At 66.2% G+C, this 96,351-nt stretch carries 90 protein-coding genes, 1 tRNA gene, 1 other RNA gene, 1 pseudogene and 1 riboswitch; of the genes and pseudogenes, 53 read left to right on the top strand and 40 right to left on the bottom strand.

Annotated features, from left to right (window positions below; all coding sequences use genetic code 11):
* Positions 1–11: 11 nt before the first annotated feature.
* Positions 12–605, bottom strand: a complete 594-nt coding sequence (locus NQJ30_RS11270; RefSeq protein WP_255770012.1) for a YdeI/OmpD-associated family protein — start codon at positions 603–605, stop codon at positions 12–14.
* Between the two features lie 83 nt (positions 606–688).
* Here NQJ30_RS11270 and NQJ30_RS11265 point away from each other — a divergent pair, with 83 nt between their 5' ends.
* From NQJ30_RS11265 to NQJ30_RS11240, 6 genes are all read left to right on the top strand, one after another.
* A complete protein-coding gene (locus NQJ30_RS11265) occupies positions 689–1,465 on the top strand; it encodes a VOC family protein (protein WP_255770011.1) in 777 nt (258 codons plus the stop codon).
* 118 nt (positions 1,466–1,583) lie between these two features.
* Positions 1,584–2,123, top strand: a complete 540-nt coding sequence (locus tag NQJ30_RS11260) for an NUDIX hydrolase family protein (RefSeq protein ID WP_164202427.1) — start codon at positions 1,584–1,586, stop codon at positions 2,121–2,123.
* Between the two features lie 86 nt (positions 2,124–2,209).
* Positions 2,210–3,325, top strand: coding sequence for a DUF6707 family protein (locus NQJ30_RS11255; protein ID WP_255770010.1), 1,116 nt, complete (start codon positions 2,210–2,212; stop codon positions 3,323–3,325).
* A 48-nt stretch (positions 3,326–3,373) separates the two neighbouring features.
* Positions 3,374–4,099, top strand: coding sequence for an SRPBCC domain-containing protein (locus NQJ30_RS11250; protein WP_255770009.1), 726 nt, complete (start codon positions 3,374–3,376; stop codon positions 4,097–4,099).
* Positions 4,100–4,132: 33 nt separating this feature from the next.
* Positions 4,133–5,455, top strand: a complete 1,323-nt coding sequence (tgt, locus tag NQJ30_RS11245) for a tRNA guanosine(34) transglycosylase Tgt (protein ID WP_255770008.1) — start codon at positions 4,133–4,135, stop codon at positions 5,453–5,455.
* 35 nt (positions 5,456–5,490) lie between these two features.
* A complete protein-coding gene (locus tag NQJ30_RS11240) occupies positions 5,491–6,240 on the top strand; it encodes a dienelactone hydrolase family protein (RefSeq protein ID WP_255770007.1) in 750 nt (249 codons plus the stop codon).
* A 9-nt stretch (positions 6,241–6,249) separates the two neighbouring features.
* On the opposite strand, the gene NQJ30_RS11235 is transcribed toward NQJ30_RS11240, so the two are convergent.
* Positions 6,250–7,002 (bottom strand): queuosine precursor transporter, encoded by a 753-nt coding sequence (locus NQJ30_RS11235; RefSeq protein ID WP_255770006.1) that lies wholly within the window; start codon positions 7,000–7,002, stop codon positions 6,250–6,252.
* A 179-nt stretch (positions 7,003–7,181) separates the two neighbouring features.
* Between NQJ30_RS11235 and NQJ30_RS11230 the strand changes: the two genes are divergently transcribed.
* The 4 genes from NQJ30_RS11230 (at position 7,182) to NQJ30_RS11215 (ending at position 11,150) form a co-directional block, all read left to right on the top strand.
* The gene (locus NQJ30_RS11230) at positions 7,182–7,838 is read left to right on the top strand and encodes a TetR/AcrR family transcriptional regulator (protein WP_255770005.1); all 657 of its coding nucleotides are present in this window, start codon (positions 7,182–7,184) and stop codon (positions 7,836–7,838) included.
* A gap of 17 nt (positions 7,839–7,855) precedes the next feature.
* Positions 7,856–8,776 carry a TIGR01777 family oxidoreductase gene (locus NQJ30_RS11225; protein ID WP_255770004.1) on the top strand — a complete coding sequence of 307 codons (921 nt, stop codon included), beginning with the start codon at positions 7,856–7,858 and terminating at the stop codon, positions 8,774–8,776.
* A 284-nt stretch (positions 8,777–9,060) separates the two neighbouring features.
* Positions 9,061–10,212 (top strand): ribosome small subunit-dependent GTPase A, encoded by a 1,152-nt coding sequence (gene rsgA / locus NQJ30_RS11220; protein ID WP_255770003.1) that lies wholly within the window; start codon positions 9,061–9,063, stop codon positions 10,210–10,212.
* Positions 10,213–10,244: 32 nt separating this feature from the next.
* Positions 10,245–11,150, top strand: a complete 906-nt coding sequence (locus NQJ30_RS11215) for a hydroxymethylpyrimidine/phosphomethylpyrimidine kinase (RefSeq protein ID WP_255770002.1) — start codon at positions 10,245–10,247, stop codon at positions 11,148–11,150.
* Positions 11,151–11,320: 170 nt separating this feature from the next.
* On the opposite strand, the gene NQJ30_RS11210 is transcribed toward NQJ30_RS11215, so the two are convergent.
* A complete protein-coding gene (locus NQJ30_RS11210) occupies positions 11,321–13,069 on the bottom strand; it encodes a pyruvate dehydrogenase (protein ID WP_255770001.1) in 1,749 nt (582 codons plus the stop codon).
* A gap of 313 nt (positions 13,070–13,382) precedes the next feature.
* Positions 13,383–14,777: an MFS transporter gene (locus NQJ30_RS11205; RefSeq protein WP_255770000.1), complete on the bottom strand. Its 1,395-nt coding sequence runs from the start codon at positions 14,775–14,777 to the stop codon at positions 13,383–13,385.
* A 260-nt stretch (positions 14,778–15,037) separates the two neighbouring features.
* Here NQJ30_RS11205 and NQJ30_RS11200 point away from each other — a divergent pair, with 260 nt between their 5' ends.
* The 3 genes from NQJ30_RS11200 to NQJ30_RS11190 are packed head-to-tail and all read left to right on the top strand — an operon-like array spanning position 15,038 to position 18,160.
* Positions 15,038–15,706 (top strand): response regulator transcription factor, encoded by a 669-nt coding sequence (locus NQJ30_RS11200; RefSeq protein WP_255769999.1) that lies wholly within the window; start codon positions 15,038–15,040, stop codon positions 15,704–15,706.
* Entirely contained in the window at positions 15,703–17,154 is a 1,452-nt protein-coding gene (locus tag NQJ30_RS11195; protein WP_255769998.1) for a sensor histidine kinase, read from the top strand. Before NQJ30_RS11200 ends, NQJ30_RS11195 begins: the two co-directional genes overlap by 4 nt.
* On the top strand, positions 17,147–18,160 hold the full coding sequence (locus NQJ30_RS11190; protein ID WP_255769997.1) for a TAXI family TRAP transporter solute-binding subunit: 1,014 nt from the start codon (positions 17,147–17,149) through the stop codon (positions 18,158–18,160). Before NQJ30_RS11195 ends, NQJ30_RS11190 begins: the two co-directional genes overlap by 8 nt.
* A 140-nt stretch (positions 18,161–18,300) precedes the next feature.
* Here the strand turns inward: NQJ30_RS11190 and NQJ30_RS11185 are convergent, their stop codons facing one another.
* Positions 18,301–19,815: an XRE family transcriptional regulator gene (locus NQJ30_RS11185; protein WP_255769996.1), complete on the bottom strand. Its 1,515-nt coding sequence runs from the start codon at positions 19,813–19,815 to the stop codon at positions 18,301–18,303.
* A gap of 148 nt (positions 19,816–19,963) precedes the next feature.
* On the opposite strand from NQJ30_RS11185, the gene aceA reads away from it, so the two are divergent.
* Together aceA and aceB are read left to right on the top strand one after the other, a co-directional pair.
* Positions 19,964–21,304 (top strand): isocitrate lyase, encoded by a 1,341-nt coding sequence (gene aceA, locus NQJ30_RS11180; protein ID WP_255769995.1) that lies wholly within the window; start codon positions 19,964–19,966, stop codon positions 21,302–21,304.
* A gap of 101 nt (positions 21,305–21,405) precedes the next feature.
* Positions 21,406–23,058, top strand: a complete 1,653-nt coding sequence (gene aceB, locus NQJ30_RS11175) for a malate synthase A (protein ID WP_255769994.1) — start codon at positions 21,406–21,408, stop codon at positions 23,056–23,058.
* Between the two features lie 436 nt (positions 23,059–23,494).
* On the opposite strand, the gene NQJ30_RS11170 is transcribed toward aceB, so the two are convergent.
* Positions 23,495–24,631: a glycosyltransferase family 4 protein gene (locus NQJ30_RS11170; protein WP_255769993.1), complete on the bottom strand. Its 1,137-nt coding sequence runs from the start codon at positions 24,629–24,631 to the stop codon at positions 23,495–23,497.
* A gap of 150 nt (positions 24,632–24,781) precedes the next feature.
* Positions 24,782–26,020 (bottom strand): MFS transporter, encoded by a 1,239-nt coding sequence (locus NQJ30_RS11165; RefSeq protein ID WP_304664028.1) that lies wholly within the window; start codon positions 26,018–26,020, stop codon positions 24,782–24,784.
* A 119-nt stretch (positions 26,021–26,139) separates the two neighbouring features.
* Here NQJ30_RS11165 and NQJ30_RS11160 point away from each other — a divergent pair, with 119 nt between their 5' ends.
* Positions 26,140–27,102 carry a D-2-hydroxyacid dehydrogenase family protein gene (locus NQJ30_RS11160; RefSeq protein WP_255769991.1) on the top strand — a complete coding sequence of 321 codons (963 nt, stop codon included), beginning with the start codon at positions 26,140–26,142 and terminating at the stop codon, positions 27,100–27,102.
* Between the two features lie 17 nt (positions 27,103–27,119).
* Here the strand turns inward: NQJ30_RS11160 and NQJ30_RS11155 are convergent, their stop codons facing one another.
* Positions 27,120–28,349 carry an ROK family transcriptional regulator gene (locus NQJ30_RS11155; RefSeq protein WP_374113249.1) on the bottom strand — a complete coding sequence of 410 codons (1,230 nt, stop codon included), beginning with the start codon at positions 28,347–28,349 and terminating at the stop codon, positions 27,120–27,122.
* Positions 28,350–28,517: 168 nt separating this feature from the next.
* Here NQJ30_RS11155 and NQJ30_RS11150 point away from each other — a divergent pair, with 168 nt between their 5' ends.
* From NQJ30_RS11150 to NQJ30_RS11095, 12 genes are all read left to right on the top strand, one after another.
* Entirely contained in the window at positions 28,518–29,672 is a 1,155-nt protein-coding gene (locus NQJ30_RS11150) for a Gfo/Idh/MocA family protein (RefSeq protein WP_374113248.1), read from the top strand.
* The gene (locus tag NQJ30_RS11145; RefSeq protein WP_255769990.1) at positions 29,669–30,478 is read left to right on the top strand and encodes a hypothetical protein; all 810 of its coding nucleotides are present in this window, start codon (positions 29,669–29,671) and stop codon (positions 30,476–30,478) included. The genes NQJ30_RS11150 and NQJ30_RS11145 overlap by 4 nt, the downstream gene beginning before the upstream one ends.
* A gap of 94 nt (positions 30,479–30,572) precedes the next feature.
* On the top strand, positions 30,573–31,901 hold the full coding sequence (locus NQJ30_RS11140; protein ID WP_255769989.1) for an ABC transporter substrate-binding protein: 1,329 nt from the start codon (positions 30,573–30,575) through the stop codon (positions 31,899–31,901).
* 2 nt (positions 31,902–31,903) lie between these two features.
* Positions 31,904–32,866, top strand: a complete 963-nt coding sequence (locus tag NQJ30_RS11135) for a carbohydrate ABC transporter permease (RefSeq protein ID WP_255769988.1) — start codon at positions 31,904–31,906, stop codon at positions 32,864–32,866.
* Entirely contained in the window at positions 32,866–33,756 is an 891-nt protein-coding gene (locus NQJ30_RS11130; protein WP_255769987.1) for a carbohydrate ABC transporter permease, read from the top strand. The genes NQJ30_RS11135 and NQJ30_RS11130 overlap by 1 nt, the downstream gene beginning before the upstream one ends.
* Positions 33,757–33,814: 58 nt before the next feature.
* Positions 33,815–34,567, top strand: a complete 753-nt coding sequence (locus NQJ30_RS11125; protein ID WP_255769986.1) for a sugar phosphate isomerase/epimerase family protein — start codon at positions 33,815–33,817, stop codon at positions 34,565–34,567.
* Positions 34,564–35,718, top strand: a complete 1,155-nt coding sequence (locus NQJ30_RS11120) for a Gfo/Idh/MocA family protein (RefSeq protein ID WP_255769985.1) — start codon at positions 34,564–34,566, stop codon at positions 35,716–35,718. Before NQJ30_RS11125 ends, NQJ30_RS11120 begins: the two co-directional genes overlap by 4 nt.
* A 10-nt stretch (positions 35,719–35,728) precedes the next feature.
* Complete coding sequence (locus NQJ30_RS11115; RefSeq protein ID WP_255769984.1) at positions 35,729–36,940, top strand: Gfo/Idh/MocA family protein; 1,212 nt, start codon at positions 35,729–35,731, stop codon at positions 36,938–36,940.
* A 1-nt stretch (position 36,941) separates the two neighbouring features.
* Positions 36,942–37,937 carry a sugar phosphate isomerase/epimerase family protein gene (locus NQJ30_RS11110; protein ID WP_255769983.1) on the top strand — a complete coding sequence of 332 codons (996 nt, stop codon included), beginning with the start codon at positions 36,942–36,944 and terminating at the stop codon, positions 37,935–37,937.
* Between the two features lie 34 nt (positions 37,938–37,971).
* A complete protein-coding gene (locus NQJ30_RS11105) occupies positions 37,972–38,127 on the top strand; it encodes a hypothetical protein (protein ID WP_255769982.1) in 156 nt (51 codons plus the stop codon).
* Positions 38,128–38,232: 105 nt separating this feature from the next.
* Positions 38,233–38,709, top strand: coding sequence for a Gfo/Idh/MocA family protein (locus NQJ30_RS11100; RefSeq protein ID WP_255769981.1), 477 nt, complete (start codon positions 38,233–38,235; stop codon positions 38,707–38,709).
* On the top strand, positions 38,706–39,239 hold the full coding sequence (locus tag NQJ30_RS11095) for a GNAT family N-acetyltransferase (RefSeq protein WP_255769980.1): 534 nt from the start codon (positions 38,706–38,708) through the stop codon (positions 39,237–39,239). Before NQJ30_RS11100 ends, NQJ30_RS11095 begins: the two co-directional genes overlap by 4 nt.
* 43 nt (positions 39,240–39,282) lie before the next feature.
* On the opposite strand, the gene NQJ30_RS11090 is transcribed toward NQJ30_RS11095, so the two are convergent.
* Together NQJ30_RS11090 and NQJ30_RS11085 are read right to left on the bottom strand one after the other, a co-directional pair.
* Positions 39,283–41,421: an amylo-alpha-1,6-glucosidase gene (locus NQJ30_RS11090; RefSeq protein ID WP_255769979.1), complete on the bottom strand. Its 2,139-nt coding sequence runs from the start codon at positions 41,419–41,421 to the stop codon at positions 39,283–39,285.
* Positions 41,422–41,436: 15 nt separating this feature from the next.
* Positions 41,437–42,552: a glycosyltransferase family 4 protein gene (locus NQJ30_RS11085; protein WP_255769978.1), complete on the bottom strand. Its 1,116-nt coding sequence runs from the start codon at positions 42,550–42,552 to the stop codon at positions 41,437–41,439.
* A gap of 184 nt (positions 42,553–42,736) precedes the next feature.
* Between NQJ30_RS11085 and NQJ30_RS11080 the strand changes: the two genes are divergently transcribed.
* Positions 42,737–43,456 (top strand): DsbA family oxidoreductase, encoded by a 720-nt coding sequence (locus NQJ30_RS11080; protein WP_255769977.1) that lies wholly within the window; start codon positions 42,737–42,739, stop codon positions 43,454–43,456.
* A gap of 47 nt (positions 43,457–43,503) precedes the next feature.
* A complete protein-coding gene (locus NQJ30_RS11075; RefSeq protein ID WP_255769976.1) occupies positions 43,504–44,133 on the top strand; it encodes a TetR/AcrR family transcriptional regulator in 630 nt (209 codons plus the stop codon).
* A 30-nt stretch (positions 44,134–44,163) separates the two neighbouring features.
* Here NQJ30_RS11075 and NQJ30_RS11070 read toward each other — a convergent pair whose 3' ends face one another.
* On the bottom strand, positions 44,164–44,835 hold the full coding sequence (locus NQJ30_RS11070) for a LytR C-terminal domain-containing protein (RefSeq protein ID WP_255769975.1): 672 nt from the start codon (positions 44,833–44,835) through the stop codon (positions 44,164–44,166).
* Positions 44,828–45,127, bottom strand: a complete 300-nt coding sequence (locus NQJ30_RS11065) for a type II toxin-antitoxin system VapB family antitoxin (RefSeq protein ID WP_255769974.1) — start codon at positions 45,125–45,127, stop codon at positions 44,828–44,830. Before NQJ30_RS11065 ends, NQJ30_RS11070 begins: the two co-directional genes overlap by 8 nt.
* Positions 45,128–45,241: 114 nt before the next feature.
* On the opposite strand from NQJ30_RS11065, the gene NQJ30_RS11060 reads away from it, so the two are divergent.
* On the top strand, positions 45,242–46,171 hold the full coding sequence (locus tag NQJ30_RS11060; RefSeq protein WP_255769973.1) for a hypothetical protein: 930 nt from the start codon (positions 45,242–45,244) through the stop codon (positions 46,169–46,171).
* Positions 46,172–46,470: 299 nt separating this feature from the next.
* Positions 46,471–47,886: a stealth family protein gene (locus NQJ30_RS11055; protein ID WP_304664035.1), complete on the top strand. Its 1,416-nt coding sequence runs from the start codon at positions 46,471–46,473 to the stop codon at positions 47,884–47,886.
* Positions 47,887–47,938: 52 nt separating this feature from the next.
* Here the strand turns inward: NQJ30_RS11055 and NQJ30_RS11050 are convergent, their stop codons facing one another.
* The 3 genes from NQJ30_RS11050 to NQJ30_RS11040 all read right to left on the bottom strand — a co-directional run bounded on the left by NQJ30_RS11050 (position 47,939) and on the right by NQJ30_RS11040 (position 51,118).
* The gene (locus NQJ30_RS11050) at positions 47,939–48,868 is read right to left on the bottom strand and encodes a phosphodiesterase (RefSeq protein WP_255769971.1); all 930 of its coding nucleotides are present in this window, start codon (positions 48,866–48,868) and stop codon (positions 47,939–47,941) included.
* A gap of 128 nt (positions 48,869–48,996) precedes the next feature.
* Positions 48,997–49,545: a glutathione peroxidase gene (locus NQJ30_RS11045; RefSeq protein ID WP_255769970.1), complete on the bottom strand. Its 549-nt coding sequence runs from the start codon at positions 49,543–49,545 to the stop codon at positions 48,997–48,999.
* A gap of 55 nt (positions 49,546–49,600) precedes the next feature.
* Complete coding sequence (locus NQJ30_RS11040) at positions 49,601–51,118, bottom strand: M23 family metallopeptidase (protein ID WP_255769969.1); 1,518 nt, start codon at positions 51,116–51,118, stop codon at positions 49,601–49,603.
* 162 nt (positions 51,119–51,280) lie between these two features.
* On the opposite strand from NQJ30_RS11040, the gene NQJ30_RS11035 reads away from it, so the two are divergent.
* Entirely contained in the window at positions 51,281–52,198 is a 918-nt protein-coding gene (locus tag NQJ30_RS11035; RefSeq protein WP_255769968.1) for an oxygenase MpaB family protein, read from the top strand.
* A gap of 54 nt (positions 52,199–52,252) precedes the next feature.
* On the opposite strand, the gene NQJ30_RS11030 is transcribed toward NQJ30_RS11035, so the two are convergent.
* Positions 52,253–52,340 (bottom strand) — tRNA-Ser (locus tag NQJ30_RS11030).
* A gap of 287 nt (positions 52,341–52,627) precedes the next feature.
* Here NQJ30_RS11030 and NQJ30_RS11025 point away from each other — a divergent pair.
* From NQJ30_RS11025 to recR, 4 genes are all read left to right on the top strand, one after another.
* Positions 52,628–52,954: a hypothetical protein gene (locus NQJ30_RS11025; RefSeq protein WP_255769967.1), complete on the top strand. Its 327-nt coding sequence runs from the start codon at positions 52,628–52,630 to the stop codon at positions 52,952–52,954.
* A gap of 121 nt (positions 52,955–53,075) precedes the next feature.
* An RNA gene (gene ffs, locus NQJ30_RS11020) (signal recognition particle sRNA small type) lies at positions 53,076–53,172 on the top strand.
* A gap of 63 nt (positions 53,173–53,235) precedes the next feature.
* Complete coding sequence (locus NQJ30_RS11015) at positions 53,236–56,496, top strand: DNA polymerase III subunit gamma and tau (protein WP_255769966.1); 3,261 nt, start codon at positions 53,236–53,238, stop codon at positions 56,494–56,496.
* 63 nt (positions 56,497–56,559) lie between these two features.
* The gene (gene recR, locus NQJ30_RS11010) at positions 56,560–57,159 is read left to right on the top strand and encodes a recombination mediator RecR (protein WP_255769965.1); all 600 of its coding nucleotides are present in this window, start codon (positions 56,560–56,562) and stop codon (positions 57,157–57,159) included.
* A gap of 6 nt (positions 57,160–57,165) precedes the next feature.
* Here the strand turns inward: recR and NQJ30_RS11005 are convergent, their stop codons facing one another.
* On the bottom strand, positions 57,166–58,317 hold the full coding sequence (locus tag NQJ30_RS11005; protein WP_255769964.1) for an ABC transporter permease: 1,152 nt from the start codon (positions 58,315–58,317) through the stop codon (positions 57,166–57,168).
* Positions 58,314–59,285: an ABC transporter ATP-binding protein gene (locus tag NQJ30_RS11000; RefSeq protein ID WP_255769963.1), complete on the bottom strand. Its 972-nt coding sequence runs from the start codon at positions 59,283–59,285 to the stop codon at positions 58,314–58,316. The genes NQJ30_RS11005 and NQJ30_RS11000 overlap by 4 nt, the downstream gene beginning before the upstream one ends.
* Before the next feature lie 208 nt (positions 59,286–59,493).
* Between NQJ30_RS11000 and NQJ30_RS10995 the strand changes: the two genes are divergently transcribed.
* A complete protein-coding gene (locus NQJ30_RS10995; protein WP_255769962.1) occupies positions 59,494–60,852 on the top strand; it encodes an aspartate kinase in 1,359 nt (452 codons plus the stop codon).
* Between the two features lie 95 nt (positions 60,853–60,947).
* Here the strand turns inward: NQJ30_RS10995 and NQJ30_RS10990 are convergent, their stop codons facing one another.
* Positions 60,948–61,163: a hypothetical protein gene (locus NQJ30_RS10990; RefSeq protein WP_255769961.1), complete on the bottom strand. Its 216-nt coding sequence runs from the start codon at positions 61,161–61,163 to the stop codon at positions 60,948–60,950.
* A 105-nt stretch (positions 61,164–61,268) separates the two neighbouring features.
* On the bottom strand, positions 61,269–61,511 hold the full coding sequence (locus NQJ30_RS10985) for a hypothetical protein (protein ID WP_255769960.1): 243 nt from the start codon (positions 61,509–61,511) through the stop codon (positions 61,269–61,271).
* 80 nt (positions 61,512–61,591) lie between these two features.
* On the opposite strand from NQJ30_RS10985, the gene NQJ30_RS10980 reads away from it, so the two are divergent.
* Genes NQJ30_RS10980 through NQJ30_RS10965 form a run of 4 tightly spaced genes read left to right on the top strand, consistent with a single transcriptional unit; the run spans position 61,592 to position 63,970 of the window.
* On the top strand, positions 61,592–62,074 hold the full coding sequence (locus NQJ30_RS10980; RefSeq protein WP_255769959.1) for a MarR family winged helix-turn-helix transcriptional regulator: 483 nt from the start codon (positions 61,592–61,594) through the stop codon (positions 62,072–62,074).
* A 24-nt stretch (positions 62,075–62,098) separates the two neighbouring features.
* Complete coding sequence (locus tag NQJ30_RS10975) at positions 62,099–62,662, top strand: SSI family serine proteinase inhibitor (RefSeq protein WP_255769958.1); 564 nt, start codon at positions 62,099–62,101, stop codon at positions 62,660–62,662.
* Entirely contained in the window at positions 62,631–63,572 is a 942-nt protein-coding gene (locus tag NQJ30_RS10970) for a 3-methyladenine DNA glycosylase (protein WP_255769956.1), read from the top strand. The genes NQJ30_RS10975 and NQJ30_RS10970 overlap by 32 nt, the downstream gene beginning before the upstream one ends.
* Positions 63,569–63,970 carry a serine protease inhibitor gene (locus tag NQJ30_RS10965; protein ID WP_255769955.1) on the top strand — a complete coding sequence of 134 codons (402 nt, stop codon included), beginning with the start codon at positions 63,569–63,571 and terminating at the stop codon, positions 63,968–63,970. Before NQJ30_RS10970 ends, NQJ30_RS10965 begins: the two co-directional genes overlap by 4 nt.
* Before the next feature lie 124 nt (positions 63,971–64,094).
* On the opposite strand, the gene NQJ30_RS10960 is transcribed toward NQJ30_RS10965, so the two are convergent.
* Positions 64,095–67,067 carry a S8 family serine peptidase gene (locus NQJ30_RS10960; RefSeq protein WP_255769954.1) on the bottom strand — a complete coding sequence of 991 codons (2,973 nt, stop codon included), beginning with the start codon at positions 67,065–67,067 and terminating at the stop codon, positions 64,095–64,097.
* On the opposite strand from NQJ30_RS10960, the gene NQJ30_RS10955 reads away from it, so the two are divergent.
* The gene (locus tag NQJ30_RS10955; RefSeq protein WP_255769953.1) at positions 67,054–67,323 is read left to right on the top strand and encodes a hypothetical protein; all 270 of its coding nucleotides are present in this window, start codon (positions 67,054–67,056) and stop codon (positions 67,321–67,323) included. The genes NQJ30_RS10960 and NQJ30_RS10955 overlap by 14 nt on opposite strands.
* A 300-nt stretch (positions 67,324–67,623) precedes the next feature.
* On the opposite strand, the pseudogene NQJ30_RS10950 reads toward NQJ30_RS10955, so the two are convergent.
* Positions 67,624–70,532 (bottom strand): annotated as a pseudogene (locus NQJ30_RS10950) (exo-alpha-sialidase).
* A 317-nt stretch (positions 70,533–70,849) separates the two neighbouring features.
* A complete protein-coding gene (locus NQJ30_RS10945) occupies positions 70,850–71,035 on the bottom strand; it encodes a hypothetical protein (RefSeq protein ID WP_255769952.1) in 186 nt (61 codons plus the stop codon).
* Between the two features lie 287 nt (positions 71,036–71,322).
* Between NQJ30_RS10945 and purS the strand changes: the two genes are divergently transcribed.
* The 3 genes from purS to purL are packed head-to-tail and all read left to right on the top strand — an operon-like array spanning position 71,323 to position 74,688.
* Positions 71,323–71,574, top strand: a complete 252-nt coding sequence (gene purS / locus NQJ30_RS10940) for a phosphoribosylformylglycinamidine synthase subunit PurS (RefSeq protein WP_066287204.1) — start codon at positions 71,323–71,325, stop codon at positions 71,572–71,574.
* Position 71,575: 1 nt separating this feature from the next.
* Entirely contained in the window at positions 71,576–72,373 is a 798-nt protein-coding gene (purQ, locus tag NQJ30_RS10935) for a phosphoribosylformylglycinamidine synthase subunit PurQ (protein ID WP_255769951.1), read from the top strand.
* On the top strand, positions 72,370–74,688 hold the full coding sequence (gene purL, locus NQJ30_RS10930; RefSeq protein WP_255769950.1) for a phosphoribosylformylglycinamidine synthase subunit PurL: 2,319 nt from the start codon (positions 72,370–72,372) through the stop codon (positions 74,686–74,688). Before purQ ends, purL begins: the two co-directional genes overlap by 4 nt.
* 78 nt (positions 74,689–74,766) lie before the next feature.
* Here the strand turns inward: purL and NQJ30_RS10925 are convergent, their stop codons facing one another.
* The 10 genes from NQJ30_RS10925 to NQJ30_RS10880 form a co-directional block, all read right to left on the bottom strand.
* Positions 74,767–75,060 (bottom strand): DUF503 domain-containing protein, encoded by a 294-nt coding sequence (locus NQJ30_RS10925; RefSeq protein WP_255769949.1) that lies wholly within the window; start codon positions 75,058–75,060, stop codon positions 74,767–74,769.
* Entirely contained in the window at positions 75,060–75,377 is a 318-nt protein-coding gene (locus tag NQJ30_RS10920) for a putative quinol monooxygenase (protein WP_255769948.1), read from the bottom strand. The genes NQJ30_RS10925 and NQJ30_RS10920 overlap by 1 nt, the downstream gene beginning before the upstream one ends.
* Positions 75,378–75,408: 31 nt before the next feature.
* The gene (locus NQJ30_RS10915; RefSeq protein ID WP_255769947.1) at positions 75,409–76,038 is read right to left on the bottom strand and encodes a hypothetical protein; all 630 of its coding nucleotides are present in this window, start codon (positions 76,036–76,038) and stop codon (positions 75,409–75,411) included.
* Positions 76,039–76,052: 14 nt separating this feature from the next.
* Positions 76,053–76,601: a DUF1990 family protein gene (locus tag NQJ30_RS10910; RefSeq protein ID WP_255769946.1), complete on the bottom strand. Its 549-nt coding sequence runs from the start codon at positions 76,599–76,601 to the stop codon at positions 76,053–76,055.
* Positions 76,594–77,013, bottom strand: coding sequence for an MmcQ/YjbR family DNA-binding protein (locus NQJ30_RS10905; protein ID WP_255769944.1), 420 nt, complete (start codon positions 77,011–77,013; stop codon positions 76,594–76,596). Before NQJ30_RS10905 ends, NQJ30_RS10910 begins: the two co-directional genes overlap by 8 nt.
* A gap of 71 nt (positions 77,014–77,084) precedes the next feature.
* Positions 77,085–78,320 (bottom strand): acyl-CoA dehydrogenase family protein, encoded by a 1,236-nt coding sequence (locus tag NQJ30_RS10900; RefSeq protein WP_255769943.1) that lies wholly within the window; start codon positions 78,318–78,320, stop codon positions 77,085–77,087.
* Between the two features lie 36 nt (positions 78,321–78,356).
* Positions 78,357–79,229 (bottom strand): MetQ/NlpA family ABC transporter substrate-binding protein, encoded by an 873-nt coding sequence (locus NQJ30_RS10895; RefSeq protein ID WP_255769942.1) that lies wholly within the window; start codon positions 79,227–79,229, stop codon positions 78,357–78,359.
* A gap of 26 nt (positions 79,230–79,255) precedes the next feature.
* Positions 79,256–80,692, bottom strand: a complete 1,437-nt coding sequence (locus NQJ30_RS10890; protein WP_255769941.1) for an NtaA/DmoA family FMN-dependent monooxygenase — start codon at positions 80,690–80,692, stop codon at positions 79,256–79,258.
* Between the two features lie 37 nt (positions 80,693–80,729).
* Positions 80,730–81,395 carry a methionine ABC transporter permease gene (locus NQJ30_RS10885; protein ID WP_255769940.1) on the bottom strand — a complete coding sequence of 222 codons (666 nt, stop codon included), beginning with the start codon at positions 81,393–81,395 and terminating at the stop codon, positions 80,730–80,732.
* On the bottom strand, positions 81,388–82,188 hold the full coding sequence (locus NQJ30_RS10880; RefSeq protein ID WP_255769939.1) for a methionine ABC transporter ATP-binding protein: 801 nt from the start codon (positions 82,186–82,188) through the stop codon (positions 81,388–81,390). Before NQJ30_RS10880 ends, NQJ30_RS10885 begins: the two co-directional genes overlap by 8 nt.
* A 134-nt stretch (positions 82,189–82,322) precedes the next feature.
* A riboswitch (SAM riboswitch) is annotated at positions 82,323–82,411 on the bottom strand.
* 153 nt (positions 82,412–82,564) lie between these two features.
* On the opposite strand from NQJ30_RS10880, the gene NQJ30_RS10875 reads away from it, so the two are divergent.
* Positions 82,565–83,593 (top strand): isopenicillin N synthase family dioxygenase, encoded by a 1,029-nt coding sequence (locus NQJ30_RS10875; protein ID WP_255769938.1) that lies wholly within the window; start codon positions 82,565–82,567, stop codon positions 83,591–83,593.
* Positions 83,594–83,621: 28 nt separating this feature from the next.
* Here NQJ30_RS10875 and NQJ30_RS10870 read toward each other — a convergent pair whose 3' ends face one another.
* Positions 83,622–84,047, bottom strand: coding sequence for a CoA-binding protein (locus NQJ30_RS10870; protein ID WP_255769937.1), 426 nt, complete (start codon positions 84,045–84,047; stop codon positions 83,622–83,624).
* Between the two features lie 321 nt (positions 84,048–84,368).
* Between NQJ30_RS10870 and NQJ30_RS10865 the strand changes: the two genes are divergently transcribed.
* Genes NQJ30_RS10865 through NQJ30_RS10845 form a run of 5 tightly spaced genes read left to right on the top strand, consistent with a single transcriptional unit; the run spans position 84,369 to position 89,743 of the window.
* Positions 84,369–84,740: a hypothetical protein gene (locus NQJ30_RS10865; protein WP_255769936.1), complete on the top strand. Its 372-nt coding sequence runs from the start codon at positions 84,369–84,371 to the stop codon at positions 84,738–84,740.
* Positions 84,731–86,707 carry an acetate--CoA ligase gene (gene acs, locus NQJ30_RS10860; protein WP_441339094.1) on the top strand — a complete coding sequence of 659 codons (1,977 nt, stop codon included), beginning with the start codon at positions 84,731–84,733 and terminating at the stop codon, positions 86,705–86,707. The genes NQJ30_RS10865 and acs overlap by 10 nt, the downstream gene beginning before the upstream one ends.
* Positions 86,704–87,897, top strand: a complete 1,194-nt coding sequence (sfnG, locus tag NQJ30_RS10855; RefSeq protein WP_255769934.1) for a dimethylsulfone monooxygenase SfnG — start codon at positions 86,704–86,706, stop codon at positions 87,895–87,897. Before acs ends, sfnG begins: the two co-directional genes overlap by 4 nt.
* Entirely contained in the window at positions 87,897–89,252 is a 1,356-nt protein-coding gene (locus NQJ30_RS10850; protein WP_255769933.1) for an O-acetylhomoserine aminocarboxypropyltransferase/cysteine synthase family protein, read from the top strand. The genes sfnG and NQJ30_RS10850 overlap by 1 nt, the downstream gene beginning before the upstream one ends.
* On the top strand, positions 89,249–89,743 hold the full coding sequence (locus NQJ30_RS10845; protein WP_255769932.1) for a CoA-binding protein: 495 nt from the start codon (positions 89,249–89,251) through the stop codon (positions 89,741–89,743). The genes NQJ30_RS10850 and NQJ30_RS10845 overlap by 4 nt, the downstream gene beginning before the upstream one ends.
* 26 nt (positions 89,744–89,769) lie before the next feature.
* Here NQJ30_RS10845 and NQJ30_RS10840 read toward each other — a convergent pair whose 3' ends face one another.
* From NQJ30_RS10840 to NQJ30_RS10820, 5 genes are all read right to left on the bottom strand, one after another.
* The gene (locus NQJ30_RS10840) at positions 89,770–90,663 is read right to left on the bottom strand and encodes a hypothetical protein (RefSeq protein WP_255769931.1); all 894 of its coding nucleotides are present in this window, start codon (positions 90,661–90,663) and stop codon (positions 89,770–89,772) included.
* Positions 90,660–91,211 (bottom strand): RNA polymerase sigma factor, encoded by a 552-nt coding sequence (locus NQJ30_RS10835; RefSeq protein WP_255769930.1) that lies wholly within the window; start codon positions 91,209–91,211, stop codon positions 90,660–90,662. Before NQJ30_RS10835 ends, NQJ30_RS10840 begins: the two co-directional genes overlap by 4 nt.
* Before the next feature lie 244 nt (positions 91,212–91,455).
* On the bottom strand, positions 91,456–91,854 hold the full coding sequence (locus NQJ30_RS10830; RefSeq protein ID WP_255769929.1) for a YegP family protein: 399 nt from the start codon (positions 91,852–91,854) through the stop codon (positions 91,456–91,458).
* Between the two features lie 373 nt (positions 91,855–92,227).
* Positions 92,228–93,517 (bottom strand): adenylosuccinate synthase, encoded by a 1,290-nt coding sequence (locus tag NQJ30_RS10825; RefSeq protein WP_255769928.1) that lies wholly within the window; start codon positions 93,515–93,517, stop codon positions 92,228–92,230.
* A 233-nt stretch (positions 93,518–93,750) separates the two neighbouring features.
* Positions 93,751–94,815, bottom strand: a complete 1,065-nt coding sequence (locus NQJ30_RS10820; protein ID WP_255769927.1) for a M14 family zinc carboxypeptidase — start codon at positions 94,813–94,815, stop codon at positions 93,751–93,753.
* Between the two features lie 305 nt (positions 94,816–95,120).
* Here NQJ30_RS10820 and NQJ30_RS10815 point away from each other — a divergent pair, with 305 nt between their 5' ends.
* The gene (locus NQJ30_RS10815; RefSeq protein ID WP_255769926.1) at positions 95,121–95,756 is read left to right on the top strand and encodes a uracil-DNA glycosylase; all 636 of its coding nucleotides are present in this window, start codon (positions 95,121–95,123) and stop codon (positions 95,754–95,756) included.
* A gap of 161 nt (positions 95,757–95,917) precedes the next feature.
* On the opposite strand, the gene NQJ30_RS10810 is transcribed toward NQJ30_RS10815, so the two are convergent.
* Complete coding sequence (locus tag NQJ30_RS10810) at positions 95,918–96,340, bottom strand: DUF3151 domain-containing protein (protein ID WP_255770013.1); 423 nt, start codon at positions 96,338–96,340, stop codon at positions 95,918–95,920.
* Positions 96,341–96,351: the final 11 nt, after the last annotated feature.

Below are 96,351 nucleotides of genomic sequence, written 5' to 3'. Positions count from 1 at the left end.
GGGCGGCGTCCTCAGGCGGGCTTTTTCTTCTGCGGGTACGGCGCCTCGCCGCGGGCCAGCATTTCCACAAACCCGGCGATCTTGCGTTCCCGCGTGGCTGCCTGTTTCACCGAATTGGTCCGGTAGATCAGGGCGTACCGGTTCACGGATGTGAGGACATCGAACATGGCCTGGGCCTCGGGGACGGCCGCGATGGCCGCGGCCAGGTCGGGCGGAACCTCTGCGGTTGCCTGCCCGCCGTAGGCGATCTCCCAACGGCCGTCAGCCTTGGCGCTTTCGACGGCGGCGCGCCCGGCGGCGGTCATCCTGCCGGCGGCCTCCAACCGGGCAACATGCCCCACGTTCCGGGCCGACCAGACGCTCTTGGGGCCCCGGCGGGTCATCCGCTGGCAGTAGCTCTCGGCGTCGCGCTTGACGATCTGGCCATCAATCCACCCGAAGCACAGCGCCTCATCCAGCGCCGCGTCGTAGTTCAGTTCCGTGACGTTCCCGCCCTTTTTGTGCAGGACCAGCCAGACGCCCGGGCTGTCGCGGTGATTGGCTTCCAGCCACGACCGCCACGCGGCCGCATCCGGGACCAGCAATTCCTCAAGTTCAATGGCCATGGCCCTATTCTGCACGGTGCCAGCGGTTTCAAGAGGTGGCATGATGGCCGTAGTTCCGCTGTCCCGGATCCGAGGAGAAACCCATGCTGCGTGTCAGGCCCGTCCACTTCACTTCCCGCCCGGAAAAGTGGGAGGAGCTCCTGGTTGCCTTAGGGCTGGTCAAGACTGTTGATCAGGGCCCGTGGCGGGAGTTCGACGCCGGCGCCGGCCGGCTCGCCCTGCACACCACCGCGGAGGGGCAGGACGGCGACGGCACCACGGCCCTGGGCGTGGAGGTGGGCGACCTGGCCGAGTTCGCCCGGCGCACCGGCCTGGCCGCGGAGGCATCCGGAAAGACCACCGCTGAACTCATCACAGCGGACCACGGCGAGTCGTGCCGCGTCACCGGCGCCGACGGCTTCAGCTTCCTGGCGGACAAAGCCGCCCACGACGCAACCCGCGCTGACGCTGACACTACCCTGACCGTCGTCGGCGTCTGGTTCACCGCAGATCCCGGGGCCGCCGCCATGACGCTGCAGGACATCGGGGCCCGGTTCCGGCCCGTCCCCGACGCCGACGAAACCGCTGACTTTACCGCCAAAAACGGCGGCGTGCTGATGGTGCGCCCGGCGTCGGGCGGCCCGCGCTCCGGCCTGGGATTTGAGTACGACGGCGATCTGGGCGCCCTGCGCGCGCGGCTCGCGGCAGCCGGCCTGGAGGTCACGGAAACGGAGGAAGCCTTCGGCCGGACCCTGCACGTGGCCAACCCGGACGCAGCCACCCCGCAAGCGGCCGGCCCAGCAACCACCGCCCCGGGCCCGGACTCTGCCCAGCATGTCCCGCCCAGCATCTGGATCTCCCACCGGCCGGCCGAGCGGTGACATCCCGCTGGGCCGTGACATCCCGATGAGTGGTGACATCCCGGCGCTAAAAGGGCCGCTTTACGCTGAGAGCTCACCCTTCGACGCCTGTCTCTGCCGGATGGGGTAGAACTTAACCATGAATGTTCGCACTCCTGACCCCAATCCCGGCTGGCTCTCCGAGGAAGACCTCTTCGAGGCCCGTGGGAGGCTTCCCATGATCTATGTGGAGGCTGTTCCGGTCAGGCTGGATCCGCTGGGGTTCGTGAACGAGGTTGGCACGCTGCTGCAGGCCGATGAGGACGGCAACATGATCCGGTCGCTGGTGTCCGGCCGGGTCATCTACCGGGAGACCATCCGCGGCGCGCTGCTGCGCCACATGGAGAAGGATCTGGGCCCGCTGGCGTTTCCCCAGCTCCCCATCAGCCCGGTGCCGTTCACGGTGGCCGAATACTTTCCGGCCCCGTCGCACACCGGCTTCACCGACGACCGCCAACACGCCGTGTCGCTGGCCTACGTCATCCCGGTCACCGGCGAATGCGAGCCCCGCCAGGACGCCCTGGAACTGACGTGGATGACCCCCGAAGAAGTGCTTAGCCCCGGCGTCCAGCTCGAATTCAGCGGCGGCCGCGGCGCGCTGGTCCGCCAGGCGCTGGCCTTCGCCGGAGTGGGTTTCTGACGCCCGCGGATTCCCCGGCGTCCCGGATTTGCCGTGCCCTGCTTTGTAGACTGTAGGGCGGACCGCAAGAGAATTTAAGGATCCCCATGACCGAAACCCCAGCCGCCCGGCACTACAGCGAACAGCAGGCTGGATCTCTGACTTCCGGCGATCACCTCCTTCTGCCCGATGGCTGGCGGACCGCCGAAATCCAGCGCGTCGAGCTTGAGTCCGACGATTTCGGGACCCCGGCGGTAGTCCTGGCCAACCTCACCGGCGGCGGCACCATCCGCATCGCGGCCGGCTCCACGGTCCGAATTCTGGATTCCTCTGCCGGCAGCACTGTCACAGAAGAAGCGTCCGACGGCGTCACGCGGCTTCCGGCTGCACCCCACAGTTCCGAGGCTGCGGCGGAGGGGGACGAGCCGCAGGTGGGAGCGCCCGGATGGGCGGCGGCCGGTGCTGATGCACCTGACGCAACAACGCGCGGCGACCACGGCTCCGGAAACCAGTCACCGGCGCCCGGGGAGCAGGCACCGGCGGCTCCCGCCGTCGTCGTTCCTCCCCTGCCTGCCATCCCGCCCGCGGTGAGTGGCCCGTCCGAAGACGAGCTTGCCCGGATTCCTGCCCCGCAGGGCACACCCGAAGCTGTGGTGGAAGCCGCCGCCGAAGCCCACCCGGATGCCGTGGGGGTGCTGCTGCTGGCAGACAAGCTGGCGAAAGGCATCAACTTCAAATCCGGCAGCTGCCTGAAAGACCTCAGCGACCTCGCCCACGAACTGTTCGTCACGCTGAAGGACGCCGACGGCGCGCTGACGGTGGCGGACCTGCTCAACGTCCTGCCGTTCGACGGCAACCCGGGCCGCTGGGCCTCGGTGGAAGCGTCGCTGGCGCTGTCCAGCTACATTTGCCGCCAGGACGGGCAGGAAGAACGCGCCGAGGTTTACGAAAAGCTGCTGCGCACCCCGGAGAACCAGGAAACGGACCCCTTCAAGGCACGCATGAACGCCAAGGTCCGCCAGCGGTCCCTGAACGAGCCCAACCTGTACGACAAAGAGATCTTCCGGTCGATCGACAACTCCAACCATGAGGCCGAGCGGGAGTGGCGGCTGCTGCGGCTGGAGTCGTTGCTATTCCTGCGGGCCCACGGCGGGTCTGAGACGATTGGCCTCGGTGAGCTGCAGCGCCGCATCAGCAACGAACTCGAGGCCGTCCGCGCCTGACCCGAATGCCCCCTACCCGGCGCTGCGCAGGGCCTGTAGATTCGCCCTATGACGAACAATCTGAGCGTGGTCATTAATGCTGATGCGCCGCAGGTCTGGATCATGCTGCGCGAACCCGCCAAGGTGGCCCAGTGGCACGGCTGGGAAACCGACGAACTCACGGACGAAATCAACCGGATCTACTTTGGCAAGGACGTCGTCGAGGCCCCGGACCATACCAGCCTGACAGCCAACGGCGGGGACGTCTTCGACCTGAAGCCTGTGTCCGGCGGAACCCAGGTCAGCATCACCCGTGCGGCCCTGGACCATAATTCCGAATGGGCGGCGTGGGACGAGGACATCACCCAGGGATGGCTGACGTTCCTCCAGCAGCTCCGGTTCGCGCTGGAGCACCACCCGCACGGCACCCGGCGCACGCTGTTCTTCGAATTGCCAGGCGGATCCGGGTCAGCCATCGAGCGGCTGGGGCTGTCCGACGTGCCCAAGCCCGGCGAACCGTACCAGCTCACGCTGGCCACCGGTGAAGAGATTTCCGGCAAGGTCTGGTACCGCAGCAACCACCAGGTGGGCCTCACCGTCCACGGCTATGCCGAACACGGGGACGGGCTGTTGATCGTCGCGGACCAGCCGGTTATCAAGGACGTCAGGCCCGACGGCGGCGCCATAGTGATCGCCTCGACGTATGACTTGGGTGCCCACACACTGGACGCGATCCGCTCCTCCTGGGACGGCTGGCGGACTGAGAACTACCCCACAGAGAAGGCGGCCCGCTGAGGGTTGGGCGCTGTTTGCTGGCAGACTGGAACGGTGCCAGCAAACCCCGCCTCCGCCCTGCCCGCAGAGTCCCCTTCCACGGCGCCTGTGTCTTCCCATGCGGCGCAGTCCCAGTTCTCCTTCACCGTGGGCACCCGCCTGGCAAACAGCTGTTCGCCGTCGGCCAGCCAGCTCGCTGAGAACGGCGGCAGGTTCCTGGGCCGCACCGGCACCATCACCACCCCGCACGGTGAGATCCAGACGCCGGCCTTCATCGCCGTCGGAACCAAAGCCACCGTCAAGGCGGTGCTGCCCGAAGCCGTCGCCGACCTGGGTGCGCAGGCGGTGCTGGCCAACGCCTACCATCTGTACCTCCAGCCGGGCGCCGACGTCCTGGACGAAGCCGGTGGCCTGGGCGCATTTATGAACTGGTCCGGGCCCACGTTCACGGACTCCGGCGGATTCCAGGTGATGAGCCTCGGATCCGGGTTCAAGAAGGTCATCGACATGAAGTCCGTGGATACGTCTGGTCCCGACGACGCCGTGGCCCCCGGCAAGGAACGCCTCGCCCACATCGACGACGACGGCGTGTGGTTCAAGAGCCACCTGAACGGGGACCGGCACCGCTTCTCGCCCGAAATTTCCATGCAGGTCCAGCACCAGATCGGCGCGGACATCATGTTCGCGTTCGATGAGCTGACAACCCTGCAGAACTCCCGCGGCTACCAGGAAGAGTCGCTGGAGCGCACCCGGCTGTGGGCCCTGCGTTGCCTCGACGAGCACTTCCGGCTGACCGCGTCCCGGGAGGGAAAGCCGTACCAGGCGCTGTTCGGCGTGATCCAGGGCGCCCAGTACGAGGACCTGCGCCGCAAGGCCTGCCGGGATCTCGGCGCCATGAACTTCGACGGCTTCGGCATCGGCGGGGCGCTGGAGAAGGAGAACCTGGGCACGATCGTGCGCTGGTGCAATGAGGAGCTGCCGGAGAACAAGCCCCGGCACCTGTTGGGCATCTCCGAACCGGACGACATCTTCACCGCGATCGAGAACGGCGCGGACACCTTTGACTGCGTCTCCCCCACCCGGGTGGCCCGCAACTCGGCGTTCTACCATCCCACCGGCCGCTACAACCTGTCCGGGGCCAAGTACAAGCGCGACTTCGGGCCCCTGCAGGAGGGCTGCGACTGCTACGCGTGCCTGAACTATTCACGTGCCTACATCCACCACCTGTTCAAGTCCAAGGAGATGCTCTCCGCCACGCTGATCTCCATCCACAACGAACGCTTTGTGGTGAAGATGGTGGATGACGCCCGGCTGGCCATCGAGTCCGGCACCTTCTTCGAGTTCAAGGCAGAAACGCTGGCACACTACTACTCCTGAGCGTCACTCCCGGTTGGCTCCGCTATCCTGACCAAATGCTCATTGAGATCCAGGCCGCAGCAGGCCCTGCAGAAGCCCTCGTTGTCCGCCCGGGAACGGGCGAAGGCCCGTTCCCGGGCGTCATCCTGTACATGGACGCCTTCGGTCTGCGTCCGCGCATCGAGGAAATGGCACAGCGGATCGCCGACTGGGGCTACGTGGTCCTGGCGCCGAACGTCTTCTACCGGGACGGGTCCGCCGCGGAGCTGGCCCCGACAGTGGACATGACCACCCCGGAGGGCCGCGCCGCCGCGGGCAACGCTGCGTTCCCGCGGGTCGGGCACCTCACCGCCGATAAGGCGCTGCCGGACATCGACGCGTGGGTTGCGGCTTTGGAAACGCTCGACGGCGTCGCGCCCGGTCCCATCGGCACGTTCGGTTACTGCATGGGCGCCCGCCTGGCCGTCCGCACCGCAACAGCCCACCCCGAGGTGGTGGCTGCCTGCGGCGGCTTCCACGGCGGCGGGCTCGCGACCGACGGCGCGGACAGCCCGCATCTGGGACTCGGCAACGCCCGGGCCCGGTTTGTCTTCGGCCACGCGGACCACGATCAGAGCATGGATGCCGACGCCGTTGCACGGCTGGGTTCAGCGTTGGATGCGGCCGGGCTCAAGGCCTCTAATGAGGTTTACACCGGCGCCCCGCACGGCTACACAATGGCCGACACCTCGATGTTCCACGCCGATGCCACCGAGCGGCACTTCACCGAACTCCGCGCCCTCCTGGACGCGACGCTGAAGGGCTAAGGCAGGGCGTTAGGCGCGGTCCGCCGTCGTCACCGCTGCCGCCGTCGGGGCGCCGTAGCTGGGTTCGCGCTTCTTGATCCAGGCGATCACCAAGGACGTCACGGGCACAAACAGGAACTCCACCAGGGTTTTGTAGACAAAGCCCACCACCACGTAGTTCACGAACATGCCGAAGTCCGCGATGCCGATGACAGAGGCCGCAATGCTGCAGAAGATCAGGGTGTCCACGAATTCGCCCGCGCCTGAGGAGCCCATCAGGCGTGCCCACAGGGACTTCTCGCCCGAGCGGGCCTTCATCTTAACCAGGATCCACGAGTTGATGGTCTGCCCGGCCAGGAAGGCCAGCAGGGACGCGAGGACGATCTGCGGAACCGGGCCCAGTGCACCCTCGAGGGCTGACTGCTTGGCGACTCCGAACTCATCATCGAAGCCGGGCAGCGCAATAATCACCCAGTAGCAGACGGACGCGAACACGGACAGGGCGAACGTGGTGAAGATGGCTTTGCGCGCCACCTTGAAGCCGTACACCTCGCTGATGACGTCGCCCAGGATGTAGGCCAGCGGGAAGAGGAAGAAGCCCCCGTCGGTGATGATCGGGCCGATCGCCACGCCCTTGGACGCGCCGATGTTGGAAAGGATGAGCACCACGGCCATAAACGCCAGCATGATGCCGAAGTAGGGCGAGCCGATGGAGGCGAATTTCGCGGCCGTGGGTGCCGGGGCGGCGACGGGCGACGCATCAGGAGCAGAGGGGGAAGGCATAGGGGTGTCCGTTCAAAGTGGTTCGCTCGGGCCACTGGCAGTCAGAGGGACTGCACCGGGGCGCCGGCTGTATTAGCACTGTCACGCCATTGTCCCATCCGGCAAGGACATTCTCTTTTTGAACACGTTCAATTCCGTGCCATACTTGCTTCTGAACACGTTCAAAAAAGGGGGAGGCCGTGGCTGTCAAGAGTGAGCAGACCCGCCAGCGCCTGGCGGACATCGCCTTGCGGATGTTCCGTGAGATCGGATTCGAGCAGACCACCATGCGCGCCATCGCCGCCGAGGCAGGCGTCTCCGTGGGCAACGCCTACTACTATTTCGCGTCCAAGGACGATCTGGTCCAGGAACTTTACAGCCAGGTCCAGGCCGAGCACGCCGCCAAAGCGGAGCAGGCGCTGGCCGGACTCACGGACCTGGCGGGCCGTCTCAAGGCCGCCCTGCACGCAGGGCTGGACGTGATGGCCCCCTACCACCGCTTCGGTGCCGATTTCGTGGCCACCGCCATCCGGCCGACGTCGCCCGTGAATCCCTTTGCCGGGCAGTCAACGGCCGCACGGGAAGCTTCACTCGGCATCTTCCGCGCAGCGGTGGAAGGTGCCCGTCCGGCCGCACCGAAGAAACTCCGTGCGGATCTGCCCGAACTGCTGTGGCTTGGCTACATGGGGATTGCCCTGTTCTGGGTGTATGACACGTCCGAGGGGCAGCGCCGCACCCGGAAACTGGTGGACGGGGCCGTCCCGCTGATCGCCCGGGGACTTTCCCTCGCAAGGATTCCCGGCGTCAGCAAAGTCCTGGACGACGTCCTCAGCCTCAGCCGCAGCATCCGGGATTAGGAAACACGGGGAAAGAAATGAATAAACCAAAAACCGTAGTGCTGGCCGGAGCGTCCGGCTTCATCGGCTCCTACTTCAGGGCACGTTTCGAGCACGATGACTGGACCGTCCGCACTATCGGGCGCCGGGCAGCTGGCGGCGCTCCGGGGCAGTCTGCGAGCTGGGACGACGACGGCGCGCTCACACGGGTGCTGGACGGCGCCGACCTCCTCGTGAACCTCGCCGGACGGTCGGTCCACTGCCGCTACAACGCGCGGAACAAGGCGGCCATCCTCGCCTCCCGCGTGCGCACCACCGAGGCACTGGGCCGGGCGATCGCACGCTGCCAGGAACCGCCGTCGGTATGGCTCAATTCCAGCACCGGAACCATCTACCGGGACGCCCGCGACCGGCCGCAGTCCGAAGAGGACGGCGAGCTCGGCGCCGGGTTCTCCGTGGACGTGGCACGTGCCTGGGAGTCCGCCCTCGAGGCCACTGACACCCCGCGGACCAGGAAAGTCGCGCTGCGAATTGCCATCGTCCTCGGCCCGGGAGGCGGTGCGCTGCGCCCCTTTGCCACGCTGGCGCGGTTGGGGCTGGGCGGCCACATGGGCGTGGGCACCCAGCAGTTCAGCTGGATCCATGTGGAGGACCTGTACCGGGCCGTGCGCTTCCTGCACGCACGCACCGACATCTCCGGTCCGGTCAACATTGCGTCCCCGGACGTGGTGGATAACCGGGAGCTGATGCAACTCGTCAGGCGGGCCTACGGTGCCCGGCTGGGCATCCCTACTCCGGCCTGGCTGCTGCGGCTCGGGGCCGTACTGATCCGAACCGAGACGGAGCTGGTGCTGAAGAGCCGCTGGGTCCAGCCGGCAAAGCTGATCGACGCAGGCTTCATCTACCGGCAGCCGGAACTGGGCCGCGCGCTGCTCGCGATTGCCAAGGGAAAGCCGTGAAACGGGCGCCGCGGGTGGCCTTGCCGGCAGCCCACCCCAACCCGTAGCGAAACCCTCGGGCGGAAGCTACAGTGGAAGCCGGTCCGGTGTTCACTTGGACGGACCAGAGCGGGAGGAGGTGTTTTTGATGATTGCTTTTGCCGTGCGCCCTCGGCGCCCCCAAACCATCAAAATAGCCACCCCCGTCTCCAGCTTCCGTACCGCATAAAGCACGCGGAATTCCGCGCACTTGGGCTTTGCCCGGCGGCTGCAAGCGCCAGGGGACTTTTCCCGAGGTAATCAGAGTGAACAATTCTTTCAATACCGGTCATGACAGCCTTGCTGCGTCCCTGGCCGGCCCACCCCTCTATGGATACAACGCCGCCGTCGCACGGCATTTCGATGAAAATCCACTACCCGGCAACACTCCCTGTGAGCCCGGCCGCGTGGTCCGGGTTGACCGCAGCCTGGTCCTGGTGGCTGTGGGTGCGGAGCTCCTGCACCTTCCCTACCCGCTTGATGGCGGCGTGCCAGTCACGGGTGACTGGGTTTGGATAGGCCCGAACCGCGCGGGTGACCGGCAGATTGTCGGCGTACTCCCCCGGCGGTCGGAACTCAGCAGGAAACGTGCGTTCGAGGACTCCTCAGCTGCCCAGGTCCTGGCTGCCAACATGGACCTGATCGGCATAGTGGTTCCCGTTGACCGGCCGCTCACGCACAACCGTCTCGAACGGACGCTGGTCGCAGCCTGGGATTCAGGCGCGGTGCCCCTGGTGATTATCACCAAAGCGGACCTGGCCTCCGTGGCGGACGACGTCGTCGGGGAGGTCATCCTGCAGGCGGCAGGTGTTGACGTGGTCACCACCTCCGCGGAGAACGGGGACGGGATCGATGGCCTGCTGGCTCATCTGCCCGAGCGCAGCACGCTCGTCCTGCTGGGCCCATCCGGCGCCGGTAAATCCACCCTGATCAACGCCATGGTTGGCCATAACGTACAGCACACAGGCCAAGTCCGTACCGGCGATTTCAAGGGCAAACACACCACAACCTCCCGGGAACTTGTCCCGCTGGCGGACGGCACCGTCCTCATGGACACCCCGGGCGTCCGCGGGTTCGGGCTTTTCGACGCCGATGACGGGATGGAACAGATGTTCGGCGATGTGGAGGAGCTCGCCGGCCGCTGCCGGTTTTCCGATTGCGCGCATCAGCAGGAACCCGGCTGCGCCGTGCAGGCCGCCATCGCTGAGGGCACGCTCGAGGACCGCCGCTGGAACAACTACCGGAAACTCCAGCGCGAAATTGCCGCGCTGGCCCGGCGCAACGATGCGGCGGCGAGCCGGGCCTACTACCGCGAGTGGCACCAAAAGGTGATAGGCGGAGGAATTTCCCAACGGTCTGCAGAGCGTACAAGGTCAGAGCGGGAGGAGGACCGGCGATCAAAACGGAAGCGGCGCTGAGCCGGCTGGGGCCGGGATGGCAGGATAGAACCATGACTTTTGCTTCAACTGCCGCCCCGTCCCCAGCCGATCTCGGCGTTATCGCCGCTGCCGCGCCAGCTGTCGTCCTGACGATTGCAGGATCCGAAGCTACTGGCGGCGCGGGCGCCCAGGCCGACCTGAAGACGTTCCAGGAGCTGGGCGTCTTCGGCATCGCCAACCTCACCTGCATCGTGTCCTTCGATCCGAACGACAGCTGGAACCACCGTTTCGTGCCGGTGGACCAGCAGGTCATCGCGGATCAGCTGGAGGCCACGACGGCGGCGTACGGCACGGCGTCGAAGGCGCGTTCCGGCACGGAAAGTGAGCGGGGCAGGCCCGTCCTGGACACCGTGAAGATCGGCATGCTGGGCAGCCCGGCTACCATCGCCACCGTTGCCGCTGCTCTGGAATCTGGCGCGTTCCGCAACGTGGTGCTGGACCCGGTGCTGATCTGCAAAGGCCAGGAGCCCGGCCACGCGCTGGACACGGACCAGGCACTGAAGGCGCAGATCCTGCCGCTGGCCACGTTCGTCACCCCCAACCACTTCGAAGCCGAATCGCTGTCCGGCCTGGAGATCACCGACGTCGAATCCCTCAAGGCCGCGGCGATCCGCATCCACGAGCTCAGCGGCGCCGCCGTCCTCGCCAAAGGCGGGGTGCGGCTGGACGGTCCGGACGCCGTCGACGTCTACTACGACGGCGGGACTCTCGAGGTCCTTAGCGCTCCCAAGGTGGGCGACGTGGCCGTATCCGGCGCCGGCTGCTCGCTGGCCGCAGCAGTAACGGCGGAACTCGCGAAGGGCGCCACTCCGCTGCAGGCTGCCCGCACGGCCAAGAAATTTGTGACCGCCGGGATCCGCAACCGGGTGGCCTCAGGCGCCCCGTTCGACGCCCTCTGGCAAGGCGGCCCGCGCTAACGCACCCCGCATCCTGAGTGCGGCAACGCCCACCCCCAAAGCAGGACGCTCTCTCACTTAACGCAGGTTTTTCCCAAACGCTCGCTCACTTTCTTCAGGGAAGTGAGCGAGCGTTTGGGCTTTTTCTGCAGCAAGTGAGAGAGCGTCCGGCCAGCCCGGGCGGCTGGGGCTTAGCGGCGCGGGATGTTCCGGAGGTTGCTGCGGGCCATGCTGACGGCCTCGCCTGCGCCCCGGTTCAGGACCACCTTGGACATGGCCGTGGCGAAACCCAGCACCTGCGACCCTGAAATCTTCGGCGGGATGGACAGCGCCTTGGGGTCGGTGATGAGTTCCACCAGCGCCGGCCCGGGGTGCGCGAAGGCGGCACGGTATGCCCCCTCGATCTGTGCCGGGTCCGTGACCCGCACGGCGTGGAAGCCCAGGGCCTTGGCCACGGCGGCGTAGTTGGCGTCGGGCACGTCCACGCCGAAGTCGGGCAGTCCGTCCACCAGCATCTCGAGCTTGACCATGCCCAGTGTCGAGTTGTTGAACACCACCACCTTGACGGGGAGCCGGTGGGCGGCCACGGTGATGAGCTCGCCCAGGAGCATGGACAGCCCGCCGTCGCCGGACACGGAGATGACCTGCCGGCCGGGCGCCGCGACCTGCGCCCCGATGGCGTGCGGCAGGGCGTTCGCCATGGAGCCGTGCAGGAAGGAGCCCAGCAGCCGGCGGGTACCCAGCGGGTTGATGTACCGTGCCGTCCAGACGTTGCACATGCCGGTGTCCGCCGTGAACACCGCGTCCTCGGCGGCCACCTGGTCCAGCAGCGAGGCGGCGTATTCCGGGTGGATGGGGACCTTGGTCTCCACTTTGCGGGTGTAGGCGCCCACGGCTTTGTTCATGAGCCTGTCGTGCTTCTTCAGCATCTGGTTCAGGAATTTCCGGTTCTTTTTCGCCTTGACCTGGGGCAGCAGCGCGGTGAGGGTGGGCAGCACGTCACCGTGGACGGCTATGTCGACGTCGGTCCGGCGCCCCAGCCGGTGCGCGGCCCGGTCCACCTGGGCGGTGCGGGTGCCGGGCAGGAACTGGTCGTACGGGAAGTCCGTGCCCAGGAGGATGAGCAGGTCCGCATCCTCGATGCCTTCGGCGGCGGCACCGTAGCCCAGCAGCCCGGTCATGCCGATGTCGAACGGGTTGTTGTACTGCAGGAAGTCCTTGCCGCGGAGGGAATGTCCGATGGGTGCACCGATCAGTTCGGCGAGCGCAATCACCTCATCGTGCGCCCCTTCGACGCCGATGCCCCCGAAGATTGCCACCTTGTCCGCCGCGTTGATGGCTTCGGCCAGTTCCCGGACGCTGCCGGGGTCCGGCACCAAAGCGGCCGGACGGAACGTGGCGGGCGCCGGCGTCGGCCCTGTGGCTTCCAGCCCGGCGATGTCGCCCGGCAGGGTGAGCACGGCGACGCCGCGGAGCCCGATGGCGTGCTGGATGGCGCTGTGCATCACGCGCGGCGCCTGTTCAGCGGTGCTCACGAGCTCGGAATAGACGGAACATTCGTTGAACAGCCGGTCCGGGTGGGTTTCCTGGAAGTAGCTGCTGCCGATCTGCTTGCTGGGGATGTGCGAGGCGATGGCGAGGACGGGGGCGCCGGAACGGTTGGCGTCGTACAGGCCGTTGATCAGGTGCAGGTTGCCGGGCCCGCAGGATCCGGCGCAGACGGCCAGCTTGCCGGTGAGCTGGGCTTCGGCCGAGGCTGCGAACGCCGCGGCCTCCTCGTGCCGGACGTGGACCCAGTCGATCCCGCCTTTGGCCGAGCCGCACGTCTGGCGGACGGCGTCCACGATCGGATTGAGGCTGTCCCCCACGATCCCGTAGATCCGCTGCACTCCGGCAGCCTGGAGTTGTTCAATGAGCTGGGTGGCGAGTTCCTTGGCCATGCGTGCACACTCCCGCGATCAGGTTGGCTGACTGTTGATGAGCTGTCCTCGCCAATATAGTCCCGCCGCCTGAACACTGGCAGGTGGGCACCCGCCGGACACCGGGGCTCCCGGCCACGCACAGCCCGCAATGCGCTCTCAGTATCTGCACGAAAACCCGGGCCCTTTGTCACATTCCTGAAGAGAGTGACCGAGCGTCCGGGTTTTTTTCTGCATGATCTAAGAGAGCGTTGCAGGTGGGGTGACGTACGACGGCGGGTGGGCAGCCGCCGTCGTACGTCACTTGAAACTTTCGCCCACCTGAGTCAGCGCCCTACGCGTCGAGGAGGTCCTTGTCCTTGCCGTCACCCTTGGCAGGACCGGACCAGGCGTGGCCCTGTTCGTGGTCCAGGTGCGTAGCCTTTTTGTTCTTCAGCGCGAAGATGTAGACCACCAGCGAGATGGCGATGGCGATGGTGACGTAGGTGAAGAACAGGTCCACGCGCTCGGCCTTCTGGAACGCCGCGCCAATCAGCGGAACGGTGCCGCCGAAGAGTGAGTTGGCGATGGCGTAGCCCAGCCCGACACCGAGGGCACGGATGGATGCGGGGAACAGTTCAGCCTTTACGAGGGCGTTGATGGAGGTGTAGCCGCCCACGATGAGCAGTCCGCCGAGCATCAGCAGGAACGCGGTGAACGGGTCCTTGGTGCCGGACAGGGTGGAGAGCAGCGGCCAGGTGAACAGCACACCGGTGATGCCGAACCAGAGCAGGAGCGGCTTGCGGCCCACCTTGTCCGAGATGATGCCGTAGACGGGCTGGAGCAGCATAAAGATGAACAGTGCCCAGAAGTTGATCACGGAGGTGTCGGTCTTGGCGATGCCGGACGTATCGTTCATGAACTTCAGGATGAAGTTGGTGTAGGTATAGAACGCCACGGTGCCGCCGAGGGTGACGCCGATGCAGATCAGCAGCGGCTTCCAGTAGCTCGTAAGCAGAAGGCGCATGGTGCCGGGCTGCGCTTCGCCGGCCGCAACCGGGGCCTTGGCGGCGAGGACCTGCTCTTCGGAAACGGTCTCCTCCATCGAGCGGCGCAGCCACAGGACAATCAGGGCCGCCACGCCGCCGATGGCGAACGGGATACGCCAGCCCCACTCGGTGAGGTCGCCCTTGGGCATGACGTTCTGCAGGATCACCAGCACTAACAGAGCCAGCATCTGGCCGCCAATGAGGGTGACGTACTGGAAGCTGGAGAAAAAGCCGCGGCGCTTGGACGTGGCGGCCTCGGACATGTAGGTGGCGCTGGTGCCGTATTCGCCGCCCACGGAGAAGCCCTGGACCAGGCGGATCAGGATCAGCAGCACCAGGGCCCAGACACCCACCTGCTGGGTGGTGGGCAGGATGGCGATGGCGAAGGAGCCGGCCGACATGAGCGTCACGCTGAGGGTCAGCGCCGCCTTGCGGCCCTTCCGGTCGGCATAGCGGCCGAAGAACCAGGCACCAATGGGACGCATCAGGAACGATGTGGAGAAGACAGCCATGGCTTCCAGGCCGGCCTGCAGATCGTCCTTGGAGTTGAAGAAGTGGGACTGGAAGTAGGCAGCGAAGACGGTGTAGACGTAGAGGTCGTACCACTCCACGAGGTTGCCGGCCGAGCCCTTCAGGATGTTGCTCACTGCCCGGCGGGTCTGGGCTGCCTCGCTCGGGACTTCGGTTTGCTGGGTGCTCATCGCTGAACCTTCCTTGGCTGCGGCGCCACGGCTTCGCGGCGTGCGTTCCTGCTGTCCACGGCAACTTTGCGCATGGTTCCTCCTCGACATTGACGGTCCCCCGCACACGCCGAGGGCCCCATCCACGCTATGCGTGAGCCACGGCACAACCAACGCGGGCAGCCATTTCCTAACACTTCCTTAGGTTTCACCCGGGGCTTGGGGGTAATCTCCAAAGCGGGCCGATTTCGGGTGCCCACCAGTCGAAAAGGAACCGTGCCATGGAACTGCTGATCGTCGAGGACGACGACGCCATGGCTTCCGCGCTGGCCGCTTCCGTGGTCACGGCCGGCCACAATCCCACCCGGGTGGCGCGGGGTGCTGATGCGCTGCTGGTGCACCGGAAATTCGGTGTGATCCTGCTGGACCTGGGGCTGCCGGACATGGACGGACTGGAGGTGCTGCGGAAGCTGCGGCAGGTCACCCCGGTGCCCATCCTGATCCTGACAGCGCGCGACGACGAACGCAGCGTGGTGCTCGGGCTGCGGTCCGGAGCGGATGATTACCTTGTGAAGCCGGTGAAACTCGTTGAGCTGCTGGCGCGCATCGAAGCGGTCACCCGGCGGGCAGGCCGTTTCTCCGCCGCGCCGCAGAGGAACATCGTGCTGGGCGATCTGGAGATCGACCTCGAACGGCGGGTTGCCACCCGCGGCGCCGGCGAACTCCCCCTGACCGCCACCGAGTTCGATCTTCTGGCCCTTCTGGCCGGCCACGCCGGATCCGTGGTGACCCGGGAACAGATCCTTGACGCGTTGTGGGGAGATGCCTTCGTCACGTCTTCGCGGGCTTTGGACGTGCACCTTACCGGGCTGCGGGCCAAACTCCAGCGGCCGGGCTTCATCATCAACGTCCGCGGCGTGGGCTACCGGATCGAGGCGGACCCGGCGTGAAGCTGCGCGTCCTGGGCATCCTCAGCGTTCTCTCCGTCCTGCTGGTGATCTTCGGATCCACCGCCATCCTGGCCTCCGTAAGCCGCGAACTGACCCAGGAACTGCAGATCAAGCGGGTGGCAGCGCTCAACCGGTTCGCCCAGGTGGCCCTCGACGCCGAGACCGCCGGCGAGTCGGCACGGCTGCAGACCGAAATGGACAGGTACTCCGAAACCTATGGCGAGGGTGTACTGATCCGACTCCAGGAGGGCACCCTGCATTCGGGCAGCCTCGACGCTGACAGGCCGGACGTCCAGGCAGCACTTGCGCGGGCAAACCTCAGCCTCAGCGACACCGCTCTGGAACCGTTGCAGCCCTTCGGGGCAGGCTCCGAGGTCATGTCCCGGTCATTTGGCAGTGCCAGCCAAGTCCTCGGCGAGGTGGTCCTGGAGGTGAACCTTGAGCCGGCGCGGCAGAAGCTGCGCGAACGGTGGCTGCTCGTGGGGCTGGCGGCGGTTGCCCTCGCCGCGGTGCTCCTGCTTGCTGCAGCCCGGGTGACAGGCTGGGTGCTGCGGCCGGTCCATCGGCTGAACTCTGCGGTTACCGAACTCGAGGCCACCGGCCGCACGGGCCAACTCCCCGAGGAGGGGCCGCCCGAACTGCGCGAGCTGAGCCGGTCATTCACTGCGATGGCACGGACGGTCAGCAGCAGCCTGGAATCCCAGCGGCAGCTGATCGCTGACACATCGCACGAGCTCCGCAATCCAGTGGGCGCCCTGCGGCTCCGGATCGACCTGCTCCAACTGCAACTGCAGACCGCCGCGCAGCAAGAGGCCGCGGCCGGGGTCCTGACGGAACTCGAGCATGTGGAAGACATCCTGGAAGGCGTCCTGAGGCTGGCCGCGGCCGAACACCGGGCCAGTGAAGACTCTGCCGGCAGCACCACGGACGGCCGCCCGGGTGGCGCGCCGGCCCCCGCCGACCCGTACCCCGTCCTGCAGGAGGAAGCCGAACGTGTAGAACCGGCTGCCCGCCGGGCCGGCGCATCCATCCACCTGGGCCCTGCACCCGAGCCGGCCCTGCAGGTTGCCTGCAATCCCGCCGAGCTGGCCCAGATGGTGGCCGAACTGGTGAACAACGCGGTCAAATACGCGCCGGGAGCCCGCATCTCCGTCGGCGCGTACCGTCGCGGGGGCACTGTCACCGTCGAAGTCTCCGACGACGGCCCCGGGCTTTCCGCCGAAGAGCGGGCTGCGGCGACCCGGAGGTTCTGGCGCGCACCGAATCCCCTCGGCATCCGCGGCAACGGCCTGGGCATGACCATCGTGGACAAGCTCGCGGGTGCCAACGGCGGCCGGCTGCGTCTGTCAGCGGCTTCCCCGCACGGCCTGGTGGCCCGCCTCGAATTTCCCGTCGCCGGACCCGGGCAAGGCGCGGGTTCCACGGGTCCGGAGGCCGCGGATGACTGACCCAGCCGGAACCTTTCCGCGCCGCACAGCGCTCAAGGCTGGATTCGCCGTCGGGCTCGCCGGGCTGCTGGTGCCGGCCCTCAACGGGTGTACGACGGATGGCGTGCAGGATTCCGTCACAGTGGCCGGAGGTGAGCCGGGCGGCTTCTACCTGGAGTTTGCGGGCCTTCTGGCGGAGGCCCTCCAGCGTCACGGCGTGGCACGCCGGGCCACCGCACTGACCACCGGCGGAAGCCTCGACAACCTGGAGGATCTGCTCTCGGGCAAGGCCACGTTAGCGGTGGCACTGTCCGATTCGGCTGCCCTGCGCGCCGCGGAAGGTGGCGACACCGCCGTCGGAATCACTGCCGTCGGGAAGGTCTACGAAAATTACGTCCACTGCGTGGTGCGGCAGGACAGCGGCATCCGGGACATTGCCGGGCTTGCGGGCCGTACCGTTGCCGTTGGGGAGCCCGGGTCCGGGACCTCCCTGACCACGCCCCGCCTGCTGGAGGCGGCGGGGCTGCTCTCCAGCGCCGCGGCTGGCCACACCGCGGAGGCAGCCAGCGGAACCGTCACTGTCCTGAATCTTGGGCTCAACGAGGGCATCGCGGCCCTGCAGGCCGGGTCGGTGGACGCGCTGTTCTGGTCCGGCGGCGTTCCCACCGCTGCCATCGCCGCCGCCCACACGAACGCCGGCCTGGCACTCCTGGACCTCTCGCCGCTGCTGCCGGCGCTGCGGGCCAAATACGGCCTCTTCTACGACCGTGTGCTGATTCCGGAGGGCGCCTACCCGGGCATCCCGCCGGTCTGGACGGTGGGTGTGGCGAATCTTCTGCTCTGCCGGGCGGATGCGGACGCGCGGATGGTCCGGAAGACCGTGGAGATCCTGGTGGACCACGCGGAAGAGCTGGTTCCGCGCTCCAGCCTGGGGGTGCAGTTCCTCAGCCCGGAGTCGCTCATCAACACCCCGGGACTGCCGTTGCACCCCGCCGCGAGCGCGGCGTACCGCGACCTGCACGGGTAATCCGCCCCCACCCCCGTCCAACCGCGGACGCTCTCTCACTTAACGCAGAAAAACCGGCCACGCTCTATCGCTTTCTTCAAGAAAGTGAGAGAGCGTCCAAGGAAAACCGGCGTTAACTGAGAGAGCGTCGGGGGGTGGGGTCAGGCGCCTGAGTGGGCCTGCAGGAAGCTGTATACCTCGGTCTCGTCCACGCCGGGGAAGGCGCCCGGCGGCATGGCGGCCAAAAGGTGCGAATGCGCGCGGGCCGACGGCCACGCGTTGCCGGCCCATTCGGACGCCAACGCCGCCGGCGGCCGCTTGCAGCAGTTCGGGTCCGGGCAAGTCGACTTTTCGCGGGCAGTGGTTTCGCGGCCGCGGAACCACTTCACATGCTGATAAGGCACCCCAATCGACAGCGAGAATTCGCCGTTGGCCGAGCGCTCCGTACGGGCCGTGCACCAGAACGTACCGGACGGGGTGTCCGTGTACTGGCTGTACGCGCTGAACTTGTCCGGCACATCGAACACCGCCCGCGACGTCCACGACTTGCACGACGGCTGACCCTCGATGGCGCCGGTATGGTCCATCGGGAACGTCACGCCGTCGTTCTCGTAGGCCTTATAGATGATGCCGCTCTGGTGGGTCTTCTGGAAATGGGTGGTGATGCCCAGATGCCGGGTGGCCAGGTTGGTGAAGCGGTGTGCAGCGGTTTCGTAGGACACCGCGAAGGCATCCCGGATATCCTCAACGGCGATCTCCTTGGCCGCCTTCGCCTTCTGCAGGAAGTCCACCGTGGCCTGCTCGGGCAACAACAGCGCGGCCGCAAAGTAGTTGGTGGCCACGCGCTGGGCCAAAAAGTCACCGTAATTGCGCGGCGTCTCATGCCCCAGGACGTAGTGGCCCAAGGCTTGCAGCAGGACCGACCGGGGGTCGTGGTCCTGGCGCTGGCTCTGTGTCAGGTAAATTCTGCGGTTCTTCAAATCGGTCACTGACCGGGTGGAGTGCGGCAGGTCACCCACGTGATGGAGGGTGAAGCCGAGCTTCTCGGCGATGTCCGCGATCACGTGTTGGCTGAGCGGCCCGGAGGTGTATCCGACCAGACCGAGCACCTTCTGCGCCTCCGCCTCGTACTCCGGAAAATAGTTCCCGCGCTCACGCATCATGGCACGCAGTTCACCGTTCGCGCGGCGGGCTTCCTCCGGCGTCGCCACCTGCTCGTTAAGCTTCCGCTCCAGCTCATGCAGCAGCCCGACCTGCGCTTCGAGGACATCCAGCGGAAGCCGCGAGCTGATGCGGATTTTGGGCAGGTGCAGCGAGTCGTAGAGGGGACCGCGCTGGTAACGTTCCAGCTCAATCTCGAGGGCTGCGCGACGGCTGGGCGGTTCGGCACCGAGGAGCTGGTCGATGCTGACGTTGAGGGCCGCCGCCAGCCCCTGCAGCAGGCTCAGCTTGGGCTCCCGCTTGCCGTTTTCGATCAGGCTCAGCTGGCTCGGCGCAGTCCCGACGGCGGCACTCAGGTCATCGAGGGTAAGGCTGGCTTGCTTGCGCAGGTGGCGTACGCGGCGGCCGAGGCTGATGACGTCCAATTCCGGGGACGCGGTGGACGACGGCGGGGGCGCGGCTTCGCGGTTCCAGCTTCCAGGAGGCATTTCTTGAGAATACGCGAAGAAGTGCATTTCTTTCCATAGTTTTCATCTAGAAACCCTCTTGGAAGTGCTGAAAAGTAGTGATCACGGAAAGAAACACCGCACCGGAAAGCCGGTGGGAACCTCAACGACGCGGTTCCCACCTACTCCATCCGGAGCTCAACCAAGGAGATCAACGATGACTGCAGCATTTGAGCCCACCCAGCCGTCCGGCCAGGACGCAACATCGCAGGCCGCCGCCCTGGAGCTCGAGTGGGCCGCCAACCCCCGCTGGGAAGGTGTGACCCGTGATTACTCAGCTTCCGACGTCGTCAAGCTCCGCGGCCGGGTCTCCGAAGAACACACCCTGGCCCGCCGCGGTTCGGAGAAGCTCTGGAAGCAGCTCACCGAAGAGCACAAGACCGGCGGTTACACCAACGCACTGGGCGCCCTGACCGGCAACCAGGCTGTCCAGCAGGTCAAGGCCGGGCTCCGCGCCATCTACCTCTCGGGCTGGCAGGTGGCCGCCGACGCCAACAACTCCGGCCACACCTACCCGGACCAGTCGCTGTACCCGGCCAACTCGGTTCCCACCGTGGTCCGCCGCATCAACAACGCCCTGCTCCGTGCCGACCAGATCGAATTCTCCGAAGGCGTCCAGACCGTTGAGGACTGGATGGTCCCGATCGTCGCCGACGCCGAGGCCGGCTTCGGTGGCCCGCTGAACGCCTACGAACTCATGAAGTCCATGATCCAGGCCGGCGCCTCGGGCGTGCACTGGGAGGACCAGCTCGCCTCGGAAAAGAAGTGCGGCCACCTCGGCGGCAAGGTCCTGATCCCCACCCAGCAGCACGTCCGCACCCTGAACGCTGCCCGCCTGGCGGCCGACGTCGCCGGCACCCCCACGGTCGTCATCGCCCGCACCGACGCCGAGGCAGCCACCCTGATCACCTCCGACGTCGACGAACGCGACCAGGAATTCATCCTCCGCGAAGGGGGCCAGCCGGTCCGTACGGCCGAAGGCTTCTACAAGGTCCGCAACGGCATCGAACCCTGCATCGCCCGCGCCAAGGCCTACGCCCCGTACTCCGACCTGATCTGGATGGAAACGGGCACCCCGGACCTCGAACTGGCCAAGAAGTTCGCCGAAGCCGTCAAGGCCGAGTTCCCGGACCAGATGCTCTCCTACAACTGCTCGCCGTCGTTCAACTGGCGCAAGCACCTGGACGACGCCACCATCGCCAAGTTCCAGCGCGAGCTCGGCGCCATGGGCTTCACGTTCCAGTTCATCACCTTGGCCGGCTTCCACGCCCTTAACTACTCGATGTTCGACCTCGCCCACGGCTACGCCCGGGAAGGCATGAGCGCCTACGTCGAACTCCAGGAAAAGGAATTCGCCTCCGAATCCCGCGGCTACACCGCAACCAAGCACCAGCGCGAAGTCGGCACCGGCTACTTCGACGACATCGCCACTGCGCTCAACCCGAACGCATCCACCCTCGCCCTGGTCGGATCGACCGAAGAGGGCCAGTTCCACTAACTTCAGCCATTCCCCCCCGTTGCTCTATCAGTCCTGGTCCCCATTGGGTCCTTTTGACGACCACAACTGATAGAGCAACAGGGTATTCAAGGAGAATTCTCATGAACACCTTTACCGACAGCTTCACGATCAACGGAATTACACTCACCGCGCAGCCCATTTGCCGGCAGGACGAGGTTCTTACTCCGGATGCTTTGGAGTTTGTCGCAAAGCTGCACCGGGCCACGGCTGAACGCCGGCAGGAACTGCTGCAGGCACGCCGGACCCGCCGGGCCGAGATCGCCGCCGGCCAGGACCCCCGGTTCCTCCGGGAGACCGAGGACATCCGCAACGACCCGTCCTGGCGGGTTGCTCCCCCGGCGCCGGGTCTGGAGGACCGGCGGGTGGAGATCACCGGCCCGGTGGACCAGAAAATGACCATCAACGCCCTGAACTCCGGCGCGAAGGTCTGGCTCGCGGACATGGAAGACTCCTCCACGCCCACCTGGCGCAACGTCATCAAGGGCCAGCTGAACCTCACCGACGCCCTTGAACGCCGGATCGACTTCACCAGCCCCGAGGGCAAGGAATACAAGCTCCGCCCCGCCGGCGAACTGCCCACCATCGTGGTCCGCCCCCGCGGCTGGCACCTGCCCGAGAAGCACATGATCATCGACGGCGCCCCCATCGCCGGCGGCATTGTTGACTTCGGCCTGTACTTCTTCCACAACGCCCGCCGCCTCCTGGCCCAGGGCAAAGGCCCGTACTTCTACCTGCCCAAGATCGAGAACCACCTCGAAGCACGGCTCTGGAACGACATCTTCATCCTCGCCCAGGACCTGCTCGGCATCCCCCAGGGCACCATCCGCGCCACCGTCCTGATCGAAACCATCACGGCCGCGTTCGAAATGGAGGAGATCCTCTACGAACTGCGCGACCACGCCGCCGGCCTGAACGCCGGCCGCTGGGACTACATCTTCTCCCTGATCAAGAACTTCCGCACCCGCGGCCCCCGCTTCGTCCTGCCGGACCGCGCCCAGGTGACCATGACGCAGCCGTTCATGCGTGCCTACACCGAACAGCTGGTCCGGGCCTGCCACAAGCGCGGCGCCATGGCCATCGGGGGCATGGCAGCAGCCGTCCCCAACCGCAAGGACGAAGCCGCCAACACCAACGCCTTCGAGAAGGTCCGCGCGGACAAGACTCGCGAGGCCAACGACGGCTTCGACGGTTCCTGGGTGGCCCACCCCGACCTGGTGCCGGTCTGCCGCGAGGTGTTCGACTCGATCCTCGGCGAAGGCCCCAACCAGCTGGACCGCACCCGCGAGGACGTCACCCCCGATGACCGCGCCCTCATCAACGTGGCCGCCACCGAAGGGACCATCACCGAGCAGGGCATCCGGAACAACATCGAGGTGGGTATCCGCTACATCGAATCCTGGCTGCGCGGGAACGGTGCCGTCGCCATCCACAACCTCATGGAGGACGCCGCCACCGCGGAAATCTCCCGCTCCCAGCTGTGGCAGTGGATGTTCGCCTCGGCCATCACCGACCACGGCGAAATCATCACCCACCACTGGATCGAGGAACTGCTCGACGAAGAGTTCGCCCGTCTGGAACGCTTCGACGGCGACCGCTTCGAAGACGCCCGTGACATCTTCGAAGAGGTCACGCTCAGCCAGGACTTCCCGTCCTTCCTGACGCTCCCCGCCTACGCCCGCTACCTCACCGAGGCACGCGAAAAGGCAACAGCCGAGGAGCTCGCCGCAGCGTAAACGCTCCACAGATTTCCGTCCGCCGGGCAGGCACGCCCTTCGCAACAGGCACCCCGAGATCCGGGGAGCCGGCCCGGCGACGGAACACCCCTCGAACAGGTCCGTCGTCGGCCCACCACACCCGGCGACGGAATGGAACGCTCTCTCAGTTAATGCAGAAAAACCGCCGACGGTCCCTCTACGTCAGGCTGTTTGTGAGCAAAAACACCCAAACCACCAATCCAGTGATTCCACAAGCTTGACAACCTGCGACTCCCACACTCTCTTTAGGAAAGTGAGAGAGCGTCAGTCGTTGAACCGCATCGAGTAATAGAGCGTTCTTAGATTGGGTGGCGATGGGCAGCGCGGCGGACTGACGACGGCTGCGGCCCGGGGGCGCACTTCGGCACCAGTCGCCGCCCATTCGTCCTCTCCTTACCTGATAAGCAACGACGGACTACTTTGTGTGGAGCGGCATTTCCCGGGGCAGTCGAAGCCAGCGCTTTGAGTACATCCCGGCCAGCTCGAACGAGTGAACCCGGATATGCTCCACGAAGTCCTCCAGCCGGTGATGAGCCTCTACGTAGGCCCGAGCACGTTTTCCCATGTCCTCTGCGACCTGCGGATTCTGCAGCAGCGAATCGATGCTGGCCCGGAGAGCCACGGCGTCGCCGGGTGGGACGAAGACGCCTGTCTTGCCGTCCTCAATGACATCGATCTGCCCCTTCGTACGGGTGGAAATAACCGGGCGCCCCATGGCCATGGCCTCCAGTATTACGTTTACTCCTGCATCAATGTCGGTTTGAAGCAGGGGGACCACCACCACCAAGGCCTGGGAGTAGGCATCCCTAAGCGCGGAGGAGTTTAGGGCATCCACCTGCACGTTTTCCTCCCGTTTCAATGACTCGCGCACATCAACGGTTGAGACTTTGACGCCCTTTAGTGCCACCACCAGGGAGGCAGCTATCCGAACAGGGATCGATAGACCCCTCGCGGCTTCCACTAAGATCCCAAAGTCCCGCTGGGTGGATCCTGCTGAGAACAAGATGCGCCGCTCGTTGTTTTCCGGTCGGAAGAACACCTGATCCACCGGGTGGCGGACAAGTACCACGGCCTCCCCTCGGAAGCCGATACGGTTCACGGCTACGTCTCGTTGAATGGTGCTCCAGGTAACGATACGGTCCACACCGGAGCGGAATACCCTCAGTGGCCAGCGGACGGAGGGTTTGGACATCCAAAACATGAGGGCGAGGTGGGGTGTCGGCACGCGCAAAACGGCAAACAGCGCGGCAACCGCAACAGTATGACGTTCAGACCAGGTCACAACAACGTCATACGAGGAGCTGAGCCGGGCTGCTTCTATCGCTTGGGATACAAAGAGAGGAAGGCGCCTGTAGAGCCGTCCACGCCAACCTTCCGTCGATTCGATCGCGCCCTCGTCCAGGACGTCACAGGCCAAAACCTCTTCGAGAAGCAGGCTCCGCGGTTCGTCGCCGCTCTGTTCCAGCCGGAGTCGTTCCCCCCGGTCCGTAGCGGTGCGTCCCCGTGTCTTGACCAGCAATATCCGGGGACGGACGACCGGTTCCGAACTCATGCGGAACCCCGCGGGACAAGGTTTGTGAGGCGCACGGTGATGCTCATGGCAATACCATAGCAATCCGCCACAGGCTGATGTGCTGCGGATCACCCGCGATTCGCAGGCAACTCCCACCAGCGGCAAGGGCCGACACGGCGGGGCGGCGCGTCAGCGCCCCTTCGGCACCAGGCGCACGGAAGCAGTGGTGCAAACGAAGAACATCAGCGTGGACGCCAGCACCAGCAGCAGTGCCGCCGTCCAGGATCCCGTGGAGTCGTGGACGAATCCCACCAGGGGCGGCGCCACTGCAGCAAAGCAGTAACCGAGGCCCTGAACCGTGGCCGACATGCGGCCGGCCGAAGCCTGGTCCTTCGCCAGTTTGATGATGGCGATGAAGATCAGGGTGATGCCGCCGCCCTGCGCAATGCCACCGGAAACGGACCACAGCCACCACAGGTCCGGGGCCAGCATCAGCCCGGCGGGCACCGCCGTCCACATGACGCCCAAGGTGACTGCCGCCGTCGTCGTACTGAAGTATTTGGCGGCGAAGGGAACGCCCAGGCCGCCAACGATGGCGAAAATCTGGAACAGTGACGATCCCGCGCCGGCGGCGGAGGGGGACATGCCCAGCTCGTCGTTGAGGTAGCTCGGCAGCCACGCTGTTATCGCGTAGTAGGAGAACGCCTGCCCGGTGAAGCCTGCTGTCAGGCCGGCGGTGATCCAGCCGGACCCTTTGACTGCCGGATGCACTTGACCGCCGTTTACGGTGGCGGCTGCGGGGACGAAGGCCGCGCGCGGACCCACCGCCAAGGCCCAGAAAACGATGGCCACCACGGCCAGGATGCCCACAGAGGCAAGGGCCACCCGCCACCCTGCCAGCTCGGCGAGCGGCGCCGTCACCATCGACGTCAGGAATGAACCGATGTTCAGCGCTGCCGTATAGACGCCCATGGCCGTGCCCTGCCGCATCGGCGAGAAGTCCCGGCGGACGATCAGGGGCACGGCGATGTTACCCACCGTGATGGCAAGGCCGATGATGACCGTTCCGGCGATCACCAGCGCCGCGCCGCCGGCTGAACGGACAATCACGCCAGCCAGCACGCCGAGGATGGTCAGGGATACGGCGAACTCCGCACCCAGTTTCCGGGCGGTCAGGGAGGCGAGTGAGGCGGCCACGGCGAAACACAGCACCGGGATACTGGTCAGCAATCCCAGGACGACGGGTGAGAAACCGAGTTCCGCCTGGATCACGTCCACCACCGGCGGGACGGCCACGAAGGGTCCGCGCAGGTTCAGCGCCAGGAGGCCGATGCAGGCGAGCAGGATCCATCCCCTGGGAATCTTGGCCAGGAACTGTCCGCTCACGAGGCGACCGCGGGGTATAAAAATGATTTCTTCACCTCCCATTGCTATCACGACTCGTCCGCGCGGAGTTCCTGGCCGGATAATGCGCCCTAGAATGACGGGACCTGGCATTATCTGGACCGAACACGCGCAGCCCGCTTCTCCGGACGAAGGAACTTCACATGCAGCAACGGCTTGCCATCATTGACGACTACCAGGACGTGGCGCACGGTTTCGCCGACTGGTCCTCCCTGCAAGATTCCGGCGTCGCCACCTCCGTGTTCCGGGAGCCGTTCCAGTCGGAGGACTCGCTTGCGTCGGCGCTGGCTGGCTTCCAGATCGTGGTGGCCATGCGGGAGCGGACGCCCTTCCCGCGCTCGGTGCTGGAACGGCTGCCCGGCCTGAAACTCCTGGTGACCACCGGCATGGCCAACGCTGCCATCGACGTTGCGGCGGCAGACGACCTTGGCATCACGGTCTGCGGGACGCCCGGCTCCCCCACCGCTGCCCCCGAACTGACCTGGGCGCTGCTGCTGGCGCTGGCCCGGAACCTGCCGGCCGAGGAGCACTCGCTACGAGCCGGCACGTGGCAAACGTCGGTGGGGATGGAACTGTCGGGCAAGACCCTGGGCGTGGTGGGACTGGGCAAGATCGGCCGCCGGATCGCCGCGTTCGGGCAGGCCTTCGGCATGGAGGTGCTCGCCTGGAGCCAGAACCTGACCGAGGAGACCGCCGCCGACGCCGGGGCCCGGAAGGTCAGCAAAGAGGACCTTTTCAGGAATTCCGACGTCGCCACCCTCCATCTGCGGCTCTCTCCCCGTTCCGAGGGGATAGTGGGCGAGCGGGAACTGCGGCTCCTGGGCCCTGAAGGGCTGTTGGTGAACACGTCCCGCGGTCCCCTGGTTGAGCAGGACGCCCTGGTGCGGGCATTGAAAGACGGCTGGATCCGGGGCGCAGCCTTGGATGTGTTCGACATTGAGCCGATCCAGCCGGCCCATCCGCTCCTCAGCACGCCCAACACGGTACTGTCTCCGCACCTCGGATACGTCACCCAGGAGAGCTACCGGCAGTTCTACGGGGGCGCCTTTGAGGACGTCAAAGCCTGGCTCGACGGTGCACCGGTGCGGGTGATCACCGCATCGTGAACTGCCCCTGAATCCGCCTAACCGGCTGCCTGAAGCGTTGCCTCGATTGCGGCCGGCGACAACACGTGCTGGGTTACCAGCTGGCTCGCCCCGAAGATGGCCGCCCGGTCTCCGGCCACGGAAAGCGCAATGCGGAGATGGGTTGTGGCCAGCGGCAGCGAGCGCCGGTAGACCACTTCCCGGACTCCGGCCATAAGGTGTTCACCGGCCTGGCCCAGGCTGCCGCCGATCACAATGACGGACGGGTTGAGCAGGTTTACCACCATGGCAACCACATCCCCTACGTCGCGGCCGGCCTGGCGGAGCGCCTGGATGGCTAGCAGGTTGCCGTCGCTGACCAGCCTCAGGACGTCGCTGCCCTTGCGGGCCGGCACACCCTGGCGTTCCAGTTCCGCGGCTACGGCCGGCCCGGAAGCGAGCGCCTCCAGGCACCCGTAGTTCCCGCACCGGCACAGCACGTCATCGCCGCGGGGCACGCGGACGTGTCCCAGGTCGCCTGCTGTTCCGTTGGCACCGCGCTGGAGTTCACCGCTGCTGATAATGCCGGCACCGATGCCCGTTGCCACTTTGATGAACAGGAAGTTCTCGTGCTCGGGCCAGAAGGCCGTTCTTTCGCCGAGCGCCATGATGTTGACGTCGTTATCCACCAGCACGGGCACAGGCAGCGAGCGCTGGACATACCGGACCACGTCGAACCCGTCCCACCCGGGCATGATGGGGGGCTTAACGGGCCGGCCGGTGGCGTGCTCCACCGGGCCCGGCAGTCCGATTCCCACTCCGGCCAGGTCCTTGAGCGTCCGGCCTGCCCGAGCCAGGGACGCCAGCGCTTCGGACACGACAGTGTCCAGCACCGTTTCCGGGCCGGCAGCCACGTCCTGCGCCAGCCTCCGCTCGGACAGGACGTTCCCGCCCAAGTCCGTGACAGCGACGATCACGTGCGTCGCGCCGACGTCGACCGCCAGAACCGCGCGGGCGGCAGGGTTGAAGGCAAAGCGCGACGGCGGTCTGCCGCCGCTGGAAGTCGCCTCGCCTGCCGGCCCCACCAGCCCGGAGGAGATCAGCGCGTCAATGCGTGAGGCCACGGTGGACCGTGCCAGGCCTGTGGTCAGGGCCAGTTCGGCGCGGGTGCGGGCCTTGCCGTCGCGGAGGAGCTGGAAGAGGTCACCGGCCCGGGAAAGGCTTCCCCCACCATCGGGGGCGGCGTCTGCGCCGGCTTCGGGGCCGGACATTGCGGGCGTGGGCTTCATGGATCAGTGATAGCACGAAGCGCTTATGCCTGTCACGCCGACCAAAGCATGCCGGATACTTTTCAACTTTTGCTTGACGTCCGGCAAAAGTAGTCCTAGCTTGATGTGAGCAGCGTCACTGAAACCCGGCGCTATCCACCGCCCAGCTACTACGAAGAGGTAAGCAACTTGCCCAGCCAAGCAGAGGCGTCACCGGCCGTACCGGGTGTAGACACTCCGGGCGCCGATCCGGGCGCCGGTCTCCTGGGCGCCGGTCTCCTGGGCGTCGGTTTCCTGGGGGCCGGGCCTGTCACCCAGGCCATCCACCTCCCGTCCCTCGCACGGCTGGGAAACATCCTCGAAGTCCGCCACATCATGGACCTCGACCCCGCCGTGGCCGAGTCGGTGGCGGGCAGGGTCGGAGCCCGCTTCAGCACCAGCATGGACGAACTCCTCGCGGACCCGGCCGTGGACATCGTGGCTGTCTGCAGCCCCCATCAGTTCCACGCAACCCAGGTCATCGCGGCCTGCCGGGCCGGAAAAAAGGCCGTCCTCTGCGAGAAGCCGTTCGCGATGAACGGCGCCGAGGCTGCAGCCATCGCCGCGGTTTCCGCCGAAACCGGCGTTCCGATCATCGTAGGCGCCATGCACACCTTCGATCCGGGCTGGCTCGCGGCGGAGCAGGCCTGGGGCGAGTTGCCCGGGCAGGTCCACACCGTCCGGTCCTCCACCGTCCTGCCGCCCAACCCCCGCTTCGAAGACTTCGCCACCGAAATTGTGGGCCGCGCAGCCGCGCCGGCCCGCGACTCCAACGATCCGGAGGTCATCAAGGCCATGCTCACCGGCGGTGTCATGGGCCTGGCCATCCACGACCTGCCCCTGGTGCGCCGCTTCACCCCCGATTTCGCCGACGTCGAGGTCCTGCACGCCGAAATCGTCCGCCCCTTCGGCTACGTCATCTCGCTGCGGGCCGGGAACGTCACCATCGAACTCCGCGCCGCGATGAACAGCACGTGGGAACCGTCCTGGGCGTTTGAAGCCATCGGCGACGACGCCGCCCTGGGAATTGATTTCACACCGTCCTATGTCCAGGCCGGCTCCGCAACAGCCCGGATCAGGACAGCCGGGAAGACCACCGTCCTGGGTCCGTTCGGCCATAACGGCTACGAGGGAGAGTGGCGCCACCTTGCCGGGCTGGCCGCCGGCACCGGCACACCGCCTGCCGCCGAGACACTGATTCACGACCTTGAGTTCGCACTGGCCATCGCCGAAGCGGCCGCAGGCCGCGTCGGGACAGACAACGATTCAGAACCGCTCAATGAGGAGCAGGAGGTCAGCGCATGACCATGCAACTGTCCGTATCAGCGGATCCGGAGGCTGACGCAGCCGGTGCCGTGTCCGCCGTCGTCGCCTCCCTTCCCGTGTCCTTCGGCCCCGCAGCCGGGGCGCCCGACGTCGTCGCCGTTGCCGGCCATGCCGGTTGGACCAGCCGGGCCGCCGACGCGATCCGCGACGGCGCCAAAGGCGTTGTGGTTTCCGGTCCCGTCGCTGAGGACCCGGCCGGGCTCAGCGCCGCGGCACACGCCGCCGGAACGGTAGTGGTGCTGGACCGGCCGTGGGCCGGAAACGTGGTACTGGACACTGCCAATGACGCGGTGCACAGCATCGTCGGCGCGGCCCTCGATGATGCGGTGCTCCTGGACTCGGTAGCCATGGCCGCGCCGGGTGCTGATCCCCTGCACCTCCTGGCGGAGCAGTTCGCCGTGCTGGTGCAGTGCGGGATAGAAGTCCGCGACGTGCGGATGGTCCAGCGGAACGGGAACGGCTACACAGTGGCCGGCGTCCTCGCTGATGGCATCCCCGTAGCGCTTCAGGGCATCCTGACCTCCGCGCTCCCCGCCACCGCAAGCCTCACCATCCTCACCTCCGCCGGCCGGGCCGACGTCGTACTGCCGGACCCGGCAGCGGCGTGGCCCGCCGAGGTCCGCGCCGTCACCGCGGAAGGGGCGACGACGCTTCCCACAGTGTACGAATCCTCCCACCGGACCAGCTGGTCCAGGGTTCACGCGCACCTGTCCGCCGGTACCCAGGCTGACGATCTGGCGCAATTCAGCACCGTCCTGTCCCTCCTGAGCCAACTCAACAGCTAGTCCGCCCCACCGCAGTTCCGCAATCCAGCTCATCCACTCATTGTCGAGAGGGGCCCGGGCATTCAGTCACTCCGGGCCCTGAAAGGAAACCATCGTGTCTACCAACTCCTCCTTCGCATCGTCCGCCGTCTCCCGGCGGGGATTCCTGGGCCTCGCCGCCGCCGCGGCTTCGGTCCCGCTCCTCGCCGCCTGCGGTGGCGGCTCCGCTTCGCAGGGCGGCGGTGGCGGGGCAGGCGGAACCGTCAAGTTCTGGGACATGCCATGGGCAACCCCCGCGTACAACGATGCCGCCAAGGGCCTCGCTGAGGGGTTCTCCGGGGCCAACGGCAGCAAGGCCTCCTACCAGATCATCCAGTGGGCCAACTTCTACCAGACCTTCTCGTCGGCCATCGCGTCCAAGACCGGCCCGGCCGTGTCCACGGGCGGCGGCTTCCAGGCCTTCCAGTTTGAGCAGCAGGGCCAGATCGCCTACGCGGACAAGGTCATCGACAAGATGAAGTCCAACGGCATGTACGACGACTTCCTTCCGGGCGTCCTGGATCCATTCAAATCGGCCAAGGGCTATGTGGCTGTGCCGTGGCAGCTGGACATGCGCGTCTTCTGGTACCGGAAGTCGCTGTTCGAGAAGGCAAACGTTGCGCTGCCCACCGACTGGCCCTCCCTGCTGGAGGCCGGCAAGGCACTGAAGAAGGTCGGGGCCTTCGGCTTCACCACCGGCGCCGGAACCGGCAACAACTACGCCAACCACTCCATGATCATGATGATGGTCAACAACGGCGGCGGCGTGTTCAACAAGGACGGCGAGCTGGACCTGCTCAACGACCGCAACGTCGAAGCCATGGAGTTCGTCCTGGAGCTGGTCTCCAACGGCATCGTGGATCCTGCCGCGGTCAGCTACACCACGGATAACATGTCCGCCCAGTGGAAGGACGGCAAGGCCGGCTACGGCCTGTTCCAGGTGAACGTCCCGCAGCGCGTTGGTGACACGTCCGGCGACCTGCTGGTGGCGGACCCCATCAAGGGCCCGCACGGGGACAAGGCCACCATCGTGTTCCCCAACAACATCATGATGTACACCAACACCCCGTCGCAGGACGCGTCCGAGGAGTTCCTGATGTACTACCTGGGCCAGATCAAGCAGCTGTGGCAGAAGAAGCTGATGTCCGCCCTGCCCGTCTTCAAGTCCATCACCGAAATTCCCGAGTTTGCCAGCGACCCCAACAACGTCAAGATCGTCAAGGACTGGCAGCCCATTGCCAAGACCTTCGCTTCGCAGGGCAACACCCTGAACGCGAACCTCGCAGCCCTGGACGGCGGCCAGGCGCTGAACCAGTTCAGCCAGACCATCATCACCGGAAAATCCGATGCCAAGACCGCGCTGCAGGCCTTCCAGTCCGGCCTCGAGTCCGTCCTGAAGAAGTAGAAATGTCCAGCACCACAGCACAGTCCGGCCTGGCCCGGGCCCGCCGGGGAGTCGCCCCCGGCGGGTCCGGGGCCACCCCCGGCAAGCGCAAGAGCAAACTCTCCGCCCAGGCCACCAGGACGTTCTTCTGGCTGCTGCTCCCCTCGGTGGTCCTGCTCGTCCTGATCCACGGCTACCCGCTGATCTACGCGGCAGTCCAGGCCACCCACGACGGGAACCTGCTCCAGACCGGTAACTTCGTGGGCGGCGAGAACTTCGCCACCGTCCTGTCCTCACCGGCGTTCTGGAAAGCCGCCCAGTTCACGCTCTGGTTCACCATTGTTGGCGTATTCGGCTCCTGGCTGGTGGGCCTGGGCCTGGCCCTGCTGCTGCGGACCAAGATTCCCGCAGGCAATACCTTCAAGGTCCTGCTGCTCTTGCCGTGGGTGGTGCCGATCGTGGTGTCCTCCACCGCCTGGAACTGGCTGGTGGCCACTCCGGACAGCCTGATCCCTGCGCTCTTCCGCAACCTTGGCCTGGGTACCCCGCTCTTCCTCGCAGACCCCACCCTGGCCTCCATCACGGTCATGGCCTTCAAGGTCTGGGTCAGCTTCCCGTTCATGATGATGATGATCTCCGCGGCGCTGGCCTCGGTGGACAGCACCGTGTACGAGGCCGCGAGCATGGACGGCGCCACCCGCTGGCAGCAATTCAGCCAGATCACCCTGCCGCTGATCGCCCGGTCCACCTACATCAGCTGGATCCTGATGACCATCTTCTGCGTCAACGACTTCCCGACGATCTACCTGCTCACCGGCGGCGGCCCGGTCAGCGCCACCACCTCCCTGGTGGTCCTGGCGTACCGCACCGTGTTCCAGGACTTCGCCACCGGCCCCGGCGTCGCCATCGCCTTCCTCATGACCATGACCCTCGTGGTCATCTCGGTTATCCTGTACCGCCAGATCCGAAAGTCGAGCGTCGAATAATGAGCACAGTACTCCACGCCCACCCGGAATCCGGCCCCGCACTCGGCGTCGACGCCGCCAAACCCCGCAAGGTCCTCTCCGAAGCAGGCATGCGCGGCCGCTGGTGGCGGTTCGTCCTGATCCTGGCCATCACCGCCGTCGTCCTGATTCCCATCCTGGTCACCGTGGTCCTGGCGTTCACCCCCGGCCCTAACAGCACCGCCACCGGCCTGACCTTCGAAAACCTCACCAACGTGTTCTCCAAGACACTGGCCGCCACCTGGCTGCAGAACAGCCTGATCACCACTCTCTCCACCGTGGTGGTGTCGGTGGCGGTGGCAGCACCAGCCGGTTATGTCCTGTCACGCGGCCGCAGCAAAGCCGTCTCCGGTTACTCGCTGCTGCTGTTCGTGATGCAGTCACTGCCCATCATCACCTCGGTGGTGCCGCTGTTCATTCTGTTCGCCGGCATGGGGCTCGTGGACAACCTGCTGGGCCTGACCATCATCTACGTCGGCTCCACCATGACCGTGGCCACCTGGATGATGGCCGCCTACTTCGACTCCATCCCCATCAGCCTGGAGGAAGCATCCTGGATTGACGGCTGCTCCGTCTTCGGTTCCTTCACCAAAGTGGTGCTGCGCAACTCCCTCCCGGGCATCCTGTCCACCGCGATCTTCGCGTTCCTCCTGGCCTGGAACGACTACCTGGTGGCCATCGTGTTCCTGCGCTCCAACGAAATCTTCACCCTTCCGATGGGCGTGCAGTCCTTCTTCCAGCAAAACGCCACCGACTGGACCTCCGTCATGGCCCTCGCCGTGGTGATGATGCTCCCGCCAGTCATTGTCTTCGCCACCCTGAACAGGTACTTCAGCGTTGGCGGCATCGGCGGATCCCTCGCCGGCCGCTAGCCGGCCACTGGCCCGCCCCGACCAATTTTTCCGAAACGAACTCCCGCAAAGGAACACCATGTCTTACTCCCTGCAGCTGTACACCCTCCGCAACGCCATCCAGGAAGACCTGCCCGGAACCATCAAGAAGGTGGCAGAGATCGGCTTCACCCAGGTTGAGCCGTACAATTTTGTGGCCACCGCGAAGGAACTCGGTGCAGCTCTGAAGGAGAACGGCCTCACCGCCCCGTCCGGGCACGCGCCGCTGCTGAGCCAGGACCAGGACGAGATCTTCACCGCCGCCAAGGACCTGGGCATCAGCACCGTGATCGATCCCTTCCTGCCGGCCGAGCACTGGCAGAACGCCGAGGACATCCAGGCCACTGCCGCCAAGCTCAATGCCGCAGCGAAGAAGGGTGCCGGGTACGGCATCCGGGTGGGCTACCACAACCACGCCTGGGAGCTGGAGTCCATCATCGACGGGCAGACCGCGCTGGAGTACTTCGAATCCCTCCTGGACCCCGAACTGGTGCTGGAAGTGGACACCTACTGGGTGGCCGTGGGCGGCCAGGACCCGGTGGACATCCTCACCAAGCTCGGCGACCGGGTGAAGTTCATCCACATCAAGGACGGCCCCCTGAACAGGGACAACAAGGCACAGCAACCGGCCGGCCAGGGCAAGGTCCCGGTCATGGACGTGATCGCCGCCGCAAAGTCCCTTGAGGTGGGCGTGGTGGAATTCGATGACTACTCCGGCGACATCTTCGATGGCATCGCGCAGAGCCTGGCCTTCCTGGACAGCAACACCGCAGCCGAAGGAGCCAACGCATGAGCGTCCCCGCAGCCCAGAACGCCCCGGAAACGGCCAGTGGCACGGCCCGCGGCAAGGGTCCGGTGGGCGTCGCCGTCATTGGCGCCGGCAACATCAGCAAGCAGTACCTGGACAACCTCACGGTCTTCCCGGACCTGAAGGTGCTGGTCATTGCCGATCTTTTTGAGGACGCGGCAGCCGCCCGGGCAAAGGAATACGGCATCCCCGAGTGGGGCGGGGTGGAGAAGGCCCTCAACCATCCCGACGTCGAAATCATCGTCAACCTGACCATCCCTGCAGCGCACGTCGAAGTGGCCACGGCCGCGGTCAACGCCGGCAAGCACGTCTGGACCGAAAAGCCGTTCTCCCTGGACCGCGACTCGGGGCTGGGCCTGCTGAAGACCGCAGACGCCGCCGGCATCCGCCTGGGCACCGCCCCGGACACCTTCCTCGGCGCCGGCCTGCAGACCGCGCGCCGGCTGATTGAACGCGGCGACATCGGCACTCCCTTGACCGCCATGACCACGTTCCAGACGCCCGGCCCGGAATCCTGGCACCCCAACCCGGCGTTCCTCTTCCAGTACGGCGCAGGGCCGCTGTTCGACATGGGCCCGTACTATCTGACCGCCCTGGTCCAGACCTTCGGCTCGGTGCGGAAGGTGGCCGCCATCGGCTCCAAGGCCAAGGAGGTCCGGGTGATCGGATCCGGCCCCAAGCTGGGCGAAGAATTCACCGTGGACGTGCCCACCCACGTCAGCGCCATGGCCCAGTTCGAGGGCGGCCAGTCCTCGCACAGCGTCTTCTCCTTCGAGTCGCCGCGCCAGCGGATGGGCTTTGTGGAGATCACCGGGACAGAAGCCACCATCTCCCTGCCGGACCCCAACTATTTCACCGGCGACATCAAGCTCTGGCGCGCCGGCGACGAGGACTGGACCGTTGTCCCGGCAACCGGCCCGGCCAACGGCCGCGGCATGGGCGTGCTGGACATGGCCCGCTCCCTCCGGGCCGGGGTGCCCCACCGGGCTACCGGCAACCTTGCCTACCACGTGCTGGACACCATGGTTTCCATTTCGGAATCAGTGGAATCCGGCACCTTTGTGAACGTTGAAAGCTCCGCTCCCGAGTCCCCCGCCCTCCCCGAGGACTGGGACCCCACCGCTTCCACCCTTTAGGAAACAGGCCATGAACTCCCCCGAAAGCACGGACGGCACCACCCCGCACCCCACGCCGCTCGGTGTTGCGATGATCGGCTACGCGTTTATGGGCAAGGCCCACTCGAACGCGTGGCGGAATGTGGCCAGCTACTTCGACGTCCCGGCCTTCGAGCAGCGCGTCCTGGTGGGACGTGACAGTGAGGGGGTTGCCGCCGCGGCGAAGAAGTACGGCTGGGCGGAGTCCGCCACGGACTGGCGCGCGGTGATCGCCCGCGATGACGTGGACATTGTGGATATCTGCGCGCCGGGCTGGATGCACGCCGAAATCGCCATCGCCGCCCTGGAAGCCGGCAAGCACGTCCTGGTGGAGAAACCGCTGGCGAACACTTTGGCTGAGGCCGAGGCCATGGCGGCAGCCGCCAGGACCGCACGGGAGAAGGGCGTGCGGTCCATGGTGGGCTTCAACTACCGCCGTGTCCCTGCCCTGGCGCTGGCCCGGGAACTGATCGCGGAGGGACGCCTCGGCACCGTCCGGCACGTCCGCGCCGCGTACCTGCAGGACTGGCTTGTGGACCCGGAATCGCCCATGACGTGGCGGCTGAACAAGGAGGCCGCGGGCTCCGGTGCGCTCGGAGACATCGCCTCCCACACGATCGACCAGGTGCTGTTCCTGCTGGACGGCCAGGTCACCGAGGTCTCCGGCCGCACGCACACCTTCACCACCCGGCGCCCCGGGCCGCGGGGCCTGGAGGATGTAACGGTCGACGACGCCGCCTGGGCAACGCTGACGCTCGCCTCCGGGGCAGTCGCCTCAGTCGAGGTCTCCCGGGTTGCCACGGGGCAGAAGAACTCGCTGAAACTGGAGATCTACGGCGACAAGGGCTCCATCCTGTTCGACCTGGAAAACCTGAACGAACTGGGATTCCTGGACGCCACGCTTCCCGTGCGGGAGCAGGGGTTCCGCCGGATCCTGGTCAACGAACCCGAGCACCCCTACATGGATGCCTGGTGGCCGCAGGGCCACGTCATCGGCTGGGAGCATACGTTCACGCACGAGATCCGTGATTTCCTCACGGCGATCAAGGACGGAACCGACCCCGCGCCGTCGTTCGGCGACGGCCTCGCCGTCCAGCGGATCCTGGCCGCCGTGGAGGAAAGCTCTGCGGCGAAAAGCACCCTTATCCAACTGACCACCCACGCTGCCGCCCTGGTTCCGGCCGCGGCACCTGAAGGAGCCTGACATGCCCCGCCCGTACACCCTGTTCACCGGCCAGTGGGCCGACCTCCCCTTCGAAGAAGTCGCAAAACTCGCTTCGGGCTGGGGCTACGACGGCCTGGAGATCGCCGTCTCCGGTGACCACCTGGACGCGTGGCGCTGGGACGAGCCCGGCTACGTCGAATCCAAGCTCGCCATCCTGGAGAAGTACAACCTGAAGGTCTGGGCCATCTCCAACCACCTCAAGGGCCAGGCCGTGTGCGATGACCCCATCGACTTCCGCCACGAAGCGATCGTGGGCGCCAAGGTCTGGGGCGACGGCGACCCCGAGGGCGTCCGCCAGCGCGCTGCCGAGGAAATGAAGCACACCGCACGGCTCGCCAAGGCACTCGGGGTGGACACCGTCGTCGGGTTCACCGGATCCTCGATCTGGCAGTACGTGGCCATGTTCCCGCCCGTCCCGGAGAAGGTGATCGAGGCCGGCTACCAGGACTTCGCCGACCGCTGGAACCCCATCCTGGACGTCTTCGACGAATGCGGCGTCCGCTTTGCCCACGAGGTCCACCCGTCCGAAATCGCCTACGACTACTGGACCACCGTCCGCACCCTCGAAGCGATCGGCCACCGCGAAGCGTTCGGCCTGAACTGGGACCCGTCGCACATGATGTGGCAGGGCATGGATCCGGTCTCCTTCATCTGGGACTTCAAGGACCGGATCTACCACGTGGACTGCAAGGACACCAAGCTCCGCCAGACCGGCCGGAACACCGTCCTGGGTTCCCACCTGGCCTGGGGCGACCCGCGCCGCGGCTGGGACTTCGTTTCCGCAGGACGCGGCGACGTCCCCTGGGAAGCGTCTTTCCGGGCTCTCACCGCGATCGGCTACAGCGGCCCCATTTCCGTGGAGTGGGAGGACGCCGGCATGGACCGCCTCCATGGCGCCCCCGAGGCCCTGGCCGCGCTCAAGAAGTTCGACTTCCCGGCGTCGAACACGTCCTTCGACGCCGCCTTCAAGCAGTAAGGCCAGCGCTCCCGCGGACCGGCCGGTCGACGTCGTGCTCGTTTCCACTGCTGACTGGTCCACCCCGCTCCACACCTGGCCGCTCTTCGGCGGGCAAGGGACGCTCAACGTCAACAGCTGGTCCCCCGATTCGGCAAGCTTTGCGTACGTCGCCTACCCACGCGCCACCACCGACCCAACGAAGGGCTAAGCACGGCATTCCCACCGCCCACGGCAGCTACGAGGCGCTGGCGGCGGACCCCGAGGTGGACGTCGTCTACATTGCCACGCCCCACCCGTTCCACCACGCGAAAACATGGTGCGCCTGCGCGAGGTGATCCGGGAGGGCGCAATCGGCGAGGTCCGGAAAGTCATTGCAAGCCACAACCAAAACCTGCCCAAGGATCCTGCCCACCGCCTGAACGACCCCGCCCTGGGCGGCGGTGCGCCGCTTGACCTCGGCGTCTACCCGGTCTCGTTCGCCCTTGACATCCTGGGCACGCCGGAAACCATCCGGGCCAGCGCCTCCATGACGGCGACGGGCGTGGACCGGCAGACGGCGGCGGTCTTCGAATATGCGGACGGGCAGCAGGCCATCATCGACTGCGAACTGGATGCGGCCGGGCCCAACCGCGCCGTCGTCATTGGCACGGAAGGGTGGATCGAGCTGGACGCCACCTGGTACAACCCCACGCGCGTCCGTCGGGGTCATGGCGGCCATGGACGGGATCCGCCGCCAGATCGGCCTCAGTTACGCCGCCGATGCCCCGCAGCACTAGGATTTTTGCCATGACGCACACCATCCGCAAAGCAACAACGGACGACGCCGGCGCGCTGGCAGAGCTGGCAGCCGTCACCTTCCCGCTGGCGTGCCCGCCGCAGTCGTCGCCGGAGGATATCGCGGCGCACCTGGCCAACACCCTCAGCGAAAGCCACTTCGAGGGTTACCTCGCAGACGCGGATGTCACCATTCTGGTGATCGAGGACGACGGCGGGCTCCGAGGCTACAGCCTCCTGGTGAACCGGCCGGCGGCGGACCCTGATGTGGCCGCAGTCCTCACCGTCCTGCCGTCCACCGAACTGAGCAAATGCTATGTCCACCCGGACCACCATGGGCTGGGCGCGGCAGCCGAACTGATGCACGCCAGCCTCGAAACCTCGGCGGCCGCAGGCGCGGCGGGCGTCTGGCTGGGCGTCAACAACCAGAACGCCCGGGCCATCCGGTTCTACGAGAAGGCCGGTTTCCGTAAGGTGGGCTCGAAGTCCTTCCGGCTGGGCGCCACCGTGGAACACGACTTCGTGATGGAGCGCGCCGTCCCCTGACCGGCGCCGTCCCCTGACCGTCCCGGGCGTCAGGTCCCCGGCGTCAGGCGTCGTTGGGCGGGTAGGCCAGCGGCGGGCGCGGCTCGGCCAGGAACTTCAGGCTGGGCGGCAGCCCGTCGATCCGGCCATCCGTGCCGTGGGCCTTAATAATGATCCGGGATGTGTCCAGCAGCACGTTCTCCGCCCGGAACTCGCCGATGTCCAACGGCAGGATCGGTGCCAGGTGCACCACGCCGCGGGTGTACACGGGGTCGAAGCGGAGCATGGCTCGGGTCAGTTGCACCGGCGCCGCAGCCGCCCAGGCCTGCGGCGAGCAGGCCGTGGGGTACGGCACCGGCCCGGGAAACTCGCCGCGGTCAAACCCGCAGAACAGTTCGGGCAGCCGGCCGTCAAAGTGCCGCGCCGCTTCGAAGATTCCGGTGGCAATCTGCCGCGCCTCGTCCACGAAGCCGTACCGCATCAGGCCGGTGGCCACCAGGGCGGTGTCATGGGGCCAGACCGAGCCGTTGTGGTAGCTCACCGGGTTGTAAGCGCCCATGTCCGAGGCCAGGGTCCGGATCCCCCAGCCCGTGAACATCTGCGGTGACATCAGGTGTTCCGCCACGGACACGGCCTTGTCCTCATCCACAATGCCCGTCCACAGGCAGTGGCCCATGTTGGACGTGCAGGCATCCACCGGGCGCTTGTCCTTGTCCAGGGCAACCGCAAAGTAGCCTTTATCCGGAAGCCAGAACCGCTCGTTGAACTTCTCTTTCAGGGCCGCAGCCCGGTCAGCCCACTGGTGTTCCAAGGCCACGTCGCCGTCCCAGCGCGCCAGCAGGGACCGGCCAATGTACGCGGAGTAGACGTACGCCTGCACCTCGCATAGGGCTATGGGTGCTTGGGCGATGGTGCCGTCGGCGAAGTTGATGCCGTCCCAGGAATCTTTCCAGCCTTGGTTGACCAGGCCGTGATCGTTGGGCCGGAGGTACTCCACAAAGCCGTCCCCGTCACGGTCCCCGTACTTCTCAATCCAGTCCAGGGCCCTGTCCGCATGCGGCAGCAGCGGGTGGATGATTTCCCGGGACAGGCCCCACCTGCTGAGCTCGCCCAGCACCGCCACAAACAGCGGTGTGGCATCGGCAGTGCCGTAGTAGGCCGTGCCGCCCAGCGAGAGCCCGGCGGTAACCCCCAGCCTGACCTCGTGCGGGATGCGCCCCGGTTCCTCCTCCGAGTCCGGGTCGACCTTCTCTCCCTGGAGCCCCGCCAGCGTCTGGAGCGTACCTGCGGCCAACTGCGGATCGATCATGAGGCTCATGTAGGACGAGAGCAGCGAGTCCCGGCCGAACAACGCCATGAACCATGGCGCGCCCGCTGCCACCGCCGCCCGGTCAGGGTGCTGGGCGTCGAAGATCCGCAACGAGCCAAGGTCGGACTGGCTGCGCCGCAGGGTGGCCTCGATGTTGCCATCCCCCACGGTGATGCGGGGAACGGTTTCCTCCCACGCCAGGTGCCGCTGAACGCCGGACCGGTGCCGGGGCAGGCCCGATTCGGTAAACGGATCACGCGGCGCCTCGCCGTTAATCAGGGGGACCACGATGACGCTGGTGGACCACTTGCCCCGTGCCGGGATGTGCGCCTTGAACCGAAGCGCGTCTGTGGTGACGTCGGCCCCTGCCGCGCGGATCGCGCTGCCGCGCCGCTGCCCGTTGCGGACGGCCTCAATCACCAGTTCCGCTCCCTTGACGGTCCTGCTCAGGCTGTCCTGATTGATGGCACGGCCGCCCTTGACGTCAAACAAATCAGCCTGGTCCGCGTCCACCAGCAGTTCGATCTCGCAGTCCACGGCTTCGGAAGAGTAGTTTTCCAGCGTGATGTCATCCTGCAAGCCCGGTCCGACGTGGCGTTCCTGGCGGACAACCAGGGGGCTGTCGAACCGGCCGTCGGGCCAGCGGGCGCGGCCCACGAAGGTGGCTTCGAACGCGTCGGGCCGTTGGGCCACCAGCGGCTCCCGGAGCTCGCCGTTGATTCGCAGGACGGACCGCGACACCACCCGGGTGTCGCGGTAGAACGCCCCGTTGGTTCCCCCTTCAGGGCTGATGTCGCCGCTGTGGGAAGAGATGCAGAAGGACGAGCCTTCCACCAGGGTTACGGCGTCCGCCCCGCCGCTGTCCGCTTCCGTGTCAGCGTTCCAAGCAGTCATGGGAACGCTCCTTCCTCAAGTCCGCCGGATGGATACCGGGCCCGTTTCCGCTCCCCGAACCACTGCTCCCCCCATCCGATTCTGGAGCAAGGAGGAACCAACGGGAACCCCTGCCCGGCTCTTTTCCACCAGGTTGGAATACAGGTCAAGGTGGTTGGCCACCATCCGCTCGGTGCTGAACAGTTTGAGGGCCCGGTCCCGGCAGTGCGCCCGGTCCAGGGCCGCGGCAAGTGGCAGGAAGTTGTGCAGTTCTTCGGTCGGCGCCAGGAAGCCGGTCCGGCCGTGGTCCACGATTTCCGGCGCCGACCCGATGGGTGTTCCCACCACGGGAGTTCCGGTGGCCAGGGACTCGATCATGACCAGGCCGAAAGGCTCCGACCACTGGATGGGGTTCAGGAACGCCATGGCGTCGCCCATCAGTGCGAACTTGTCCGCATCGCCGAGTTCGCCAAGGAACTCCTCATTGGTTCCCAGCAGGGGTTCGACGGCGGAGCGGAAGAATTCGATCTCCTCGGGTTCGCGCATCTTGGCTGCGATCCGCAGCGGGATTCCGGCGCGGCGCGCGATCTGGATCGCTTCCACAACGCCCTTGTCCGGGCACATGCGCCCAACGAAGCACGCATACCCGCCGTCCCCTGAGCCCTCCGGCACAGCCGCAACATCCATGCCATGGTGGATCACCCTGGTGATGGGCACGTCCGGCACCCGGGAGGCCTGGTCGCGGGAGATTCCAATGATGGCCGTATCACCGGCCATGGCGCGGTACAAATCGGCCGACGCCGGGATGAGGGGGCCGTGAATGGTGGTCACCACCGGGGCACGGGACGTCCGGCGGCCCACGAGCGGCCCGGCCAGTGTGTGGTCATGGATGACGTCAACGTTGTGCAGGCCCGCGTAGGCCCTGATCACATGGCTAAGCTCCGAGAGGGAGAAGCCGAGCTGTTCAGGTTCTGCCGGGCGCATCCCGGGCACCAGCGGTGCAGGGCATGTGCTGTCCGAGGCCGCGGCCAGCAGCACCTCGTGGCCGGCGGCAAGAAACCCCCGGGCCAGGGAATCAATAACGCGCTCTATGCCGCCGTATCCAACCGGTGGGATGGGAATCCAGGGCGCTGAAATAAGTCCTATCCGCATGCTTTCCTCCGTGAGGATCACATGCCACGCCCCCAGACCTGGCGAGTGATGTGTTCCACAAGGCCTTTGCTTAACCCGTTGTTCCGACTATTGCGCAGCCGGACCCCGGCTGGCAATCCCCCAGTGTGACAAATCCGACACCGCCGCGGGGAATGGCGGCAGTGCCGGGCAGGTTGTGGGAATTATGAAGATTGAGATCTGGTCAGACGTCGCGTGTCCCTGGTGCTACATCGGAAAGCGCCGGTTCGAGTCCGCCCTTGCCGACTTCCCGCACCGCGAATCGGTGGACGTCACGTGGCGCAGCTACCAGCTCGATCCCAGCCTTCCCGAGCACTACGACGGTAGTGAACTCGAATACCTCAGCCGGATCAAGGGGATGCCGCAGGCACAGGTCGCCCAGATGTTTGAGCACGTCTCCGCCCAGGCCAGCGGCGAAGGACTCAACTACCGCTTTGATGAGGTGGTGGTGGCCAACAGTTTCACGGCACACCGCCTGATCCACCTTGCCGCCCGGCACGGAAAGCAGGACGCGGCCAAGGAACGGCTGCTCAGTGACCACTTCGAAAACGGCAAGGACATCGGCAGCGCCGAATACCTCACCGAACTTGGGCTCTCCCTCGGGATCGATGCCGGCGAAGTGGCCGAACTGTTCACCACTGACAAGTACGCCGACGACGTCCGCTTGGACTTCGAGGAAGCCCGGGCGCTGGGCATCACCGGCGTCCCGTTCTTTGTGATCGACCGCAAGTATGGCCTGTCCGGCGCGCAGCCCGCCGAAACGTTCACGGCGGCGCTGAACCAGGCCTGGCAGGAGACCAACCCGCTGGTGCTCGTCAACGCCCCGGACGGCGAAGCCTGCGGCCCGGACGGCGAAGCCTGCGGCCCGGACGGCTGCACCCCCTGATCTGCGCCGCAGCCAAATTTACTGACACATCGCGATAAAGTGTCTGTATGCCCAGGATTTCGGCGGCCACCAATGCCGCGCAACGAGCCGACACGCAGCGCCGGATCCTGACGGCCTTTGGTGAACTCCTTTTCACCCATGGCCTGCCCGGACTTACCATGACGGACGTCGCGCGGCACGCCGGCGTGGGACGCACCGCGGTGTACAACTACTACGCCGATATCGAAGAGCTGCTCATCTCCTACGCCCTGGACGAGACCGAGCGGTTCCTTGCTGAGCTGCGTGACGCACTGGCCGCAGTGGACAACCCGGTCGAGCGGCTCGCGCTGTACGTCCGCACCCAGGTGGAGGACCTCAGCCGCCGCCATCTCCCGCCTGGACCCGCCATGGCGGCGGTGCTGTCGCCGTCGTCCTTTGCCAAACTCGCGGACCACGTGGGTGAGCTCAGCGTTATGCTGCAAGGCATCCTGCGCGACGGCATGTCGCAGGGCTACCTGCCGGAAGCGGATATCGGCCAGCAGGCGCAACTGATCCACGGAACCCTGTCCTCCAGCGCCGCGCGCGGCAGCAACGAACCCGCCGAGCTTGAGGCGCGCATCGCCCGGACGGTGCGTTTTATCCAGCTGGGTGCCGGTGCAAGATTCGACGACGGCGGCGCGCCCGTGCGGGTGGGCTAACCGGGCCTGCTCCAGGCGGGGGCGGCGCAGCTAGGGTGTGGGTGTCGCCGTCGGAATAACGGGCCACTTGGCGTCGTCGGCGATCCGGCGGCTGTCCCGCGGACAGCTGAGCGTTCCGGGTGTCTGGTCCACCCGGTCTGCCGCCACCAGCTCCTTATAGTCGCCGGCAAGGATCAGGTCCACGCTCGCGTCCGTCCTGCTGTCCTGGAAATAGTCCGACCCCGGTACGTTTCGCTGGACGGTGAAGGCCGCCGACTGCCCGGCCGCCCCCGAAACCACTGCCGCAACGCCGCGGTAGCCGGCTCCGGTGTTGGCCACGGCGCCCACCACGAATTTCCGGGCCACGAGTTCGTCCGCCACCGCGCGCGCCAGCCCGGGCCTGCTGGTGGAGTTGTAGACGTTGAGGTTGACCTGGCCGTTGGGGGTGTAGTCGAAGGTGGCGGCGGGACAGGTGACCCGGGGCTCTTCGCTGGCCGCCGGCGTCGGAAGCTTCAAATGGCCGTTGATGATCGCCAGCGCCGTGATGATGGCACCGGCGATGAGGCCCAGCAGGAGCACCAGCACCACTCCGTGCACCACCCTGCGGCGGAGACGGACCGGATCGTCGGAATCCCCGGCGGCTTCAAAGGTGGCCCGCAGTTCCGGGCCGGTGATGACACGGTGGCCGTGCAGCACCCGGGCGTCCTTGGGCGTCCTAGCCATCTATCACCAGCACGCGGGCGTGGATGGCGGTGCGCTGGTGCAGCGCTGTCCGGACGGCGCGGTGCAGACCGTCCTCGAGGTACAGGGTCCCCTGGTACTGCACCACATGGGGGAAAAGGTCGCCGAAAAACGTGGAGTCCTCCGCCAGGAGCGCCTCCAGGTCCAGGGTCCGTTTAGTGGTCACCAGTTCGTCCAGCCGGACGGGGCGCGGCGGCAGCGACGCCCACTGTTTGGGCGTGCTGTAACCATGGTCGGGGTACGGGCGTCCCTCGCCCACAGCTTTGAAGATCACCCTGCAACACTAGGCACCTTGGCGGTCCAAGAGAAGAGTCCGGCCCGCGCCGTTCCAAGGTTGTAGCCAAACAGTGACCATCCGTCACACGCCTCCGGCTGACACAATGGAGCCATGACTGCACCCGAAATTCCTGCCGCTTCCATGTCCGGTGTCCGCCAGCTGTCGTCACCGCCGCTGGCCCTCCTGCTCGACGTGGACGGCCCCGTGGCGAGCCCGGTCACCCGGGACGTTCAGCCCGGGATCATAACGGACATGGTGGCCCTGGCTGCTGCCGGAATTCCTGTCATTTTCAACACCGGCCGCTCCGATGCCTTCATTCGCGAACAGGTCATGGAACCCATGATCGCCGCCGGCATGCCGTCCGGAACCGTCATCCACGCCATCTGCGAAAAGGGCGCCGTCTGGTTCAGCTACACCGCCGCCGGCCCCGGCCCCATCCACGTTGACCACGAGCTGGCCGTGCCCAAGGCATACGGTGATGACGTCCGCAGGCTGGTAGCGGAGGACTACTCGGCCCATATGTTCTTTGACGAGACCAAGCGGGCCATGGTGTCCGTGGAGCAGCACATCAAGGTCCCGTCCGCGGACTACCTCGCCGAGCAGCAGCTCTTTGACACGGACGCCGTGGACCTGATGGCCCGCCATGGCCTGGGGGTGGTCCGTCTGGACCATCACGCTCCGAATTCCGACGACTCCGTGGACTACCGCGTTGACCCCACCATCATTTCCACCGATATTGAGTCGGTGCGGCTGGGCAAGGACCTGGGAGCCGGCAGGGCGGTGGAACTGTTGGCAGCCCAGGGCATCACGCCGCAGGCCTGGCGGACCATGGGCGATTCCCGCACGGACTACGCCATGGCCGATTGGTTGCACCACAACGACCATCCCGTGAAGCACGTTGATGTCCGGCCGGCGGACGGTGTTCCGGTTAAACCCTATGAGGTCCTCACCGCAGCGGACCTGGGGCTTGGCAACGAGGTAATCCACGACGACGCCGGTGCGGCTTTCCTTCGCAGCTGGCGGGAGGCCGTGGAAAACTGAGCCGCTGCCGGGCCGTGCGGCCGTCCGACCTATGCGCCCCTCAGTCGCGGCGGGCAATTTTGGGCGCCGCGCTATTATTCAGATAAGAACGCTTACCATTAGCCGCGACGGAGACAACCATTACAGAAGCACCTGTCCAGGAAGAGATCTACTACGGCGGCCAGGCATCCGTAGAACCGCGCGCACATGCGGAGGTGACGTCTCCGGCTGCCGAGGCCCGGCTCAAGCACCGCGAGGACGTGGTCCGACACAAGGGCCGCTATGCCCTGATCAACCACAACCGGACGCCGTACCAGGCCATGGTTGAGGACCTGATGTTCCTGCGCAACGTGCTGTCCGGCGCCGGCCTGGACTACCTGCTGGTGCGTGGAAACAACGACCGCCCGGTTATCGCCCTGGACTGGGCGAACCGCAAGAAACTCCGGACTGCCCTGGTGGAAGCCTGCCGCAACGAGCCCGTCTACTCCATGACGGTTGACGCCAAGAAGAAGTCCTCCGTACTGGTGGCCGACGGCGAGCTCTCCCCCAACCGGCAGGCCCGCATCTTCCGTTTGTACCGGCCTCGGGTCGAACCGGACGGCGGCTTCGAGTTCGGCTCGTCCGCGGGCGTCCAGATCGAACTCTGGAGCTTCGAGGGCAACCAGATCATCCTGCCCATCGAGAATTCCCTCACCCGGCGGACCATGCTCGCCCAGGACGCCGTCCGCGGAACCGTGGAGCGGTACGGCAACACGTGGCCCACCATTGAAAACATGTTCGCTGACCATGCCAGCGACATCAGCTTCGACATCGATCTCGTGTTCTCCTGGGTGGACGGCAGCTCACCGGAATACATTGCCGCCCGCCGCGCCCAGCAGCAGGGTGTTGTCCTTGGCGAAGGCGACGATCATGAAGCCCGCTTCCGGCAGATCAACGAACTCAAATACGCGCTGCGTTCCGTCTACATGTTTGCGCCCTGGATCCGCCGCATCTTCATTGCCACGGACTCCCCCGCCCCGGAGTGGCTGGCAGAGCACCCGTCGGTGACCATCGTGCGCAGCGAGGAGTTCTTCGCGGACCCGTCAGTCCTGCCGACGCACAACTCGCAGGCTGTGGAATGCCAGCTCCACAACATTGAGGGGCTCTCCGAGCACTTCCTTTACTCCAACGATGACATGTTCTTCGGCCGCGCCGTGGGCCCGGACATGTTCTTCACACCGGGCGGCATCACCAAATTCATCGAGGCTGAGACCCGGATCGGGCTGGGCGATAATGACGCCGAGCGAAGCGGCTTCGAAAACGCCGCACGTGTGAACCGAAAGCTGCTCTGGGACCGTTTTGGACGGATCACCACCCGGCACCTGGAGCACACGGCCGCTCCCCTGCGGCGCAGCGTGGTGGCCACCATGGAGCAGGAGTTCCCCGAGGAGTTCCGGAAGACAGCGGCCAGCAGGTTCCGCGCCGCAGACAACATCTCGGTGACCAATTCCTTCTACCACTACTACGCGCTGCTCACCGGCCGGGCAGTCACCCAGACCGCTGCCAAGGTGCGCTATGTGGACACCACCATGCGGGCCGGGCTGAACTATCTGCCCAAGCTGCTGTCCAAACGGAACATGGATTTCTTCTGCCTCAACGACGGCAGCTTCCCGGAAGTCCCGGCGGACGAGCGGGCCCACCTGGTGACCGACTTCCTGGAGAAGTACTACCCGATCAAGGCGCCCTGGGAACTCTGACACCGGAACCGTGGCTCTGGAATCACGGCCGCACCCCAGCCCCGGGCTGCCTCTAGGTAGCGAAGCCCAGGGGAACCTTGGCGGGCGATGCGCCCTTTGCTTTCTCCGGGATGCTAATGCCGGCCGCTGCGAGGCGCTGCGCGGTCATTTCGGCGGTCACATGCTCGCCCACAGTGGGCGCGCTGCCCAACGGCACCACGGAGTGGACGATGGTGTGTTCGTAGACGTGCACCAGGTTGAATGCCTGCCCGCCATCCCGGCCACGGGTGCCCCCCACTGCAACGTTGAGATCCTGGGTGTAGCACGTGGCTGATGCCACGGACACGGGAATCCCGGCGAAGGTGGCGGTGGTTGAGTAATGCAGGTGCCCGGCCAGAATGGTCCGGACATCCGAGTTGCGGACCACGGCGGCAAGGCTTGCCTGGTCGCGCAGTTCCACCAGGACGGCGAGGTCCAGGACGGACGGGACCGGCGGATGGTGGAGCGCGAGGATGGTGCCGTCGGGGGCAGGTGTCTCCAGCTCACGGGCCAGCCACTCCAGCTGCGAGTCGCTCAGCTCGCCGTGGTGGTAGCCAGGCACCGTGGTGTCCAGTGTGATCACGCGCAGGCCGTTGATGAAGTAGCTGTGGTCCACGGGTGCATCGCTGGCGGGCTGGTCCAGTAGACCGGTCCGGAAGTTGGCCCGGTTGTCGTGGTTTCCCATGGCCCAGATGACCTGGGCGCCCAGGTCTTCGCAGGCCGGATCGACAATGGCCCGCAGCTTGGCGTAGGCCTCCGGGTGGCCTTCATCCGCCAGGTCACCGGTGAAGATCACGGCCTCGGGCCGTGCCCCTGAGGCCCGGACCTCATCGAAAAGCTGAATGAGCTTGGATTCGCTGTCAACTGCGCCGTAAAGGGGATCTGGACCTCCCATCAGGTGGGGGTCGCTCAGGTGGAGAAGGAAGTGGCGTGGCCGGGGATGTTCGGCCTCGATGTGCTTCATTGCTGCCTCTGTGGTTGGTGGGAAACGGCGTTTCCCTTCTACCCTTCAGTAACCTTTATCAAACCAGATATTGGGGAAAGTTTGGGTAAATTTGCGCGGGCAAGTTGGAAAAAAGCAGAAGATTTCCGCTACGGAATGACGTGGGGTGACTTCGGTTCATTTAATTCGGCCAGGGCCTGCTCAATGGCCTGAAGGACTTCGGCGGAGTCGGGCTCGACGGTGGGGGCGAAGCGTGCCACCACCTCGCCCGCACGGCTAATCAGGAACTTTTCAAAGTTCCACTTCACCAGGCCGGGCAGCACGCTGGTCTTGAATTTGGTCAGCTCTCCGTAGAGCGGATGCTGGTCCTTGCCCCGCACGTTGGCCTTGGCCGTCAGCGGGAAGGAAACACCGAAGTTCCGCTCGCAGAACTCCGCGATCTCGCTGTCAGTGCCGGGCTCCTGGCCGGCGAACTGGTTGCACGGCACCCCGAGGATCTGGAAACCGCGGTCCCGGAATTTCTCAAAGAGGGTTTCGAGCCCGGCGTATTGCGGCGTCAGTCCGCATTGCGACGCCACATTGACCACCATCACCACGTCTCCCTTGAACCGGCCGAAGTCGGTCCGGGTGCCGTCGTTGAGCGTCAGCGGGATGGTGTACAGAGAGGTCACAGCGCCGTCCTTCGAGAGGTTGGTCATGCAGGTGATTCGTTGCCAACCATCAAGAGTACGGGCTCACGCTGAGAGTTTTCTGTCAGGGTTTCCTTGGGGCGGGCTCCGGGGTTGTTGTTGTGCCGGTCGGAGCGGCGGGCGTTGGCGCCGCCGGTGTTGCGGGCGCGGGTGCCACAGTCGTGGCAGGCGGCGGTGCGGGCGCTGCCGTCGTGGCAGGAGGCGGCGGTGCGGGCGCTGGCGTCGTGGCAGGAGGCGGCGGTGCAGGCGCTGCCGTCGTGGCAGGAGGCGGCGGTGCAGGCGCTGCCGTCGTGGCAGGAGGCGGCGGTGCAGGCGCTGCCGTCGTGGCAGGAGGCGGCGGTGCAGGCGCTGCCGTCGTGGCAGGCGGGGGCGGCGCTGTAGTGGCCGGTGGTGCTGTACCAGTGGCCGGCGCGGTGGTTCCCGTCGACGGCGTCCCAGTCGCAGGTGCGGTACCCGACGATGTCGGCGGCGCCGAACCTGTCGGGGAACCAGTCGGCGTGGCAGTACCCGTCGGCGAACCAGTCGGCGTGGCAGTACCCGACGGGGAGCCAGACGGCGTGGCAGTGCCAGAGGGCGTACTAGTCGGCGGTGCGGTACCCGACGACGTCGGCGGTGCCGAACCTGTCGCGGATCCCGTCGCCGGGGCGGTGGTCGACGGAGACGGCGTTGGCGTTGGCGTGGCGGTTCCCGTCGCCGGGACGCTGGGCGTCCCGGCAGGGGGTGCCGGCAGTTCGTCTTCCCCATGGAGGACGGTGTGGCTGTTGTCCGTGGCAACCGGGATGGCCCAGCGCTGGGCTGTGGCCCCGTCCGCGGCCTTGCCCTCGTAACTGATCATGGGGATGTCCGCCAGCGTGTCCACCTGATGGATCGGCAGGAGCGTCCAGTCCAGTGGATTGGTGTGTACGCCGTCGAGGATGGTCTCAAAATGCAGGTGGCATCCCGTGGACCACCCGGTGGTTCCCACCCGTGCGATGACCTGGCCCACCTGCACCGAGTCCCCTGTCCGGACGGCGATGGCCTCCAGGTGGTTGTAAGTGGTGATCAGCCCGTTGCCGTGGTCAATTTCCACGCGGTTGCCACCGCCCCAGGGATGCCATCCGGCGGCCCGAACCACGCCGCTGTCGGCGGCATAGACCCTGGTGCCGCAAGCCGCGGCAAAGTCCTGGCCCAGGTGGAAGTCCCCCGTTTGGCCCGTGATGGGACTGACGCGGAACCCGAAGGGCGAGCTCGCCGTGAGTGCTTCAAGGGGCGCCATCAGGGAGCCTTCAGGCGGCCGCTTCAGCTGGGCGGAGGCCACATTCAGCGGAGCCTTGCCGTCCTTTGCGATGGTCCTGACCAAGGTGCGGCCGAACGGGACCAGGGACCTGCCGTCTGTGAGGATGGCGGGATTCAGGGCGGAGCCGCCCACCTGGTCGGTGACGGTATGCGCCGCAGCGCTGCCGGTTTGCAGTGCCGGGACGGCAGGCATTCCAAGTGCAAAAGCAGCCGCAACGATGGCCGCGCCGGCTGCCAGGGCGCGCGCCGCCGTCGCGCAGGCGCCTGGAGACTTCTTGTCCCGGCCGGAACCCCAATGATTTCCCACTCGCTGACTCCCGGTTGGCCCGTCAGACCCCAATCCGGACGAGCTTTCCATCCCATGGGACCACACAACCCCCGGGCTGTGAACCCCTTGCCCAGACCTTGAGGAATACTTGTGGATTCTGCGGCAACCCCTCTCCGCCCGGCCATGGGCAAGAATGGTTTCATGCGCAATTTCCTCAGGGAATGGCAGGGCGAACTGAAGCGCGTCTTCACCGGAAGTGCGGACGCCCTGCCCGAGTGGGTACCCCGGTTGGCGGAGGGGAACGACGCCGGCTATCACCTTCCGGGGTCAGCTGTCTGGGCAGTGCACGGGTCAATGACCCCCATTGTGGCCGGCATCCGGGCGCTGCTTATGCAGTCGCTGCACCCCGCCGCCCTGGCCGGCGTCCATGAGCACTCCGACTTCCGGGCAGATCCGCTCCGGAGGCTGGCCCGGACCATCCAGTGGATCTTCACTGTCACGTACGGCTCGACTGCCGCGGCCGAAGAAGCATCGGCGCGGGTGCGGCGCCTGCACGCGCCGGTCCAGGGCATTTACAGCGACCGGGACGGCTCCGTGCATTCCTACTCGGCCAACGATCCCGAACTGGCACGGTGGGTTCACCTTGCGTTCGTTGACGCGTTCGTCACCTCCCATGAGATCTGGGGCGGCAGCATCCCGGGCGGACCTGATGCGTATGTGCGGGAATGGGCCCAGGCCGGACGACTGATGGGAGTGCTGGATCCGCCCCTCACCGTTGCGGAGATGCGGCGGCAACTGGACAACTACTACCGTAACGGCGATTTGCTGGCGGATAGCCGGGTCGCCGAGACCGTCGGTTTCATCCGCAACCCGCCCCTGCACCCCTTACTGCGGCCAGGCTACCGGATCGTCTTCGCCGGCGCCGTCTATAGCCTGGAACCGCACTACCGCCAGATGCTGGGACTGAAGATTCCGCGGCTGGGGCCCTTCCCGCTCCCGGTGAGGCTGGCGACGAAGGTGACTCTCGGCGTCGTACATTTTGCCCTGGGTCGCGGCCCCGGACCCAGCGAGCAGGCTGCCCGGTCGCGGCTCCGCCGGCTCGGATACCTGGACAGCTGACCGAAAGGGAAAACGAAAACCCGGTCCTGACTGGGTCAGAACCGGGTTTTCGGTTGGCGGAGAATGGGGGATTTGAACCCCCGAGGGCGTTAACCCAACACGCGTTCCAGGCGTGCGCCATAGGCCGCTAGGCGAATTCTCCAGCTGCTTCTGAATCAAAAGCAGGTACTAGACTACCTGAACATTCCAGCATCTCCCAATCGGGCCCGGCCGGCCTCCGCGAGCGTCCGTTAACGTCAAAATGGACGCCCCCAATGCGCCCATTCCTACGGAACACCGTTGAGCTGCCGGGTCCGGCCCTCCAGCCAGGCCCCGCAGCTCACAATCTTGAGATTGCCCCAATCGGTGTACATACCCATGATCGGCCTTGTCCGCCGGATAAGCAACGAAAATTGCCCTCATTTCCGCTGGCGCTGGCAGGATGAAGCCATGACACAGCTGCACGCCCTGGTGGTGTACGTACCGGAGGCCCACGCTGAGGCGCTGCTCCGGGCCATCGGCGATGCCGGCGCGGGCAGGTTAGGAAACTACTCCCATTGCTCTTTTGTGGCCCCGGGAACCGGCCGGTTTACCCCGCTGCCGGGCGCCGAGCCCTTCGTCGGTAAGGTTGGGTCGGGCGAACGGGTGCCGGAGCTGCGGATCGAGTGCGTTGTGGAGGAAGGGATGCTCGACGGCGTGGTGCTGGCCCTGCGCGCCGCCCACCCCTACGAGGAACCTGCCTTTATGACCTGGCCCGTCAACGGCTGGCGACAGTGACGCGTGCACCGTACCCGGGCCCGGGCCCGGGTGAACTGGCCACCCTCAGGGGGAGAGCCCGGCAAACCGGCCACCCGCCGGGGCCGGTTCGAGCCACACCAAAAGTTCGGGTAAAGTTATCTGCGGCCCCTCATGTGGCGTCATCCTGTTGAACTCCCCCAGGACCGGAAGGTAGCAAGGGTAAACGGGCTCTGGCGGGTGCATGGGGGGTCTTTACTATTGCCCACAGGGCGACCGCCCGCGAGGGACTGAATGTCGGCCCGGATTGGTAGGGTTTTTCCGTGACTGTTACAACCACCGCCCTGTACCGCAGATACCGTCCGGACTCCTTCGCTGACGTTATTGGGCAGGAACATGTCACGGAGCCGCTCATGACGGCACTGCGTAAAAACCGCGTCAATCACGCCTACCTTTTCTCCGGTCCCCGCGGCTGCGGCAAGACCACGTCCGCCAGGATCCTGGCCCGCTGCCTGAACTGCGCCCAGGGCCCCACGGACACTCCCTGCGGAACCTGCCCCAGCTGCGTTGAACTTGCGCGCGGCGGTTCCGGATCCCTTGACGTCATCGAGATCGACGCCGCCAGCCACGGCGGCGTGGACGACGCCCGCGACCTTCGCGAACGCGCAACCTACGCCCCTGTGCGTGACCGCTACAAGATCTTCATCATCGATGAGGCCCACATGGTCACGCCGGCCGGCTTCAACGCCCTCCTCAAGATCGTCGAAGAGCCGCCGGAGCACATCAAGTTCATCTTCGCCACCACGGAGCCGGACAAAGTCATCGGCACCATCCGCTCCCGCACCCACCACTACCCGTTCCGGCTGGTACCGCCCGAGCCGCTGATGGCGTACCTGGAACTGCTGTGCAACCGGGAAAACGTTCCCGTTGCCCCGGGCGTGCTGTCCCTGGTGGTCAGGGCCGGCGGCGGATCGGTCCGCGATTCCCTGTCCGTACTGGACCAGCTGATGGCCGGCGCCGGCGCCAACGGCCTGGACTACGAGCTTGCCGTGGCCCTCCTCGGCTACACGCACGCGTCACTGCTCGATGACGTGGTGGAGGCCGTCGCTGCCTCCGATGCCGGCACCGTCTTCAAGGCGGTGGACCGCGTCATCCAGACCGGCCACGACCCCCGCCGGTTCGTCGAGGACCTGCTGGAACGCTTCCGCGACCTCATCATTGTCCAGGCGATGCCCGAAAGCGCACAGGTGATCCTCCGCGGCATGCCGGCGGACCAGATCGCCAGGCTTCAGAACCAGGCGCACAACCTGGGCGCCGCTGAATTGTCCCGCGCCGCAGACGTCACCAACACGGCACTGACGGAAATGACCGGTGCCACGTCGCCCCGGCTCCACCTGGAACTCCTTTGCGCCCGCATCCTGCTCCCCAGTTCGGAACAGACCGAACGCGGGATCGCTGCCCGGATCGACCGCGTGGAGCGCCGGCTGAACTACGGCGGGAACGCCGACGCCGGGGCTGCCACCCCGGCAGGCACGGCCGTCCCGGCCGCCCCTGTTCAGGCTGCTCCCGTTTCGGCCGCTCCCGATCAGGCCGTCCCGGCACCGGCTCCAGAGGTGCCGGCAAGTCCGGCGCCAGCGGCACGGCCGTCGGCGACCTCTGCTCCGGCGGCCTCCGCCCCTGAAGTGCCCGCTCAGGCAGCAGCGGCTCAGGCGTCTCCGGTTCCTGCGGCCGCCGCTTCCTCAATACTGTCCGCACCGGAGTCCTCAGCGCCTGCCTCCCCGCCGGCAGCCCAGCCCGGTTCCGGCCTTGCAGGGCAGCACGCAGCAGGGGCCAACGATGGCCGGACACCGCTCACGCCGCCGCGGGTCAGCACCAACGACTGGCCGGTGGACGAGTCCGCCGGCACCCGTCCCCCGGCAGCCCCGCAGCAGCGGCCTGCCCCTTCGGCGCCCTCCGTTCCGGCTGGCCCGGCCAGCCCCGCTGGCCCCGTCGGCCCCGCCGGCCCCGCCGCGACAGGCGACGTTGAGGTCCTGCGCCGTGCCTGGCCCGAGGTCCTTCAGACGCTGTCCAAGATCAAGCGCAGCACCTGGGCCCTGGTGGAACCGAACGCCCAGGTAGGCGCCTTCGATGGCCAGGTCCTGACGCTCGCTTTCACCACATCAGGTTTGGCGGGCGCTTTCGGCCGGGCTGACCACTCGGAGAACCTCCGTCAGGCGATCCACAAAACAGTGGGCATCGACTGCCAGATCACCGCCGTCGCCGGTGCCGCCAACAGTTCAGCGAGCTCTGAGCCAAACCCAAAAGCACCCGCTAGCCCACAGCCCCCGCACTCCACGCCCAGCTCGGCGGACGTAGCCTGGGGACTGGCACCGGCGGCGAGCGCTGCGGCCCCGCCTGCCTATACTGCGCCCCCTACCCACGTGGCCGCGCCCGCCGAAGCGGCCCCTTCCGCCGACACCGCTCCGGTCACCGAAGCGGCCCCTGTTGCGTACGCTCCTCCAACCGCAGCCCCTGCCGCGACACAGGCGGCCCCACCAAGTGTGGGGCCGGCTTCGCACAAGCCAGTCGACAACGCCCTTGCCGAAGAGCCCCGCCGTGAACAGGTGCCGGGCCCGCAGGTTCAGCCACGTCCCACCGAGCCCGATGCCGGCTCCTACGCCTACTCCGACGACGGCTGGGGTCCCCCCCGGGACGAGGACGCTCCTCCGCTGGAGGAGGAACCGCCCATGGATTGGGATCCATCGGCTCCGGCCGAACCACGGCGCACGGCGGCGAAGTCGGTGCCGGCAGGCGTCCAGCCCGGGGCCGCCGCGCACCGGACCGGCAAACAGCCCGCCGCCAAGGGTGCCCGGCCGCAGGCCGCCGTCAGCACGCCACCCGTCGCCGGCGCTGCCGCAGTCACTCCACCGGCAGACACGTCGCACGATCCCTGGGGTCGCGCCGTCGAGCAGGCTCCCGGCGTTTGGGTCATAGGCACAGAACCAAACGTTGGGAAAAGGCCGGCGACATCCGGTGCGGAGGAAACCGTTGCCGCGCCGGCACCTGACTACGAGCCTGCCACCGCCCAGGTTCCCCCGGCCGCGGTCAGCACGCAGTCTGCAGCCGACGCCAGCTGGGGCCTGCCGCCGGCAGCGCCCAGCCGTCCCTTGGGCGACCCCGCCGGTGCCGCACGCGAACCCGGTGGGCCGGCAAGCCACCCTGCAGCGCCGGTCCCGGACGCTGCCGGCCATGGCCGGGCCGAGGTCCGCGAGTATGCCATGGCGTCGTCGGCGCCGGTACAACCTGTGGCGGCCGCCGTGGCTCCGGCACCCCTGCAACCCGCCCGGGCAACGTCCGCTTCGGCGGCCCAGGCACGGCAAAGTCTGTACCAGCGGCTTTCTAACAGTCCTGAGGCCGAGGCCGGGCGCGCCAAAGCCCCTGCCCGCGCGGAAACCGCGACGTATGTTCAGGACATCCCGAGTGCGGACGATGAAACGATCGAGGAATCGGGGGTCTTCGGACGTGCCGCCGTCGAGCGTATTCTGGGCGGGAAACTGATCGAGGAGCGCTCCCCGGACGGAACCCCGATCGTTCCCCGTTTCTAGCCGCGCGCCGCAGCCGCAGCCGCCGTTGCATTCACCATCCAAACCAAGCCAAAAGAGGAAAACGTGTACGAAGGCGCAGTCCAAGAGCTGATCGACGAGCTCGGACGCCTTCCCGGAGTCGGTCCCAAGTCCGCCCAACGGCTTGCCTTCCACATCCTCGAAGCCGATCCCCAGGATATGAAACGGCTCGTCGAAGCCATCACCACGGTGAAGGAGCGGGTCAAATTCTGCACCGTGTGCGGCAACGTCACCGAGCAGGACCTGTGCAACATCTGCCGGGATCCGCGGCGCGACCCGTCCGTCATCTGTGTGGTGGAGGAATCCAAGGACGTGCTCGCGGTGGAACGCACCCGCTCCTTCCGTGGCCGGTATCACGTACTCGGCGGTGCCATAAACCCCATCGCGGGGGTGGGACCGGAGCAGTTGCGGATCCGTGAACTCCTGACTCGGCTGAACGACGGCGCCATCCAGGAAGTGATCATCGCCACCGACCCCAACCTCGAGGGTGAAGCGACGGCGACCTACCTTGCCCGGATGCTGAAGACCATCGGCATCGCCGTCACCCGGCTCGCCTCGGGCCTGCCCGTGGGCGGCGACCTTGAGTACGCCGACGAGGTCACCCTCGGACGCGCCTTCGAAGGCCGCCGTAACGCCCTGACCTAGGCCGGCTCAGGCGATTCGCGTACCCCGCGCCAGCCTGTGCGCGGGGGTGCGCAGCGAGCGCCATCCCAGCCACATCAGCAGCCCCGCGACCACAAGCTGCAGGCCCAGCCCCAGCGGCCACAGAGGGGTGCTCTGCGCCAGATAGCGGGGCTTGGCTTCCCCGTTTGCGCACGGGTAGGTGCCATCCGGCCCCGCCATGGCGTAGCGGGCACCCTGGCTGATGGTTTCAATGGCGCCCACGGGTGACGACATACCGTACGCAGTCGAGGTCCGTACCGGGTAAGGGATGGCATCGGCCACCACCACGTAGGGGTTCATGGCCAGCATCCACGCCACCCGTTCAGTGTGCACTGCCGGCTGTGGCAGCAGCGGTCCGGAGCACGTGTATTCGGGTTCAGTGGGCGCGGGCTGCTCCTGCAGCGGCTCATACGGTGCATAGCCGCGGTACTGGGCCTGATTGGCCATGATGGTGCCCTGCGAGAGCCCGGTACCCAGGCCGAAGGCAATAAGTGAGCCGAAAACGAGCCCGGCCACAGCAAGGTAGGTGACCACAATGGAGAACAGCGGCCGCCCCGCCAGTGCGGATATCCCGACGCCGATGGAACACACCACGCCCACCTCCACAGCCAGCATCAGCAGGGCCACCAGAACGTGCCCGGGAGTCATGCCGCCCAGGGCGACGCCGATGATCAGGAAGGGTGTGCTGGCAACCAGGAACGCCAGGGCGGCCGCCCACGCGGCGAAGAACTTCCCCCACAGGATCTGGCCGGGCTTGAGCAGGGTCACCTGCAGGATGGCAAGGGTGCCGCCGGCGCGGTCGCCGTTGACGGCGTTGGCGGAGAGCGCCGGCGCCACCAGCAAAGCGAAAAGGAGGACGAAGGCCAGCACCACTTCGAAGATCATGGACCCCGGCCCCGTCTGGGCCGGCATGAAGTTTGAGTAGGACCGCTGCGCTTCATTCTGGGCATTCCAGGCGGCCCACGTCAGCCAGGTCACCAGGCCGGTCAGGACGAACCAGATGCCCAGCATGATGTACCAGCCGCGTGAACGGAGCCGCTGCTTGAGCTCAAGGACCACCACGTCCCGGATACCACCGAGGTAACCGGCGCCACGGCCGTGCGTGGGCGGGTGCTGGGTTGTTTCGGTCAGCTGGCTCATCGCTGCTCCCCCTCGAGGTTCATGTACGTCTCTTCCAGGGCACCCGAAGCGGGAGCGAAGGACCTGACCGACACCCCACCCAGCACCAGGTCGCGCAACAGCCGCGCGGCGTCGTCGTCGTTCATCAGCATCAGGCTGACGGCAGGGCGGCGGCCGTCCTCCACCCGGAAGGCCAGGCCCAGTTCGGTGAGCTTGGCGGCGAGCGGCGCGCCGTCCGTGGCGGAGATGGCATAGCGCCGGCCGGCGGCGGCCGCCTCGTCGGTGGACTGGTGCCGGATGGTCCGTCCGCGGTTGACGAACACGGCGGCGTCGGCAATTTCGTCAAGCTCACTGAGCACGTGGGAGGAGACCACCACGGACTTTCCTTCCGCCGCAAGCTGCCGCAGCATCACGCGCAGTTCCACCCGCGATCCCGGGTCCAGGCCGGACGCCGGCTCATCGAGGAGCAGGACGGACGGGTCATGGATCAGGGCGCGCGCCAGGCTCAGCCGCTGCTGCTGGCCCCGGGAGAGCACCCGGGCCGGCTGGTCGGCGAGCTCGGCCAGCCGGACGCGGTCCAGCATCTCCGCGACGCGCCCGGCTATCCCGTCCTTGGGCAGCTGGTAGAAGCGTGCCATCTGCGTGAGGATCTCCCGGGCCGTCAGTGACTCCCACACGCCCAGCGTGTCCGGCATCCAACCGATCCGTCGGCGCACCTCGGCACGGTGGTGCTGAGGATCAAGCCCCGCCACCGTGATCGTCCCGGCATCCGGCGCCAGCAGGGAGGCCAGCATCAGCAACAGCGTCGTTTTGCCGGCCCCGTTGGGCCCGATCAGGGCGGTAACTTTGCCGGCCGGCGCATGGAAATCCATATGCTCGACGGCGCGCACCTGCCCGAAGCTGCGGCTCACCCCCACCGCAGTAATCCCGTCGCCGCCAGGGTCCCCGGGCCGCGCGGGCAGATCCATTTTGTCCTGGTTTGCTGTCATTCCCCGAGCACCTGTCCCCCAACCGTTGCATGCATACGCGTCTGAGCCTACGCCCGGAGCCGCTGTGGCAGTGTGCGCCGTATGGCTGAGATTCGGTCACAATTCTGCCCCGGCGGCCTGCAGCGATAAACTGGCCTGAACACGTCACGCCGTCCAACCGCAATGGCCGTGCCTGACCTCCCCCGATTGATCCAGTGAAGGTACGCGCATGAGTACGCCCACTTCCGAAGTGCACGCAGCCACGCAGCAGCACACGCTGCCCGGCCCTGCTGCCGTCACCAAACAGCTGATCGTGCAGAAGTTCGGCGGTTCGTCCGTGTCGGATGCCGACGGCGTCAAGCGCGTCGCCAAGCGTGTGGTTGACGCACAGCGTGCCGGCAACGAAGTGGTGGTGGTTGTCTCCGCGATGGGTGACACCACCGACGAACTGCTGGACCTCGCCGGCCAGGTCACCGATTCCGCCCCCGCCCGCGAGATGGACATGCTGCTGTCCGCCGGCGAACGCATTTCCATGGCGCTGCTGGCCATGGCCATCAACAAGCTGGGCGCGTCGGCCCAGTCCTTCACCGGTTCCCAGGCCGGCATGATCACGGACGGCATCCACGGCAAGGCGCGCATCATCGACGTCGACCCGCACCGCATCCGCACGTCCCTGGACAAGGGGCACATTGCCATCGTCGCCGGGTTCCAGGGCATGAGCCGCACCACCCACGAAATCACCACCCTCGGCCGTGGCGGCTCGGATACCACCGCCGTCGCCCTGGCGGCTGCCCTGGAAGCGGACGTCTGCGAGATCTACACCGACGTCGACGGAATCTACACCGCAGATCCCCGCGTGGTTCCGTCCGCCCAGAAGATCGACACCATCTCCAGCGAGGAAATGCTCGAACTCGCCGCGTCCGGCGCCAAGATCCTCCACCTGCGCTGCGTCGAGTACGCCCGCCGGTTCGGCGTCCCCCTGCATGTCCGGTCCTCATTCAGCCAGAACGAAGGCACCTGGGTCATCCCCAGCGCCGAAGACAAGATCACCACTCAAGAGGGAGTTGCCTTGGAGCAGCCAATCATCTCCGGCGTCGCGCACGACCGTTCCGAAGCCAAGGTCACCGTGGTGGGTGTGCCGGACATCCCCGGCAAGGCCGCCGCGATTTTCCAGGTCATCGCCGATGCCCACTCCAACATCGACATGATCGTGCAGAACGTCTCAACGCACGGCCGCGGCCGGACGGACATCTCCTTCACGCTGCCCATCATCGAAGGCGCCGAAGCGCTCGCGGCCCTTAAGGCTGCCCAGCCGGACATCGGCTTCGAGAACATCGAGTACAACGAAAAGATCGGCAAGCTGTCGCTCATCGGCGCCGGCATGCGTTCCCACCCCGGCGTCTCCGCGACGTTCTTCAAGGCCCTGTCCGACGCCGGGATCAACATCAACATGATCTCCACGTCCGAGATCCGGATCTCGGTGGTCACGCACGCCGATCTCCTCGATGACGCCGTCCGGGCCATCCACAAGGCCTTCGACCTGGACAGCGAGGACGAGGCAACCGTCTACGGCGGCACGGGCCGCTAGCCGCCCCTGGTTTTAAGAACAACGCGGGGTCATTTCCGGCTCAATAACGACGAGTTATTGAGCCGGAAATGACCCCGCGTTGCTTTTTGGTTGGATCAGGTTTGCTTGTCGAGGTCGTCGCGGCGCACTGCGTAGTGGTGTCCCGCGGAATCGGTTTCCACCACGAAGTGGGAAAGGTCCTCTTCGGAGGCCTGCTCGAACTCATCATGCGCGTGCACTACTGGCGTATCAGAGTCAAGGCGTGTTGCCGGTCCAAAGAAGAACCGGAGCCGATCGGTGGTATTCATAAAACCGGTGAGAGCATGTCCCATTGTTTCCACCCCCTTCCCACTGTGCGGGCGAAGAGCAACTGGCTCCTCCTGGAGTCAGTGCCCCCATTTTACGCCCGCAGCCCGGAAAAGGCCCCGGCAGGGTTCTCAGCGCAGGGACTGGTCGCCCGGGTTCCGGGGCACAACATAGGTGCTGCCGTCCGGGCGGGTGACCGTTTCCCACTGCTGGGTTTCCCGCTCACGCTGGACCAGGAGAGCCCGGTTCTCTTCGGTCATGTCGTGGACCAGGGAGCTGCGGTTGGCGGGGCCAAAAATGACCCTGAGCTTGCCGGTGGCCCGCATAAACCGCTGGGACGCGTTGCCCTTGTCCGCTGACTTGCCTTTGCCCATGGAAGTGAACCCTTCGATAGAACCAATTTCTCAGTTCAGTGTACGCTAATAATTAGTGCACTAACTATTGGAGGATTGTGATGACGGCAATTTCTGACGCCACGCACCATCAGGACAACGATCTTCTGCTGGAGCAGCAACTCTGCTTTGCCCTCACCGTGGCATCCAGGAGCGTCGTAGGCGCCTACAAACCGGTCCTGGACAAATTGGGCCTGACCCACCCGCAGTATCTCGTGATGCTCTGCCTGTGGGAGTCGGCGCCCCGGACGCTGCGGAACATCAGCGAGGCCCTGGCCCAGGCGCCAGCCACCATTTCGCCACTTCTTCGGCGGCTGGAGGAAGCCGGTTTCGTCACACGCCAGCGGGTGGACGGAAATGAACGCAGCCTGGCCGTGGGGCTGACCCCTGCGGGCGCCGAGTTGCGGCAACAGGCACTGGCCGTCCCGGGCACCATGATGAACCGGTTGGGTCTGACCCGCGAACAGGTACGTGAACTGCACGGCTCGATGATGGCGCTCATCGCCGCCACGGGGACAGACCACGCGGACGCCGGCAGCGCGTAAAATGGCAACAACCTAGGAGGGTTCATGCCTTTGCGAACAGTACGGCCGTTCTTGGCGATTCTCGCCGTGGCCGGGCTCGCCGCGTGCACCGCCACGCCCAACAACCCCGCTCCATCATCCGGTGGCCCGACTGCCAGTTCCTCCGCCAGCCAGGGCGGCTCAAGCACCCCGGCTCCGGACACTGAGACTACCGTTCCGGCGCCGTCCCCTTCAGCACCCCTGGCCCCGACGGCGGGCCCCGGCGCCGGGAATGCAGAACTTGCCATCATGGTGAAGCCGTCCGCCACCGAACCGGCCGTGAACTACACGCTCGTCTGCCGGGACGGAGTCCCCACCGCGGAAAGCAAACACCCCAAAGCTGATGCTGCCTGCGCCGCGCTCAAAAACAACGCCGCGCTCCTCACCCCTGCTCCAAAACCGAAAGACCGGGCGTGCACCGAACAGTACGGCGGCCCGCAGACGGCCACGGTGACCGGCATCGTGGACGACACCCCCGTGGATACGTCCTTCGCCCTGACCAACGGCTGCGAAATTAGCGCCTGGAAAGCAGCCGAGGATGTCCTGGGTGCCACCGGTGGAGCACTTTAGCCTGTTGACGGCGGAGGCCTGGCGTGTCCGAGAGGAGGCGCACCAGCAACGCGTCCGCCGTTACTCCGATCCCTACCTTGCCCGCCGGTCGGCGGGGCGGAAGCACCCTGTGGAGGATTTCCTCTTCACCTACTACACCCAGAAACCCGGCCAGCTGCTGCGCTGGCACCCGGGCGCCGGCGTCGTACTCACCGGCGAAGGTGCGGCCGCGCGCGCAGGGTGGAAGCACTACAAAATGCTCGACGACGGCGAACTCGCCGCTGCGGGGCTGCCCCCAGGGAGCGTGGCGGTCACTTTTGACCGCGCTGCCTTTTTGGCCGACCGGCGGGAAGCTGTGGCGTTCGCGGAAATCATTCTCCGCGGAACCGCGGCCCGGCCGGCCCAGTTCGGCTGCTTTGGGCTGCACGAGTGGGCCATGGTCTACCGCCAGGACAAATTCGACCTGCGGCACGAGTACCTGCAACTGAGGCTGGGTCCCGAGGGTACGGACAAAGTGGTGGAGGACAACCGGATCCGGTGCTCACACTTTGACGCCTTCCGCTTCTATACCCCCGATGCCCTCGGGCTCAACGAACTGACGCCCAGCCGCGAAAACCAGCGGCACATGGAGCAGCCCGGCTGCCTGCACGCCAACATGGACCTCTACAAGTGGGCCTACAAACTGCTGCCCGCGCTGCCCAGTGAGCTGGTCATGGACTGCTTCGAGCTCTCCTGGCGGATCCGGACCATGGACATGCAGGCCTCGCCCTATGACCTGGCAGAGTGGGGCTACCCGCCCATCGCGATCGAAACACCGGCGGGCAAAGCCGCTTATGTGGAACACCAGCGGGCCTTCGCGTCCGAGGCCGCTGTACTCCGCGGGCGCCTGGCACAAGCGCTGGCACCGCTCAGTGTGGCGGCAACAGCATGACCGCCCCGGCGGTTCCGGAACCGGTTGACCGGGTGGACCTGGCCATCACGCTCCGGGAGGAGCCTGACGCCGGCGAGTATGTGTTCCGGCTGGTGGCGGCCGGCGGCAGGGTCCTGGAGGGCTCCACCCTCCCGGCACCCGGCGCCGCCCTGGAGGCTGTGGAGCGGTTCGGCGAGGACATCTTCTTCCCCAAACCGGGACCGCCGCGCCTCTGTACCCAGCAGTATGGCGGTCCGCAGGTGGCCGAAGTCACCGGCACCTTTCACGGACGCCCGGTGCGGGCGGTCTTCCGGCGGACGGACGGCTGCGAGATCGCCCGCTGGAACTCCCTGTCCACGCTGCTGGGCGGGACCCCCGACACGGGGAGGTCCGGGACCTTCGGATCGTCCCGGACGTGAAGCAGTACAGACGTGAAGCAGTACGGACGTGAAGCACTACGGACGTGAAGCACTACGGACGCGAAGCGTCCCGGCCAGCGAGGGCTGACCGGGACGCTTCGGATGGTGCTTTCGGCCTGGAGGCCTAGCCGGCCGGGATCCTGTCCAACGGTGCCATCAGCGGGGCACCGGCCGGAGCCGTCGCGGCCCCCGCGCCCACACGGACGTTGACGAGGGTCCTGATTCCGTTGTCCCCCAGCTTGAGGCGGGAAAGATAGGAACCGTCCGCGAGCCCGTTCCAGTTCAGCGTTGCCGTCGTGGCCGTGCCGTTTGGCGCCTCGATCGGATTCGGTGTGACGGTCAGGTTCCCGGCATCACCCGAGAGGGCGGCTGCCTGGATCGTTGCTTTGGCGGCACCCTTGTCCGGTGTGGAGTAGAGGTTGGCCGCGATGTAGTAGGTGCCGGCCAGCGGCGATTCGAGCTCGAGGAACTCACTCGCCGAAGCCGTGGCCACCTGGGTTGGCACTAACCCGCCCGCACCGTTCGGCGCGTAAACCACCATGTCCCAGTCGACGTCGTTCGTTTCCGCCTGCACTCCGAGGCGGGCGAAGGTTGCGCCTGCCGGGATGGTCACGGCCACCAAGGCGTTGTGCGCATCATTGGTGGGTGCGTAGGTACCCGGCGTCTTGGTAACGGCGGCCTGGCTCATCGGTGCCAGACCCTCCACTGCCACGGCGAGCGGAGCGTCGGAGCCTGACACGAGGTCCATGGTTCCGCTGCCGGTTCCGGTGGCGGAACTGAAGGAGAACGACGGCGCGATCCGCGCATCGACGGGCCGCACGGCCATGGGTGAGGTGACCGTCCTCGGACCTTTCCAGGTCAGTGTGCCGGTGGCGAACTGGCCGACGGGAGCACTTTCGTTGCGGATGGTGAGAGTCACTTCGCGGGTTTGCCCGGCTTTGGCGAAGTTCAGCGCCTTCGGTTCAACCGTCACGTTGACGCCGGGCATCTTCACCTCAGGCCGGTACATGCCGGGCACGAGGGCTGTCAGCCGGCGTTTGACCTGCACCTCGCCCACCAGGCTGCCGAGGGCAATCGATGGCAGGTTGAGGTCCTGGGCGGCGATGGTGCCGGCCTGGGGTGCCCCTGTGTCTATCCCTTGTCCGTTCAGGAACCCCAGCCAGTCAGAGATGCCCGAGTCGTAGACCAGGCCCGGATCGAGCACCCGCAAGGAGTCGATCTGGCCGGCGCCGCCGTCGAACGGGTTCCGGTTGGGAGTGCCGTCGGCATTGACCAGCGGGTAGGCGGTGGTAATCATGGCTGATTTGACAGTGGCAGGGCTCCACTGCGGTTCCTGGCTGAGCACCAGCGCGCCAAACCCGGCGATGTGCGGTGCTGCCATGGACGTGCCTGACATGAAGCCGAACTGGGCGCCCTTGTTGCCGATGGTGGAAACCCCGGCAAGGACGTTGACGCCGGGGGCGGAGATGTCCGGCTTGAGGAGGTCTCCGCCGGAAGCCAGGGTGGGACCGCGGGACGAGAATCCGGCCACCTGCGGTGCGGGAGGCAGCGGCTCTCCGGTGAGGTCGCCCTTGACGAGGCTGACCGTCAGCGCGGTGTTGCCGGCCAGCTTGGACTTCAGCTCGAGGCTCTCGGGGGCATTGACGTGGACCGTGGGGATGACGTGGTTATCGGCGTCTTCCGAACTGTTGGTGAGGTTGACGAGGATCATGCCTACGCCGCCCTTGGCCTGGACCTCAAGGCTCTTGGCCGTCCGGTCCACCACTCCACGGTCGCAGACCACAACCTTGCCGGTCACCTTGGCCGGGTCGAGGGTGCCGGGGCCGCACAGGTTGGGATTGGCCGCACCTGCTGCGGCAGCGTCCGCGGCGACAACGACGGGTTTGTCCGTGACTTCGGTCTTCATGATGGAGGCCCCGCGGTATAGGGAGCCATCGGAAACCTTCACGGTTCCGAGCAGGTCGCTGGGGAAGGTCGAGGCCGCCACGGTGGTCAGCCACGGCGACGCATGGTTGACCGTGGACGCTGCCGGCCCGGAGTTACCGGCGGAGGCGGCGATGAACACACCGGCCGCGGCAGCATTCAGAAAAGCGAGGGCCACGGGATCGGTGGTGCTGTCCGTGTTGCCTGAGATGGAGTAGTTCAGGACATCAACGCCGTCTTTGGTGGCGGCATCAATGGCTTCGACCGATGACGAGGTGTAGCAGCCGCCGGTGGCCGGGTTGTCATCTTCCCAGCAGATCTTGTAGACCGAGATCTTTGCGGCGGGTGCGACGCCGGAGCTCTTGCCAAAGCTCATGCCGTCCAGCACCTGCTCGACGTTGGCGTTGCCGGCCGCAGTGGTGGCCGTGTGCGTGCCGTGGCTGCCGACGTCCACCGGGGAGATCAACTCCTGCGGGGCCCGGTTTTCCGGCTTTACGGACTGCAGGTAGGCGTCGGCGAAGTAGCGGGCGCTGAGGACCTTGGAATTGCATAGCGTGCCGTCGAACCCGGCCCCGGTACCCACACCTTTCTGGCAGTCGCCCACGAAGGTGCTGCCATCAGCCTTGAGCATGGCAATCCGGCCTTCGGGGGTCCGGTAGGGCACGCCCATCTGGGCGGGACCACTCAGTGGCTGGACCGGCTCGCCCTGGAGAAAGGGGTTGTCCGGGGCATAGCCGGAGTCGATAACACCCACCACAACACCTTTGCCCGCGTTCGCCTGGCCGCCGAACTGGGTGGCCCAGGCGCCTTCCTTGCCCGTGAGGTTCAGGAAATCGCCGGTGGTGTAGTCGGGGTGGTTTTCGACGTCGGGCTTGACCGCCAGCACTCTGGCGTCCTTGGACAGTTCGCCAGCCTGGGCGGACGTCAGCTCTGCCGTGAATCCGTTAAGGGCCGCCGTGAACTGTTTCGACGGCGTCACTCCCTGCTGGGAGGCCACGTCCTGCTGCGTCTTGCGAAGGTGTGCGTCGTAGGCCTTGTAATTAGGGCTGCCGGTGTCAAGCTTCTGCCCGTTCTGCGGTTTGGTAGCCAGCAGGCCCGGGGTTTCCCCTTCATAGGCGGCCGCGGCCTTGGCCGCCAGGACCACAATGTAGCGGCCATCTTTGAAGTCACTCACCGCAGATTTTTGTGCGGCTGTTGCCGTATTCAGCCCGGCGGGCGCCGCGGTAGCGGGGCTCATCGCCATCGAGGCAAGGAGCAGCGGCAAACCCACGGCAAAGGCCGTCGCTCTCCGAAGTCCCCTGCCCCGGACGGGGCGTTTTGAAGTTGATTTCACGAGCGACTACACCTTTCACGAGGAACGGCCGGCCACATTTGCCGGTCTGGAACTGCTGGCAACGGCAAATCGCATTACAGATCTTGTAATACTGTGACCAGCTGTTACAAACAGTACAGACTGAGAGTTGAATATGACATAGATCACAGGCGTGTTTTGAGGTCAATCATCCATCTTTCAAGCGGATGCCGGAAGACCGGCCGGGACAGCAGTCGATCCCCGGACTATGAGGCGCGTCGGCAGGACCAGCTGGGGAGCGGTGTCAAAGCCAAGGCCACCACCATGAGGAACTAGCCGGTCAAGGAGTTGCCATGAGTTGCCACGGAAGAAGGCCCCCGCGCCGACGCCTGGCGGGGTCAACACGGGGGCCTTCCAAGAGCTAAGGAACGGGGACGGTTCAGCCCTTGGGCGTCACCTGCAGCCGGTCAAAGGAAACCTGCTTGCCCTCCCGGTCCAGCACCACCACGTCGTCGCGGCCGTTCTTGACCCCCGACGGCAGGATGAACTCAACCGTGTTGTCCGTGGTGGGGAAGAGCCAGCCGATACGGTAGCTGTTTTTGTTCAGGTAGACGTAGTACCACTGGCCGTAATCGAGGCCCTTCAGCGTGACCTTTTGCCCGTTGCGGTACTTGTCCAGCGTGCCCATGTCGAAGGGCGCTGCCTGCTCCCCAAGGTCCTGGGCTGTCAGGGCCGGTTCGGTTGCGGGTTGTGCCGGCTGGAGGTTGAGCACCAGCTCGCCCCCTGCCACCGTTGCGGCGACCGGCTTGGCACCGTTGGAAGCGCCGGCCTCGAACGAAACAGCCTCCAGCTTTCCTGCCGCGATATCCGCTGCCGTGAGGACGTATTCGCGCGTTGCGGTCACCGTGCCGCCGGCTGCCAGGATGTCCTGGCTGATGCCGGCGTCCGGGGCGGAGAGACCGGTGAGCGCGACGTTGCCCGCGTTGCCCACGGTGAACGTGTACAGGGCGATATCGCCCGCGCTGGCGAAACGGTCGCCGTCGGCGTCTTTCCACGCGGCGGTGACGGTGCCGGCGAGTTGGACATCGCGGACCTTCAGGTCCATTTCACCGCCATCAACCTCATAGGTCCTGGTGGTTTGGCCTGCGGCGCTGACTTCCCACGTGGTCTTCGGAATAAAGAAGCCCTGGTCGGCTTCTTCGGCAGTTACGGTGTGGCGCGGCGTGGCGCAGGTGTAGTCCTGTCCGGCCGGCAGGGCGCTGTAGCGGCAGTTCCCCGGGCCGTCCGGGACGAACGGGCTGAAGTTGCCTGCGGTGGGGACCACCTTCTCCAGGAGCGGGCCCGTGTTGGCGACGTTGAAGCTGTACGGAACAAGTTCACCCGCGGCGTAGGGCTGGGTGGCCAGATCACGGCCGACGTCGGAGCGCGTGCCGCTGATGTCAGCAGCCAGCAGTCCGTCCCGCAGGGCCACCGCAGCGCCGGCGAACGGGACTGTCTTGGTGAGTGACGGCGTCGCGCTGGCGGTGATGCTGAAGCTTGCCTCCGGAACGAAGTATCCCCGGTCGATGTCCTGGGCTGTCAGGGTGTGCTTGGCGGTGGTGCAGTTGTAGCTGGCGCCGGCCGCAAGGTTGTTGAACCTGCAGTTAGGGCTGCTGGGTGCCCCCGGGGCGGGTGGCAGGAACCCCGCGTCGAAGGTGCCGGAAACCGGCACGGAGTTGGCCGTGACGTTGGACGTGCTCTTGACCGTGAAGGTGTAGCTCAGGACGTCGCCTGCCTGGTAGGGGCTGGCCACCACGTCACGCGCGGGAGCCGCGCCCGAAATGGTGAGGCCTACCTGCGGTGCCACCGGAACCGTGGCGGTGAACGTGAACTGCGAAACCCGGCCATCCGCCGTCGTGAATGCGGCGTTGAGGTTCTGCGGCCGCTCGCGTTCGCCGGTGCCGTCAGCGCGACGGTGACGGTGGTTGAGGCACCGGGTGCGACGTCGGGAACGGGCACCGTGGTGGCCGTCCAGCCCGTGGGGGTGTAGATGGTCGCGGTGGCCCCCGTGAGGGTTGCGGCCTCCTGGTTGGTGATCGTGACCGGCACCTGCTGGGTCGCAGCCGGGGCCGTGGTAACCGCCGGGACGGAGAGCGGCGCGCAGGCGTAGTTCAGCCACGCGTCGTCGAACTTCGCGAACGCCATGTTGTCCGTGTAGTTGCCCTCGTACAGCACACCGAACGTTCCGTCCGCCAGCCGGGAAACCGTGGAGTAGGCGGAAAAGCCGGAGCGGATGGTGCGCACGCCGGGCCATGTGGCGCCGTCGTCGCAGGAGACCCTGGCCGAGACGTTTTCGCGGCCGGTCTTGGAATTGGCGTTGGTGAAGATGAGCTTTTTGGCGTCGGCTGAGCCCTGCGCCGCGTCGGGGAACATCCGGGCGATGGCGCCGTTGTTGGCAGGGTCCGGCAGCTCGGTGTCCTGGCTGACCGGTCCGTAGGTGGCGCCGCCGTCGGTGGAGATGGCCACCTTGCGGTAGCCCTGGTTGGCGTTGTCCCTCGAGTTCAGCAGGACGCGGCCGTCGGAAAGTACAACGGTTTTGTTCTCGTCCATCCGGTCACCCACGTTGGCGCCCTTGTGCCACGTGGCTCCGTGATCGTCCGAGTAGACGCTGTAGGCCTGGATCCTGTTGGTGCCGTCTGCCTGGCGCACATCGCCGGCGTACTGCTGGATGAGCCGTCCCTTGTACTGCCCGTACTTGAGCTGGATGCCTTCACCGGAGGACGCGAAGTTGGAGCGGACATCACCGGCCACCGGGGCGGTCTTGCTGGTGCCGGGCTTGGTCACGTTGGTGATGAGCCGCGGCTGGCTCCACGTGGCACCGCCGTCCGACGACTCGATGACGGCCGAGGAAATCACGGAGCGGTCGGCGTCGTCATTGCCGAACTGGCTGCCGCCAAAGCCTTGGTCCTTGGAGTAGACGAAGAACGCGAAGACTTTGCCGGCCTCGGCGTCATAGATGTAGGAGGGGTCGCTGTACCCGTACTTCGCCGAACTGGCATCGCCGACGTGTCCGGCCGCGATGACCTGAACGGGTCCCCAGGTCTGGCCGCCGTCGGTGCTGCGGCGCTGCACGATGGAGTTGGCGTTGGGGGCATCCGCCGCGCTTCCCGGGCGTCCGTCCCACGCGGCGAGGACCACCTTGTTGCCCAGATAGGTCAGGGCCGGGATGCGGTAGAAGAAGTTCGCTGCCGTACGGTCGGCGCCGATGTTGGTTTCGGTGAAGCTGCCGGGGGCTGCAGCCGGGTTGGCGGGCGGGATGGGTGCGGCCTGGGCAGCCGCGCCGGTCCCGGCCAGCAGCGCCAGCGCCATCAGTCCCGCTCCGGCGGAACGGGCTGAGCGGAGGCGTCTGCTCTGTGGGGTATGAGTGTGCAAATTCAGATCCTTTCAAGGCGCCGCGGGGCGGCGGATTGGGAGAATTCGGCCGTAGTGGGCGCGGGTGATTCCACCTGCCACATACGACGTCCTACAACCGTAGTGTGTAGGGCGTCACATTGCTAGGACTCTTCAACGGCGATTCAGGGCGCCGGGACCGGGCGGCGGCGCACTGCCCTGTCCCGAAGCAGGCGGATGGCAACAAAAACGGGCACCCCGGTGGGATGCCCGACGTGTCGTGCAGGGTTAGCGGCCTACTGTCTGGGCGTCCGGACCACGTCGCTGATCCACTGCCGCGTCTTTTCATCCACGGGCCCCGTCACGTGCGTTTCACGGGCGGCGCGGTCGGCCTTGATCTTTTGCATCACCATGCGGCCCAGCCCGGCAAAGACCGCAACAGCCATCACCGGCAACAGCACGGATTTCGATTTCTCACCCATTCCGCCATCCTAGTGACGCTGCCTCCGGAGGGCCAGAGCCGCCGTCGTCCGCTTTGTCCTTAAGCCCCCGACGGAAGCCGCGCCCCAATCCCGCGAAAGTGACGGAGCCCACCGAATACTTGGTCATGCGCTCCGGCCGGTAGAATGGGCTTGCAAGCTCGCGGAGCGCCCGTCCCCCACTGTTTCAAAGACACTGTCCACAAGCAGTTAATGCAGTATTCCGGAACGGCGTAAGACGGCACCACTCCGCTGCGCCCTTACCCAAGCTCACGCACAGGAGTTGCCGGATGCCCCGGATCGTTGTTGACGTCATGCCCAAGCCCGAGATTCTGGACCCGCAGGGGAAGGCCATCGTGGGTGCACTCCCCCGTCTGGGCTTCACCGGCTTTAGCTCTGTCCGCCAGGGCAAGCGCTTCGAACTGACGGTTGACGGCGAGGTGACCGACGCAATCCTGGCCCAGGCCCGCGAAGCCGCCGAGACCCTGCTGTCCAACCCCGTGATCGAAGACGTTGTTAACGTCGAGGTCGTCGAGGCCTGAGATGACTGAGCTTCCCCTGATCGGCGAGGCCACTGCCGTGGCCGCTGACGCTTCCGGTGCCCGCGAGCTCGCGGGTGCCAAAATCGGCGTCGTCACCTTCCCCGGCACCCTGGACGACCGCGACGCCGTGCGTGCTGTCCGGCTGGCCGGCGGTACCGCGGTGCCGCTCTGGCATGCGGACACCACCCTTGGTGACGTTGACGCCGTCGTGATTCCCGGCGGATTCTCGTACGGTGACTACCTCCGTGCCGGCGCCATTGCCCGCTTCGCGCCGCTGATGTCCAAAATCATCGACGCCGCCAACTCCGACGCCAAGCTGCCCGTCCTGGGTATCTGCAACGGCTTCCAGATCCTGACCGAATCGCACCTGCTGCCCGGTTCCATGATCAAGAACGACCACCTGAAGTTCATGTGCCGCGACCAGGTGCTGCGTGTCGAAAACAGCAACACGGCCTGGACCCTTGACTATGAGGCCGGCCAGGAAATCACTGTGCCGCTGAAGAACCAGGACGGCCAGTACATCGCCGACGAGAAGGTCCTGGACGCCCTGGAGGCCGAGGGCCGCGTGGTCTTCCGTTACGTGGGCTTCAACCCGAACGGCTCACGCCGGGACATCGCCGGCATCTCCAACGCCGCCGGCAACGTGGTGGGTCTCATGCCGCACCCGGAACACGCGGTGGAAGTTGGCTTCGGACCAGAGGCTGTTGGGGCCGGCTCCGCCGGAACCGGCGGGAACGAGACCGACGGCCTCGGCTTCTTTACCTCCGTTTTGAACACGATTGTGGGAGGCTCCAAGTGACCACCTCAGCTGAAACTGTCGGCAAGAAGTTCAACATCGACACCGTCGAGAACGCCGCCAAGACCCCGGACACCGAACTGCCCTGGGCCGAACTGGGCCTGAAGCAGAACGAGTTCGACGAGGTCGTGAAGGTCCTGGGCCGCCGCCCCACCGGCGCCGAGCTGGCCATGTACTCCGTCATGTGGAGCGAACACTGCTCCTACAAGTCCTCCAAGAACCACCTGCGCCAGTTCGGCGACAAGGTGACGCCGGAGATGAAGAAGGACATGCTGGTGGGCATTGGCGAAAACGCCGGCGTGACCAACCTTGGGGACGGCTGGGCCGTGACCTTCAAGATCGAGTCGCACAACTCGCCGTCGTTCGTGGAGCCCTACCAGGGTGCTGCCACCGGCATTGGCGGCATTGTCCGCGACATCATCTCCATGGGCGCCCGCCCCGTGGCCGTCATGGATCCGCTGCGCTTCGGCGCCATTGACCACCCGGACACCGCCCGCGTGATGCACGGTGCCGTTGCCGGCATCGGCGGCTACGGCAACTCACTGGGCCTGCCGAACATCGGCGGCGAAATGGTGTTCGACTCCATCTACCAGGGCAACCCGCTGGTGAACGCGCTGGCCGTGGGCGTCATGCGCCACGAGGACATCCGCCTGGCCAACGCCTCGGGCAAGGGCAACAAGGTAGTCCTGTTCGGTGCCCGCACCGGTGGTGACGGCATCGGCGGCGCCTCGGTGCTCGCCTCGGAGTCCTTCGACGACACCAAGCCGTCCAAGCGCCCCGCCGTCCAGGTGGGCGACCCCTTCGCGGAGAAGGTCCTCATCGAGTGCTGTCTGGAGCTCTTCAAGGGCTCTTTGGTTGAGGGCATCCAGGACCTCGGCGCCGCGGGCATCTCCTGCGCCACGTCCGAGTTGGCCTCCAACGGCGACGGCGGCATGCAGGTTGAGCTGACCTCCGTCCTGCTGCGCGACCCCACGCTCACCCCGGGTGAGATCCTGATGTCCGAGTCGCAGGAACGCATGATGGCCGTGGTCACACCGGAGAACATTGCAGCTTTCGAAGCTGTGATGGACAAGTGGGCCGTGGAGTACTCCTGGCTCGGCGAAGTTACCGACACCGGCCGCCTGATCATCACCTGGGACGGCGAAGTCATCGTGGACGTTGACCCGCGCACCGTGGCACACGACGGCCCGGTCTACGACCGTCCGTACGCCCGTCCGTCCTGGCAGGACTCGATCCAGGCCGATACTTTCACCGGTTCGGTGCAGGATGCCGGCCGCCCCGCCGCTCCGGCCGAGCTCGCCGCGGCCGTGACCGAACTCGTGGCCTCGCCGAACATGTGCTCCAAGGCCTGGATCACCAACCAGTACGACCGCTACGTGGGCGGCAACACCGCCATGGCGTTCCCGGACGATGCCGGCGTGGTCCGTGTGGATGAGGAAACCGGCCTGGGCGTCGCCCTGGCCACCGATGCCAACGGCCGTTACACCTATCTTGACCCGTACTTCGGTGCGCAGCTGGCCCTGGCCGAGGCGTACCGCAACGTGGCCACCTCCGGTGCTGTGCCGATGGCCGTCAGCGACTGCCTGAACTTCGGCTCCCCCGAGGACCCGGACGTCATGTGGCAGCTCGCCGAGGCCATCCGCGGCCTGTCCGACGCCTGCATGGAGCTGGGCATCCCGGTCACCGGCGGCAACGTATCGCTGTACAACCAGACGGGCACCACGCCCATCCACCCCTCCCCCGTGGTGGCGGTCCTGGGCAAGCTCGACGACGTCGCCCGCCGCACGCCGTCGGGCTGGCGTGAAGATGGCCAGGCCATCTACCTGCTGGGTACCACCGCTGCCGAGCTGGACGGTTCCGAGTGGGCCAACATGCGCGGCCACCTCGGCGGGCAGCCGCCCAAGGTTGACCTGGCCACGGAGCGTGCACTGGGTGAGATCCTGATCAACGCTTCCCGCGACGGCATGGTTGACTCCGCGCACGACCTCTCCGAAGGCGGCCTCGCGGCAGCCCTCGTGGAGTCCTCCCTGCGCTACGGCGTGGGTGCCCGGATCGCCCTGCAGGACGTGATGGACCGCGACGGCGTTGACCTGTTCACCGCGCTGTTCTCCGAGACCCAGGGCCGCGCCGTCGTGGGCGTCCCCCGGTCCGAGGAAGTCCGCTTCCAGGACATGTGCACTGCCCGCGGCTTCGCCCACACCCGTATCGGCGTGGTGGACGCAGCCAGCGGCCAGCTGGAGATCAACGGCGTGGACGCCCTGTCCCTCGATGCCCTCCGCGAAGCCCACGAAGGCACGCTGCCGAAGTACTTCGGCTAACCCTTCCGAAATACAACGTGGGGTCACTTACCGCCCAATAATCCCTTTGGGATGGGCGTTAAGTGACCCCGCGTTGGTTTAATCCTCGCTGTGAAGCTCCCGCTGCCGGGCACTGAGCAGCTCAAACTCGGGCCGCGCGGCCACAAAGCGTTCGACGGCGGTGAGCACCTCCACGAGGTGCGCCCGGTCCGCTGACACCAGGCCGGCGCCCACCTGCGAGCGCCGGTACTGGTCGTGGTCCCCCACCTCCGCAACCGAGACCTCGAAGCGGCGCTTGACCTCGGCCAGCAGCGGCCTGATGACCGAGCGTTTCTCCTTCAGGCTCTGGACGTCGCCCAGGAGGATGTCGAATTCGATCCAGCCGATCCACATCAGATGGTGAGTTCTCCCATCCTGTCCCAGCCGTCGCCGTCGATCTGGCGGCTGACAATCCGCGGGGTGGCCACCAGCGCCGGGCGCATGTCCGCCATGGCCTGCTTGAAGTGGGCACTGTTGACGTGGTCCCCGGCGGCATCGTCCTTGAAGGCTTCAACCAGCACGAATTCGTTGGGGTCGTCCACGCTGCGGGACCAGTCAAACCACAGGTTGCCTGGCTCCTCCCGGGTAGCCTTCGTGAAGCTGTCCACCAGGCCGAGCCAGCGCTCGGACCAGTCGGGCTTGACCTTGAACTTGACCACAATAAAGATCATGGGATTTTCCTTCCGTTCGGTGATGGGTGAATTACTCAGCCGCGGCCATGTCGAGTTCACAGGCGAGGATGGCCTCGCGTGCGTTCTGCCGTTCCGCCGGGGTGCCGGCCTGCTCGGCCCACTGCTCCGCCAGCTGGAACTCCACCAGCGCCTGAGTGAACCGGCCTGAAGCGTGCAGCATCCAGCCTAATTTGTTGTGCAGCCCGGCCATCCAGCGCCGGGTGTGCGGGTCATGGGCGGTGGAGGCGTACTCGAGCGCACTCCTGGTCCAGGCTTCCGCGTGCGCGGAGTCGGCCACGGCGAGCATGTGCAGCGCGTCCACGGCGAGGAATTCGTCACCGAGGTGGTCCCCCAGTTCGGCGGCCTGCTCAAACAGCGGCACCGCCATGGCCGCGTGGCCGCTGGAGTTCAGGAGCCGCCCGCGTTCAAGCAGGATGCGGACTCCGACGGTGGGCTCATCCTCGCCATCAATTGAGTCCAGCAGGGCATCGGCTTCCTCGTAGCGGCCCTGCAGGCCAATGGCGCGGCCCAGCTGTGTGGCAAGTTCGGCTTTTTCGTCGGTGTTGTAGGTGGGGTCGGCGAGGGCGTCCCGGAATCGCTGTTCGGACAGCCCGGGGTCGCCGAACTTCCATAGTCGGTCAAGGGTCACTTGGTCCAGCATGTACCTTCTCCTGATCAGCTTTCACCTGCGGCGAGTTGGCGTGCCCCTTCAACGTATCGCGAAGTGACGTGCCTCTGCGCCGCCCTGGTCACCACGCCGCCCAGGCGGTAGAACCAGTTGGACGGCCTGCTGAAAGCTGTAATTTTCAGGAACACCCTGCCGGTATCGTCGATCTCCACTTCGAAGGCTTCTTCGCCGCGCGCCGGGTGCCCGGGCAGGGTGCCGTAGCCGAATCCCGCGGACTGTGGACCGTCTGCCGCCAGCGGACGCCGGACCCACACGACTTCACACGGGGCGTTGATCCGGAACGGTCCGGCACCGAACCCGCTCACCACGCGCGTTCCCGGAATGACGACGGCGGACTCGGCCCTGACGCGCAGGCCCGCCCGCCTTTGCAGTTCCCACGTGAGGATTCCCTGAGCCACCCGGCGGTACAGTTCCATTCCGTCGCCGAGGTAGGCCTGCGATACCAGGCAAGGGAATCCGGCGGGCGGGCGGCCGTCCTCGGTGGCGCCCACGCCGGGGTAATCGAGCCGGCCGCCCGCCAGGCGCTTGTCAGCCAAGGGATTTGTCCCGGGAACCGGACAGCCGGGCCCAGCCGAGCTGTTCCTGCTGTTTACGGCTCAGGGTGGCAACCACGAGGTCGTAGGAGTCCTCCACCATGTCCCGGACCATGTCATCCGGCAATGCACCGTCCAGCCGGACGCCGTTCCAATGGATCTTGTTCATATGCCAGGCCCCGGTAATTTCGGGGTGGGCGGCACGGAGCTGTTCGGCCAGCGCAGGCTCGCATTTGAGGCTGACCGACAGGTCACGGGCATCCAGCGCGGCCGACGCGAACATTTTTGCTTCGTGCCGCGCGCCGCCGGAGACGGCGGCGCGGACCTTGAAGACTGACGTCTCCGGGCCGAAGGGAAAGTCCTCGTAAGCACCGGGAAAACCCAGGCAGATCTCCCGGAGTGCAGCAGCGTCCATGGCACGAGCCTATCCGTCCGCCGCCCTCCGGCTCATCTGCGTTCCCTCACCGGCATGGGCTAACCGCGGCCCTAAGCTCCCGCGCGTGCATCGCCGATGCTGTGCAGGCCTTCGGGAACGGTGCCGTTGACCTCGTGGTCTCCCACGATCCGGGCCTTGAACACCGCCGGGTTGTGGGTGGACACGGTGCGGGCATTCCGCCAGTGCCGGTCCAGCGACTTCGACTTGGATGTGGACGAGGCCCCGGTGGTGTCGAAGAGCTGCTGGGCAGCCGACTGCACCAGTTCCGGCACCAGCAGCTGCGCCTTTTCCACGGCCACTTCGCCCCGCGTGTACCGCTGCTCCGGGGTGAGGTCCAGTGCCTGGTCTGCCGCGGCGTCCAGCTCCCGCGCGGCGGCAAGTACCACGGACTCGGCGGCGAACACCTTGGCGGAAAGGTGTCCGACCAGTTGGAGGATCAGCGGATCGTGCCGGAACAGCTCGCCGGAGCCGGTGTTGAACGTGCGCTTCCGGTCGCGGACCAAGGCCCGCGCATCGGCCAGCGCCGCCCGCCCGATCCCTGCGAGGACGGCGAGCAGGACCAGCTGGAAGAACGCCGGCTCGTGGGTGGTGGACACCGAGCGCTGAATGATGTTGGCCTGCGGCACGGCGGCGTCGCGGAAGATGGTGGTGCCGGTCCCCGTGAGCTGCTGGCCGAAGCCGTCCCAGTCGTCGAGGATCTCCACGCCCGGCTGGGTGGTGCTGACCACCGCGTACTGCCGGCCCTCGACGCCCTCGGTGCTTGCCGTCACTGCGATCCACTCGGCGAAGATGGTGCCCGTCGTGTAGAACTTTTTGCCGTTGAGCAGCCAGTTCTCACCGTTCCTGGTGAGCGTGGTGCCGGTGGCGCCGAGGACGTTTCCGGAGCGTTCCGTGGCGGCGTTTCCGAAGATCTGGCCCGCCACCACTTTGGGATACCAACGGTTCTGGAATTCCTCGGGTTCCAGGCCCACTGTCTCCACGAAGGCGAAGTGGGAGCGGTACAGGTGGGCCACGGACGAATCAGCCTCGGCCAGTTCAACCAGGAGCCGGAAGAACGGTTCGAACCCAATGCCGTCACCGCCATGCTCCACGGGCACGCGCAGCCGCCCGAAGCCTGCCTCGTTGAGCCAGCGGACCGGCTCGAACGGCAGGACCCTGTCCTGCTCACGGGCCAGTGAGCCCTCGGCTATGCGGGCAAAGACCGGCCGAAACCGCTCGGCCAGCCCCTGGTACTTGGCCTCGGCCGATTCCTGCGCCGGCGCTGTGGTGCCTGCTGCGTAGGTCATGTGTTCCCCCTCTTCCTGGTACGGGCCCGCGCGGGACTAGAGCTTGGTGATGTCGGTGGCCGGGTCCTGGTCCCACGGCGTAGGCAGGATGCCGTTCTGGTAGCTCTCGAACCAGGCCTTGACCTCCGGGGACTGGAAAGCTTCCTTGAGCGCGCTGGCCTTTTCCGAGCCGGCAAAGTCCTTCCGTCCGGCCACCACAATCCGGAACGGAATCTGGTCCGCGTCCGATTCGAAGGCCAGTGCGTCCGCCTTGGTGTGCTTGGCGTCTGCCGCCATCCGGGCCACGAGGAAGCCGGCATCAACATCCGGCAGCGTCTTGGCGAGGGACTGCTGGTCCACCTCGACGAACTGCAGCTTCTTCGGGTTGGCCGTGATGTTCTTCTGCGACGTGTGGATCACCGTGGCGTCCGAGAGTTCCAGCAGGCCGGCGTCGCGCAGCATGAACAGTGCACGGCCGTTGTTGGCCGGATCCACGGGGATGCCGATCTTTGCACCGTCCGGGAGTTCGGCAAGGGACTTGTACTTATCGGACCAGATGCCGCCCGGCGCGCTGTACACGTAGAAAAGCCCCACGTTCTCCAGGTTCTTGTCCTGGTTGAACTGCCTCAGGTACGCGTTGTGCTGGAAGAAGTTGGCGTCGAATTCACCGTTGGCCACGGCCAGGTTCGGCTGGATGATGTCCGTGACGTAGGTGGGTTCCAGGGTCCAGCCCTTGGCTTCAAGCAGTTTCTGGGCAATCTTGGTGGGTTCCTGGTACGGAGCGGATTCCGTGACGATGATCTTGATGGTCTTGCCGCCGCCGGCCGCGCTGGCGCCGCCGGGATTGACGAGGCCGCAGCCGGTCAGCGCCGCAACGGAAACTGCGCCGGCACCGGCGAGGGCATACTTGAGGAAACTTCTACGCTGCATGGATGTGGTCCTTTGAAAAGTGCGGGCTAAACGCTGATGGTGGCTGGCTTGTTTTCCGCGGCTGCGGAGAATTCGGTGAAGGCGCCGCGGAATGCTGCGGCGGGGTGCCTGTCGTTGAGGCGCGGCCCTGCGCCGAAGAGCTTTTCGCGCAGGGTTCCCGCCGTGTACCCGGTCTGGGCGAGGCCGCGGCTGCGCAGTTCGGGGAGCACGCCCTCGATGAAGTCCGTGTATGAACCCGGAATGGTCTGGTTGATGATGTTGATGCCGTCGATGCCGGCGTCCTGCCACTCCTCGATGCGGTTGGCGATCTGTTCGGGCGTGCCCACCACCCGGTTGGCGCGGCTGCGGTACAGGGCAATATCGCGGAGCGTGGGGTTGCCGCCGCGAACCGAAGCACGGATGGCCTCAAGATGGCCCTGGCTGCCTTCGGTGGCGAGGTCGCCGAGCGGGGTGTCCAGCGGGAGTCCGCCGAGATCGACGCCGAAGCCGCCGCCCACGTGGGCCAGCAGGGCTTCAATGTCCAGAGTCTCCTCCAGCTCGGCCGCCTTGCGGTTAGCCTCCGCTTCGGTACCGCCAACCACGAAATGCATGCCCTGGAGGAACTTCACGTCATCCGGGTGGCGCCCTGCGGCGGCTGCCTGTTCGCGGACGGCTGCCGTGTACTTCGCGGCGACGTCCGTGTTCGGCGCCAACGTGAAGGTGGCCTCCGCGTTGGCAGCGCAGAACTGCTGGCCGCGCCCGGAGCTGCCGGCCTGGAAGAGCACCGGCGTGCGCTGCTGCGACGGCGCTGAAAGGTGCGGCCCGTCAATGGAGTACCGGGGCCCGCGGTGGTAGATCTTGCTGACCTTTTCCGGGTCGGCATGGACGCCGTTTTCCTTGTCCAGGAGCAGGGCGTCGTCCTCCCACGAGCCTTCCCACAGCTTGTAGGCCGCCTCGACGTATTCGTCGGCCCAGTCGTACCGTTCGTCGTGCTTCGTCAGCTCGGTGGCGTTGAAGTTCCGGTGCGCGTTTTCCAGCACGCTGGTGACGATGTTCCAGGCCACGCGGCCGTTGCTGAGGTGGTCCAGGGTGGACATCTGCCGGGCGAACTGGAAGGGGTGGCTCTGGATCACCGACGACGTGGCGGCCAGTCCGATGTCCTTCGTTCCCACCGCGAGCGCGGACAGCAGGATCAGGGGGTCGTTGGACGGCACCTGCAGGCCCTTTTTCAGCAGCGACGCCCACCCGCCGTCGTAATCGCCGTAGAGCCCTACGACGTCGGCGAAAAAGATCGCGTCAAACTTGGCGTCTTCGAGCTGGCGGGCCAGGTCCGTCCACAGCGCGAGTTCGTTGAACTGGTGCTGCTGCGCCTCGGGGCGCCGCCACTGGCCGCCCATGATGTGGCTGGTGGTGTTCATCACGAAGGCGCTGATCAGCAGGCGGGGACGGGGGCCGTTGAAGCGGGTACTGGGTGTTGAAGTCATAAGGGTGCTCTCCAGAAGTAGGAAGGGGCGGCGGGGCTTAGAGGCGCTTGTCGAGGCGCCGCGCGAGGTACGAGCCGCCCAGCTGGACGATGGTGACCAGCAGGATCATCAGCACAATGGCGGTGATCATCAGCGGGGTTTCGTAGCGGTAGTAGCCGTAACGGATGGCGAAGTCGCCGATTCCGCCGCCGCCCACCAGGCCGGCCATGGCGGAGTACGAGATGAAGCTGACGGTCATGATGGTGATGGAACTGACCAGCCCCGGCTTGGCCTCCACGATCAGGACATCCCGGACGATCTGGCGCCGGCTTGCCCCCATGGACCGTGCCGCCTCCACTACACCGCTGCCGAGCTGGCTGAGATTCTGCTCCACAAAGCGGGCGAAGTAGGGGATGGCGTTGATGGTGAGCGGGACAATCACAGCGGCCGTGCCGATGGTGGTGCCCACAATGAACCGGGTGACCGGGATGATGGCGATCAGGAGGATCAGGAACGGAAAAGACCGGACCAGGTTGACCAGCCCGTCCAGGACGCGGTGCAGCTTCGGCCGGTGTTTGAGTCCGTTGGGGCCGATCGTGTAGAGCAGGACACCCAGCGGGGTGCCGAGGAGCACCGCCAGCGGGATGGCCACGAGCAGCATGGTGAGGGTCTGCCCCATGGCCACGCCGATCTCGGGCAGGACTTCGAGGATGCGGTCAAACATTGAGCAGGCCTTCCGTGACGGCTTTCGCGTGGGCGGAACGGTCCAGCTGGATGTCGTCGGAGATGAGGTACCGGCCGCTCTGTGTGGCCGGGTGGAAGCCGGGCCGTTGCAGCTCGGTCAGGTCGAATTGCTCCACCACCCGTCCCTCCTCCATCACGGCAACGTTGTCGGCAATGGCCTTGATGACGTTCATTTCGTGGGTGACCACCACAATGGTGATGCCGAATTCGGCATTGACGTCGGCCAGGTACTGCAGGACCGAGGCTGTTGTGCGGGGGTCGACTGCCGACGTCGGCTCGTCGCAGAGCAGGACCTTGGGTTCGGTGGCAAGCGCCCTGGCGATGGCCACCCGCTGCTTCTGGCCGCCGGAGAGCTTGGCAGGGTACGTGCCGGCTTTATCACTGAGGTCCACGATTTCCAGGGTTTCAGCAGCACGACGGCGGCGCTCCGCCTTCCCCACGCCCGCGAACTTCAGCGAAAGCTCAACGTTCTCCTGCGCCGTGAGGTTGTTGAGCAGGTTGAAGTGCTGGAAGATCATCCCGATGTCGTGGCGCTTGGTGCGCAGCTCCGCATCGGACAGCGTCAGGAGATCCACACCATCCACCAGGACCCGGCCGGCCGTGGGCCGCTCCAGGAGGTTGATGTTGCGAAGCAGGGTGGATTTACCGGCACCGGAGAACCCGATGATGCCCTGGATGGTGCCGCGTTCAATGTGCAGGCTGACATCGTCAACGGCTGTGAACCGGCCGGTGGGCGAATCGAACGAGGTGGTGACGTTCTGGATTTCGATCACAGGTGATCACCTGCTGGGGCTGCCCCGCGGCTGCCTGTCTGTGCGTTCATGAATTCCTCCGGGCTCACCCGAGGAAACCCCGCAGCGCGGCCGTGCGGGCGGCAGGCGCCGCCCAAGACCGGGAACTTTAAGGTTCTCCATCGGTCCTGGCAGTAGCACCGTCCACTGAAGGGGGTTGCTGCGGCGTCACGGAGCCAGGTCTCTCAGCCGCTCGAGATGGTTACCCGACGAATCTGGCACAGCGCCGCCCCGGCAGAAAAGCCGCACGTCACATGCGGTAACCAGAACGACATCGCAGGTCATGCAATGTAAGGCTGCGCAACCTTGCTCAACGTTGGGGTCCCCACAGGAGGCCGGCCGGTGCTAGTCTGCGAACATGTCACCTGAACGGGCCACCATCCCAGTTCTGGACCTGAGCACCGCACGCCAGCCCTACGGTTCCTTCAGCCCGGAATTTATCGACCAGCTGCGGGATGCCGCACATAATGTGGGGTTTTTCCAGATCACCGGCTACGGTGCCGCGCCCGGACAGGCTGAGGAGTTGTTGGAACTCCTCAAGCGGTTCTTCAACCTGCCCCTTGAGGAGCGGATGAAGCTGGACAACAGACTTTCCCCGCATTTCCGTGGTTACACCCGGATGGGCACCGAAGTCACCCAGGGCAGGGCCGACGCCCGCGAGCAGATCGACTATTCCCCCGAGCGCGAACCCGTCCGCGACTACCCGGCAGACCAGCCGTACTGGCTCCTGCAGGGCCACAACCTGTGGCCGGACGACGCCATGCCGGAGCTGGAGACAGCCGCCATGGCCTGGGCCGACCTGATGTCCGGCGTCGGTATGGAACTCCTGCGCGGCATCGCAGTGGTGCTGGGCCTGCCCGAGGACCACTTTGACGAGCCCTTCGGCGACGAACCGGCCTGGATGGGCAAGCTGGTGCATTATGTGGGCGGCGTGGTGGAAGCCGCCGGCGACCAGGGTGTGGGCTCCCATGCCGACTATGGCTTTGTCACCCTCCTGCTCCAGGATGAGGTGGGCGGCCTGGAAGTCCTCCCGCCGGGGACCACCGAATGGGCAACAGTTGAGCCCATTCCCGGAGCGCTCGTGGTAAACCTTGGCGAGATGCTGGAGGTGGCCACCGAGGGCTACCTGGCCGCCACCATCCACCGGGTCAAGGCGCCGCCGCCCGGCGTGGACCGTTATTCCGTGCCGTTTTTCTGGTCCCCGCGGCTGGACGCCGTGATCGATCCCGTGCCGCTGCCGCCCGAGCTGAAGGCCCAGGCACGCGGGCTCTCGGACGATCCGAACAACCCGATGCTCGCCTCGTTCGGCTTGAACATGCTCAAGGGCAGGATGCGGGCCCACCCGGACGTGACCGAGCGGCACTACCCGGAACTGATGCAGCGCTGATCGCGGTTACTGCGCAAGCCGGGTCCGGTCAGAGGTTGTACTTCCATGCCTGCTGGGCGGGGCAGACGTTCATCACCACGTCCAGTCCGGCGGCTTTCGCCCGCTCCGCGGCGGCCTCGTCAATGACGCCCAGCTGAAGCCACACCGCCTTCGCGCCGGCGGCGATCGCCTGATCAACCACCGCGCCGACTTTCTGCGAATTCACAAAGCAGTCCACGACGTCGAGGGGCTGCTTCTCCGCCGGGATGTCCAGCAGGGTGCGGTACCCGGTTTCGCCGTGTACCGGGTCACCCGGCAGGTTGACCGGGATGATCTCCATCCCCAGCCTGTCCCGGATAAAGAGTGACGTATCGTAGGCCGCGCGCCACTCATTGGTGGTCAGGCCCACGATGGCCCACCGCCCCTTGGTTCGCATTAGGCGCTCGATGACTGCAGGATCGTTGGTGTGGCCCATGCCTCAAGCCTACGCCGCTTTCACAAAGTGCCGAATGCCGAATTTTTGGCCGATCCGATGCTGCTGGTTGACATGTGAACGAACATTACGCGCGGCCACGCGGCGATTTGGATTGTTTGATTCAGGTCGGGTCTAGTAGGTAGTGACCATCCCGAGCGGCCGAGAGACCTGGATCGATGAAGCCGCAGCAACCCTGGTCAGTGTGGCCCCCCACGGCACGCGCTGATAGCAAGGAAAAAGCCTTGGGTACCCGGAACTGACCACTCCGCTAACAGGCTTGACTCCGTAGGGTGCTACTGCCAGGACCGATGGAGTGATCCTATGCCTGCAGTCCTGTCTTCCGAGCGCGCCGCCGCCCCGTACGGCACCGCCGCGACCACCTGTTTTAATGACCCGCCGGTGAAGAAGGCTGCTCCGTCAGCCCACCTGGAAACCACCCTTCGCACTGGCAACAGTGTTGCGGACGGGCGCGCTGCAGCCGCCGCCGCAACATCGGCAGACGCCGCCCAGTTGGATGCCGCAACGGCGTCCGCTCCGGCAACGGGATGGTCTCCCGCCGGAGTCCGTTTACGGAACTGGGCGCGTCTGCCCCTTGGCCTGGTCGTCCCGGCGGTCCTGCCGGCACTGATTGGAAAACTGACCGACGCCCTCCCGGGCCTGGCAGAGAAATGGGCGGTAAAACGATGGGCCTGAGCACCCTGGAAACAACACATCCCGGCACGGAAACCGAGCGTATGGCGTTCTGGGAGGACGCCGCCCGGCGCCTCGACTGGGCCGAGCCGTGGCACACAGCCCACACCTTTGAAAAAGCACAGCGCCTCAGCGGCCCCGAGGTTCCCGCCGACGAAGCCGAATACTCCATTCCCCGCATCGAATGGTTCGCCGGCGGAAAACTGAATGTGGCCTACAACTGCGTGGACCGCCACGTGGATGCCGGCCGCGGCAGCAAGGTGGCCCTTTACTTTGAGGGCGAGCCGGGCGACCGCCGCGCCATCAGCTATGCCGAACTGCAGCGTGAAGTGGCCAAGGCCGCCAACGCGCTCCTGGCCCTGGGCATCACCAAGGGCGACCGTGTGGTCATCTACCTGCCCGTCATCCCCGAAACCGTCATCATCACGCTCGCCGTGGCACGGATCGGCGCGATCCATTCCCTGGTGTTCGGCGGCTTCTCCGCCGAGGCGCTCAAGTTCCGCGTGGAGGACACCCAGGCCAAGCTCCTGGTGACCACGGACGGCCAGTTTCGCCGCGGCGTCGCCGTGCCCGTCAAGGACAACGCGGACGCGGCCGTCGCCGGGGACAACGCCATCGAGCACGTCCTGGTGGTCAACCGCACCACCGCTGCCGAGGACCTGGGCAGCGTCCCCATGACCGAAGGCCGCGACATCTGGTGGCATGACGCCGTCGGAAGCGCCGCGGACGTGCACGAACCCGAAGCGTTCGACGCCGAGACTCCCCTGTTCATCATGTACACCTCCGGAACCACCGGTAAGCCCAAGGGCCTGGTGCACACCTCCGGCGGCTACCTGACGCAGGCGTCCTGGAGCTTCGAGCACCTGTTCAGCAACCCGGACCCGGCCCTGCGCGACCAGGACGTGCACTGGTGCACCGCGGACCTCGCCTGGGTCACCGCGCACACCTACGAAATCTACGGGCCGCTCTCCAACGGCGTCACCCAGGTGATCTTCGAAGGCACACCGAACACCCCGCACCCGGGCCGGCACTTCGAAATCATCGAGCGCTACGGGGTCACGCAGTACTACACCGCCCCCACACTGGTCCGCTCGCTGATGGGCTGGTTCCCGGACGGCGTCCCGGACACGTACAACCTCTCCTCCATCCGGCTGCTCGGCACCGTGGGCGAGGCCGTCAACCCGGAGGCGTGGCGGTGGCTGCGGCAGAACGTCGGTGCCGGCACCGCTCCCGTAGTGGACACGTGGTGGCAGTCGGAGACCGGCGCCACCATCCTCTCCCCCGCCCCCACGGACACCGAGTTCAAGCCCGGCTGCGCGGCCCGCCCGCTGCCCGGCGTGAGTACCAGGATCGTGGACGACGCGGGCACAACAGTCCCGGCGGGCGTCCAGGGATTCATTGTGGTTGACGCATTTGGGCCCTCCATTGCGCGGACCGTCTGGGGCAACCCGCAGCGCTACCTGGACTCCTACTGGCGGCAGTACGCCGAGCAGGGCTGGTTCCTGGCCGGCGACGGCGCCAAGTACGACGCCGACGGCGACATCTGGATCCTGGGCCGGGTGGATGACACCCTCAACGTCTCCGGCCACCTGCTCTCCACCATCGAGATCGAGTCGGCGCTGGTGTCCCACCCCGACGTGGTGGAAGCCGGCGTATGTCCGGTGGCGGACCCGAAGACCGGCCACGCGATCGTCGCATTTGTGGTCCTCCGCAACGATGCTGCGCAGGATTGCGCTGCAGACCTCCGCAACCACGTTGCCAAGGAGATCGGGCCCATCGCCAAGCCTCGCGACGTCGTCGTGGTTCCTGACGTTCCCAAAACCCGCAGCGGCAAGATCATGCGCCGGCTGCTGACCCAGCTCTTTGAGGGGACCGCCCTGGGCGACACTACCTCACTCCAGAATGAACCGGCCATTGCCGGAATCCAGGACGTCCTGCGCGAGCGGGCCCTAGCAAAGGAAAATTCATGACAGACATCAGCAACGTAGCCCGTCTCTCCGAACCGCTGAAGTTCGCGTACTGGGTGCCGAACGTCTCCGGCGGCCTGGTGGTCTCCACCATCGAACAGCGGACCGGCTGGGACTTTGACTACAACAAGAAGCTGGCGCGGATCGCCGAGGACTCCGGCTTCGAGTACGCCCTGACCCAGACCCGCTACGCCGCCTCCTACGGTGCGGACAAGCAGCACGAGGCCACCTCGTTCAGTCTGGCCCTGCTGGCCGCCACCGAACGCCTCAAGGTCATCTCCGCGGTCCACCCCGGCATGTGGCACCCCGGCGTGCTGGCCAAATACATCATCACGGCCGACCACATCTCCAACGGCCGCGCCGCCGTCAACATCGTCTCCGGCTGGCTCAAGAACGAGTTCACCAACTTCGGCCTGGAATGGCTGGAGCACGACGAACGCTACGTCCGCACCGAAGAGTTCATCAAGGTGCTCCGCGGCCTGTGGACCGAGACGGAGTACAGCCAGTCCGGCAAGTACTACAACATCACCGATTTCACGCTGAATCCAGCCCCGGTAGACGTCCCCGGCCGCGCCCACCCGGAGATCTTCTTCGGCGGCAACTCCACGGCGGCGCAGGCCACCGCGGGCCGGGTGGCTGACTGGTACTTCTCCAACGGCAAGGACCTTGAGGGCTTCAAGGAAAACATTGCCGGAGTGGTTGCCGCTGCCGCTGAGACGAAGCGCGGCACCGACGGCGCTTTGCCCTCTCCGAGGTTTGGCCTCAACGGGTTCGTCATCGCCCGCGACTCCGAGAAGGAAGCCCGCCACACCCTCCGCGAAATCGTTGAGAAGGCGCACAAGCCGGCAGTGCAGGGTTTCCGCGACGCCGTGCAGGAAGCCGGCGCCTCCACCAAGGACGGCAAGGGCATGTGGGCCGACTCAAGCTTCGAGGACCTGGTCCAGTACAACGACGGCTTCAAGACCCAGCTGATCGGCACGCCGGAGCAGATCGCCGAGCGGATCGTCGAATACAAGAAAATCGGCGTGAACCTCTTCCTCACCGGCTACCTGCACTTCCAGGAGGAAGTGGCCGCGTTCGGCCGGGACATCCTGCCGATCGTGCGCGAGTTGGAAGCAGACCTGGCCCGCAAGAACGGCACGGAGCTGGATCTGTCCGGAACCCCGGCCGTCAAGCTGGAGGTGGCTGCGTAATGTCTGAGCGTACTTTCGGTTTCCGCACCCGCGCCCTGCACGCCGGCGGCACCCCCGACGCCGAGCACGGCGCCCGCGCGGTGCCCATCTACCAGACCACGTCCTTCGTGTTCAAGGACACCCAGGACGCGGCGAACCTCTTCGCCCTGCAGAAGTACGGCAACATCTACTCCCGCATCGGGAACCCCACCGTGGCCGCGTTCGAAGAACGCATCGCCTCCCTTGAGGGCGGCATCGGCGCTGTGGCGACGTCGTCGGGCATGGCCGCGGAATTCATCACCTTCGCTGCGCTAACCCAGGCCGGCGACCACATCGTCGCAGCCTCCCAGCTGTACGGCGGCACGGTCACCCAGCTGGACGTGACGCTGCGCCGCTTCGGCGTGGACACCACCTTCGTGCCCGGCACCGATCCCGCGGACTACGCCGCGGCCGTGCAGGAGAACACCAAGGCGATCTTCGTCGAGGTGGTGGCCAACCCGTCGTCGGAAGTCCAGGACCTTGAGGGGCTGGCTAAAGTAGCGCACGACGCCGGCATCCCCCTGGTGGTCGACGCCACCTTGAGCACGCCGTACCTCGTGCGGCCGCTTGAGCACGGGGCGGACATTGTGATCCACTCGGCCACCAAGTTCCTTGGCGGCCACGGCACCACCCTCGGCGGCGTGATTGTCGAGAGCGGCCGGTTCAACTGGGGCAACGGCAAGTTCCCCACCATGACCGAGCCTGTAGCGTCCTACGGCAACGTCTCCTGGTGGGGCAACTTCGGCGAGTACGGCTTCCTGACCAAGCTGCGCTGCGAGCAGCTCCGCGACATCGGTCCGGCGCTTTCCCCGCAATCGGCCTTCCAGCTGCTGCAGGGCGTCGAAACCCTGCCCCAGCGCCTCGACGAGCACCTGAAGAACGCCCAGGCCGTGGCCGAATGGCTTGAAGCGGACGAGCGTGTGGCTTACGTGAACTTCTCGGGTCTCCCGTCCCACCCGCATTTCGAGCGGGCGAAGAAGTACCTGCCGCTGGGCCCCGGCTCGGTGTTCTCCTTCGGTGTGAAGGGAGGCCGGGCCGCCGGGCAGAAGTTCATCGAGTCCCTGCAGCTCGCCTCACACCTGGCCAACGTGGGCGATTCCCGGACCTTGGTGATCCACCCCGGTTCCACCACCCACCAGCAGCTCAGCCCCGAACAGCTCCAGTCCGCCGGAGTTCCCGAGGACCTGGTCCGCATTTCCGTGGGCCTGGAGGACATCGACGACATCCTGTGGGACCTGGACCAGGCGCTGACCGAGGCCTCACTCGCGGCCGCCACCGACGAGGCGGCTGATTCACTCCTGGAAGCTGATTCCTGCACGATCGGAGCACGCGCATGAGCATCGAAACCCGCACCTGGGAAGGCCCGTCCGCACCGGAGCGCCTGAACCTGCTCCGCGCGGCCAAGTCCATTGCGATTGTGGGCGCCTCGGACAAGCCGTCCCGGGCCAGCTACTTCGTGGCCACCTACCTGCAGTCGTCCACGCGCTACAAGGTCTACTTTGTTAATCCGGTGGTCAAGGAGATCCTGGGCCAGCCCACGTACGCGTCGCTGGCCGATCTCCCGGAGAGCCCGGACATTGTGGACGTGTTCCGCAAGCACGATGACCTGCCGGGCGTCCTGGACGAAGCCATCGCGGCCGGCGCCAAGACCCTCTGGCTGCAGCTCGGCTCCTGGCATGAGACGGTAGCTGCCGATGCCGAAGCGGCAGGCCTGAACGTGGTGATGGACCGCTGCGTGAAGATCGAACACGCCCGGTTCCACGGCGGCCTGCACCTGGCCGGCTTCGACACCGGGGTGATCTCCTCCAGGCGGCAGCTCCTGTCCTGACACGGGGCGCCGCAGCAAAACACTGATTAGCGGTTGAACTTCTTCAGCCAGATGGAACCGGGGCCGGCATCGCTGGCCCCGGTTTTCCCGTTCCGTGCCGGGTCGAGGATGGTGGAGGCCACATTCCCGACGACGGCGGGCGCTTCAGTCACGAGCTTTCCGGTCTTTTCGAGCATGCCGGCAGGCGCGCTACCTACCTCACGCGGCGGAGCTTCCTTGGCGGCCTTGTCCTGCCCCGCCCCTGCACCGGTGCCGCCTGCCGCTTTCCGGGAGCCGGCGTCGTCGGGCGCTGAGTCGATGGCTGCAGCGTGATCTGCCCCTGAGTTTCCGGCAGCTGAGTTCCCGGCACCCTGGTTCCCCGAATCATGCTTGTGACTCCGTGCTCCACCGCCGGGTACTGTCTTCCCTGCCATGTCGGATTCGGACCCTCCCCAACCCTGGCTGCCGGGGTGGGACCGGGCAGTTTCCGGATCCGTCTCTCCCGGCCGGGCTGCCTCGGGCGCGTCAGCGGCAGAATCCCCTGCGGGCACCCCGGCCACGCTGGCTGCTGAACCGTTGGTAGCAGGAGTCCCCGCGATGGTCCACGAAGGAACCCAGTCCTGCAACATCTGCTGGATTGATGAGCTGGCATGGGATTTCGGCCCGGAGGCGGTGGCTGCCACGCCGGTGACACCCAGCCCCATCCCGGCGATGACGGCCAGCCCCACCGCGGCTGTCCGATGCCTTCGGCGAAGCCGGTGCCGGTCAAGCTGGGTTGGGCGCTCGGCAAGGAGCGCGGCAAGTTCCCCGCGCGGCTCGGGAACAGGCAGGGACGCGAACGCGCCAAGCGAAAGCAAGGCGGCGCGAAGTCCCGGATCGGTTTCGCCCGCGTCGCGCAGCATTTCGTCCACGGTGTCCAGCAGGGTGGTGTTGCCCGTCATCGCGTCACATACTCCTTCACTGCGGACTGCTCGCGCAGCCGGATCAGCGCGCGTCGCTGCAGTTGTTTGATGGCGCCGCTGCTCTTTCCCATGAGTTCCGCGGACTGCTCGATGGTCAGGCCCGCGATCAGCCGGAGGGTAAGTACTTCACGCTGTTCGTCCGGAAGGATGCCCAGGAGGTCCTGCATTTCCTGCGGTGAAACGCGCTGCATGACTTCGTCTTCGGCGGATGACTCCTCGCGGGCATCCAGTTCGGGTTCGAACGGAAGCTCGACGGGCGCGCGGCGCCGGCGCCGGTGCTCGTCCACCATTCGTGCGTGGGCCACCGAGAAGACAAAGGTCCGCAGCCCGGCAACACCGCCGGTGACCGTTTCCAGCCGCGGCAGGACGGCGAGGAACACTTCCTGCATGACAGCCTCCGGATCTTCTACCCCGCGGGCTGTGAGGTAGCCCAGCACCTGTGATGCGTAAGTTCGATAAACCATGTTGAACAGCTCAGGTTCCCGGGCGCGCGCACGCAAAACATCGTCTGTCAGCGCGTCAGTCACGGACATAGGGCCTTCGTTGGGGGGGATGGTGTCCCCGCTAACCTTACCCTCCGGTAACCACGCGGGTGCCCCGGAGCAATGCCTGCACCTGAGAGGAACAAAAGAGCCAGTCTGAAACCTGATGGGGGACAAGTTTCAGACCGGCGCTTCATAAAGGTAATCGTCCCGGGCCCGCCGGGGGTTACGCACTTGCACAAATACTTTTAAAAACTTTTTGCGCCGGACACGAAATCCGGCCGCCGGCTCAGACGGCGCCCGACCACCGGGCCCCGGACACCCTTCCGCGGACCGCGTTGAAGTGGGCAAAGGCACGGACCCGGCTGACGGAAACATGCTGCTCGTCGCGGGCGGGCTCGGCTGCCACGGCCGCCGCGGACACGGCCAAAGCGGGCACAGCGGGAACGGCCACTGGCCGGAGCGCGGCTGGCTGGTGGGCGGGAATGAGCGGATCGGGTGCGGCGCCGGCGGAGAGATCGGTAATCAGCCCCGTACCGGCGCACTCGCGGGTGACGGCGATCCCGGCCGCGACGGCTGACTTGTCCGCGAAAGCCCCGGACTCCGCCACCACCGTGCCATCCGGCGCCTTAAGGCGGAACCTGAACAGCGAATCCGCATCAAGAAAAACTTCAAATATCCCGGCCATAACAAAACCCTTCCGGTCGGCGGCCTGCCGTCTGCTTGAGCCCGATGTCGGCTGTGGCCCGGGCGTGGTCCTGCGGCGGCATCCGCGGTCTGTTCGAACGGACCTTGCTCCGTTCACCTTGTCTTAAGAGTCTCCCGGTGGCCTCCAAGGCACCACAAGACTGCATGGGTAAACCCTGTGTAAATTGCATCGCACCCGCGGTTGGAGCTGCATCGGGGTGCCAACGGCCGCCCCCGCCAGCCCCGGCGAACCGCAAAAACAACGGCGGCGGGCCACCCCCGAAGGGTGACCCGCCGCCGTCGAATATTCTCCCCGCTACCTCCCCAAATCTCGCAAGCTCGATTGGGGCCCCTCGGTAGCGTGGGCCCACATGTCAGTCGTTGATGAGGTCGTGGACCACGATTGTCTGGTCCCGGTCGGGGCCGACGCCGATGGCCGAGAAACGGGTGCCGGAGAGCTTTTCGAGGGCCAGCACATAGTTGCGGGCGTTCTCCGGCAGGTCTTCCAGGGTGCGGGCTCCGGTGATGTCCTCGGTCCAGCCGTCGAAGTACTCGAAAATGGGCACTGCGTGGTGGAACTCGGTCTGCGTCATGGGCATTTCGTCGTGCCGGACGCCATCCACGTCGTAGGCAACGCAGACCGGGATCTGCTCGATGCCCGTCAGGACATCCAGTTTGGTGACGAAGTAGTCCGTGAAACCGTTGACGCGGGATGCCTGGCGGGCCAGGACGGCGTCGTACCAGCCGCAGCGGCGGGGCCGGCCGGTGTTAACGCCGAACTCGCCGCCGGTCTTCTGCAGGTACAGTCCCATCTCGTCGAACAGTTCCGTGGGGAACGGGCCGGCGCCGACGCGGGTGGTGTAGGCCTTGATGATGCCGATGGAGCGCGAGATGCGGGTGGGCCCGATGCCCGAGCCCACGGAGGCGCCGCCCGCTGTGGGATTGGAGGAGGTGACGAACGGGTAGGTGCCGTGGTCCACGTCCAGGAACGTTGCCTGGCCGCCCTCCATCAGCACCACTTTGCCTTCATCCAGGGCGTTGTTCAGGACCAGGGTGCTGTCGATGACCAGCGGACGCAGGCGCTCGGCGAACGAGAGGAAGTAGCTGACGATCTCCTCCACCACAACGCTGCGGCGGTTGTATACCTTGACCAGGAGTTCGTTCTTCTGGCGCAGGGAGCCTTCCACTTTTTGGCGGAGGATGGACTCGTCGAAGACATCCTGGACGCGGATGCCCAGGCGGGCCACCTTGTCCATGTAGGCCGGGCCGATGCCGCGGCCGGTGGTACCGATGGCACGGCTCCCGAGGAAGCGCTCGGTCACCTTGTCCAGCACCTGGTGGTACGGCGCAACGAGGTGGGCATTGGCGGAAACACGCAGCTTGGACGTGTCTGCGCCGCGGGCCTCCAGGCCGTCAATTTCCTGGAAGAGGGCTTCGAGGTTCACCACGCAGCCGTTGCCAATAATCGGAACCGCGTTGGGGCTCAGGATGCCGGCCGGAAGGAGCTTGAGCTCATACTTCTCACCGCCCACGACGACGGTGTGCCCGGCGTTGTTGCCGCCGTTCGGCTTGACGACGTAATCAACACGGCCGCCGAGGAGATCGGTGGCTTTGCCTTTTCCTTCGTCGCCCCACTGGGCTCCTACGATCACGATTGCTGGCATGGGATCCTCCCCCATTCTTTCGGGCCGGTCCCGGAGGGATTACCAGGGCTCAGCGCCGTACATGAGAATGCCCCGGAAGTTCAGGTGCCGGCCGCCGGGAGGCGACGCTAACCGCAAGAGTTCCGGGGCTCTTACCACCCAAGTTTAGCCGATCACAGACTTTGTCCACCCATGAGCCCGCCTGCGGCCCTTCGTTTGCCGCTCAGGACCGCAGACGGGCTTTGCATGGCGTGCTACTCGCTGTCCGCTTCTTCGCCCGGACGGGAGGTCTGGGTGTCCAGACTGTCCCAGAAGGAGGTGTCGGCGTCGGCAATTGAACCGTTTGCGATGGCCGCCGCGGTGGCGGTCAGCGTTGTTACCGTCTGCTTGATCAGGTAACCGTTGCTGCGCAGCCCGAGGGCGTAGCCGTCGAGGTAGTGATCCGACATGCCCCGCATTTCAAAGAGCAGGGTGGCGATTCCGTACTCCACGGCGATGCCGTTGCGGCTGATGGTCTCGGCACTGCCGCCCACGTATTTGCCCAGGTGGCCCCACCCGGTGGAGTCAACGTTGTTGAACACCACGGCGCCAAGCTTCTTGGACCGCTCAACCAGGGCCGGATCGGCGTTGGGGGTGGTGGGGTAAAGGATGGATCCCGAGACCAGTTTCCCGTCCCGTTCACTCCGCGTGCCCTGGTGATGGAGGTCAATCATGTAATCGATTTTGTATTTGCTCATCACGTTGTTGTGCAGCGCCTGGGTTTCGGGCTGGGCTTTGGTCACGTGGTCCCGATTGAGGTCAACTTCCTCCGCGTTGTACCGGGTCATGTTGCGGTCGCCCTTGGCCAGGTAGTCATCCAGCGGAAAGTTGACGTCTCCCATGGCCCCGTCCGCGTTGAGCATGGGAACAATGAGGATGTTCACACCGTCGAGGACGTCCCGCGACTTTCCGGTGCCAAGGTGCTTGACGAACTGCAGGGTGCCCTCGGTGGTGAGCTGTTCGTTGCCGTGCTGCTGCGTCAGGTAGAGGATGGTGGGCTTGGCCGGGTCCGACAGATATTTCACCAGGTGGATGTCCCGGCCTTTGACGGTCTGGCCGATCACCTCGAGTTCCATGGCGGGCTGGCGGGCGTCCTGATCCTTCAGGAAGGAGACCATCTCGTCATAGGTTGAGAGCTTGGACGTGGTGATCTGGCCGTTGCCGTCATGGTTGGGGCCTTCGCCCACGGCGTTTGCCATCGGAGCCGGGGCGGCCAGGGCCGCGAGCGCCAGGGCTCCCGAAACGGCCAGGGTCCTCAAAGTTGCCAGGGTTTGGTTCACGGTGCGTTACCTCTTTCGAGTGCAATGGGGGTGCGCGCGGCCACAACAACTTTGTTGCGAGCCGTGACAGCAGCAAACCAAGCTATACGGATTGTGTCAATTATCGTGACCTGGCCGCGACTGGCCCCAGTCCGGATAAATCCCTCTGTTCACCGGCGTTTCGTTTCGCTGGGCTTGATAGACTGATGTAGATCGACTAGGAATCGGTCCACACCACATTTCAAACCATCCCGGAATGGCTGCGCCCCCCTGCGCCCATTTTCAGGGTGGCGCAGCACCGAGCCCCGCAGGAGACACTTCACTTCATGACAGCCCTGGCCCCCGAATCTTTCCGTGAACAGCTCATGAGCCGCCGCTACGAGCCCAACGTTGCCGCCGTCAACGAGCTGTGCGATTCCCTGCAGAGCGTCAAGCCCCACACCGAAGTCCCCTACGTGGACCCCATGCACGACGTGGACGAATGCCGCATCGTCAGCCTCTACTCCAACATCGGGGAGGCCGACCCGTCCGGGTTCATCACCGCGGGCGACGATGACGCCGCCACCCGCATGCTCGGCATCCAGTGGAAACTCGGCCTGCGCCCCGAGTTCGTCATGCCGTGGAACGTCCACCCGTGGCACACGCCCGGCGAGGTCAATGGCAAGTTCACCCCGGACCAGATCTCCGCAGGCCTCAAGCCGCTGCTTAAGTTCCTGGCCCTGGTCCCCCGCGCCTCGGTGATCGTGGCCCACGGCACCGAAGCCAACCGGCTGGCCCAGCTGCTTCTGAAGACCGAGGTGCCCATGATCTGGCGCCGCGGCCTGAAGACCTACAAGGTCCGTTCCCTCAGCGGCCGCGCCTTTGCCGGGACCCCGGCCCGCCAGGAGCAATACCTCGAGGACATGCGCGTCGCCTACGCCGATGCCATGGCCCGGACCGGCCTGGCGAAGGCTGCCAGCTAGAGTTCCGCCACACCACCCTTAAAGTTCGACGGCGGGTGGTTACCTTTCGGACTGAAAGGTAACCACCCGCCGTCGTTCGCTTCTTAAACTCCAACGCGGGGTCGCTCCCGGCCCGATAAACCACCGTTATCGGGCTGGAAGCGACCCCGCCTTGCTTTGTTCTAGGCGCCTTCGATGGCTGCTTTCGCGGCCGGGTCCGAGTCGTTCAGGAACTTCTCGATGCGCTCGGGCTCCTCGGCCTCACCGATGGCGGCGGAGGCACGGCCCAGCGAGTAAAGCGCCCGCAGGAAGCCGCGGTTGGGTTCGTGCTCCCAGGGGATGGGACCCACGCCGCGCCAGCCGTTGCGGCGCAGCGAGTCCAGGCCGCGGTGGTAGCCCACGCGCGAGTAGGCGTAGGAGTCGATGGTGCGGCCCTCTGCCCACGCCTCCTCTGCAAGTACAGCCCACAACAGCGATGACGTGGGGTGCTTCTCCACCAGGTCGAGGGCTTCCGTGCCCGCATCCAGCTGCTGGTAGACCTCGGTCTCGGCAGGCAGGAGCGTGGGCTCGGGGCCCATGAGGTTCTTGCGGAACTCGTCGGACATGCTAGAACGTC

The sequence above is a fragment of the Pseudarthrobacter sulfonivorans genome (genome assembly GCF_024391045.1).
GTDB classification, from domain to species: Bacteria; Actinomycetota; Actinomycetes; order Actinomycetales; family Micrococcaceae; genus Arthrobacter; species Arthrobacter sulfonivorans_B.
Note: the sequence above shows the minus strand (reverse complement) of the source record. Positions and strands in the feature narration are given on the sequence as shown.

Bases quoted from the DNA above. Each gene is read 5' to 3' on its own strand.
- NQJ30_RS10840 (WP_255769931.1), bottom strand. From the start codon at position 90,663: ATGACGGGCAACACCACCCTGCTGGACACCGTGGACGAAATGCTGCGC.
- NQJ30_RS10915 (WP_255769947.1), bottom strand. From the start codon at position 76,038: ATGCTGGACCAAGTGACCCTTGACCGACTATGGAAGTTCGGCGACCCC.
- acs (WP_441339094.1), top strand. From the start codon at position 84,731: ATGGGCCTGAGCACCCTGGAAACAACACATCCCGGCACGGAAACCGAG.
- NQJ30_RS11035 (WP_255769968.1), top strand. From the start codon at position 51,281: ATGCGCAATTTCCTCAGGGAATGGCAGGGCGAACTGAAGCGCGTCTTC.
- NQJ30_RS10970 (WP_255769956.1), top strand. From the start codon at position 62,631: ATGTCCTGGGTGCCACCGGTGGAGCACTTTAGCCTGTTGACGGCGGAG.
- NQJ30_RS11240 (WP_255770007.1), top strand. From the start codon at position 5,491: ATGCTCATTGAGATCCAGGCCGCAGCAGGCCCTGCAGAAGCCCTCGTT.
- NQJ30_RS11200 (WP_255769999.1), top strand. From the start codon at position 15,038: ATGGAACTGCTGATCGTCGAGGACGACGACGCCATGGCTTCCGCGCTG.
- NQJ30_RS10920 (WP_255769948.1), bottom strand. From the start codon at position 75,377: ATGATCTTTATTGTGGTCAAGTTCAAGGTCAAGCCCGACTGGTCCGAG.
- NQJ30_RS11095 (WP_255769980.1), top strand. From the start codon at position 38,706: ATGACGCACACCATCCGCAAAGCAACAACGGACGACGCCGGCGCGCTG.
- NQJ30_RS10965 (WP_255769955.1), top strand. From the start codon at position 63,569: ATGACCGCCCCGGCGGTTCCGGAACCGGTTGACCGGGTGGACCTGGCC.
- NQJ30_RS11205 (WP_255770000.1), bottom strand. From the start codon at position 14,777: ATGAGCACCCAGCAAACCGAAGTCCCGAGCGAGGCAGCCCAGACCCGC.
- NQJ30_RS11125 (WP_255769986.1), top strand. From the start codon at position 33,815: ATGTCTTACTCCCTGCAGCTGTACACCCTCCGCAACGCCATCCAGGAA.
- NQJ30_RS11090 (WP_255769979.1), bottom strand. From the start codon at position 41,421: ATGACTGCTTGGAACGCTGACACGGAAGCGGACAGCGGCGGGGCGGAC.
- NQJ30_RS11190 (WP_255769997.1), top strand. From the start codon at position 17,147: ATGACTGACCCAGCCGGAACCTTTCCGCGCCGCACAGCGCTCAAGGCT.
- NQJ30_RS10825 (WP_255769928.1), bottom strand. From the start codon at position 93,517: ATGCCAGCAATCGTGATCGTAGGAGCCCAGTGGGGCGACGAAGGAAAA.
- NQJ30_RS10985 (WP_255769960.1), bottom strand. From the start codon at position 61,511: ATGGGCAAAGGCAAGTCAGCGGACAAGGGCAACGCGTCCCAGCGGTTT.
- NQJ30_RS11055 (WP_304664035.1), top strand. From the start codon at position 46,471: ATGGTTGAGGACCTGATGTTCCTGCGCAACGTGCTGTCCGGCGCCGGC.
- NQJ30_RS10900 (WP_255769943.1), bottom strand. From the start codon at position 78,320: ATGACCTACGCAGCAGGCACCACAGCGCCGGCGCAGGAATCGGCCGAG.
- NQJ30_RS10845 (WP_255769932.1), top strand. From the start codon at position 89,249: ATGAGCATCGAAACCCGCACCTGGGAAGGCCCGTCCGCACCGGAGCGC.
- NQJ30_RS10990 (WP_255769961.1), bottom strand. From the start codon at position 61,163: ATGGGACATGCTCTCACCGGTTTTATGAATACCACCGATCGGCTCCGG.
- NQJ30_RS11155 (WP_374113249.1), bottom strand. From the start codon at position 28,349: ATGAAGCCCACGCCCGCAATGTCCGGCCCCGAAGCCGGCGCAGACGCC.
- NQJ30_RS11170 (WP_255769993.1), bottom strand. From the start codon at position 24,631: ATGAGTTCGGAACCGGTCGTCCGTCCCCGGATATTGCTGGTCAAGACA.
- NQJ30_RS11000 (WP_255769963.1), bottom strand. From the start codon at position 59,285: ATGACAGCAAACCAGGACAAAATGGATCTGCCCGCGCGGCCCGGGGAC.
- NQJ30_RS11110 (WP_255769983.1), top strand. From the start codon at position 36,942: ATGCCCCGCCCGTACACCCTGTTCACCGGCCAGTGGGCCGACCTCCCC.
- NQJ30_RS10885 (WP_255769940.1), bottom strand. From the start codon at position 81,395: ATGTTTGACCGCATCCTCGAAGTCCTGCCCGAGATCGGCGTGGCCATG.
- NQJ30_RS11165 (WP_304664028.1), bottom strand. From the start codon at position 26,020: ATGGGAGGTGAAGAAATCATTTTTATACCCCGCGGTCGCCTCGTGAGC.
- NQJ30_RS11235 (WP_255770006.1), bottom strand. From the start codon at position 7,002: ATGCCTTCCCCCTCTGCTCCTGATGCGTCGCCCGTCGCCGCCCCGGCA.
- NQJ30_RS10905 (WP_255769944.1), bottom strand. From the start codon at position 77,013: ATGGACGCTGCTGCACTCCGGGAGATCTGCCTGGGTTTTCCCGGTGCT.
- NQJ30_RS10975 (WP_255769958.1), top strand. From the start codon at position 62,099: ATGCCTTTGCGAACAGTACGGCCGTTCTTGGCGATTCTCGCCGTGGCC.
- NQJ30_RS11130 (WP_255769987.1), top strand. From the start codon at position 32,866: ATGAGCACAGTACTCCACGCCCACCCGGAATCCGGCCCCGCACTCGGC.
- NQJ30_RS11265 (WP_255770011.1), top strand. From the start codon at position 689: ATGCTGCGTGTCAGGCCCGTCCACTTCACTTCCCGCCCGGAAAAGTGG.
- NQJ30_RS10895 (WP_255769942.1), bottom strand. From the start codon at position 79,229: ATGCAGCGTAGAAGTTTCCTCAAGTATGCCCTCGCCGGTGCCGGCGCA.
- NQJ30_RS10925 (WP_255769949.1), bottom strand. From the start codon at position 75,060: ATGTGGATCGGCTGGATCGAATTCGACATCCTCCTGGGCGACGTCCAG.
- NQJ30_RS11210 (WP_255770001.1), bottom strand. From the start codon at position 13,069: ATGGCCAAGGAACTCGCCACCCAGCTCATTGAACAACTCCAGGCTGCC.
- NQJ30_RS10890 (WP_255769941.1), bottom strand. From the start codon at position 80,692: ATGACTTCAACACCCAGTACCCGCTTCAACGGCCCCCGTCCCCGCCTG.
- NQJ30_RS10850 (WP_255769933.1), top strand. From the start codon at position 87,897: ATGTCTGAGCGTACTTTCGGTTTCCGCACCCGCGCCCTGCACGCCGGC.
- NQJ30_RS11250 (WP_255770009.1), top strand. From the start codon at position 3,374: ATGACGAACAATCTGAGCGTGGTCATTAATGCTGATGCGCCGCAGGTC.
- NQJ30_RS11100 (WP_255769981.1), top strand. From the start codon at position 38,233: ATGGTGCGCCTGCGCGAGGTGATCCGGGAGGGCGCAATCGGCGAGGTC.
- NQJ30_RS11160 (WP_255769991.1), top strand. From the start codon at position 26,140: ATGCAGCAACGGCTTGCCATCATTGACGACTACCAGGACGTGGCGCAC.
- NQJ30_RS10815 (WP_255769926.1), top strand. From the start codon at position 95,121: ATGACAGCCCTGGCCCCCGAATCTTTCCGTGAACAGCTCATGAGCCGC.
- NQJ30_RS10945 (WP_255769952.1), bottom strand. From the start codon at position 71,035: ATGGGTGAGAAATCGAAATCCGTGCTGTTGCCGGTGATGGCTGTTGCG.
- NQJ30_RS11080 (WP_255769977.1), top strand. From the start codon at position 42,737: ATGAAGATTGAGATCTGGTCAGACGTCGCGTGTCCCTGGTGCTACATC.
- NQJ30_RS11215 (WP_255770002.1), top strand. From the start codon at position 10,245: ATGACTTTTGCTTCAACTGCCGCCCCGTCCCCAGCCGATCTCGGCGTT.
- NQJ30_RS11120 (WP_255769985.1), top strand. From the start codon at position 34,564: ATGAGCGTCCCCGCAGCCCAGAACGCCCCGGAAACGGCCAGTGGCACG.
- aceB (WP_255769994.1), top strand. From the start codon at position 21,406: ATGAACACCTTTACCGACAGCTTCACGATCAACGGAATTACACTCACC.
- NQJ30_RS10865 (WP_255769936.1), top strand. From the start codon at position 84,369: ATGCCTGCAGTCCTGTCTTCCGAGCGCGCCGCCGCCCCGTACGGCACC.
- NQJ30_RS11025 (WP_255769967.1), top strand. From the start codon at position 52,628: ATGACACAGCTGCACGCCCTGGTGGTGTACGTACCGGAGGCCCACGCT.
- NQJ30_RS11225 (WP_255770004.1), top strand. From the start codon at position 7,856: ATGAATAAACCAAAAACCGTAGTGCTGGCCGGAGCGTCCGGCTTCATC.
- NQJ30_RS11270 (WP_255770012.1), bottom strand. From the start codon at position 605: ATGGCCATTGAACTTGAGGAATTGCTGGTCCCGGATGCGGCCGCGTGG.
- sfnG (WP_255769934.1), top strand. From the start codon at position 86,704: ATGACAGACATCAGCAACGTAGCCCGTCTCTCCGAACCGCTGAAGTTC.
- NQJ30_RS11045 (WP_255769970.1), bottom strand. From the start codon at position 49,545: ATGACCAACCTCTCGAAGGACGGCGCTGTGACCTCTCTGTACACCATC.
- NQJ30_RS11145 (WP_255769990.1), top strand. From the start codon at position 29,669: ATGACCATGCAACTGTCCGTATCAGCGGATCCGGAGGCTGACGCAGCC.
- NQJ30_RS10875 (WP_255769938.1), top strand. From the start codon at position 82,565: ATGTCACCTGAACGGGCCACCATCCCAGTTCTGGACCTGAGCACCGCA.
- NQJ30_RS10980 (WP_255769959.1), top strand. From the start codon at position 61,592: ATGACGGCAATTTCTGACGCCACGCACCATCAGGACAACGATCTTCTG.
- NQJ30_RS11260 (WP_164202427.1), top strand. From the start codon at position 1,584: ATGAATGTTCGCACTCCTGACCCCAATCCCGGCTGGCTCTCCGAGGAA.
- NQJ30_RS11060 (WP_255769973.1), top strand. From the start codon at position 45,242: ATGACTGCACCCGAAATTCCTGCCGCTTCCATGTCCGGTGTCCGCCAG.
- NQJ30_RS11085 (WP_255769978.1), bottom strand. From the start codon at position 42,552: ATGCGGATAGGACTTATTTCAGCGCCCTGGATTCCCATCCCACCGGTT.
- NQJ30_RS10810 (WP_255770013.1), bottom strand. From the start codon at position 96,340: ATGTCCGACGAGTTCCGCAAGAACCTCATGGGCCCCGAGCCCACGCTC.
- purQ (WP_255769951.1), top strand. From the start codon at position 71,576: ATGACTGAGCTTCCCCTGATCGGCGAGGCCACTGCCGTGGCCGCTGAC.
- aceA (WP_255769995.1), top strand. From the start codon at position 19,964: ATGACTGCAGCATTTGAGCCCACCCAGCCGTCCGGCCAGGACGCAACA.
- NQJ30_RS11115 (WP_255769984.1), top strand. From the start codon at position 35,729: ATGAACTCCCCCGAAAGCACGGACGGCACCACCCCGCACCCCACGCCG.
- NQJ30_RS10870 (WP_255769937.1), bottom strand. From the start codon at position 84,047: ATGGGCCACACCAACGATCCTGCAGTCATCGAGCGCCTAATGCGAACC.
- NQJ30_RS11005 (WP_255769964.1), bottom strand. From the start codon at position 58,317: ATGAGCCAGCTGACCGAAACAACCCAGCACCCGCCCACGCACGGCCGT.
- NQJ30_RS11135 (WP_255769988.1), top strand. From the start codon at position 31,904: ATGTCCAGCACCACAGCACAGTCCGGCCTGGCCCGGGCCCGCCGGGGA.
- NQJ30_RS11185 (WP_255769996.1), bottom strand. From the start codon at position 19,815: ATGCACTTCTTCGCGTATTCTCAAGAAATGCCTCCTGGAAGCTGGAAC.
- NQJ30_RS11255 (WP_255770010.1), top strand. From the start codon at position 2,210: ATGACCGAAACCCCAGCCGCCCGGCACTACAGCGAACAGCAGGCTGGA.
- NQJ30_RS11070 (WP_255769975.1), bottom strand. From the start codon at position 44,835: ATGGCTAGGACGCCCAAGGACGCCCGGGTGCTGCACGGCCACCGTGTC.
- NQJ30_RS11050 (WP_255769971.1), bottom strand. From the start codon at position 48,868: ATGAAGCACATCGAGGCCGAACATCCCCGGCCACGCCACTTCCTTCTC.
- NQJ30_RS10830 (WP_255769929.1), bottom strand. From the start codon at position 91,854: ATGGCCGGGATATTTGAAGTTTTTCTTGATGCGGATTCGCTGTTCAGG.
- purS (WP_066287204.1), top strand. From the start codon at position 71,323: ATGCCCCGGATCGTTGTTGACGTCATGCCCAAGCCCGAGATTCTGGAC.
- NQJ30_RS10995 (WP_255769962.1), top strand. From the start codon at position 59,494: ATGAGTACGCCCACTTCCGAAGTGCACGCAGCCACGCAGCAGCACACG.
- NQJ30_RS11075 (WP_255769976.1), top strand. From the start codon at position 43,504: ATGCCCAGGATTTCGGCGGCCACCAATGCCGCGCAACGAGCCGACACG.